This window comes from Herbiconiux moechotypicola (assembly GCF_024979255.1).
In the GTDB taxonomy this organism is placed as follows: domain Bacteria; phylum Actinomycetota; class Actinomycetes; order Actinomycetales; family Microbacteriaceae; genus Herbiconiux; species Herbiconiux moechotypicola.
This window is the reverse complement of record NZ_JANLCN010000006.1, coordinates 1-113,441: the sequence shown is the minus strand read 5'-3', so window position 1 is coordinate 113,441 and position 113,441 is coordinate 1. Positions and strand designations below refer to the sequence as shown.

109 protein-coding genes, 1 pseudogene and 2 riboswitches (1 of these 112 running past the window's edge) are annotated in these 113,441 nt (G+C 70.3%); of the genes and pseudogenes, 44 read left to right on the top strand and 66 right to left on the bottom strand.

Translation table 11 applies throughout. The features are described 5' to 3' along the window. A protein-coding gene (locus tag N1031_RS11210) for an ATP-dependent helicase (protein ID WP_259479722.1) crosses the window boundary here: on the bottom strand, positions 1-1,120 show its beginning. Its footprint begins 2,312 nt before the window's first position; the window shows 1,120 of its 3,432 coding nt (coding positions 1-1,120); its start codon is at positions 1,118-1,120; its stop codon lies off the left edge, out of view. Then, a complete protein-coding gene (locus N1031_RS11205; protein ID WP_259479721.1) occupies positions 1,117-4,365 on the bottom strand; it encodes a UrvD/REP family ATP-dependent DNA helicase in 3,249 nt (1,082 codons plus the stop codon). Before N1031_RS11205 ends, N1031_RS11210 begins: the two co-directional genes overlap by 4 nt. Before the next feature lie 226 nt (positions 4,366-4,591). Between N1031_RS11205 and N1031_RS11200 the strand changes: the two genes are divergently transcribed. Continuing rightward, a complete protein-coding gene (locus N1031_RS11200; RefSeq protein WP_259479720.1) occupies positions 4,592-4,816 on the top strand; it encodes a DUF3107 domain-containing protein in 225 nt (74 codons plus the stop codon). 9 nt (positions 4,817-4,825) lie between these two features. Then, a complete protein-coding gene (locus tag N1031_RS11195; RefSeq protein ID WP_259479719.1) occupies positions 4,826-5,140 on the top strand; it encodes a hypothetical protein in 315 nt (104 codons plus the stop codon). Between the two features lie 56 nt (positions 5,141-5,196). Here N1031_RS11195 and N1031_RS11190 read toward each other — a convergent pair whose 3' ends face one another. After that, on the bottom strand, positions 5,197-5,913 hold the full coding sequence (locus N1031_RS11190) for a ferritin-like fold-containing protein (RefSeq protein ID WP_259479718.1): 717 nt from the start codon (positions 5,911-5,913) through the stop codon (positions 5,197-5,199). 301 nt (positions 5,914-6,214) lie between these two features. On the opposite strand from N1031_RS11190, the gene N1031_RS11185 reads away from it, so the two are divergent. Beyond that, complete coding sequence (locus tag N1031_RS11185) at positions 6,215-7,705, top strand: DEAD/DEAH box helicase (protein WP_259479883.1); 1,491 nt, start codon at positions 6,215-6,217, stop codon at positions 7,703-7,705. 121 nt (positions 7,706-7,826) lie between these two features. On the opposite strand, the gene N1031_RS11180 is transcribed toward N1031_RS11185, so the two are convergent. After that, positions 7,827-8,696, bottom strand: coding sequence for a PHP domain-containing protein (locus tag N1031_RS11180; protein WP_259479717.1), 870 nt, complete (start codon positions 8,694-8,696; stop codon positions 7,827-7,829). Between the two features lie 84 nt (positions 8,697-8,780). On the opposite strand from N1031_RS11180, the gene N1031_RS11175 reads away from it, so the two are divergent. Next, on the top strand, positions 8,781-10,241 hold the full coding sequence (locus N1031_RS11175; RefSeq protein WP_259479716.1) for an aminopeptidase P family protein: 1,461 nt from the start codon (positions 8,781-8,783) through the stop codon (positions 10,239-10,241). A gap of 33 nt (positions 10,242-10,274) precedes the next feature. Here the strand turns inward: N1031_RS11175 and N1031_RS11170 are convergent, their stop codons facing one another. Then, entirely contained in the window at positions 10,275-10,769 is a 495-nt protein-coding gene (locus tag N1031_RS11170) for a YflT domain-containing protein (RefSeq protein WP_259479715.1), read from the bottom strand. 63 nt (positions 10,770-10,832) lie between these two features. Here N1031_RS11170 and N1031_RS11165 point away from each other — a divergent pair, with 63 nt between their 5' ends. The 4 genes from N1031_RS11165 to N1031_RS11150 are packed head-to-tail and all read left to right on the top strand — an operon-like array spanning position 10,833 to position 14,827. After that, positions 10,833-12,164, top strand: coding sequence for a magnesium transporter MgtE N-terminal domain-containing protein (locus N1031_RS11165; RefSeq protein ID WP_259479714.1), 1,332 nt, complete (start codon positions 10,833-10,835; stop codon positions 12,162-12,164). Beyond that, on the top strand, positions 12,154-12,723 hold the full coding sequence (locus tag N1031_RS11160; protein WP_259479713.1) for a DUF1003 domain-containing protein: 570 nt from the start codon (positions 12,154-12,156) through the stop codon (positions 12,721-12,723). Before N1031_RS11165 ends, N1031_RS11160 begins: the two co-directional genes overlap by 11 nt. Continuing rightward, entirely contained in the window at positions 12,720-13,877 is a 1,158-nt protein-coding gene (locus N1031_RS11155) for an Mrp/NBP35 family ATP-binding protein (RefSeq protein ID WP_259479712.1), read from the top strand. The genes N1031_RS11160 and N1031_RS11155 overlap by 4 nt, the downstream gene beginning before the upstream one ends. Before the next feature lie 23 nt (positions 13,878-13,900). Then, on the top strand, positions 13,901-14,827 hold the full coding sequence (locus tag N1031_RS11150; protein WP_259479711.1) for a hypothetical protein: 927 nt from the start codon (positions 13,901-13,903) through the stop codon (positions 14,825-14,827). Between the two features lie 356 nt (positions 14,828-15,183). Here the strand turns inward: N1031_RS11150 and N1031_RS11145 are convergent. Then, positions 15,184-15,436: pseudogene (locus N1031_RS11145) on the bottom strand (twin-arginine translocase TatA/TatE family subunit); the annotation flags it as partial. Positions 15,437-15,529: 93 nt separating this feature from the next. On the opposite strand from N1031_RS11145, the gene N1031_RS11140 reads away from it, so the two are divergent. Further along, on the top strand, positions 15,530-16,162 hold the full coding sequence (locus N1031_RS11140; protein WP_259479709.1) for an O-methyltransferase: 633 nt from the start codon (positions 15,530-15,532) through the stop codon (positions 16,160-16,162). A 100-nt stretch (positions 16,163-16,262) separates the two neighbouring features. Here N1031_RS11140 and N1031_RS11135 read toward each other — a convergent pair whose 3' ends face one another. The 3 genes from N1031_RS11135 to dapE all read right to left on the bottom strand — a co-directional run bounded on the left by N1031_RS11135 (position 16,263) and on the right by dapE (position 18,823). Further along, the gene (locus tag N1031_RS11135; protein ID WP_085019840.1) at positions 16,263-16,436 is read right to left on the bottom strand and encodes a DUF3117 domain-containing protein; all 174 of its coding nucleotides are present in this window, start codon (positions 16,434-16,436) and stop codon (positions 16,263-16,265) included. An 82-nt stretch (positions 16,437-16,518) separates the two neighbouring features. Then, the gene (locus tag N1031_RS11130) at positions 16,519-17,703 is read right to left on the bottom strand and encodes a mannosyltransferase family protein (protein WP_259479708.1); all 1,185 of its coding nucleotides are present in this window, start codon (positions 17,701-17,703) and stop codon (positions 16,519-16,521) included. A gap of 19 nt (positions 17,704-17,722) precedes the next feature. After that, on the bottom strand, positions 17,723-18,823 hold the full coding sequence (gene dapE / locus N1031_RS11125) for a succinyl-diaminopimelate desuccinylase (RefSeq protein ID WP_259479707.1): 1,101 nt from the start codon (positions 18,821-18,823) through the stop codon (positions 17,723-17,725). Between the two features lie 43 nt (positions 18,824-18,866). Here dapE and dapD point away from each other — a divergent pair, with 43 nt between their 5' ends. Further along, positions 18,867-19,832, top strand: coding sequence for a 2,3,4,5-tetrahydropyridine-2,6-dicarboxylate N-succinyltransferase (gene dapD / locus N1031_RS11120; RefSeq protein WP_259479706.1), 966 nt, complete (start codon positions 18,867-18,869; stop codon positions 19,830-19,832). 122 nt (positions 19,833-19,954) lie between these two features. On the opposite strand, the gene N1031_RS11115 is transcribed toward dapD, so the two are convergent. The 5 genes from N1031_RS11115 to N1031_RS11095 all read right to left on the bottom strand — a co-directional run bounded on the left by N1031_RS11115 (position 19,955) and on the right by N1031_RS11095 (position 24,446). Continuing rightward, a complete protein-coding gene (locus N1031_RS11115) occupies positions 19,955-20,614 on the bottom strand; it encodes a DUF559 domain-containing protein (protein ID WP_259479705.1) in 660 nt (219 codons plus the stop codon). 441 nt (positions 20,615-21,055) lie between these two features. After that, on the bottom strand, positions 21,056-22,342 hold the full coding sequence (locus N1031_RS11110) for a citrate synthase (protein ID WP_259479704.1): 1,287 nt from the start codon (positions 22,340-22,342) through the stop codon (positions 21,056-21,058). 155 nt (positions 22,343-22,497) lie between these two features. Next, on the bottom strand, positions 22,498-23,628 hold the full coding sequence (gene dapC, locus N1031_RS11105) for a succinyldiaminopimelate transaminase (protein ID WP_259479703.1): 1,131 nt from the start codon (positions 23,626-23,628) through the stop codon (positions 22,498-22,500). Positions 23,629-23,644: 16 nt separating this feature from the next. Beyond that, entirely contained in the window at positions 23,645-23,968 is a 324-nt protein-coding gene (gene fdxA, locus N1031_RS11100) for a ferredoxin (RefSeq protein WP_259479702.1), read from the bottom strand. A 37-nt stretch (positions 23,969-24,005) separates the two neighbouring features. After that, entirely contained in the window at positions 24,006-24,446 is a 441-nt protein-coding gene (locus tag N1031_RS11095; protein ID WP_259479701.1) for a hypothetical protein, read from the bottom strand. Positions 24,447-24,595: 149 nt separating this feature from the next. Between N1031_RS11095 and efeU the strand changes: the two genes are divergently transcribed. Genes efeU through N1031_RS11075 form a run of 4 tightly spaced genes read left to right on the top strand, consistent with a single transcriptional unit; the run spans position 24,596 to position 29,525 of the window. Next, positions 24,596-25,456, top strand: a complete 861-nt coding sequence (gene efeU / locus N1031_RS11090) for an iron uptake transporter permease EfeU (RefSeq protein WP_259479700.1) — start codon at positions 24,596-24,598, stop codon at positions 25,454-25,456. Positions 25,457-25,464: 8 nt separating this feature from the next. Continuing rightward, entirely contained in the window at positions 25,465-26,646 is a 1,182-nt protein-coding gene (efeO, locus tag N1031_RS11085; RefSeq protein WP_259479699.1) for an iron uptake system protein EfeO, read from the top strand. A 31-nt stretch (positions 26,647-26,677) separates the two neighbouring features. After that, complete coding sequence (gene efeB / locus N1031_RS11080) at positions 26,678-27,979, top strand: iron uptake transporter deferrochelatase/peroxidase subunit (protein WP_259479698.1); 1,302 nt, start codon at positions 26,678-26,680, stop codon at positions 27,977-27,979. 49 nt (positions 27,980-28,028) lie between these two features. After that, positions 28,029-29,525, top strand: coding sequence for an MFS transporter (locus N1031_RS11075; protein ID WP_259479697.1), 1,497 nt, complete (start codon positions 28,029-28,031; stop codon positions 29,523-29,525). 6 nt (positions 29,526-29,531) lie between these two features. On the opposite strand, the gene N1031_RS11070 is transcribed toward N1031_RS11075, so the two are convergent. The 6 genes from N1031_RS11070 to N1031_RS11045 form a co-directional block, all read right to left on the bottom strand. Then, the gene (locus N1031_RS11070; RefSeq protein WP_259479696.1) at positions 29,532-29,999 is read right to left on the bottom strand and encodes a hypothetical protein; all 468 of its coding nucleotides are present in this window, start codon (positions 29,997-29,999) and stop codon (positions 29,532-29,534) included. A gap of 33 nt (positions 30,000-30,032) precedes the next feature. Beyond that, positions 30,033-31,940, bottom strand: a complete 1,908-nt coding sequence (typA, locus tag N1031_RS11065) for a translational GTPase TypA (protein ID WP_259479694.1) — start codon at positions 31,938-31,940, stop codon at positions 30,033-30,035. A 52-nt stretch (positions 31,941-31,992) separates the two neighbouring features. Next, the gene (locus tag N1031_RS11060; protein WP_259479693.1) at positions 31,993-33,765 is read right to left on the bottom strand and encodes a dipeptide ABC transporter ATP-binding protein; all 1,773 of its coding nucleotides are present in this window, start codon (positions 33,763-33,765) and stop codon (positions 31,993-31,995) included. Further along, complete coding sequence (locus N1031_RS11055) at positions 33,762-34,718, bottom strand: ABC transporter permease (protein WP_259479692.1); 957 nt, start codon at positions 34,716-34,718, stop codon at positions 33,762-33,764. The genes N1031_RS11060 and N1031_RS11055 overlap by 4 nt, the downstream gene beginning before the upstream one ends. Beyond that, positions 34,708-35,637: an ABC transporter permease gene (locus N1031_RS11050; RefSeq protein ID WP_259479691.1), complete on the bottom strand. Its 930-nt coding sequence runs from the start codon at positions 35,635-35,637 to the stop codon at positions 34,708-34,710. The genes N1031_RS11055 and N1031_RS11050 overlap by 11 nt, the downstream gene beginning before the upstream one ends. A 106-nt stretch (positions 35,638-35,743) precedes the next feature. Further along, positions 35,744-37,360, bottom strand: coding sequence for a peptide ABC transporter substrate-binding protein (locus N1031_RS11045; protein WP_259479690.1), 1,617 nt, complete (start codon positions 37,358-37,360; stop codon positions 35,744-35,746). Between the two features lie 201 nt (positions 37,361-37,561). Between N1031_RS11045 and N1031_RS11040 the strand changes: the two genes are divergently transcribed. Continuing rightward, positions 37,562-38,338 (top strand): CPBP family intramembrane glutamic endopeptidase, encoded by a 777-nt coding sequence (locus tag N1031_RS11040; protein WP_259479689.1) that lies wholly within the window; start codon positions 37,562-37,564, stop codon positions 38,336-38,338. Positions 38,339-38,341: 3 nt separating this feature from the next. On the opposite strand, the gene N1031_RS11035 is transcribed toward N1031_RS11040, so the two are convergent. The 7 genes from N1031_RS11035 to N1031_RS11005 all read right to left on the bottom strand — a co-directional run bounded on the left by N1031_RS11035 (position 38,342) and on the right by N1031_RS11005 (position 46,214). After that, positions 38,342-39,097, bottom strand: coding sequence for a pentapeptide repeat-containing protein (locus N1031_RS11035; RefSeq protein WP_259479688.1), 756 nt, complete (start codon positions 39,095-39,097; stop codon positions 38,342-38,344). 43 nt (positions 39,098-39,140) lie between these two features. Next, positions 39,141-42,065: an aminomethyl-transferring glycine dehydrogenase gene (gene gcvP / locus N1031_RS11030; protein ID WP_259479687.1), complete on the bottom strand. Its 2,925-nt coding sequence runs from the start codon at positions 42,063-42,065 to the stop codon at positions 39,141-39,143. Between the two features lie 8 nt (positions 42,066-42,073). After that, positions 42,074-42,445 (bottom strand): glycine cleavage system protein GcvH, encoded by a 372-nt coding sequence (gene gcvH / locus N1031_RS11025; protein WP_259479686.1) that lies wholly within the window; start codon positions 42,443-42,445, stop codon positions 42,074-42,076. Between the two features lies 1 nt (position 42,446). Next, a complete protein-coding gene (gene gcvT / locus N1031_RS11020; RefSeq protein ID WP_259479684.1) occupies positions 42,447-43,628 on the bottom strand; it encodes a glycine cleavage system aminomethyltransferase GcvT in 1,182 nt (393 codons plus the stop codon). Between the two features lie 66 nt (positions 43,629-43,694). Next, positions 43,695-43,808: riboswitch (glycine riboswitch) on the bottom strand. A gap of 1 nt (position 43,809) precedes the next feature. Next, positions 43,810-43,911: riboswitch (glycine riboswitch) on the bottom strand. Between the two features lie 70 nt (positions 43,912-43,981). Further along, positions 43,982-44,704, bottom strand: a complete 723-nt coding sequence (locus N1031_RS11015) for a copper resistance CopC family protein (protein ID WP_259479683.1) — start codon at positions 44,702-44,704, stop codon at positions 43,982-43,984. Positions 44,705-44,745: 41 nt separating this feature from the next. Continuing rightward, positions 44,746-45,846 carry a fatty acid desaturase family protein gene (locus N1031_RS11010; RefSeq protein WP_259479682.1) on the bottom strand — a complete coding sequence of 367 codons (1,101 nt, stop codon included), beginning with the start codon at positions 45,844-45,846 and terminating at the stop codon, positions 44,746-44,748. 161 nt (positions 45,847-46,007) lie between these two features. After that, positions 46,008-46,214 (bottom strand): cold-shock protein, encoded by a 207-nt coding sequence (locus N1031_RS11005; protein WP_259479681.1) that lies wholly within the window; start codon positions 46,212-46,214, stop codon positions 46,008-46,010. 181 nt (positions 46,215-46,395) lie between these two features. On the opposite strand from N1031_RS11005, the gene lgt reads away from it, so the two are divergent. Beyond that, on the top strand, positions 46,396-47,400 hold the full coding sequence (gene lgt / locus N1031_RS11000) for a prolipoprotein diacylglyceryl transferase (RefSeq protein ID WP_259479882.1): 1,005 nt from the start codon (positions 46,396-46,398) through the stop codon (positions 47,398-47,400). 87 nt (positions 47,401-47,487) lie between these two features. Here lgt and N1031_RS10995 read toward each other — a convergent pair whose 3' ends face one another. Then, positions 47,488-48,261 (bottom strand): hypothetical protein, encoded by a 774-nt coding sequence (locus N1031_RS10995; protein ID WP_259479680.1) that lies wholly within the window; start codon positions 48,259-48,261, stop codon positions 47,488-47,490. Between the two features lie 135 nt (positions 48,262-48,396). Beyond that, positions 48,397-49,815, bottom strand: a complete 1,419-nt coding sequence (locus tag N1031_RS10990; RefSeq protein WP_259479679.1) for an FAD-binding oxidoreductase — start codon at positions 49,813-49,815, stop codon at positions 48,397-48,399. A 134-nt stretch (positions 49,816-49,949) separates the two neighbouring features. On the opposite strand from N1031_RS10990, the gene N1031_RS10985 reads away from it, so the two are divergent. Further along, positions 49,950-50,303: an NINE protein gene (locus tag N1031_RS10985; protein ID WP_259479678.1), complete on the top strand. Its 354-nt coding sequence runs from the start codon at positions 49,950-49,952 to the stop codon at positions 50,301-50,303. A gap of 6 nt (positions 50,304-50,309) precedes the next feature. On the opposite strand, the gene N1031_RS10980 is transcribed toward N1031_RS10985, so the two are convergent. The 3 genes from N1031_RS10980 to N1031_RS10970 form a co-directional block, all read right to left on the bottom strand. Further along, positions 50,310-50,768, bottom strand: a complete 459-nt coding sequence (locus N1031_RS10980) for an aromatic ring-opening dioxygenase LigA (RefSeq protein WP_259479677.1) — start codon at positions 50,766-50,768, stop codon at positions 50,310-50,312. Positions 50,769-51,008: 240 nt separating this feature from the next. After that, positions 51,009-51,791: a hypothetical protein gene (locus N1031_RS10975; protein ID WP_259479676.1), complete on the bottom strand. Its 783-nt coding sequence runs from the start codon at positions 51,789-51,791 to the stop codon at positions 51,009-51,011. Between the two features lie 6 nt (positions 51,792-51,797). Next, positions 51,798-52,349 carry a hypothetical protein gene (locus N1031_RS10970; protein WP_259479675.1) on the bottom strand — a complete coding sequence of 184 codons (552 nt, stop codon included), beginning with the start codon at positions 52,347-52,349 and terminating at the stop codon, positions 51,798-51,800. 295 nt (positions 52,350-52,644) lie between these two features. Here N1031_RS10970 and N1031_RS10965 point away from each other — a divergent pair, with 295 nt between their 5' ends. After that, positions 52,645-53,496 carry a hypothetical protein gene (locus N1031_RS10965; RefSeq protein WP_259479674.1) on the top strand — a complete coding sequence of 284 codons (852 nt, stop codon included), beginning with the start codon at positions 52,645-52,647 and terminating at the stop codon, positions 53,494-53,496. 21 nt (positions 53,497-53,517) lie between these two features. On the opposite strand, the gene ychF is transcribed toward N1031_RS10965, so the two are convergent. Together ychF and N1031_RS10955 are read right to left on the bottom strand one after the other, a co-directional pair. Continuing rightward, entirely contained in the window at positions 53,518-54,591 is a 1,074-nt protein-coding gene (gene ychF, locus N1031_RS10960) for a redox-regulated ATPase YchF (protein WP_259479673.1), read from the bottom strand. 30 nt (positions 54,592-54,621) lie between these two features. Beyond that, positions 54,622-56,121 (bottom strand): CoA-acylating methylmalonate-semialdehyde dehydrogenase, encoded by a 1,500-nt coding sequence (locus N1031_RS10955; protein ID WP_259479672.1) that lies wholly within the window; start codon positions 56,119-56,121, stop codon positions 54,622-54,624. A 157-nt stretch (positions 56,122-56,278) separates the two neighbouring features. On the opposite strand from N1031_RS10955, the gene N1031_RS10950 reads away from it, so the two are divergent. Beyond that, entirely contained in the window at positions 56,279-57,988 is a 1,710-nt protein-coding gene (locus N1031_RS10950; protein WP_259479671.1) for a DNA recombination protein RmuC, read from the top strand. A gap of 599 nt (positions 57,989-58,587) precedes the next feature. Here N1031_RS10950 and glpX read toward each other — a convergent pair. From glpX to N1031_RS10925, 5 genes are all read right to left on the bottom strand, one after another. Further along, positions 58,588-59,571: a class II fructose-bisphosphatase gene (glpX, locus tag N1031_RS10945; RefSeq protein ID WP_259479670.1), complete on the bottom strand. Its 984-nt coding sequence runs from the start codon at positions 59,569-59,571 to the stop codon at positions 58,588-58,590. Positions 59,572-59,730: 159 nt separating this feature from the next. After that, positions 59,731-61,008 carry a four-carbon acid sugar kinase family protein gene (locus N1031_RS10940; RefSeq protein ID WP_259479669.1) on the bottom strand — a complete coding sequence of 426 codons (1,278 nt, stop codon included), beginning with the start codon at positions 61,006-61,008 and terminating at the stop codon, positions 59,731-59,733. A 174-nt stretch (positions 61,009-61,182) separates the two neighbouring features. Then, positions 61,183-62,508, bottom strand: coding sequence for an MFS transporter (locus N1031_RS10935; protein WP_259479668.1), 1,326 nt, complete (start codon positions 62,506-62,508; stop codon positions 61,183-61,185). Positions 62,509-62,574: 66 nt separating this feature from the next. Next, positions 62,575-63,321, bottom strand: a complete 747-nt coding sequence (locus N1031_RS10930; protein WP_259479667.1) for a FadR/GntR family transcriptional regulator — start codon at positions 63,319-63,321, stop codon at positions 62,575-62,577. Positions 63,322-63,430: 109 nt separating this feature from the next. Beyond that, positions 63,431-64,792 (bottom strand): NAD(P)H-dependent oxidoreductase, encoded by a 1,362-nt coding sequence (locus tag N1031_RS10925; protein ID WP_259479666.1) that lies wholly within the window; start codon positions 64,790-64,792, stop codon positions 63,431-63,433. 191 nt (positions 64,793-64,983) lie between these two features. Here N1031_RS10925 and fbaA point away from each other — a divergent pair, with 191 nt between their 5' ends. Next, positions 64,984-66,027 (top strand): class II fructose-bisphosphate aldolase, encoded by a 1,044-nt coding sequence (gene fbaA / locus N1031_RS10920; protein ID WP_259479665.1) that lies wholly within the window; start codon positions 64,984-64,986, stop codon positions 66,025-66,027. Between the two features lie 95 nt (positions 66,028-66,122). After that, positions 66,123-66,689 (top strand): DUF6264 family protein, encoded by a 567-nt coding sequence (locus tag N1031_RS10915; protein ID WP_259479664.1) that lies wholly within the window; start codon positions 66,123-66,125, stop codon positions 66,687-66,689. Positions 66,690-66,748: 59 nt separating this feature from the next. Here the strand turns inward: N1031_RS10915 and N1031_RS10910 are convergent, their stop codons facing one another. Continuing rightward, positions 66,749-67,783, bottom strand: a complete 1,035-nt coding sequence (locus tag N1031_RS10910) for a 4-hydroxy-3-methylbut-2-enyl diphosphate reductase (RefSeq protein WP_259479881.1) — start codon at positions 67,781-67,783, stop codon at positions 66,749-66,751. 133 nt (positions 67,784-67,916) lie between these two features. On the opposite strand from N1031_RS10910, the gene xseA reads away from it, so the two are divergent. The 5 genes from xseA (at position 67,917) to N1031_RS10885 (ending at position 72,452) form a co-directional block, all read left to right on the top strand. Continuing rightward, positions 67,917-69,155, top strand: coding sequence for an exodeoxyribonuclease VII large subunit (gene xseA / locus N1031_RS10905; RefSeq protein ID WP_259479663.1), 1,239 nt, complete (start codon positions 67,917-67,919; stop codon positions 69,153-69,155). Positions 69,156-69,249: 94 nt separating this feature from the next. Next, on the top strand, positions 69,250-69,504 hold the full coding sequence (locus N1031_RS10900; protein WP_259479662.1) for an exodeoxyribonuclease VII small subunit: 255 nt from the start codon (positions 69,250-69,252) through the stop codon (positions 69,502-69,504). 2 nt (positions 69,505-69,506) lie between these two features. Continuing rightward, positions 69,507-70,214, top strand: coding sequence for a DUF4245 domain-containing protein (locus N1031_RS10895; RefSeq protein ID WP_259479661.1), 708 nt, complete (start codon positions 69,507-69,509; stop codon positions 70,212-70,214). Positions 70,215-70,304: 90 nt separating this feature from the next. Beyond that, positions 70,305-70,964, top strand: a complete 660-nt coding sequence (locus N1031_RS10890; protein WP_310795684.1) for a carbonic anhydrase — start codon at positions 70,305-70,307, stop codon at positions 70,962-70,964. A 72-nt stretch (positions 70,965-71,036) separates the two neighbouring features. Beyond that, positions 71,037-72,452: a class II fumarate hydratase gene (locus N1031_RS10885; protein ID WP_259479660.1), complete on the top strand. Its 1,416-nt coding sequence runs from the start codon at positions 71,037-71,039 to the stop codon at positions 72,450-72,452. 110 nt (positions 72,453-72,562) lie between these two features. Here N1031_RS10885 and N1031_RS10880 read toward each other — a convergent pair whose 3' ends face one another. The 3 genes from N1031_RS10880 to N1031_RS10870 form a co-directional block, all read right to left on the bottom strand. Beyond that, positions 72,563-73,162: a prepilin peptidase gene (locus tag N1031_RS10880; RefSeq protein WP_259479659.1), complete on the bottom strand. Its 600-nt coding sequence runs from the start codon at positions 73,160-73,162 to the stop codon at positions 72,563-72,565. 77 nt (positions 73,163-73,239) lie between these two features. Further along, the gene (gene phoH2, locus N1031_RS10875; RefSeq protein WP_259479658.1) at positions 73,240-74,610 is read right to left on the bottom strand and encodes an RNA 5'-3' helicase PhoH2; all 1,371 of its coding nucleotides are present in this window, start codon (positions 74,608-74,610) and stop codon (positions 73,240-73,242) included. A gap of 205 nt (positions 74,611-74,815) precedes the next feature. Continuing rightward, the gene (locus N1031_RS10870) at positions 74,816-75,607 is read right to left on the bottom strand and encodes an isoprenyl transferase (protein WP_375163633.1); all 792 of its coding nucleotides are present in this window, start codon (positions 75,605-75,607) and stop codon (positions 74,816-74,818) included. A 51-nt stretch (positions 75,608-75,658) separates the two neighbouring features. On the opposite strand from N1031_RS10870, the gene trhA reads away from it, so the two are divergent. Then, entirely contained in the window at positions 75,659-76,393 is a 735-nt protein-coding gene (gene trhA / locus N1031_RS10865) for a PAQR family membrane homeostasis protein TrhA (RefSeq protein WP_259479656.1), read from the top strand. 2 nt (positions 76,394-76,395) lie between these two features. Here trhA and N1031_RS10860 read toward each other — a convergent pair whose 3' ends face one another. Beyond that, positions 76,396-76,680, bottom strand: coding sequence for a hypothetical protein (locus tag N1031_RS10860; RefSeq protein ID WP_259479655.1), 285 nt, complete (start codon positions 76,678-76,680; stop codon positions 76,396-76,398). After that, positions 76,677-77,543, bottom strand: coding sequence for a mycothiol conjugate amidase Mca (gene mca / locus N1031_RS10855; RefSeq protein ID WP_259479654.1), 867 nt, complete (start codon positions 77,541-77,543; stop codon positions 76,677-76,679). Before mca ends, N1031_RS10860 begins: the two co-directional genes overlap by 4 nt. A gap of 98 nt (positions 77,544-77,641) precedes the next feature. Here mca and N1031_RS10850 point away from each other — a divergent pair, with 98 nt between their 5' ends. Together N1031_RS10850 and greA are read left to right on the top strand one after the other, a co-directional pair. Next, on the top strand, positions 77,642-78,052 hold the full coding sequence (locus N1031_RS10850) for a DUF4307 domain-containing protein (protein ID WP_259479653.1): 411 nt from the start codon (positions 77,642-77,644) through the stop codon (positions 78,050-78,052). Positions 78,053-78,061: 9 nt separating this feature from the next. Then, the gene (greA, locus tag N1031_RS10845) at positions 78,062-78,550 is read left to right on the top strand and encodes a transcription elongation factor GreA (protein ID WP_259479652.1); all 489 of its coding nucleotides are present in this window, start codon (positions 78,062-78,064) and stop codon (positions 78,548-78,550) included. A gap of 71 nt (positions 78,551-78,621) precedes the next feature. Here greA and ilvA read toward each other — a convergent pair whose 3' ends face one another. From ilvA to N1031_RS10815, 6 genes are read right to left on the bottom strand one after another with little or no spacing between them, the layout of a single operon-like run. Continuing rightward, a complete protein-coding gene (ilvA, locus tag N1031_RS10840; protein ID WP_259479651.1) occupies positions 78,622-79,866 on the bottom strand; it encodes a threonine ammonia-lyase in 1,245 nt (414 codons plus the stop codon). After that, on the bottom strand, positions 79,859-81,091 hold the full coding sequence (locus tag N1031_RS10835; RefSeq protein WP_259479650.1) for an AI-2E family transporter: 1,233 nt from the start codon (positions 81,089-81,091) through the stop codon (positions 79,859-79,861). The genes ilvA and N1031_RS10835 overlap by 8 nt, the downstream gene beginning before the upstream one ends. Before the next feature lie 44 nt (positions 81,092-81,135). Next, positions 81,136-82,227, bottom strand: a complete 1,092-nt coding sequence (locus N1031_RS10830; protein WP_259479649.1) for an ABC transporter ATP-binding protein — start codon at positions 82,225-82,227, stop codon at positions 81,136-81,138. Beyond that, positions 82,224-83,051, bottom strand: a complete 828-nt coding sequence (locus tag N1031_RS10825) for an ABC transporter permease (protein ID WP_259479648.1) — start codon at positions 83,049-83,051, stop codon at positions 82,224-82,226. The genes N1031_RS10830 and N1031_RS10825 overlap by 4 nt, the downstream gene beginning before the upstream one ends. Next, complete coding sequence (locus tag N1031_RS10820) at positions 83,048-84,007, bottom strand: ABC transporter permease (protein WP_375163632.1); 960 nt, start codon at positions 84,005-84,007, stop codon at positions 83,048-83,050. The genes N1031_RS10825 and N1031_RS10820 overlap by 4 nt, the downstream gene beginning before the upstream one ends. After that, entirely contained in the window at positions 84,004-85,146 is a 1,143-nt protein-coding gene (locus N1031_RS10815) for an ABC transporter substrate-binding protein (RefSeq protein WP_259479647.1), read from the bottom strand. Before N1031_RS10815 ends, N1031_RS10820 begins: the two co-directional genes overlap by 4 nt. 212 nt (positions 85,147-85,358) lie before the next feature. Here N1031_RS10815 and N1031_RS10810 point away from each other — a divergent pair, with 212 nt between their 5' ends. Beyond that, on the top strand, positions 85,359-86,561 hold the full coding sequence (locus N1031_RS10810) for a winged helix-turn-helix domain-containing protein (RefSeq protein WP_259479646.1): 1,203 nt from the start codon (positions 85,359-85,361) through the stop codon (positions 86,559-86,561). A gap of 116 nt (positions 86,562-86,677) precedes the next feature. Here the strand turns inward: N1031_RS10810 and N1031_RS10805 are convergent, their stop codons facing one another. The 8 genes from N1031_RS10805 to N1031_RS10770 form a co-directional block, all read right to left on the bottom strand. After that, a complete protein-coding gene (locus N1031_RS10805; protein WP_259479645.1) occupies positions 86,678-87,052 on the bottom strand; it encodes a DUF6578 domain-containing protein in 375 nt (124 codons plus the stop codon). Positions 87,053-87,097: 45 nt separating this feature from the next. Next, a complete protein-coding gene (locus N1031_RS10800; protein ID WP_259479644.1) occupies positions 87,098-87,970 on the bottom strand; it encodes a M48 family metallopeptidase in 873 nt (290 codons plus the stop codon). A gap of 32 nt (positions 87,971-88,002) precedes the next feature. Continuing rightward, on the bottom strand, positions 88,003-88,569 hold the full coding sequence (locus N1031_RS10795) for a LemA family protein (RefSeq protein WP_259479643.1): 567 nt from the start codon (positions 88,567-88,569) through the stop codon (positions 88,003-88,005). A 99-nt stretch (positions 88,570-88,668) separates the two neighbouring features. Continuing rightward, positions 88,669-90,126, bottom strand: a complete 1,458-nt coding sequence (locus tag N1031_RS10790) for a glycoside hydrolase family 1 protein (RefSeq protein WP_259479642.1) — start codon at positions 90,124-90,126, stop codon at positions 88,669-88,671. Beyond that, the gene (locus tag N1031_RS10785) at positions 90,126-91,436 is read right to left on the bottom strand and encodes a D-arabinono-1,4-lactone oxidase (protein ID WP_259479641.1); all 1,311 of its coding nucleotides are present in this window, start codon (positions 91,434-91,436) and stop codon (positions 90,126-90,128) included. Before N1031_RS10785 ends, N1031_RS10790 begins: the two co-directional genes overlap by 1 nt. Then, complete coding sequence (locus tag N1031_RS10780; protein WP_259479878.1) at positions 91,433-92,686, bottom strand: alanine racemase; 1,254 nt, start codon at positions 92,684-92,686, stop codon at positions 91,433-91,435. Before N1031_RS10780 ends, N1031_RS10785 begins: the two co-directional genes overlap by 4 nt. A 2-nt stretch (positions 92,687-92,688) precedes the next feature. Continuing rightward, on the bottom strand, positions 92,689-93,987 hold the full coding sequence (locus tag N1031_RS10775; protein WP_259479640.1) for an MFS transporter: 1,299 nt from the start codon (positions 93,985-93,987) through the stop codon (positions 92,689-92,691). Then, the gene (locus tag N1031_RS10770; protein ID WP_259479639.1) at positions 93,984-94,706 is read right to left on the bottom strand and encodes a TetR/AcrR family transcriptional regulator; all 723 of its coding nucleotides are present in this window, start codon (positions 94,704-94,706) and stop codon (positions 93,984-93,986) included. The genes N1031_RS10775 and N1031_RS10770 overlap by 4 nt, the downstream gene beginning before the upstream one ends. 264 nt (positions 94,707-94,970) lie before the next feature. Between N1031_RS10770 and N1031_RS10765 the strand changes: the two genes are divergently transcribed. Both N1031_RS10765 and N1031_RS10760 read left to right on the top strand, forming a co-directional pair. Next, the gene (locus N1031_RS10765) at positions 94,971-97,286 is read left to right on the top strand and encodes an Ig-like domain-containing protein (protein WP_259479638.1); all 2,316 of its coding nucleotides are present in this window, start codon (positions 94,971-94,973) and stop codon (positions 97,284-97,286) included. 64 nt (positions 97,287-97,350) lie between these two features. Beyond that, entirely contained in the window at positions 97,351-97,947 is a 597-nt protein-coding gene (locus N1031_RS10760; RefSeq protein ID WP_259479637.1) for a flavin reductase family protein, read from the top strand. A 51-nt stretch (positions 97,948-97,998) separates the two neighbouring features. Here N1031_RS10760 and N1031_RS10755 read toward each other — a convergent pair whose 3' ends face one another. Further along, complete coding sequence (locus N1031_RS10755) at positions 97,999-98,352, bottom strand: hypothetical protein (protein ID WP_259479636.1); 354 nt, start codon at positions 98,350-98,352, stop codon at positions 97,999-98,001. 123 nt (positions 98,353-98,475) lie between these two features. Continuing rightward, positions 98,476-99,879, bottom strand: a complete 1,404-nt coding sequence (locus tag N1031_RS10750; protein WP_259479635.1) for an ATP-binding protein — start codon at positions 99,877-99,879, stop codon at positions 98,476-98,478. Between the two features lie 90 nt (positions 99,880-99,969). Here N1031_RS10750 and N1031_RS10745 point away from each other — a divergent pair, with 90 nt between their 5' ends. From N1031_RS10745 to N1031_RS10730, 4 genes are all read left to right on the top strand, one after another. Beyond that, the gene (locus N1031_RS10745) at positions 99,970-100,503 is read left to right on the top strand and encodes a hypothetical protein (protein WP_259479634.1); all 534 of its coding nucleotides are present in this window, start codon (positions 99,970-99,972) and stop codon (positions 100,501-100,503) included. A gap of 236 nt (positions 100,504-100,739) precedes the next feature. Further along, complete coding sequence (locus tag N1031_RS10740; protein WP_259479633.1) at positions 100,740-101,759, top strand: acyl-CoA dehydrogenase family protein; 1,020 nt, start codon at positions 100,740-100,742, stop codon at positions 101,757-101,759. Then, the gene (locus N1031_RS10735) at positions 101,753-103,186 is read left to right on the top strand and encodes a bifunctional PIG-L family deacetylase/class I SAM-dependent methyltransferase (protein ID WP_259479632.1); all 1,434 of its coding nucleotides are present in this window, start codon (positions 101,753-101,755) and stop codon (positions 103,184-103,186) included. Before N1031_RS10740 ends, N1031_RS10735 begins: the two co-directional genes overlap by 7 nt. Then, positions 103,183-103,953, top strand: coding sequence for a glycosyltransferase family 2 protein (locus tag N1031_RS10730; RefSeq protein WP_259479631.1), 771 nt, complete (start codon positions 103,183-103,185; stop codon positions 103,951-103,953). Before N1031_RS10735 ends, N1031_RS10730 begins: the two co-directional genes overlap by 4 nt. Positions 103,954-103,958: 5 nt before the next feature. On the opposite strand, the gene N1031_RS10725 is transcribed toward N1031_RS10730, so the two are convergent. Continuing rightward, positions 103,959-104,501, bottom strand: a complete 543-nt coding sequence (locus N1031_RS10725; protein WP_259479630.1) for a Dps family protein — start codon at positions 104,499-104,501, stop codon at positions 103,959-103,961. A 106-nt stretch (positions 104,502-104,607) separates the two neighbouring features. On the opposite strand from N1031_RS10725, the gene N1031_RS10720 reads away from it, so the two are divergent. From N1031_RS10720 to N1031_RS10705, 4 genes are read left to right on the top strand one after another with little or no spacing between them, the layout of a single operon-like run. Beyond that, entirely contained in the window at positions 104,608-105,498 is an 891-nt protein-coding gene (locus N1031_RS10720) for an SDR family oxidoreductase (RefSeq protein ID WP_310795683.1), read from the top strand. 13 nt (positions 105,499-105,511) lie between these two features. Further along, complete coding sequence (locus tag N1031_RS10715) at positions 105,512-106,390, top strand: SMP-30/gluconolactonase/LRE family protein (RefSeq protein ID WP_259479876.1); 879 nt, start codon at positions 105,512-105,514, stop codon at positions 106,388-106,390. Between the two features lie 41 nt (positions 106,391-106,431). Next, positions 106,432-107,232 carry an SDR family NAD(P)-dependent oxidoreductase gene (locus N1031_RS10710; RefSeq protein ID WP_259479629.1) on the top strand — a complete coding sequence of 267 codons (801 nt, stop codon included), beginning with the start codon at positions 106,432-106,434 and terminating at the stop codon, positions 107,230-107,232. After that, positions 107,219-109,060 (top strand): glycoside hydrolase family 15 protein, encoded by a 1,842-nt coding sequence (locus tag N1031_RS10705; protein WP_259479628.1) that lies wholly within the window; start codon positions 107,219-107,221, stop codon positions 109,058-109,060. The genes N1031_RS10710 and N1031_RS10705 overlap by 14 nt, the downstream gene beginning before the upstream one ends. Positions 109,061-109,074: 14 nt before the next feature. Here N1031_RS10705 and N1031_RS10700 read toward each other — a convergent pair whose 3' ends face one another. Continuing rightward, on the bottom strand, positions 109,075-109,341 hold the full coding sequence (locus N1031_RS10700; RefSeq protein WP_259479627.1) for a DUF7218 family protein: 267 nt from the start codon (positions 109,339-109,341) through the stop codon (positions 109,075-109,077). Positions 109,342-109,428: 87 nt separating this feature from the next. Here N1031_RS10700 and N1031_RS10695 point away from each other — a divergent pair, with 87 nt between their 5' ends. Beyond that, positions 109,429-109,587, top strand: coding sequence for a hypothetical protein (locus N1031_RS10695; RefSeq protein WP_259479626.1), 159 nt, complete (start codon positions 109,429-109,431; stop codon positions 109,585-109,587). A 14-nt stretch (positions 109,588-109,601) separates the two neighbouring features. Next, positions 109,602-109,931, top strand: a complete 330-nt coding sequence (locus tag N1031_RS10690; protein WP_259479625.1) for a hypothetical protein — start codon at positions 109,602-109,604, stop codon at positions 109,929-109,931. A 278-nt stretch (positions 109,932-110,209) separates the two neighbouring features. Here N1031_RS10690 and panB read toward each other — a convergent pair whose 3' ends face one another. After that, positions 110,210-111,061, bottom strand: coding sequence for a 3-methyl-2-oxobutanoate hydroxymethyltransferase (gene panB / locus N1031_RS10685; protein ID WP_259479624.1), 852 nt, complete (start codon positions 111,059-111,061; stop codon positions 110,210-110,212). A gap of 51 nt (positions 111,062-111,112) precedes the next feature. Then, the gene (locus tag N1031_RS10680) at positions 111,113-111,733 is read right to left on the bottom strand and encodes a LysE family translocator (protein ID WP_259479623.1); all 621 of its coding nucleotides are present in this window, start codon (positions 111,731-111,733) and stop codon (positions 111,113-111,115) included. Positions 111,734-111,822: 89 nt separating this feature from the next. Here N1031_RS10680 and N1031_RS10675 point away from each other — a divergent pair, with 89 nt between their 5' ends. Then, positions 111,823-112,275: an Lrp/AsnC family transcriptional regulator gene (locus tag N1031_RS10675; protein WP_259479622.1), complete on the top strand. Its 453-nt coding sequence runs from the start codon at positions 111,823-111,825 to the stop codon at positions 112,273-112,275. A 51-nt stretch (positions 112,276-112,326) separates the two neighbouring features. On the opposite strand, the gene N1031_RS10670 is transcribed toward N1031_RS10675, so the two are convergent. Continuing rightward, positions 112,327-113,037 carry a hypothetical protein gene (locus N1031_RS10670; protein ID WP_259479621.1) on the bottom strand — a complete coding sequence of 237 codons (711 nt, stop codon included), beginning with the start codon at positions 113,035-113,037 and terminating at the stop codon, positions 112,327-112,329. A gap of 89 nt (positions 113,038-113,126) precedes the next feature. Between N1031_RS10670 and N1031_RS10665 the strand changes: the two genes are divergently transcribed. Continuing rightward, complete coding sequence (locus tag N1031_RS10665) at positions 113,127-113,435, top strand: hypothetical protein (protein ID WP_259479620.1); 309 nt, start codon at positions 113,127-113,129, stop codon at positions 113,433-113,435. Positions 113,436-113,441: the final 6 nt, after the last annotated feature.

The following is a 113,441-nucleotide window of genomic DNA, read 5'->3' as shown; positions in this document are numbered from 1 at the left end:
GGGCGAGGTTGGCGGCGCTCGCCCCGCGCCAGCCGTAGATGGACTGGTGCGGGTCTCCCACCGCCATCACCGCATGCCCCGCGAACAGGCGTGCGAGCAGCCGGGTCTGCACCACGCTGGTGTCTTGGTACTCGTCGAGCAGCACCACCCGGCTGCGGTCGCGGTAATCGGCGACGATGGCCGGGGAGCTCTCGGCGACGGCGAGGGCGAGGGCGATCTGGTCGGAGAACTCCACGTAGCCGCGCCGCACCTTCTCGGCCGCGTACTCCTCGGCGAGGGCGAGCACGAGCGGGAGCGGCGCCACCGCCTCGATGGAACGGCGCAGGGGTGCGTAGACGTCGCGCACCCGCGACGACCCCGTGGGCAGCTCGGCCAGCGCCGCGAAGCGGTCGGCGTACCGGCCGACCGCACCCGCGTCGGCCACGTTCTCGGCGAGGGCGCGGCTGAGAGCGAGCACCGCGCTCGTGACGGCGTCGACCTGCCGGTCGACCTTCAGCAGACGCTCGTCGGAGCTGCCCACCACGACCGACCGGGTGAGCTGCCAGGCCGAGGCCTCGCTCAGGACGGCGGCCTCGCTCTCGCGGCCGATGACGGTCGCGTTCTCGCGGTAGATGCCGTTGGCGAAGGCGTTGTAGGTGGAGATGACGGGTGTCTGGAACGGATCGCTCTCGCGCTCGACGAGACCCGAGAGCGCCAGCTCGGCGAGACGGCGGCGGATGCGCTCGGCGAGCTCGCCGGCGGCCTTGCGCGTGAACGTGAGGCCGAGCACCTCCGACTCCCGCACGAGTCCGTTGGCCACGAGCCACACCACGCGGTTCGCCATCGTCTCGGTCTTGCCGCTGCCCGCCCCGGCGACCACGATCGCCGGCTCGAGGGGCGCTTCGATGACGGCCTGCTGCTGGCGCGTGGGGGTGGGCAGCCCGAGCCGCTCGGCGATCTCGGCGGCCGAGTGGCGCGCCGCTGAGGCCTGGGAGGCGGAGCCGGATCGGCTGGGCGCGACGGATCGGTCCACCGACGGGATGCGGGCGTCGGACGCGCGCCCGGAGGCGCGGTCGAGCCGGGCCTCGAAGGCCCCGGGATCGTCGAGCTCGGCCAGCTCGAACAGGGCGTCGCCGTTCACTCCGACACCGCCTTCACGAGCTGGATGCGGTACTCGTAGCGGTTCTGGTGATCGCGCTCCTCGGGCTCGGCGACGGCCCTGAACCGGGCCCCGCTCATCCCGTCGGCCACCGCGTCGATACGGCTCCGGATGAGGGCGAGCGCCTCCTCGTCGAGCGGCTCCTGATCGAGCACGGTGAACCTCGACCCCCGGCCGCCCTTCGACACGTAGAGCAGCGCGGCACCCCCCAGATCGACCGCCGGTGCGCCGGGATCGTCGAGAGGGCCGGCATCGTCGAGAGGCAGGTCGTCGATCGACGCGACGTGCAGCGCGAGCTGGTAGCTCGCGAGCTGCGCGTGACCGGGGAGGTCGGCCCGGCGCGGCGGGGTGCGGCCGGTCTTGAGGTCGATCACCACGAGGCGGCCGTCGGGAAGCCGCTCCACCCGGTCGATCGACCCCGACACGAGCGCCCGCCCCTGGCGCAGGGCGAAGGTGGCCTCGGCCCCGGCGAGCTCCCGCTCACCCGCTCTGAACTCGCGCAGATAGTCGGAGAGGCCCTCGAGCTTCACCCGCAGGGCACGCTGTTCGCGCTGCTCGAGCCAGGGCGCCTCGAAGCGCAGCTCGGTCCAGCGCTCCCCCGCCGACTCGGCGAGCGCCTCGGGTGAGAGATCGGCGTCGGGGTCGGTCGATGCGCCCTCCATCACCGCGTGCACGATCGTGCCGATGCCCGCGGCGAGCGACTTCGAGCCTCCCGCCACCTGGTCGACGAACCACACCAACGGCGACTGCTCGAACGCCTCGATGCGGGAGGGTGACACCCGCACCACCGCCTCGGGGTCTGCCGGGTCGACGAGCGGATGCTCGGTGCTGGCCGGGGCGAGCCCGTACCAGTCGGTGACGGCGGCACCGGGCACCCCCTCGGCGGCGAGCCGCGCCAGCGCGGGCGCGGCCTGGCGGTCGCCGCGCTCGACCAGCCGACGGCGCAGCTGCCCGGTGAGGCCACGCAGGGTGAGCGGCTGACGCGCGGTGGGCACCGGGTCGGCGTCGGGCGCGAAGCCGAAGAACGCCGAGGGCTGCTCCTCGTCGTTGGCGACGCAGGAGAGCACCGCCAGGCTCCGGGCACGGGAGGTGGAGAGCGCGAGCATGCGCAGTTCGCCGGAGAGCACCTCGGCGCGCGAGTCGGCCAGGGTGACGGCGGCGGTCACGGGATGCGGGCCCACGCCCATCTCGTTGTCGGCCAGCTCGTGATCGGCGACCTCCACCATCCGCTCCGCGTGCAGCAGCGAGTTGCGCAGCCGGAGGTTGGGCCACACCGACTCCTGCAGCCCGGCCACCACGACGACCTCCACCTCGAGGCCGACGGCCCCGGTCGGTGTCGTGACGAGCACCGAGTCGGCGCGCGAGTGCGGGGAGAGCGTGTCTTCGGGCACCTCGGCCCCGAGCACCTCGGCCACGAACAGCTCGGGGGCGCGGGAGGGGTCGCGCTCGACCGAGCGACGGGCGGCGGTGAACAGCGCCACGGCGCCGTCGAGATTGCGGTCGGCCTCCTCGGCGAGCACACCCGACCCCGAGGCGAGATCGCCCCAGCGGCGCGCCAGCCCCGAACGCTGCCAGAGCTCCCAGAGCAGCGATTCCACCGACTCCCCCGCCCGAGCGCGGTCGGCGACGGCGGCCAGCGTGGTGGCGAGCGCCGCGACGCGGCGGGCCGGCGCGGAGTCGAAGGTGGCGAGCGCCCCCGGCGTGGCGAGTGCCTCCCGCAGCAGCTCGTCGGCGTGGCGGGAGCCGCCCTGCGCGAGCTCGTCGTGGCGCAGCGCCAGGCGCAGACGGCGGAGACCGATGCCGTCGATGCCGCCCAGCGGCCCGAGCAGCAGGTCGTCGACGGCGTCGGGGGTGGGCTCGCTCGCGCCGATGGCGAGTGCCAGCGCCCCGATGAGATGGCGCGCAGCGTAGTCTTCGCGGAGCGCCTGCACGGCGGAGTGCGTGCGGGTGGGCACCTCGGCGAGCGCCAGGCCGCGGGCGAGGCCCGGCACGAGCGACCCGGAGCGCACGATCACCGCCATCTGGTGCCAGTCGACGCCGTGCAGCAGGTGCTGCTCGCGGAGCACCCGCGCCACGGTGGCGATCTCGCCCGCGCGGGTGTCGGCCTGGATGGTGAGCACCCTGCCGGCCGGGCGGGCGCCGGGGGCGTCTCCTGCCGTCGCCGGGCTCTCGGTGCGCTGGGAGCCCGCAGTGCGCTGAGTCCCGGCGGCCGCGGCCCCGGTGCGCTCGGTGATGCGGCGGGTCAGGGCGCGCAGCGCACCGCTCTGCCGGTGACTGGTCTGCAGTACCAGCGGCGGCAGCACCGCCACGCCGAGCGCGCGGCCGAGCTGGCCGAGGGCACGCACGTCGGAGCCCCGGAACCCCGTCGTCGCGACATCCGGATCGCCGAAGGCGACCACGGCCGAACCCGAGCGGGCGAACTCGGAGAGCAGGTTCCAGGCGCCTACGGGCAGGTCGTGCGCGTCGTCGACGAGCACGAGCGCCGGCGCGGAACCCTCGGCGCCGCCGCTCTCCCGACGCCGGCGCAGCACCGCCCTCGCCTCGGCCAGCAGCTCGGCCGAATCGAGCCGTTCGGCGTCGTAGGAGTCGACCACGCCCTGGTAGGCCGCGAGGAACCTCGCCGCGGCGCACCACTCGGGCACCCCGTGCCGACGGCCGAGGGCGTCGAGCCGACGGGCGCCGACGCCGCTCTCGGTCGCCCGCATCATGAGCTCGCGCAGCTCGGTGCGGAACGCGCGGAGCCGCCGCACCTCGGGCGGCAGCGACTCGGGCCAGCCGAGACCCGCTCCGCCGGCGGCCTCGTCGTCGAGCTCGCCCTGGAGGAGGTCGGCCACGATGGAGTCCTGCTCCGCTCCGGTGAGCAGCGCCACCTCGCGCTCTCGGGCGCTGCCGCGCAGCAGGGCGAAGGCCGCCGACACCGGTGTGCGGGCGAGTGGGCCGCTGCTCGGCAGGCCGAGCCTCAGGGCGAGGCGGTCGCGCAGCGCCGTCGCCCCGCGGCGGGTGGGGGTGAGCACCAGCAGGCGGTCGAGGGGTAGGCCCTGCCCGAGCACGCGGTGTGCGGCGAGCTCGGCGAGCACCGTGGTCTTGCCGCTGCCCGGGGCGCCGATCACCGAGAACGACGCCCCGGCGGGCCGGCCGAGCACCTCGGTCTGGCTCGCATCGAGCTCGACCGGACGGCCGAGGGCCGTGTCGCGCTCGAGGGTGCCGTGGTCCATCACGGCCACCACGCTAGCCGCACCCTCGGACATCGCGTGGGACGCGCATCCGGGTGTCCGCCCTCGGCTTCAGACGTTCCGCTCCCCGTCGTCGCCCCACGGTCTCGCCCCGCGGTCGGCCGCCTGTTCGCTCTGGGCAGGTGCCCGACTCTCGCCCGCCGGCCGAGCGGCTGCGAGCGGTGCCGTACTCTGGGCTGGTGGCCGCCCACGCGGTCACGTGACGTGAAAGGCACAGCTGATGGACATCCGGATCGGAATCGCCAACTCGCCCCGCGAACTCGCCTTCGAGTCGGGCCAGACCCCTGCCGAGATCGAGAAGATCGTCGCCGGCGCGCTCGCCGACGGCGGCACCCACGTCTCGCTCAGCGACGACAAGGGCAAGCTGTACCTCGTTCCGGTCGCCTCGCTCAGCTACGTCGAGATCGGCAGCGAGGAGTCGCGGCGCATCGGCTTCGTCGGCTGAGGCACGGCCGTGGAGCTGCTGTTCATCACCCTCGGCGGAGCGATCCTCGGGCTCGGCGCCCGGTACCTGCTGCCCGGCCGTGAGCGTCACGGCGTGGTGCTCGTGCCCGCGATCGGCGCGGGTGTCGCCGCTGTGGTCTGGGTCGCCCTCACCTGGCTCGGCTGGGCCTGGGACGGCGGGTGGATCTGGGTGGTGAGCCTGGTGGTCACCGGCCTCGTGGTGGTCGCCGCCGACCTGGCGCTCGGGCGGCTGCGCGCCGCTCACGACGAGGCGCGACTCGAGGGCCTGCTCTCCGGGCGCATCCCGCTCGCCCACGCGGGCTGAGGCGGGGCACTCCGGGCCTTCCGGATGCGCGGGCGGGCCGCCGCCTGGAGCGCTGATCAGGCGGTGAGGCCGAGGCCGTCCATGCGGCGGGTGTGGGCCGCGATCATCTCGGTGAACACCGGCTCGATGCGCTGCTCGTCGGACTGCGGATTGCCCGTGAGGTGGATCGCCGAACGGCACACGAGCAGGGTGTCGCCGACCACGCGCCTGCCCCACATCGCCAGGCGCGAGCCGAGCACCGGGTCGTCGGTGATCGCCTCGCCGAGGAGCCCGGCGACCGCCTGCCGCGCCGTGTCGGCATCGAGGACCGCCACGCAGCGCGGGCCGATGTCGCCCGGCAGTCCCGCGGCGAGCAGAGTGAAGAAGTCGTCGAGGATGCCCGCGGTGAGATAGACGCTCGCCAGCTGCTCGTACCAGTCGGAGCCCTTCACGAGCACGCGGTAGCGGTCGATGCCCGCCACGAACGGTTCGATCACCTCGGACGGCGTGTCGACGCGGCGGCGGATCTCGGCCACCAGCCGCTCGTGCTTGTCGAGAGCCTGCCCGGCCGCGGGTGCGAGCGCCTGCTTGGCGCCGACCGTCGGGGCGCCGTTCATCGCGTCGCTGATCTCCTCGAAGATCGCCAGCTGCACGTAGGCGGCCTGGCCCAGGTAGGGCAGCACCTCGGGCGTGAGTTCGGCGAGATTCACCTTCGGGTAGCTCACCGAGTCGTCTCGGGGCTTCAGCCGCGGGATGTCGATGCGCACCTTCGGGCGGCGGAGGAATCCGAACACGACGCCCATCCTAACCGGGCCGCCCTGCGCATCCCGACCGCGCCCCAGCGCGCCGCCTCGCGCATCCCGACCCGCCGTCGAACGCCGTGAGGAGGCCTCACAGCCGCCGTCGGCTAAACTCGGCTCGGGCCCTGACGAACATTCAGGGCAACTCGCCGCCGTCCGGCGCCATCGCCGGCATCGCCGCTGCAGCGCCGCTGCGCCGCGGCACCGTTCCCTTCACGGCGGCTCCGCACTCACGACAGGTTTCCCAGTGACTTCAAGCCCCTCCACCTTCTCCGACCTGAACATCGACCAGGACATGGTCGACGCGCTCGCCGGCAAGGGCATCCTCTCCCCCTTCCCCATCCAGGAGCAGACCATCCCGCTCGCCCTCGGCGGGCAGGACATCATCGGCCAGGCCAAGACCGGCACGGGCAAGACCTTCGGATTCGGCCTCCCGCTCATCCAGCGCCTCGGCCCGAACCCCGAGCCGGGCGTCAAGGCGCTCGTCGTGGTGCCCACGCGCGAGCTGTGCGTGCAGGTCTCCGAAGACCTCGAGCTCGCTGCCTCCGGCCGCGGCACCACCGTGGTGTCGATCTACGGCGGCAAGGCCTACGAGGGCCAGATCGAGCAGATCAAGGCCGGCGCGCAGATCGTGGTCGGCACCCCCGGCCGCCTCCTCGACCTCGCCGGGCAGCGCCTGCTGAGCCTCGCCGCCGTGCAGGAGATGGTGCTCGACGAGGCCGACAAGATGCTCGACCTCGGCTTCCTCGCCGACATCGAGAAGCTGTTCGCGCAGACCCCGGCGACCCGCCACACCATGCTGTTCTCCGCCACGATGCCCGGCCCGATCGTCGCCCTCGCGCGCCGCTTCATGAACCGGCCCATCCACATCCGCGCCACCGACCCGGATGAGGGACTCACGCAGGCGAACATCAAGCACGTCGTCTACCGTGCGCACAGCCTCGACAAGGACGAGGTGATCGCCCGCATCCTGCAGGCCGAGGGCCGGGGCAAGACCGTCATCTTCACCCGCACCAAGCGCGCCGCCGCCAAGCTCGTCGAAGAACTCAACGACCGCGGCTTCAACGCCGCCGCCGTGCACGGCGACCTCAACCAGGAGCAGCGCGAGCGCGCCATGGCCGCGTTCAAGGCGGGCAAGAAGGACATCCTCATCGCCACCGACGTCGCCGCGCGCGGCATCGACGTCGACGACGTCACCCACGTCATCAACCACACCATCCCCGACGACGACAAGACCTACCTGCACCGCGCCGGCCGCACTGGCCGTGCGGGCAAGACGGGCACGGCCATCACCTTCGTCGACTGGGACGACCTGCACAAGTGGGCGCTCATCAACCGCGCCCTGGAGTTCGGCCAGCCCGAGCCCACCGAGACCTACTCGTCGTCGCCGCACCTCTACAGCGACCTGAACATCCCGACGGAGGCGAAGGGCCGGCTGAAGACGGCGCCGCCGGCGCGGGCGGGCGAGGGCTCGGGGTCGCGGTCGGGCGGCGGGTCGGGGTCGGGCGGGCGTTCCGGGGCTGGTGCCGGGTCGGGCTCGGGCTCGGCTGAGGACGGCCAGCCGCGCCGCAGCCGGAGCCGCAACCGCAGCCGAGGCGGGTCGGGCGCACCCGGTTCGGCGTCGGCGTCGGGTGACACCGGCTCGTCGGCCGCCGCCGGCGCCGGCACCGGGTCGGTCGCGACCGAGTCCACCGCCGCGGGCGCGGGCTCCGAGCACCACGACGGCAACAGCGCCCCCCGCCGCCGCTCGCGCACCCGCCGCCGCGCCCCCCGCCCCACCGAGTAGGGCGTTCCGGCTCCCACGCCACGCCACACGCACACCTAGCCCGTCACGGGGCCGGTTGGCGCGTGGCGTGGCGTTGTGCGCATCCGCCCCGCGGTCGGCGTGGCTCGGCGGGTGGAGGGGATCAGCCGTAGACGGGCTCGGAGCCGGTCGCGCGGGCGATGAGGGCGTCGAGCACCTCGGGTGAGGTGGTGTTCTCGCCGAGGCGGTTGGGCTTGCCGGAGCCGTGGTAGTCACTCGAGCCGGTGAGGGCGAGTCCGTAGCGTCGGGCGAGCCGCTCCAGGCGCACCCGGCCCTCGGCGGTGTTCTCGCGATGGTCGATCTCGAGGCCGAACAGCCCCGCGTCGACCAGCTCGCCGAACTGCCCCTCCAGCTGCAGGTCGGCCTGGCTGCGGGTGGCCGGATGCGCGATCACCGGCACGCCGCCCGCACCCGCCACGAGACGCACGGCTTCGAGCGGCTCGGGGGCGTCGTGCGGCTGGTAGTAGCCGGCCCGCCAGTGCAGGATGCCCGCGAACGCCGCACTGCGGTCGGCCGCGAGTCCTCGTGCCACGAGGGCGTCGGCGATGTGGGGCCGGCCGACCGTGGCGCCGGGCTCGGTCTGCGCGAGCACGTCGTCCCAGCTGAGGTCGTAGTCGCGGGCGATGCGCTCGACCATCTGCTCCGCCCGGTGCAGCCGGGCCTCCCGGATGCGCGCGGTGGCGTCGAGCAGATCGGGGTCGAGCGGGTCGAAGAGATAGGCGAGGAGGTGCACGCTCGACCAGCCCACCCGGGTCGACAGCTCCATGCCGGGGATGAGCGTGACGCCCTGCACGAGGGCCTCCGCCCCCGCCTCGGCCCAGCCCGCGGTGGAATCGTGGTCGGTCAGCGCCACGGTGCCGAGGCCGGCCCGTTTCGCCGCCCGCACGAGCTCGGCGGGCGACTCGGTGCCGTCGGAGACCCGGCTGTGGGTGTGCAGGTCGATCGGCTCCCTGAACAACCGCTCCGAAGACATTCCACAATCGTAACCGCCGGGGAGTTCTCCACAGATCACCCGTCACCCAGGGCCCGCCCGGACTGCCGGTGGGAGAATGGACGCATGGCAGACACGACGGAACGCACCACCACCGCATCCGAGCCCGCGCCGCGGGCCACGGCGAACCGGTCGACCACACCGGGTTCCGATGCCTTCCGCGACTACATCGGGCACGGCTGGGCTGAGCGGCACGACGTGGTTCCGCCCGCCCGCCCGCAGGCGCGGTTCGCCGCCGAGCGGCGGGCGCGCCTGTCGGAGGCCTTCCCCGGCAAGCGTCTCGTCATCCCCGCGGGCGCACTCAAGCAGCGCTCCAACGACACCGACTACCCCTATCGCGCGCACTCGGCGTTCTCCTATCTCACCGGGTGGGCGTCGGATGCGGAGCCCGGCGCCTTCCTCGTGCTCGAGCCCTCCGACGCCGGGCACGACGCCACGCTCTACTTCCGTGAGCGGGCCGGGCGCGACTCCGACGAGTTCTACGCCAACCCCGAGATCGGCGAGTTCTGGATCGGTGCGCGACCGTCGCTGGCCCAGGTGGCCGGAGATCTGGCGCTGGCCACCCAGGGCATCGCTGCGTTCGCATCGGTCGGGTTCGACACCGACACGCTCGTGCTGCGCGAGGCCGACGGGTCGCTGCCCGGCGGCGCCGGCGAGACGGCCGACGACGAGCTCGCCCGGGTGCTCTCCGAGATGCGGCTCGTGAAGGACTCCTTCGAGATCGCGGAGATGCGCGAGGCCGTGGCGGCCACCGCCCGTGGGTTCGACGACGTGATCGCCGACCTGGGCCGCAGCAGCGGGCACCACCGCGGCGAACGGCTCGTCGAGGGCGTGTTCAACACCCGCGCACGGCTCGACGGCAACACCGTGGGCTACGACACGATCGCGGCCTCGGGGCCGCACGCGTGCATCCTGCACTGGACGCGGAACGACGGGCCGGTGCTGCCCGGCGACCTCATCCTGCTCGACGCCGGAGTGGAGGTCGACAGCCTCTACACGGCCGACATCACCCGCACCCTGCCGATCGACGGCGTCTTCTCGCCGGTGCAGCGCCGGGTGTACGAGGCGGTGCGCGAGGCCGCCGACGCGGCCTTCGCCATCGTGAAGCCGGGCATCCGGTTCCGTGAGATCCATCAGGCGGCGATGGCCGTGATCGCGCGTCGCACGGCCGAGTGGGGTCTGCTGCCTGTGAGCGCCGAGGAGGCTCTCGAGGCCGACAACCAGCAGCACCGCCGCTACATGGTGCACGGCACCAGCCACCACCTCGGCATCGACGTGCACGACTGTGCCAAGGCCCGGCGTGAGCTCTACCTCGACGGCGTGCTCGAGCCCGGCATGGTGTTCACCATCGAGCCCGGCCTCTATTTCCAGCCCGACGACCTCACGGTGCCCGAGGCGTTCCGCGGCATCGGCGTGCGCATCGAAGACGACATCCTCGTCACCGCCGACGGCGCCGAGAACCTCTCCATCGCCATCCCCCGCACCGCCGACGACGTCGAGGCCTGGATCGCCCGCCTCCGGCCCTGAGCCCGGCGCGCGCTGCCGGGCCGGGCTCGCAGACTACTCCGCGGGGCGGTCGAGGGCGTTGCGGGCGCGGTTGGCGAGCTCGGGGGCGACGATGACGGCGTAGGAGGAGGCGACCACCTGCATCACCGAGGTGTAGTCGCGACGGCGGCGGCTGATGCTGTACACCACGATGTTGAAGAAGAGGCCGAATCCGGCACCGATGAGGGCGGCCGCACCGATGAACCCCGGCGTGGTCGACGTGGGCGACAGCAGCACGAGCAGCAACCCGAAGAACAGCCCCACCCAGAGCCCCGAGAGAGCCCCGGCGAGCGCCGCCCGGCCGTAGCTCATCTTGCCGGTCACCTGCTCGACGCTCTTGAGGTCGCTGCCCACGATCGACACCTGCTTCACCGGGAACTCCGCCAGTGCGAGCTTCTCCACGGCGCGCTGCGCATCCTGGTAGTTCTCGAAACTCGCCACCACCTCGCCCCGGGGAATCACCGGGATGCGGGAGGGGGCTCGACGAGGGGCGGCTGAAGGATCCGTCACTCCCCCATCCTCCCACGCCCGCCTCCGCGGTCACCGAGAGCCGAAGGTCTACAGTTAAGAGCTGTGAGTGCCACCAGAGTCTTCGTCGCCCGATTGGTGGGGTGCACCGTCTTCGACCCCGCCGGCGACCGCCTGGGCAAGGTGCGCGACGTGCTCGTCGTGTACCGCCGCAACGACCCGCCACGGGTCGTGGGCCTCATCGTCGAGATCCCCGGCCGGCGCCGGGTGTTCGTCTCCATCGGCCGGGTCACGAGCATCTCGGGCGGGCAGATCATCACCACCGGCCTCATCAACGTGCGCCGCTTCGAGCAGCGCGGCGGCGAGGTGCGCGTGGTGGCCGAGCTGTTCGGCCGCACCGTCGACTTCACCGACGGCTCGGGCGAGGCCACCATCGAAGACGTCTCCATCGAGGAGCACGGCCCGGGCGAGTGGGCGGTGGCCCAGTTGTTCGTGCGCCGCCCGAAGACGAGCTCGTCGCCGTTCGCCAAGGGTGCGACCGTGTTCGCCTCGTGGGGCGACGTGCGCGAGCGCACCGCGGCCGGCCAGGCGCAGTCGGCCGAGCAGCTGATCGCCACGTTCAGCGAACTGAAGCCCGCCGACCTCGCCACCACGCTGCTCGACCTCCCCGCGCAGCGCCGGCTCGAAGTGGCCGAAGAGCTCCCCGACGACCGCCTCGCCGACGTGCTCGAGGAGATGCCCGAGAGCGAGCAGGTCGAGATCCTCGCCCGGCTCGACGACGACCGCGCCGCCGACGTGCTCGACCAGATGCAGCCCGACGACGCCGCCGACCTCATCGCCCAGCTCTCCGAGGAGCGCGGCGAGCAGCTGCTCGAGCTCATGCAACCCGAAGAGGCCGACGACGTGCGCATGCTGCTCGCCTACGCGCCCGACACCGCCGGGGGTCTCATGACCACCGAGCCCATCATCGTGAGCGCCGACGCCACCGTGGCCGAGGGCCTCGCCCTCATCCGCCGCCACGAGCTCGCTCCGGCGCTCGGCGCAGCCATCTGCGTCACCCTGCCGCCCTACGAGCCCCCCACCGGCCGCTTCCTCGGCATGGTGCATTTCCAGCGGATGCTGCGCTACCCCCCGCACGAGCGCCTCGGCACCATCCTCGACCAGGGTCTCGAACCCGTGACGGCCACCACCTCGGCGGCGGTCGTGGCGCGCATCCTGGCCAGTTACAACCTCGTCTCCGTGCCCGTGGTCGACGACAACCACCGTCTCGTCGGGGTGGTGACCATCGACGACGTCCTCGACTACCTCCTGCCCGACGACTGGCGAAGTAGCGACAGCGACGACGGCGCCCCCGCGCCGGAGCGCACCCCCGCGCGAGCTCTGAGCGGAGCGCTGCGCACCCCCACTCGCGGAAGGAGGACCGGTCATGGCTCGTAAGACACCGAACACCAGCAGCTCCGGGCTCGACGCCCCCAAGGGCCTGCGCAGCAGCGTCATCCCCCGTCGCCCGGTCACCAATCGCGACCGGTTCGGGCGAGTCACCGAGGCGATCGCGCGCGCCATGGGCACGCCGTGGTTCCTGGTGGGGCTCACGCTCTTCGTGGTGGTGTGGATGATCTTCAACACCTACGGCCCCGAGGCCTGGCGCTTCGACTCGGCCGCGATCGGGTTCACGGCCCTCACGCTCATCCTGTCGCTCCAGGCCTCCTACGCGGCCCCGCTCATCCTGCTCGCCCAGAACCGGCAGGACGACCGCGACCGCGTGCAGTTCGAGCAGGACAGGCAGCGTGCCGAGCGCAACCTCGCCGACACCGAGTACCTCGCCCGCGAGGTGGTCGCCCTGCGCCTGGCCTTGCAAGACATGGCGAGCAAGGAGTTCATCCGCGCCGAGCTGCGCGCCCTGCTCGAGGAGCTCGACCGCGGCGACGGCGACACCGCCTCGGCCCCCTCGCCGCGCACCCGCCCCACGCCGGTGCAGCGGGGCACCACGCGGTGAGCTCCCTCGCCGACGGGGTGCGCGGGGCGCTCGCGCGCGTCGTCGACCCCGAGATTCGCAAGCCCATCACCGAGCTCGGGATGCTCGGGGAGGTGTCCGTCGACGACCAGGGCACCGCCTCGATCGCGCTCAAGCTCACGATCGTGGGTTGCCCCGCCGCGCACACCATCGAGCGCGACGTGCGCGAGGCCGCCGCGACCGTGGCCGGGGTGCAGCGGGTCGACGTGGACGTCGACGTGATGACCAAGGAGGAGCGGGCGGCCCTCACCGAGCGGCTGCGCGGCCCCGGCGCCCGCACCATGCCGTTCGGCCCTGGCTCTCTCACCAGGGTCTACGCGATCACGAGCGGCAAGGGCGGTGTGGGCAAGTCGACGCTCACCGCGAACCTCGCCGTGAGCCTCGCCGCGAAGGGCCTCTCGGTGGGGCTCGTCGACGCCGACGTGCACGGTTTCTCGATCCCGGGCGTCCTCGGTCTCGTGGGCGAGGACGGGCTGGCCGCGCGGCCCACCCGCGTCGATGACATGATCCTGCCCCCGGTGGCGTACGGCGTGAAGGTCATCTCGATCGGCATGTTCATCGACCCGGCACAGGCCTCGGCCACCGGTGGAGCCGTCGCCTGGCGAGGGCCGATGCTGCACCGCACCATCACGCAGTTCCTCACCGACGTGTACTTCGGCGACCTCGACGTGCTGTTGCTCGACCTCCCGCCCGGCACCGGAGACGTGGCCATCTCGATCGGTCAGCTGCTGCCCAACGCCGACGTGATCGTGCTCACCACCCCGCAGGCCGCCGCCGCCGAGGTCGCGGAGCGCTCTGGGCTCGTCGCCCGCCAGACCGGCCAGCGGCTCTACGGCGTGATCGAGAACATGGCCGGCTTCGCAGGCCCCGACGGCGAGATCGTCGAGATCTTCGGCGCGGGCGGCGGGGCCGAGGTGGCGAGGCGGTTGAGCGAGCGGTCTCCGGATGCTCCGGTGCCGCTGCTGGCGTCGGTGCCGATCAGCGTGGCGCTGCGCCGGGGCGGAGACGACGGGGTGCCGGTGGTGCTGGCCGATCCCGCCGACCCCGCCAGCGTGGCGATCGACTCGGTGGCCGAGCGGATGGCCAGGCGCGGGCGCGACCTCGCCGGGCGGCGGCTGGGGCTCGCCCCCGCGTGATGATGCGCGTCCGGCGCGGTGCGATGGCCGCGGGCACTGGGGTGCTGGGGCTGATGCTGGCCGCCGCGATCCTGACCGGCTGCACCACAGGGGGTGCGGGCAGCGGCGGCGAGCCGTCGGCGACTCCGGCCCCGTCACCGTCGATCGCCGACGGCGTCGGCCTCGAGATCCTGCAGAGCCGCACCGACTACGCCGTGCGCGGCCTGCAGCTGTCGATCTCGAATCCCGGCGACGAGGCGTTCAGCGTGGAGTCGGCGCGGTTCGAGTCACCCCAGTTCGACGCGCCGGTCATCTGGACTCCGGGCGCGAACGGGCCCGTCGAGGTACCCGCCGGCCTCACGAGGCATCTGCCCGTGAGCCTCGCGGGCGCGGTGTGCCCCGCACCGGCCGGGATGTCGGCCGACGCGACGCTCACGGTCACGGTGATCGACGCATCCGGTGCCCGTCGCGAGGTGTCGGGCGCTCCCGCCGACCCGTTCGGCGTGCTCCCGCGAATCGCAGCCGAGGACTGCTTCGGCGACGACGTGGCCGCGGTCGCATCACTCGCGATCGAGAGCGTCTCGATCGAGGGCTCGGGGGCCGACGCCGTGGCGCGCATCACGATCGGGATCGACCCCCGTGAGGGCGCGGGGGAACTGACGATCGACGAGGTGCGCTTCACGATCCTGCTGGCTCCCGACGGGGTCTCCGCCACCGGGGAGGCCTCGCAGGACTGGCCGGTCGGGCTCGCGGTCGTGGGCGGAGACCAGCCCGGCACGATCGTGCTGAACGCCGTGCCCGCACGGTGCGACCCGCACGCGGTGGCCGAGGACAAGCGCGGCACGGTGCTGCCCGTGGGCATCACGCTCGCCTCCGGTGCCGAGGGCACGATCTACCTCGACCCGGGCGTGGAGGCCCGCGAGACGCTGTACGACTTCATCGCGGAGCGCTGCGGGTTCGCCGCGGAGTGAGCTCAGGTGGCCGGTGAGCTCAGGTGGCCGGTGAGCTCAGGTGGCCTCGGAGTCGTAGCTCGTCACCGGCACCTCGCCCGGGAACGGGGTGTCGTCGAAGGTCGTGAGTCCGGCGTCGCCGTCTGCGGTGCTCGCGGAGTCGCTGGAACCCCCCGACACCCCTGAGAGCGCCGCGGCGCCCGCGACGCCTCCGGCGACCCCGGCTACGGCCGCCGCCGCACCCGCTCCCTCGGCCGCGCCCGCCGCATCCGTCACCGGCACGGGCCCGCCCGCCGACTTCGCCTTGTGCTGCAGGTAGGCGGGGGCGGGACGGTTCGTCGACCGGGTGACGGGGCGCACGGCCGGCGTAGGCGTGTCGTCTTCGAGCAGGGCCTCGCGGATGATGCGGCGCGGGTCGTACTGCCGGGGGTCGAGCTTCTTCCAGTCGACCTCGTCGAAATCGGGGCCCATCTCGTCGCGCATGCGGTCTTTGGCGCCGTTCGCCATCGACCGGAGGTTGCGGATGAACTGGGCGAACTTCTGCGTGTAACCCGGCAGCCGTTCGGGGCCGAGCACGAACACGGCGATCACTCCGATCAGCAGCAGCTTCTCGAAGGTGAGTCCGAACATTCTGAAATCATACCTCCGCTGCCCGATGGCCCCCGCGCGTGGCGAGCGGGCCGACCGTCGCCCTGTCTCTAAGCTGTCAAGCGGAGGGTCACCGTGTCAAGCAAAGAGTCCAGCTGGAAGTACGTCGACGACGCCGTGGTGGAGACGCCGCAGATGATCGCGGCCCGTGCTCACGCGGCCGAGCTCGGCGTGGAATCGATCGCGCCCGCCCTCGGGGCGCAGATCGGCATCATCGCGGCGGCGACCGGGGCGCGCTCCATCGTCGAGATCGGAACCGGGCTCGGGGTGTCGGCCCTGTGGCTGCTGCGCGGCGCCCCCGAGGCCACGCTCACCTCGATCGACTCCGAGCCCGACCACCAGCAGGTGGCGCGTGCGGCGCTCCTCGACGCCAAGGTGCCGGCCAACCGCATCCGTCTCATCTCGGGCAAGGCCGCCGACGTGCTGCCCCGGCTCAACGAGGGATCGTACGACCTGGTGCTGGTCGACGCCGATCCCGCCTCGGTCATCGAGTACGTCGAGCACGCGCTGCGGCTGGTGCGCCGCGGCGGCACCGTGCTCGTGCCGCATGCGCTCTGGAAGGACCGCGTGGCCGACCCGGCCCAGCGCGGTGCGACCGTCACCGACTTCCGCACCCTCATCGCCGAGCTGTCGGCATCGGATGCGGTGCTCACGGCGGTCTCGCCGGCCGGCGACGGGCTGCTGCAGGTCACGAAGATCGTCGGCTGAGGCGCGCCCCGGCTGAGGCGCTTCGGCCGGCTGGGGCGCGGCCGCCGGAATCACGACGACCCCGGCGCCGAAGCACCGGGGTCGTTCGCGAATCAGGACGTCAGGCGGGGCTGACCACTCCGGCGAGGGCGTCGTGCAGCTCCTTCGCCTCCTCGTCGTTGACGGACACGACCAGGCGTCCCCCTCCTTCGAGCGGGACACGCACGATGATGAGGCGCCCTTCCTTCACTGCCTCCATCGGCCCGTCGCCGGTCCTCGGTTTCATGGCGGCCATTCGGCTCCCCTTTCGTGGTCTCCCTCCCTATTATCCCCGATCCGGGACACCCGACGTAACCACGGGCTTCCCGTCGAAGCGATCACGGCGGGGTCCAATCCCTCCCGTCGACGCCCCATCCGATCGCCATCCACCCCACCTGCCCCGCGATGCACACCACGACGAGCAGGATGCGGTACACCGGCGATCGGGGCACGGCGAGCGCCCCCAGGGCGGGGAACATCGGCATGAGCAGCCGGAAGGTGCTCGATTGCGGGAAGAACACCGCGAGGAGGTAGGTGGCGTAGCTCGCGAGCCACAGCCGGAGGTCGACGCCCAGCCTCTTCACGATCGGGGTGAACAGGAACGCTGCAAAGCCGAGGATGAGGAGCACCACCACGATGGCGCCCCACGGTTCGCCCAGCCACCAGTTGCCGCCCTGGAACCAGGCGGTGAAGGGCACCAGTTCGCCGTAGCCGATGTAGGCGGCGCGCCAGGCCAGCTCGGTGTCGGTGTAGGCGTTCATCGTGCCCGTCGCGATCCACGCGATGACGAGCCACGCGAATCCCATCACCCCGCTGAATGCGGCGAGACCGACGGTGACGACACGGTCGCGCACGGGGAACGGGTCGGTGCGCCGCACCAGGAACCGATGCACGAGGTGGAGGCCGACGAAGAGGGCGAAGGCCAGGCCGCTCGGCCGGGTGAGCGCCATCACCGCTACGACGGGGAACACCCAGCCGTACCGCCGCAGCACCACGAGGTAGAGCGCCGAGACGAGCAGCAGCAGCCCGGCGGCCTCGGCGTAGGCGAACTGCAGCAGGGGCGAGAGCGGGGCCACGCAGAACAGCACCACCGCGAACAGGGCGGCGCCGTCGTCTTTCAGCACGTGCTTCATCAGGCGGTGGAACACCAGGGCCGCGCCCAGCGAGCACGCCACCGAGACGAGCACCGCGATGAGCTCCCAGCCGGCACCCGTCGCCCAGCGGAGCGCCTGCACCACGAAGGGGTAGACCGGCATGAAGGCCCAGGCGTTCTCGCCGATGTGGCCGTCTGCGGTGACGGGCAGCTCGGCCGGGTAGCCGAAGTACGAGATGATCTTGTACCAGTTGCCGTCCCAGATGGCGGCGTAGGAGAGGTACGGCGGGTTCGCGCCGGTCCATGGGTTCTCGCCCTGCGCCCGCGCGAAGAGCAGAACGATGACGGTGGTGACCATACGCGAGAGCGCGAACACGATCAGTACCTGCAGCCACCACGGGCGGTTCAGGAGCAGGCGCGATCCGCGCATCCGGCTCACGCGCATCCGGTCAGGCCGCGCCGGTGAGCCAGGCGCGCAGGCCCGCCTCGCACGACTCGATCTGGCTGAGCCGAACACGCTCGTCGTCGGCGTGGGCCTTGAGCGGGTCGCCGGGGCCGTAGTTCACGGCGGGCACGCCCATCGCCGAGAAGCGGGCCACGTCTGTCCAGCCGTACTTCGGCTTCGGTTCGCCGCCGACCGCGGCCACGAAGCGCTGGGCGAGCGGGGCGTCGAGCCCGGGGCGGGCGCCCTCGGCGAGGTCGACGATGCGCACGTCGAACTCGGGGAAGAGCTGGCGGATGTGCGCCTCGGCCTCCGCCCCCGACCGGCTGGGCGCGAAGCGGTAGTTCACGTGCACCATCACCTCGTCGGGGATGACGTTGCCCGCCACCCCGCCCGAGATGCCGACCGCGTTGAGGCCCTCGCGGTAGACGAGGCCGTCGACCTCCACCTGGCGCGGTTCGTAGGCGGCGAGCACGCCGAGCACCTCGGAGGCCTTGTGGATGGCGTTGTCGCCCACCCAGCTGCGCGCCGAGTGCGCCCGCAGGCCGTAGGCGCGGATCTCGGCGCGCAGGTTGCCGTTGCAGCCGCCCTCCACCTGCGAGTTGCTCGGCTCGCCCAGGATGGCGAAGTCGCCCGCGAAGAGATCGGGCCGGTTGCGGGCCAGCCGGGTGAGGCCGTTGAGGTCGTTGGAGACCTCCTCGTGGTCGTACCACATCCAGGTGATGTCGACCACGGGATCGGTGAGTTCGGCGGCGAGCTTCAGCTGCACCGCCACGCCCGCCTTCATGTCGACGGTGCCGCGCCCCCAGAGGTACTCCTCGCCGTCGACGGTCTCGTATCGGGTGGGCAGGTTCGCGTTGAGCGGCACGGTGTCGATGTGCCCCGCGATCACCACGCGCTGCTCACGCCCGAGGTGCGTGCGCGCCACGATGGTGTCGCCGTCGCGCACCACCTCGAGGTGCGGGGCCTGGGCGGCGAGCGCCGCCTCGATCGCGTCGGCGAGCAGCGTCTCGTCACCCGAGACCGACTCGACGTCGCAGATCTGCTGGGTGAGCACCGTCGACGACTCGCCGAGGTCGAGAACCGGATGCGCGGGGTCGAATGCCATTGGTCAAGTCTAGAGGCGGGCCGCTTCTCGATACGCTGGGGGTATGCCCGCAGACGAACTCTCCACCGCATCCGCCACCCACGCCTGGGGTCACGGTCTCCAGACCGTCGCGGGCGACGGCGCGGTGCTCGACACCTGGTTCCCGGCGCCCGCGCTCGGAGAGCTGCCCGCCGGTGCCGCGGCACCCGACGAGCTGCGCTCGCACGCGCTGCCGGATGCGCGGCGGAACGTCACGGTGGAGGTCACGACGGTCTCGATCGAGCTGGCCGCTCCCCCGCAGTCCACGCCCGACGCCTACCTGCGGCTGCACCTGCTCTCGCACCTGCTCGTGGAGCCCAACACGATCAACCTCGACGGCATCTTCGGGCACCTGCCGATCGTGGCCTTCACGAACGCCGGCCCCGTGCATCCCGACGACTACACGCGGCTGCGGCCCTCGCTGCAGCGCGAGGGCATCCAGGCCTACGCGATCGACAAGTTCCCGCGCCTGCTCGACTACGTCGCCCCGCCGAAGGTGCGCATCGCCGACGCGTCGCGCGTGCGCCTCGGCGCGCACCTCGCGCCCGGCACCACGGTCATGCACGAGGGCTTCGTGAACTTCAACGCCGGCACCGTCGGAACCTCGATGGTGGAAGGCCGCATCTCGCAGGGCGTGGTCGTGGGCGACGGCAGCGACGTCGGCGGCGGCGCCTCGATCATGGGCACCCTCTCGGGCGGCGGCACGCAGCGCGTGTCGATCGGCCGCCGCTCGCTGCTCGGCGCGAACTCGGGCATCGGCATCTCGATCGGCGACGACAGTGTCGTCGAGGCGGGGCTCTACGTCACCGCGGGCACGAAGGTGGTGCTCATCGACGGTTCGGGCTCGGATGAGGAGAACCGCATCGTGAAGGCGGTCACGCTCTCCGGCGCCCCCAACCTCCTCTTCCGCCGCAACTCCCTCACGGGCGCCGTCGAGGCCGTCTCCCGCACCGGCACCGGCATCACCCTCAACGCCGCCCTTCACGCCTGACGCGCCCGCACGCGTCCCGCCCGCCCTCCACGCCTGACGCGCCCGCACGCGTCCCGCCCGCCCTCCACGCGACCCGCCAAAAATCCTTCCCGCCAGGCGCCGATGGGCGACTTTTTGGCGGATCACCACTGCTGGCGGGTCGTGAGAGCGTCTCGAACCCGGGACACGGTCGAGCGCGGTCCGGCGTGGGGCGTGCGCTTGGTCTCCCGCACGTGCAACCAGCCGGCGCCGAGCAGGGCCTCATGACGCTCGAGATCGCGGTGGTGCTGCCGGTCGTCGGTGCGGTGCTGCTCCCCGTCGTACTCGACGACGACACGCTCCGACCGGTAGACGAGGTCCCCGTATCCGATCAGGGTGCCGTCGTTCTCGAGGATGGCAACGTTGCAGGCGGGTTCCGGAAGTCCAGCGCGCACGAGGCGAAGGCGCAGCTGGGTCTCCCGTGGTGATTCCGCTCCGTCACGCACGAACTCCAGAGCCTCGAGAGCGCGGCGCCGCCCTCGACTGCGCGATGCCAGCACGCGCTGGGTGAGTTCCTCGGGCAGCACGTACGGACGCGGATCGTGGGGATCGGCGAACCGCGGCGTCAGCACGAGGTGATCGGCCGCCGCGACGAGTTCGTCGAGTGTGAGCACCGCCGCCAGGTGGAACCACGTCGACACGGCGTCCACCACGCGCAGCCCGTGTCGCGACACCACTCGGATCGCACGGTCGCTCAGCTCGTGCCCTCGTACCCCGCCGAGCCGTGGCCTGTTGTTCCCGTCGCACGACGAGACGTGCATCACCCCGCTCCGCTCCTCGTGACGAGGTAGAGGCATTCCCCAGAGCAGCGCAGCGGTCGCGTGACTGAAGGCCTGCCCGGGAGCGAGTCGCACCGAGTACGCACGGCAGCGGTCGAGGACACTCGACGGCGAACCCTCCGCGATCCGCACCCCGTGAAAGGGGCGATCGAGGTCTCGTCCCTGGAGCCGCGTCTTGCCGACCCCACGTCGGCGCGCATCGCGCACAGAGAACGCACCCTCACGGAGCGACTCAGGGAGAGGTGTTGAACGGACCACCCCGCCATCGTGCCGCACCTCACCACCGTTGGCACCGCATCCTCGAGCCCTGTGGAAATCTCCCCTCACGAACCGCCAAAAATCCTTCAAAAATCCCGTGGGAAGGAGGATTCTTGGCGGGTCATGAAGGAGAGGTGAGGATGCGCGGGGCGCGCGCCCGCGCGCGCGTCAGCGGGCGGGGAGGTCGCGGGAGGGGGAGCCGAGGTAGAGCTGTTGGGGGCGGCCGATCTTAGTCTGGGGGTCGGCGGCCATCTCGCGCCAGTGGGCGATCCAGCCCGGCAGGCGGCCGATGGCGAACAGCACCGTGAACATGCGCGTGGGGAAGCCCATCGCCTTGTAGATGACGCCCGTGTAGAAGTCGACGTTGGGGTAGAGGCGACGCGAGATGAAGTACTCGTCCGAGAGCGCCACCTGCTCGAGTTCCTTGGCGATGTCGAGCAGCGGGTCTTGCACACCGAGGGCGAGAAGAACCTCGTCGGCGCTCTCCTTCACGAGCTTCGCGCGCGGGTCGTAGTTCTTGTAGACGCGGTGCCCGAAGCCCATGAGACGGATGCCCGCCTCCTTGTTCTTCACCCGCTCCACGAACTTCGCCACACCCTCGCCCGAGTCGCGGATCTGCGCCAGCATCGTGAGCACCGCCTCGTTCGCCCCGCCGTGCAGCGGCCCGAACAGCGCGTTGATGCCCGCGGAGATCGAGGCGAACATGTTCGCCTCGGTGGAGCCGACGAGCCGCACGGTGGAGGTGGAGGCGTTCTGCTCGTGGTCTTCGTGCAGGATGAGCAGGCGCTCCAGCGCCTTCGACAGCACCGGGTTCACCTCGTAGGGCTCCGCCATGGTGCCGAAGTTCAGCCGCAGGAAGTTGTCGACGAACGAGAGCGAGTTGTCGGGGTAGAGGAAGGCCTGCCCGAGGCTCTTCTTGTGCGCATACGCCGCCATGACGGGCAGCTTCGCGAGCAGCCGGATGGTGGAGATCTCCACGTCTTCGGGCTTGTGCGGGTTGAGCGAGTCTTGGTAGTAGGTCGACAGCGCCGACACACCCGAGGAGAGCACCGACATCGGATGCGCGTTGTGCGGCAGCGCGTCGAAGAAGCGCTTGAGGTCTTCGTGCAACAGCGTGTGGCGACGGATGCGTGCATCGAACGCCTCGAGCTCGCTCGCGCTGGGCAGCTCGCCGTAGATGAGCAGCCACGCCGTCTCGAGGTAGGTGAGCGAGGTGGCGACCTGCTCGATCGGGTACCCGCGGTAGCGCAGGATGCCCTGGTCGCCGTCGATGTACGTGATGGCCGACTTGGTGGCGGCCGTGTTGACGAAGCCGTAATCGAGCGTGGTGAGCCCGGTCTGCTTCGTGAGCGAGGAGAGGTCGATCGACGAGGCGCCGTCGACGCTCGGCAGCAACGGGAATTCGGCGGTTCCGCCCGGGTGGGTCAGAGTGACCTTCTGCTCGACGTCTGTCACGGAGCCTCCTTGAGATGTCCTGCCTGAGGTGGTGCTGGCGGGACGCGGACAGCGTCTCGTAGACCGTGACCGCGTTGACCCGTATACAGCCTACTGGCGGCGCGAGCCCACTGTTGCATCCACCCACACTGGCGGATGTCTGTTGGAGGAACTCTCTACAACGCGCCGGCGACAGCGCCGGCGTCTCCGCGCAGCCGCGCGGCCGCCGCCGCGACGCGCTCGTCGCTCGCGGTGAGGGAGAACCGCACGTGCGACGGCGAGGCGTCGCCGTAGAACGGCCCCGGCCCCGCCAGGATGCCGAGCGCCGCGAGCCTGCCGATCGACTCCCAAGCATCCCGCCCCTCGGTGGCCCAGAGGTACAGCCCGGCCTCACTGCGGTCGATCCGAAACCCGGCCGCCTCGACCGCGGGGCGCAGCACCGCGCGGCGAGCGCGGTACAGCTCCTTCTGCGCGGCCACGTGCGCGTCGTCGCCGAGCGCCGCGAGCATCGCCGCCTGCACGGGCGCGGGCGGCATCATGCCGGCCTGCTTGCGCACGGTGAGCAGCCGCGCGATGAGCGCGGGATCACCCGCTGTGAAGGCGGCGCGGTACCCGGCGAGGTTCGACTGCTTGCTCAGCGAGTAGGCGGCCAGCACCCCCGTGAGATCACCCCCGGTGACGCGCGGGTCGAGGATGCTCGGCACGGGCTCGGTCGCCCACACCCCGTCCCAGCCCAGCTCGGCGTAGCACTCGTCGCCCACGATGACCGCGCCGCGCTCCCGGGCCGCCGCCACCAGGATGCGCAACCGCTCCGCGTCGAGCACCGATCCGTCGGGGTTGCCGGGACTGTTCGTCCACACCAGCCGCGTGCCCGCGGGCCAGTCGTCGGGGTCGTCAGCGGCGACCGGGGTGGCGCCGGCGATGATCGCCCCCATGGCGTAGGTGGGGTACGCGACCGACGGATGCACGACCACGTCGCCCTCGCCGAGGCCGAGCATGAACGGCAGCCAGGCCACGAACTCCTTCGACCCGATGGTCGGCAGCACGTTCGCCGCCGTCAGCCCGTGCACGCCCCGGCGCCGATCGAACCACGAAGCGATGGCTTCCTGCAGGGCGGGCGTCCCGGCGGTCGCCGGGTAGGAGTGCGCATCGGTGGCGGCGGCGAGCGCCTCGCGCACCACCGCCGGGGTGGGGTCGACGGGCGAGCCGATCGAGAGGTCGACGATGCCGTCCGGATGCGCGCGGGCGGTGGCCGCGAACGGCACCATCGCATCCCACGGATAGTCGGGCAGCTCCCCTAGCGCCACGTGCCGGGCCGCCCGGTCAGTGCTCGCCCTGGGGCGGCAGCGCGGCCACCAGCGGGTGGTCGTGCTTGATCACGCCCACCTTGGCGGCGCCCCCCGGAGAGCCGACCTCGTCGAAGAATTCGACGTTGGCCTTGTAGTAGTCGGTCCACTCCTCGGGCAGGTCGTCTTCGTAGTAGATGGCCTCGACCGGGCACACCGGCTCGCAGGCACCGCAGTCGACGCACTCGTCGGGGTGGATGTAGAGCGAGCGTTCACCCTCGTAGATGCAGTCGACGGGGCATTCGTCGATGCACGCACGGTCTTTGACGTCGACGCACGGGAGGGCGATGACATAGGTCACAGTGGTTCAGGCTCCTTCGAACACCAGGCAGTCAAGTCTACGCCGCGGGCCGGGATGCTCCGCGCATCCGCGGCCAGGCCAGCACCACCACGGCGACCAGCGGCGCTCCCACCACCCACACCATGCCGAGCACGCTGTCGGGGATGAGTACGGAGCCTCCGGGGCCCGGCAGCGCCAGCAGCGCCACGATCGCGACGGCCCCCGCGGCGGCCGCGAGCGCCGCCCACCGCGACGGCGCCACCATGCGCAGCCCGACGAGTAGCAGGGCGAACGCGGGCAGGGCGATGATGAGGCCGACCGGGAGGTCGAACAGCCCGAACGCGCTGACGGTGATCTGGTGCACGATCGTGCCGAGCACCCCGAACAGGAACCCCAGTGCGAGCGCCACGACGACGGCGAGCACACGCAGACCGGTCGAGGGCACGAGGGCTCCGGATGCGGCGGGCGGGGCGGATGCGACGGCGGGCGGGTACGACACGCCACCAGCCTACGAGGCTCCGCCGCGAGCATCCTGAACTGTGCGCGACACCGCTGTCGACCCCCGCGATGGACAAAAGACCGCCGCGGGTCTACTCTCGACATTCGGTAAGGCAACCCTTACCGCTTTCCTATGAAGAATCGGTTCGCGTGCTCGCCAACTTCCTGATCGGCCTGCGTGAAGGCCTCGAGGCGGCCCTGGTGGTCGGCATCCTCATCGCCTACGTGAAGAAGCTCGGCCGGGCCGACGTGCTCGTGCGGCTCTGGATGGGCGTGGGTCTCGCCGTGCTGGTGGCCCTCACGCTCGGCGCGGTGCTCACCTTCGGGGCCTACGGGTTGAGCTTCGAGGCGCAGGAGGCCATCGGCGGCTCGCTCTCCATCATCGCCACCGGGTTCGTCACCTGGATGGTGTTCTGGATGCTGCGCACCAGCCAGAACCTCAGGGGAACCCTGCACAGCGACATCGACAAGGCGCTCGTCGGCGCCGGCTGGGGGCTCGTGCTCGTCGCGTTCCTCGCGGTGGGCCGCGAGGGCATCGAGACGGCGCTGTTCATCTGGGCCGCCGTGCAGGCGACCGGCGAGACCACGCTGCCGATCCTCGGCGCGGCGCTCGGCATCGCCGCCGCGGTCGTGCTGGGTTACCTCATCTACCGGGGGCTCGTGCGCATCAACCTCGCGAAGTTCTTCGCCTGGTCGGGCGGGTTCCTCATCCTGGTCGCCGCCGGAGTGCTGAGCTACGGCGTGCACGACCTGCAGGAGGCCGGCATCCTCCCGGGGCTGAACAACCTCGCCTTCGACGTGAGCGCCGTCATCCCGCCCGACAGCTGGTACGGCACCCTGCTGAAGGGCACCATCAACTTCTCCCCCGCCACCACGTGGCTCGAACTCGTCGTCTGGCTCGCCTACTTCGTGCCGACGATGCTGCTCTTCCTCCGCGCCGTGCGCCGAGGACCGAAGACGACGGCCGCACCAGCAGAGGCCGCCACCACCCCACGCACCGCACACAGCTAGGAGCATTCGTGAAGACCAAGTCCCTCCTCGCCACGGCCACCGCGGCCGCGGCTCTGCTCGCCCTCTCGGGGTGCGTGCCGAACGCGTCGTCGTCGAGCGACACCGCAGCCATCACGGTCGACAGCACGGCCGACGACTGCGTCGTGAGCGCCTCCACCGCCACGAGCGGCACGCTCACCTTCTCGGTCACCAACTCGGGCGACCAGGTGACCGAGTTCTACCTGCTCGCCGACGACGGCCTGCGCATCGTGGGCGAGGTCGAGAACGTGGGCCCCGGCATCTCGCGCGACCTCGTGGTGCAGGCCCAGCCCGGCGACTACTTCACCGTGTGCAAGCCCGGCATGGTGGGCGACGGCATCGGCAAGGCCGCGTTCTCGGTGACCGGCGACCGCGTCGAGCTCGCCGGCGACCTGCAGGACCAGGTCGACGCCGCGGCGGCGAACTACGTCGCCTACATCAAGGACCAGGTGGCCCAGCTCGTGGTGGGCACCCAGACCTTCGTCGACGCCTACCTCGCCGGGAACGACGACGAGGCCCGCGCCCTCTACGCCACCACCCGCGCGAACTACGAGCGCATCGAGCCCGTCGCGGAGTCGTTCGGCGACCTCGACCCGGCCATCGACTTCCGCGAGGCCGACGTGGCCGAGGGCGACGAGTGGACCGGCTGGCACCGCATCGAGAAGGATCTCTTCCCGCCGGCGGCCGCCGACAACGGAGGGGTGGAGTACACGCCGCTCACCTCGGACGAGCGCAGCTACTACGCCGAGAAGCTCGTGGCCGACACCCAGCTGCTCGCGGACGCCGTGAACGCGGCCGACTACACCGTGTCGATCGACGCCATCTCCAACGGCGCCATCGGCCTGCTCGAGGAGGTCGCCTCCGGCAAGATCACCGGTGAGGAGGAGATCTGGTCGCACACCGACCTGTGGGACTTCCAGGCCAACCTCGAGGGCGCCCGTGTGGCCTACGAGGGCGTGCGCGACATCGTCGAGGAGAAGGACCCCGAGCTGGTCACCACCATCGACGAGCGCTTCGCGTCGCTGGAGACCCTGCTGGCCGGCTACGGCAGCCTCGACGACGGGTTCGTCTACTACACCGACCTCACCCCCGACGAGGTGAAGGAGCTCGCCGACGGCGTCTCCGCGCTCAGCGAACCGCTCAGCCAGCTCACCGCGACGCTGGTGGGCTGAGCGCCCATCCGCTGCACCTACAGTTGATCGCATGACCGACCACCACGACGAACCGGCGCCGGCACGCCCGGGCATCTCCCGACGGGGACTGCTCGGGCTGGCCGGCGCCGGCGTCGTGGGGGCCGGGGTCGGCTTCTCGCTCGACCGCTTCGTCGTCGCCCCCGCCACAGCATCTGCCTCCGCGCAGGAGAACGCGGCGGTGTACCCGTTCTACGGCACGCACCAGTCGGGCATCATCAGCCCCGCGCAAGACCGGCTCCACTTCGCCAGCTACGACGTCGCCGCCGACCTGTCGCGCGACGACCTTATCGAGCTGCTGCAGGACTGGAGCGCCGCCGCAGCCCTCATGACAGCGGGTCAGCCGGTCGGTCAGTACGGCGCCGTCAACGGCCCCTACGACGCACCGCCCGACGACACCGGCGAGGCCCTGGGTCTGCCCGCATCCGGTCTCACCATCACCTTCGGGTTCGGCCCCACCCTCTTCACCGCGGCCGACGGCACCGACCGCTTCGGCATCGCCGCGCAGCGTCCGGCGGCCCTCGTCGACCTGCCGCACTTCCCCGCCGACATGCTGCAAGACACGCTCACGGGCGGCGACCTCTGCATCCAGGCCTGCAGCGACGACCCCCAGGTCGCGGTGCACGCCATCCGCAACCTCTCCCGCATCGCGTTCGGCCGCGCGGCCATCCGCTGGTCGCAGCTCGGCTTCGGCCGCACCAGCTCCACCACCACGGCGCAGGCGACGCCGCGCAACCTGTTCGGGTTCAAGGACGGCACCGCGAACATCAAGGCCGAAGAAACGGAGGTGGTCGACGAGCAGGTGTGGGCCTCCGCCGACGACGGGGCGGCCTGGATGGCGGGCGGCTCCTACCTCGTGGCCCGCAAGATCCGCATGACCATCGAGACCTGGGACCGCACCTCGCTCCGCGAGCAGGAGGCGATCGTGGGCCGCACGAAGGGCGAGGGCGCGCCGTTCTCGGGCGGCACCGAGTTCACCCCGCCCGACTTCGCCGCGACGGGCCGGGGCGGCGAGCCGCTCATTGCGACGGATGCACACGTGCGGCTGTCTCATCCCGACCAGAACGCCGGCGCCCAACTGCTGCGCCGCGGCTACAACTTCGTCGACGGCAACGACGAGCTCGGGCGGCTGAACGCGGGCCTGTTCTTCATTGCGTTCCAGCGCGACCCCCGCACCCAGTTCATCCCGATCCAGCTCAACCTCGCCAAGAACGACGCGATGAACGAGTACATCCGGCACGTGGGTTCGGGCATCTTCGCGGTGCCCCCGGGGGCGAGCGAGGGCGGCTACGTGGGCGAGACCCTTTTCGGGTGACGCGCGCCGACTTGACCTCCACCGGGGTCGAGGTTCTACGGTCGGTGGTGTGACCTCACCGCCCGATCTCGCTCCGGTAACGGATGGGCTGTTCTCCTCGAGGTTCCGGCTGGTGACGCTGGGCGCCATCGTCCTGGTGTTCGTGGCCGCGTTCGAGAACCTCGCGGTCACCACGGTGATGCCGGTGATCGCCGCCGAGCTCGACGGGGCCGAGCTCTACGCCGTCGCGTTCGCGGCCCCGCTGGCCGCCTCGGTGCTCGGGATGGTCGCGGCCGGCATCTGGTGCGACCGCACGGGTCCGCGCACGCCGCTGGTGCTCGCGGTGGGGCTGTTCTTCGCGGGACTGGTGGTCGCCGGCACGGCGCCCGTCATGGAGCTGGTGGTGCTCGGCCGCCTCGTGCAGGGGCTCGGGTCGGGCGGCACGACGGTGGCGCTCTACGTGATCGTGGCGCGAGTGTATCCGGGCGCGCTGCAGCCCAAGGTGTTCGGGGCGTTCTCGGCGGCGTGGGTGCTGCCCGCCCTGGTGGGGCCGTTCCTGGCGGGCGTGATCGGCGACACGGTGGGCTGGCGCTGGGTCTTTCTCGGCGTGGCGGCGCTCGTGGTGCCGGCGGCGCTCATGGTGGCACCGGCCATGCGGGTGCTGCGCGGCGTGCCGGCGGGGGCGGATGCGCGGGCGGATGCGGACGCGGTCGCCGAGACGGATGCGCGAGGCTACGGCGACGGCGGCCCTCGCGACGGCGGCCTTCGCGATGGTGGTCAGGCCGTGGGTTCGGAGGCGCCCGGGCGCCCGGTGGCTCGCATCCTCTGGGCGGCCGGACTCGCCCTGGCGGTGCTCGTGCTGAGTGCGTCGACCGAACTCGAAGGGGCCTTCGTGTTCGTGGCCGCCACGCTCGGCTTCGTCGTCGCCCTCGTGGCGCTGCGCCCGCTCACGCCACCGGGCACGCTGCGGGCGGGCCGCGGACTGCCGAGCGTCATCCTGGCCAAGCTCGCGCTCGCGGGCGGCTACTTCGTGGCCGAGATCTACCTGCCCTATCTCTTCACCGCCGAGCACGGGCTCTCACCGGCCGCGGCCGGGCTCTCGCTGACGGTGAGCGGTGTGTTCTGGGGTGGCGCGTCGCTGCTGCAGGGCCGCCTCGGGTCGAGGCTGTCGAGCCGGTCGAGCGTGCGTATCGGGGTGGCCGCCGTGCTGCTCGCCCTGGCCGTGGTGCTGGTCGCCGCCGCCTTCGAGCTCCCGGTCTGGGTGGCCATCGCCGGATGGGCGATCTCCGGCACGGGGATGGGGCTGGCCTACCCACGGCTGTCGGTGCTCGTGCTCGGGCACTCGGAGCCCGAGCGGCAGGGGTTCAACAGCGCCGCGCTCAACATCGCCGACGCCGCGGGGCCCGCGATGTCGATCGCGCTGGGCGGCATCCTGTTCCAGTCGGTGGCCGGGGCGGGTGTGTCCGCGGGCGCATCGTCGGCGATATCGTTCGCCGCCGTGTTCGCCCTCGGACTCGTTCTCACGGCCTGCTCGTGGGCGATCAGCGCCCGCATGCCGCGCGACTGAACGGGGCTACTGCGACGCCGACTGCGTGACGATGTAGGTGGCCGTGACCGCGCCCGACCCGTCGTCGGCGACGGTGACGAGCACCGAGTACGTGGGCCCCACGTACATCCCTGTGCCGGAGCCGTCGGTGAACCCCGAGAACTGCGACTCGAAGCCGGCGGCCACGAGCTGGTCGTTGATGCTCGTGAAGGAGGCCTGCGGGTCGGAGACCGCCACCACGACCGTCCAGCCCCCGCCCTCGGCGGTGTCGACGGCCACGCCGCCCTGGATCTCGCCGTCGTAGAGCGGCACCTCGGTGGGGAAGCCGTCGGGAAGGCCGCCGTCGGAATTGAGGTCGACGTCTCCCCCGCCGGCCTGCTCCACCGCGCCCTCGACGATCTGCTCCACCGGGTTGCCGATGCAGCCGGTGAGCGCCGGCGCGAGCAGGGCGCCCAGCGCTAGGGCGAGGGCGGCGGACGTCTTCGTGAGCCTCATGCCCCCGATTATGGCCGCATCCGGGGCCCCGCGCTACTGGTTGGCGCGCTTGAGGTTCGCGGTGCGTCGGGCGCGCGCGTTCTGGTCGAGCTCCACCTTGCGGATGCGCACCGTCTCGGGCGTGACCTCGACGCACTCGTCCTCGCGGGCGAACTCCAGGCACTCTTCGAGCGAGAGCTGGCGCGACGGCGTCATCGACTCGAAGGAGTCGGCCGTCGACGAACGCATGTTCGTGAGCTTCTTCTCCTTCGTGATGTTCACGTCCATGTCGTCGGCGCGCGAGTTCTCACCGATGACCATGCCCTCGTAGACCTCCTCGGTGGGGTTCACGAAGAAGGTCATGCGCTCCTGCAGGCCGATGATGGCGAACGGGGTGACGACGCCGGAGCGGTCGGCCACGATGGAGCCGTTGTTGCGGGTGACGATGGACCCCGCCCAGGGCTCGTAACCGTGCGAGATCGCGTTGGCGATACCGGTGCCGCGGGTGATGGTGAGGAACTCGGTGCGGAAGCCGATGAGGCCGCGCGAGGGCACGATGAACTCCATGCGTACCCAGCCCGTACCGTGGTTCGACATGCCCTCCATGCGGCCCTTACGCGCGGCCAGCAGCTGGGTGATGGCGCCGAGGTGTTCCTCGGGCGCGTCGATGGTGAGGTGCTCGAAGGGCTCGTGGGTCTTGCCGTCGATCTGGCGGGTGACCACCTGGGGCTTGCCGACGGTGAGCTCGAAGCCCTCGCGGCGCATGTTCTCGACCAGGATGGCGAGGGCGAGCTCGCCACGGCCCTGAACCTCCCAGGCGTCGGGCTGCCCGATGTCTTCGACCCGGAGCGACACGTTGCCGATGAGCTCGCGGTCGAGGCGGTCCTTCACCATGCGGGCGGTGAGCTTGTGGCCCTTCACCTTGCCGACGAGCGGCGAGGTGTTGGTGCCGATGGTCATCGAGATGGCGGGGTCGTCGACCACGATGGCGGGCAGGGGACGCACGTCCTCCGGGTCGGCGATGGTCTCGCCGATGGTGATGTTCTCAATGCCCGCGATGGCCACGATGTCGCCGGGGCCGGCCTTCTCGGTCGGGTAGCGGGTGAGCGCCTTGGTCATGAGCAGCTCGGTGATGCGCTGGTTCTGCACCGTGCCGTCGTGCTTGACCCACGCGACCTGCTGGCCCTTCTTGATCTCGCCATTGAACACGCGCAGGAGCGCGAGGCGGCCGAGGAAGGGCGAGGAGTCGAGGTTGGTGACGTGGGCCTGGAGGGGCGCCTCGTCGTCGTAGGTGGGGGCCGGGATGTGCTCGAGGATGGCGCCGAAGAGCGGCTCGAGGTCGCCGTTGTCGGGCAGCTCGCCGTTGGCCGGCTTGTTCAGGCTCGCGGCGCCGTTACGGCCCGAGGCGTAGACCACCGGCACGTCGAGGATGGCGTCGAGGTCGAGGTCGGGCACGTCGTCGGCCAGGTCGGAGGCGAGACCCAGCAGCAGGTCTTGCGACTCTCCGACGACCTCGTCGATGCGCGCATCCGGCCGGTCGGTCTTGTTGACCAGGAGGATGACGGGGAGCTTCGCCTCGAGGGCCTTGCGCAGCACGAAGCGGGTCTGCGGCAGCGGGCCCTCGCTGGCGTCGACGAGCAGCACCACGCCGTCGACCATCGAGAGGCCGCGCTCCACCTCGCCGCCGAAGTCGGCGTGGCCCGGGGTGTCGATCACGTTGATGGTGATGGGGGCGCCGGTGGCGTGCACGCCGTTGTACGAGATCGCCGTGTTCTTGGCGAGGATCGTGATGCCCTTCTCGCGCTCGAGGTCGTTCGAGTCCATCATGCGGTCGTCGGCGTCGAAGTGCGCGTCGAACGAGTTCGTCTGCGTGAGCATGGCGTCGACCAGGGTGGTCTTGCCGTGGTCGACGTGGGCGACGATCGCGACGTTGCGCAGGTCGGAACGGGTGGCATGGGCCATGGGAGAAGTCCTCTTGGTGTGCGTGAGAAGGTGGGCGACGAGGCCCGTACAGCTAGACGCCCAGGGCGATTCCGGCACCCGGAATGGCGTTCAGCAACTCCTTAGTGTACTGCTCCTGAGGGTGGTCGAAGACCTCGTCGGTCGAAGCCGCCTCCACGATGCGACCCTTCTGCATCACGCACACGTTGTCGGCGATGACCCGCACGACCGCGAGATCGTGCGTGATGAAGAGGTAAGTGAGCTCGAGCTCGGACTGCAGCTCGGCCAGGAGCTTCAGGATCTGCGCCTGCACCAGCACGTCGAGTGCCGACACCGCCTCGTCGAGCACGACGATGTCGGGCTTGAGCGCGAGAGCGCGTGCGATGGCGACGCGCTGACGCTGTCCGCCCGAGAGTTCGTTCGGGTAGCGCGTGATGAGCGATTGGGGCAAGGCCACCTGGTCGAGCAGCTCGAGCACCCGGGCGCGGCGGCTCGCGTGGTCACCCGCCTTGTGCACGAGCAACGGCTCGGCGATGGTGTTGCCGATGTTGCGCAGCGGGTTGAGCGAACCGTAGGGGTCTTGGAACACCGGCTGCAGGCGGCGGCGCAGGTCGAGCAGCGAGCGACCCTTCAGCGGCGCCACGTCGACGCCGTCGATCAGGATCTGGCCGCTGGTGGGCTGCTCGAGCTTGAGGATCATCTTCGCCACGGTCGACTTGCCCGAGCCCGACTCCCCCACGATCGCCGTGGTGGTGCCCTTCTCCACCGCGAACGACACGTGGTCGGCGGCGGTGATCTCGCCCGCCGAGCCCTTGCCCTGGCCGCGGATCTTGTAGACCTTCGTGAGGTCGTTCACCACGATGGCGTCGGGGCGGCGCGTCGGCGCGGCTCCACCGGCGCGCTCCCGCTCGACCCGCTCCTCCGCGGCCGCGATGAGGTCGATGCCCTCGGTGACCGTCGTGGGCGCGTAGTCGAGGTCGCTGAGCGAGTGCGTCGCCGATTCTTGCGTGGCCGAGAGGATGCGGCGCGAGGCCAGGCTGGGCGCTGCGGCCACCAGGCGCTGCGTGTAGGGGTGCAGGGGGTTCTCGAGGATCTCCCGCGAGGGGCCCGCCTCGACGATGCGCCCCTTGTACATCACCACGAGCTGCTCGGCGCGCTCGGCGGCGAGGCCCAGGTCGTGGGTGATGAAGAGCACCGCGGTGCCGATGTCGCGGGTGAGGGTCTCGAGGTGGTCGAGGATGCGCCGCTGCACGGTGACGTCGAGCGCCGAGGTGGGCTCGTCGGCGATGAGCAGCTTGGGGCGCGACGACAGGCCGATGCCGATGAGCACGCGCTGCCGCATACCGCCCGAGAACTGGTGCGGGAACTGCTTGAGCCGCTTGTCCGCATCCTGCAGCCCGGCCTCGCGGAGCACCTGGATGGCGTGCTCCCGCACGGCCTTCCGGCCGGTGGCGATGCCGTTCGCGCGGATCGTCTCCTCGACCTGGAAGCCGACGCTCCACACCGGGTTGAGGTTCGACATGGGGTCTTGCGGCACGTAGCCGATCTCGCGGCCCCGGATGTCCTCCATCTGCTTCGTGGAGTAGTTGGTGAGCTCTTTGCCATCGAAGAGGATCGACCCGCCGGTGATGCGTCCGGCCCCCGGGAGCAGGTTGATGATGGCGGAGGCGGTGGTCGACTTGCCCGAGCCGGACTCCCCCACGATGGCGAGGGTCTGGCCGGCCATGAGGGTGAGATCGACCCCGCGCACGGCCGGGATGATGCCGTCGGAGGACTGGAAGCCGACCTCGAGGTTCTTGATCTCGAGCAGCGGGCGCGCGCCCGGGGTGGTGGTGGGGTCGCTCATCGCTGGGCCCTCGCCTTCGGGTCGAGCGCGTCTCGGATGACCTCGCCCATCATGATGAAGGCGAGGACGGTGATGGAGAGCGCGAGTGAGGGGTAGATGAGCGTCTGCGGGGCGGTGCGCAGGTCGACCTGCGCGGCGCTGATGTCGTTGCCCCACGACATGGTGGAGTTCGGCAGCCCCACGCCGAGGAACGACAGCGTGGCCTCGGCCACGATCGCCGCGCCCAGCGAGATGGTGGTGACCACGATCACCGGGGCGATCGAGTTCGGCAGCACGTGCCGCAGCAGGATGCGGAAGTTCGACACCCCGACCGCCTGCGCCGCCATCACGTAGTCGGACTGTTTGACCCTCAGGATCTCGGCTCTCAGCACTCGGGCCGTCGCCGGCCAGGCGAAGATTCCGATGGCCAGCGAGATGACGAACACGTTCCGGTAGGCCGAGAACACCGACATGATGACCACGGCGGCCAGGATGTAGGGGATCGAGAAGAAGATGTCGCCGGCGCGCGAGAGCACCGAGTCGAGCCAGCCGCCGTAGAACCCGGCGAAGGCGCCGAACAGGATGCCGAGCACCGTGGTGAGGATCGTCACGATGATGCCGACCGAGAGCGAGGTGGCGGTACCGTGCACGATGCGCGAGAAGATGTCGCAGCCCTGCTTGGTGAAGCCCAGGATGTGCTCTCCGGTGGGCGCGCCATTGCTGTTCGCGAGCTGGCAGTCGTCGTTGGGCGGCACCTGCGTGAACAGCGTGGGGAAGAACGCCACGAAGATCACCAGCAGGATGATGACGGCGGAGATCCAGAACATGGGGCGGCGGCGCATGTCGCGCCAGGCGTCGATCCAGAGGTTGCTCTTGCGCTCGTCGAGTTTGATGGCGTCGACGGCGACGAGAGGAGTCTCCTCCAACGGAGCGACGAAGTGCCCGGGCCCCCGGGTGGGAGTGTTATTTGACATAGCGGATCCTCGGGTCGAGAAGGCCGTACAGGAGGTCGACGACGAGGTTGACCACCAGGTAGATGAGCACCATCACGGTCACGAAGGAGACGACGGTCGGGCCCTCGCCTCGGATGATCGCCTGGTAGAGCGTGCGGCCGACGCCGGGCACGTTGAAGATGCCCTCCGTGACCGTGGCGCCCACGAGCAGCACGCCGAAGTCGGTGGCCGCGTAGGTGACCACCGGGATGAGCGAGTTGCGCAGGATGTGCACCGGGATGATGCGGCGGCGGCTGAGCCCCTTGCCGTAGGCGGTGCGCACGAAGTCGAGACCCTCGGTCTCGATGACGGAGGCCCGGGTGAGCCTCACCAGCTGGGCGAAGGTGATCGACGCCAGCACGAACGCGGGGAGGATCAGGTCTTGGATCGGGGCCCCGGTGGACACCGTCGTCCTGGCCCAGCCCAGTTGGATGCCGAAGATGAACTGCGCCACGAAGGCGATCACGAAGATCGGCAGCGAGATGAAGATGAGGCTGATGACGAGCGCCGATGCGTCGAACAGCTTGCCCTTGCGGAGGCCGGAGACGAGGCCGACGATCACGCCGCCGACGAACTCGATGATGAGCGCCATGATCGCGAGGCGGATCGTCACCGGGAAGGTGCGGGCGAGGATCTCGGAGACCGGTTCGCCGCTGAACGAGGTGCCGAAGTCGCCCCGGAAGATGCCGCCGAGGTAGAGGAAGTACTGCACGATGAACGGCTGATCGAGGTGGTACTCCTCGCGGAGCCGCTCGAGCAGGGCCGGGTTCGGCGTCTTGTCGCCGAACAGGGCGAGCAGGGGGTCGCCCGGCATGGCGAAGACCATGAAGTAGATGAGGAACGTCGTGCCCAGCAGGACGGGGATCGCCTGGAGGAGACGCCTGAGGATGTATCCGGCCACGAATCAGACCGTACCAATCGAGAACTAGGGGCGGGTAGCCGCGCGAGGATCAGGGACATGGATCGGGGGCGGCGGCACGAAGCCGCCGCCCCCGATGACGCGGGTGCTAGCCCTTGGTGATCTCGTAGTAGAGCGGCACCGAGTTCCAGCCGAACTCCACGTTCTGCACGCCCTCGCCGTAACCGCCGGTCACGTTCGAGTACCACAGCGGGATGGCGGGGAGGTCCTGCAGCAGGATCTCCTGAGCCTTCTGGAAGTCGGCGTTCGCCTCGGCGCTGTCGGCGGTCGACGAGCCCTCGTTCAGCAGCGCGTCGAACTCGGGGTTCGTGTAGTCGCCGTCGTTGGAGGACGCGTTGGTCGCGTAGAGCGGGCCGAGGAAGTTGAACAGACCCGGGTAGTCGGCCTGCCATCCGGTGCGGAACGCGGTCTGGATGGAGCGGTCGGTGATCGCGGTGCGCGCCTCGGCGAAGGTCGGGTACGGAGCGCCCGACGCGTCGATGCCGAGGGTGTTCTTGATGCTGTTCGACACGGCGTCGACCCACTCGGCGTGACCGCCGTCGGCGTTGTACGCGATCTGGAAGGTGCCCGACCACGGGGAGATGGCGTCGGCCTGGGCCCACAGCTCCTTGGCCTGGTCGGGGTCGTAGGCGAGTACCTCGGCACCCTCGAGCGAGTCGCTCCAGCCGTCGATCACCGGGGAGGTGAAGTCGCTGGCCGGGGTGCGGGTGCCCTGGAAGATGATGTCGGTGATCTCGTCGCGGTTGATCGCCATCGACAGGGCGGCGCGGCGGAGCTTGCCCTCCTCGTCGTTGCCGAAGTGCGCGAGGCGCTCCGGGATGGTGAACGACTGGAAGATCGCGGCCGGCTGGTTCACCGCACGGTCGCCCAGGTCGGACTCGTAGGTCGCGAAGGCGCTGGCAGGAACGGCGTCGAGCACGTCGAGGTTGCCACCGAGCAGGTCGGCGTAGGCGGCGTCTTCACTGGCGTAGAAGACGATGGTGAGGCCGCCGTTGGCCGCCTTGCGGCCGCCGTCGTAGTCCTCGTTCACGACCAGGTCGATCTTCTCGTTGTGCTGCCACGCGGTGTCGGAGGCCAGCTTGTACGGGCCGTTGCCGATCGGGTTCTGGCCGTAGGCCTCGATGTCGTCGAACGCCGACGCGGGCAGCGGGTAGAAGGCCGAGTAGCCGAGGCGCAGCGGGAAGTCGGAGCGGGGCTCTTTCAGGGTCACCGTGAAGGTGAGGTCGTCGACGACGTTCAGACCCGTGAGGGGGCTGTCCTCGTCGTAGCTGAAGCCCTCGATGTCCTCGAAGAAGTAGCTGTTGAGCTGCTCGTTCGACAGGAGCGCGCCGTACTGCCAGGCGTCGACGAAGGAGTTGGCGTCGACCGGCTCACCGTTGGTGAAAGTCTGGTCGGGCTTGATCGTGATGGTGAAGGTCTGCGAGTCCTCGGTCTCGATCGACTCGGCCATGTCGAGCTGCGGCGCCCCCGTGGCGTCGTAGTACTCGAGCCCCGCGAAGATGGAGTCGAGGATCTTGCCGCCACCGGTCTCGTTGGTGTTGGTGGGGATCAGCGGGTTCTGCGGCTCGGAGCCGTTCGCCGTGATGACCGCCGACGTGTCGGCGCCCGAGGTGCTCTCCGCGCCGCCGCTGGCGCAGCCGGCGAGCACGAGGGTGCTCGCGGCGACCAGCGCGAGCGCGCCGATGCCGTACCTTCTCTTGTTCAATTTTCCTCCTGTGCAGAAATGGGTGCAGGAGATCGGCCCCCTTCTGGGGGGCGCAACCTAAGGAAGTACCCTAAGTGGGGGCCAGGCTGGCTGCAAACCACGGAGAAAAAAGTTACAGACCCGAAACTATCTCCAAGGAATCCTTGTGCGAATCCCACAGTTCGTGTGAAAAAGTAGCGCTCTACGCAAGAAAGTGAAGTGATGGTTCGAGCGCTCGAATGGGCCCGTCTGAGGCGCCGACGGCTGTGGACGGAGATCGGGCTCGTGCTCGGTATCTCGCTCGGCGCCTCTGCCGTCTACTCCGTCGTGAGCCTGATCTCCCGTCTCACCCAGGAGACCGCTCTCGCCGACCAGACGGCCACCCTCAACGGGGCGCTCAGCGACCGGGCCTGGCTCGACCTCACGTATCAGCTGCTCGCGATCTTCTTCGACCTGGTACCGGTCGCGCTGGTGCTCTACCTGCTCGCGATCTCGGGGGGCAACCCCTTCCGCCGCATCGGCTTCGACTTCCGCGAGCCGGCCCGCGACCTCGGCCGCGGCTGGCTCCTCGTGCTGGTCGTGGGCGTGCCGGGCATCGTGCTCTACGCGGTGTGGCGGATGCTCGGCTACAGCGCCGCCGTGGTGGCCTCGCCGCTCGACACCCACTGGTACACCGTGCCGGTCCTCGTGCTGGCGGCGCTGCGGGCCGCCCTGCAGGAGGAGGTGATCGTGGTGGGCTACCTGTTCACCCGCCTGCGCCAGCTCGGCCTGTCGAAGTGGGCGATCATCCTGGGTGCCGCCGTGCTGCGGGGCAGCTACCACCTCTACCAGGGGCCCGGGCCGTTCGTCGGCAACGTGGCGATGGGGATCGTGTTCGGCTGGTGCTACTGGCGCTGGGGCCGCGTGATGCCGCTCGTGGTGGCGCACTGGATCATCGACATCGTGTCGTTCGTGGGGTACCCGGTGGCCCTGGCCTGGTTCCCCACGCTGTTCGGCTGACGGCTAGCGCTCTCTCGGGCGCCGGTTGGCCAACACGAACGCCACGACGCCGAGGGCCACGAGCGCCCCTCCCCCGATCAGGAGGCCGATCAGCAGACCGTCGGGACCCTGTTCAGCCGCGACCGGCGCCCCGGTGACCGGCACCTCGGTGAACAGCGGCTGCTGGGTCGCGGGCGCCGAGACCGAGGCCGTCACCTCGATCGTCACCAGGGCGCTCGCGGTGCCCGCGAACGACGACGAGATGCTGCAGAGCATCGACGAGGTGCCGACCGGAAAGCTCTGGCCCGACTCCACCGGGGTGCCCACGATCGAGCAGCCTTCGACCGTCAGACCGGTCGGCACGGCCGGCGCGATCTCGATCGGCGCGGTGCCCGTCTCGTCGGCCTCAGCGGTCAGCGTGGCGGGCAGGATGCTCGACCCCGTGAAGTCGGCCCCCACGATCCGCGTGCCCGTGAAGTCGGCCCCGGCGAGATCGGCGCCCGTGAACACCGCTCCCTGCACGTCGCCGTCGACGAACGACGCCCCGGCGAGGTCGGCGCCCGTGAAGTCGGCCTCGCCGAATCGGGTGCCACTGAGGTCGACCCCGGCGCACTGCGCTCCTCCGGCGCCGCCGTCGGAGACGGGCAGCACCACGCATCCGCCCTCCTCGAAGAGCGGATCGGCCGAGGCTGCGGCGACAGGGGCGACGGCCAGGATCGAGGCCGCCACGACCGCCCCGGCGACGGCGAGCGGAATACGGAACACGGTGCGGGGCGGCATGCGGCCGACCCTACCAGCGGCGGATGACCCGGATCCCGAGCACCTACTCGAACGCCTCGGGCGGCGGGCAGGCGCACACGAGGTTGCGATCGCCGTACGCCTGGTCGATACGCCGCACAGGCGGCCAGTACTTGCCGCGCACGAGTGAGCGCAGCGGGTACACGGCCGTCTCGCGCGAGTACGGATGCGCCCACTCGCCCTCGATCACGGCACGCGCCGTGTGGGGCGCTCCGCGCAGGGGGTTGTCTGCCACCGGCCACTCCCCCGCACCGACCGCGTCGATCTCGGCGCGGATGGCGATCATGGCGTCGACGAAGCGGTCGATCTCGGCGAGGCCCTCGCTCTCGGTCGGTTCCACCATGAGCGTGCCCGCCACCGGGAAGCTCATGGTGGGGGCGTGGAATCCGTAGTCGACGAGGCGCTTCGCGACGTCGTCGACCGTCACGCCCGTGCTCTGGGTCAGCGCCCGGAGATCGAGGATGCACTCGTGCGCCACCAGCCCGTTGTCGCCCGTGTAGAGCACCGGGTAGTGCTCGCGCAGGCGTGCAGCCACGTAGTTCGCGGCCAGCACGGCGGCCGCCGTGGCCCGGGTGAGGCCCTCGAGCCCCATCATGCGCACGTAGGCCCAGCTGATCGGAAGGATGCCGGGGCTGCCGTACGGCGCCGCCGAGATCGGCCCCCCGTCGTGCTGCACCGGCGTGCCGTCGGCAAGCAGGTGCGAGCCCTCCTGCGCGAACATATGCCCCGGCAGGAATGGAGCGAGATGCGCCTTCGCGGCGACCGGGCCGACGCCTGGTCCGCCTCCGCCGTGCGGGATGCAGAAGGTCTTGTGCAGGTTGAGGTGCGACACGTCTCCGCCGAAGTCGCCGAAGCGCGCGAACCCCAGCAGCGCATTGAGGTTCGCCCCGTCGACGTAGACCTGGCCGCCCGCCTCGTGCACGAGCCGGCAGATCTCGGCCACCTCGTGCTCGTACACCCCGTGGGTGGAGGGGTAGGTGATCATGAGCGCGGCGAGGTCGGCGGCGTGGGCGACGATCTTCGCACGCAGGTCGCCGAGGTCGACGTTGCCGAGCTCGTCGCAGGCCACCACGACCACGCGCATCCCGGCCAGCACGGCCGAGGCGGCGTTGGTGCCGTGCGCGCTCGACGGGATGAGGCACACCGTGCGGGCCTCGTCACCCCGCGAGCGGTGGTAGGCGCGGATGGCCAGGAGCCCGGCCAGCTCGCCCTGGCTGCCCGCGTTCGGCTGCAGCGACACCGAGTCGTACCCGGTCACCTCGGCGAGCCAGCGCTCGAGCTGCGCGATGAGCTCGAGCGATCCCTCCACGTCGGCCTTCGGGGCGAACGGGTGCAGTCCCGCGAACTCGGGCCACGACACGGCCTCCATCTCGGAGGCGGCGTTGAGCTTCATGGTGCACGAACCGAGCGGGATCATGCCGCGGTCGAGTGCGTAGTCGGCGTCGGCGAGGCGCTTGAGGTAGCGCATCATGCTCGTCTCGGAGTGGTGCGCCGAGAAGACGGGATGCGTGAGGAAGGGGCTCGTGCGGGCGAGTTTCGAGGGGATGCCGGTCTCCCGCGCATCCGTGCCCGTGCCCGCATCCGTACCCGCGACGGCGTCGAACACCCGGGCGAGCTCGAGTAGCCGCACGTCGTCGGTGGTCTCGTCGAGCGACACGGCGACCGTGTCTGCGTCGACCGCGCGCAGGAGGATGCCGCGGCCGTGCGCGTGCTCGACGAGCCCGTGGGCCCGGCCCGGCGCCCTCAGCTGGAGGGTGTCGAAGAAGGCCTCGTGCTCGAGCTCGTACCCCGCGGCGCGGAGGGCGGCGGCGAGCGCCGCCGTCTGGTCGGCCACCCGCTGCGCGATGGCCCGCACCCCCTCCGGCCCGTGGTACACCGCGTACATCGACGCCATCACGGCGAGCAGCACCTGCGCGGTGCAGATGTTCGAGGTGGCCTTCTCGCGCCGGATGTGCTGCTCGCGCGCCTGCAGGCTGAGCCGGTAGGCGGGGTGGCCGTCGGCGTCGACGCTCACGCCGACGAGGCGGCCGGGCAGCTGGCGTTCGAGTCCGGCGCGCACGGCGAGGTAGCCGGCGTGCGGGCCGCCGAAGCCCATCGGCACGCCGAAGCGCTGCGTGGTGCCCACCGCGACGTCGGCACCGTGCTCGCCCGGAGGGGTGAGGAGGGCGAGGGCGAGCAGGTCGGCCGCGACCACCGCGAGCCCCTGGCGGGAGTGCACCTCGGCCACGACGGGCGAGGGGTCCCACACCCGGCCCGAGGCGCCCGGGTACTGCACGAACACGCCGAACGCGCCCCGCGCATCCGGGTCGGCCCCGTCGATCTCCATCCCCTCGACCGCGAGGTCGCGTTCCACGATCTCGATGCCGACGGCCTCGGCCCGCGCGCGCAGCAGAGCCTTCGTCTGCGGAAAGGCGTCGGAGTCGACCACGAAGCGGTGTGAGGCCGACTTGCTCGCGCGCCTGGCCAGCAGCATCCCCTCCACGGCCGCCGTACCCTCGTCGAGCATCGAGGCGTTCGCGGTGGCGAGACCGGTGAGGTCGGTGACCATGGTCTGGAAGTTGAGCAGCGCCTCCAAGCGGCCCTGCGAGATCTCGGGCTGGTAGGGCGTGTAGGCGGTGTACCAGCTCGGGTTCTCGAGCACGTTGCGGGTGATGACGGCGGGCGTGACCGTGTCGTAGTAGCCGAGGCCGAGGTACGACGCCGAGACGCGGTTGCGACCGGCGAGGGCGCGCAGCTCGGCGAGTGCCTCGCGCTCGGTGGCGGCCGGCGGCAGCAGCGACTCGGAGAGCGAGCGGTCGACGCGGATGGAGGAGGGCACCGCGGCGACCATGAGGGCGTCGAGGTCGTCGTAGCCGAGAGCCTCGAGCATGCGGCGCTGGGCCGCGGAGTCGGTGCCGATGTGCCGGCGCGAGAAGTCGTCGTGGGAGGAGACAGTGGTGGGTGTGGTCATCGGGTGGGTCACTCCCCCGTCAGCGCCGCGTACTCGGCGGCCGTGAGCAGGGTGGGCAGCGCGGTGAACTCCACCTTGATGAGCCAGCCCTCGCCGAAGGGGTCGGAGTTCACGAGCTCGGGCGAGTCGGCCACGGCCGGGTTGGTCTCCACGACGGTGCCGTCGACGGGGGCGAAGAGCTCGCCCACCGACTTGGTCGACTCGATCTCGCCCACGACGGTGCCGCCGGAGAGCTCGGTGCCCTCGGCGGGCAGGTCGAGGTAGACGATGTCGCCGAGCTGGGCGGCGGCGTAGGCGGTGATGCCGATGGTCGCGACGGAGCCGTCGACCTTCACCCATTCGTGTTCGGCGGTGTATCCGAGAGCGGTGAGATCGGTCATGTCAGTCCTTCTTCCGGCGGTAGAACGGAGGGGTGGTGAGGGTGTAGCCGAGGCGGCGGCCCCGGATGTCGACGCTGAGCCGCCGTCCGGGCTCCGCGTGGGCGGGGTCGACGTAGGCGAGGGCGATGGGATGGCCGAGGGTCGGCGAGAGCGCGCCGCTCGTGACGCGCCCGATCGGCTCGGTCGAATCGTCGTCGGCGAACACTTCGTAGCCGGCGCGGGCGGCGCGTCTGCCCTCGGCCACGAGGCCGACGAGCACCGGGGCGGATGCGCGGGGCCCGGCCACGAGGGCGTCGCGGCCCACGAACCCGGGCTTGTCGAGGGCGGGCACCCGGCCGAGGCCGGCCTGCACGGGGAGCGTGCCGCGGTCGAGCTCGTGGCCGTAGAGCGGCATGCCGGCCTCGAGCCGGAGCGTGTCGCGGCTGGCGAGACCCGCTGGCACGAGGCCTTCGCCGGCACCGGCCGCCGAGATGGCTGCCCAGAGCGCCGGAGCGGCTTCGGGCGCGAGGTACAGCTCGAAACCGTCCTCGCCGGTGTAGCCCGTGCGGGCCACCAGCACCGGGCCGCCCTCGAACCGTCCGCGCAGCACCCGGTAGTAGCGCAGCTCGCCGAAGCCCGGTGCGTCGAAACCCTCGGTGCCGCTCAGGATGCTCAGCGCGGCCGGCCCCTGCACCGCCACGAGCGCGGTCTGGTCGCTCACGTCGGCGACCCGCGCATCCGGGAACCCCGCCACCCGGTCGGCCAACGCTTCGGCGACCGGTTCGCGGTTGGAGGCGTTGGCAACCACCAGGAATTCCTCGGCGCCCAGCCGGTAGACCACGACGTCGTCGATCACCCCGCCGTCGTCGGCGAGCAGCAGCGAGTACTTCGCCTGCCCCTCGGCGATCGCCGAGAGCCTGCCGGCCAGCGCGTGGTCGAGGAACGCGGCGCCCTCCGGGCCCGAGACCTCGAACTCGGCCATGTGCGAGAGATCGAACAGCCCGGCGGCGGTGCGCACGGCGCGGTGCTCGGCGAGGTCGCTGGAGTAGCGCACGGGCATGCGCCAGCCGGCGAAGTCGGTGAACGAGGCACCGGCGGCCTCGTGCACGGCGTCGAGCGGCGAGGGGCGCAGGGCCTGCGGCGGATGCGCGGGCGGCGTCTCCGAGGCAGGCGTGCTCTCCGCGGGGTCGGCGGACGGGGGCATGAGTTCTCCTTCTGCTGCGCCGGACCGGCCGGCACGAACGATCTGCGCGGATGCGCTGTCGAGAACTCCCCCTCTGTCATCGGGCCTGAGAGATTCACACGCCCTCCACCGTGCGGGTGGGGCTGCGTGCTTTCACCGTGGGCGAGCCGCTGTCGATGCCGCGACTGCTTTCCAGAGTGGCCAGGTCGAAGCGGTACGAGGACCTGAGAGATTATCGGGGAGGATTGCTCCTTCGGTGCCGCGTGCGTCGTGACGACGGTGGCGGCTCTCCCGCTGGGAACTGATGGCCGGTCGGTGTTCAGTTGAGGGGTGCTGCTGAGGGGTGCTGTGCCACGAGCATAGCGCGGGTGGTGCTACTGGCCGAAGCCGCCGCGCTGCCGCCGGAGCACGAGCACGATGATCGAGGCGATGAGGCCGGCCCCCACGAGGGCGACGAGCACCACGACGGGCCACGGCAGCGCGCCCCCGGCGACCAGGGGCACGGCGGTGCCGGTGGGGTCTCCGGCGGCCGAGTCCGTCGTCGGCGACGCGGTGGCCTCCGGCTCCGCCGCGGTCTCGGTCGGGGTGGCAGGCGCCGCAGTCGGTGTGGGCGTGCCGTCGGGGTCGCCCGCCCAGGCGTCGCCGCAGACCGGTGCGTTCGTGAGGCCGTCGGCGGCTCCGTCGAGCGTCGTCGGCTCGTAGTCGAACTCGAACTGGCCCGAGGTGGGGTGCCCGTCGGAGGAGACGACCTGCCACAGCACCACGTAGCCGCCCGCGTCGCCGAGTGCGACCGGGGTGCTGCTCTGCGCATCCTGGACCGTCACGCACCCCGACTCGTAGTGCATGCCCTCGGGGTCGACCACCTGGATGGCGAAGCCGTCGGGGCTGCCCCCGTCAGGGGTGCCGCCGACGGTGAGCAGCGTCTCGGTGAAGTCGAGGGTGACGACACCGGGGTCGGCGGTGATCGAGGAGTCGGCCGCGGGGCTGGAGGAGGCGAGGTCGTCGTGCGCGAGCGCGGCGGTCGCGGGCACGACCGCGAGGCCGATCGCGGCGGCGGCCGAGAGGGATGCGGTCAGGAGTCGCGACGGGGTGCTCACCCCGCCACGATAGCGGGCGCTCAGGCCCGGCGCGCGGGCACTCAGGCCCGGCGCGTGCGGAACTGGTTGACCATCGGGCAGTCGAACGGGTCGGGAGCGGCGAGCCCCACCCGGTTCAGGTACGCGACGACCTGCTTGTGCGCCTCGAGGAGCGAGGTCTGGGTGTAGGGGATCTTGTGGGTGGCGCAGTACTCCTCCACCATCGGGCGCACGCGCACGAGAGCCGGTCGCGGCATGCTCGGGAAGAGGTGGTGCTCGACCTGCAGGTCGAGACCGCCCATGAGGGTCGTCATCGCCCAGCCGCCCGTGATGTTGCGTGAGGAGAGCACCTGCTTGGAGAGGAAGTCGAGGCGGGACCCGGCGGGGAACACGGTCATGCCGACGTGGTTCGGAGCGAACGAGGCGCCCATGTAGAAGCCGAACACGGCCAGCTGCACGCCGAGGAAGGCGAAGGCCATGCCGAGCGGCAGCACGAGGAACACCGCCGCGAGGTAGGCCGCAAGCCGGAGACCGATGAACGAGAGCTCGAGACCGCGGCCCTCCACCGGCCGGCGACCGAACAGGGTCTTGAACGAGAGGTAGTGCAGGTTGATGCCCTCGAGCAGCAGCAGCGGGTAGAGCGCGTAACCCTGACGGCGCGTGAGCCAGGCCATCGCGCCCCGGGTCTTCGCGGCGTCCTCCTCGAGGAAGGAGACGGTGTCGCGCGCGATGTCGGGATCTTTGCCGACCGTGTTGGGGTTGCCGTGGTGGCGGGTGTGCTTGCTCATCCACCAGGAGTAGCTCATGCCCACGAAGGCGGTCGCGAGCGCACGGCCGGCACGGTCGTTGGCCTTGCCCGAGGTGAACACCTGGCGGTGCGACGCCTCGTGGGCCAGGAAGGCGAACTGGGTGAAGATGATGCCGAGCGCTCCCGCGATGAGAAGCTGGAACCAGCTGTCGCCGAGGAGCACGAATCCGGTCACTGCTCCGCCCAGGGCCAGGAGCAGCACGCCGAAGAGACCGAGGTAGAACCCTCGCCGGCGGCGCATGAGCCCCATGTCTTTGGCGGTCGCGAGGAGCTCCGAGTAGGCGGCGGTCGGATGCGCGGAGCCGGTCTGGCGGGGCCGGGTGGCACGCGGGGAAGGACTGCTGGTGACGCTCATGGAGCCTGCTCACTGGTGTCGGGTCGACTTCCCAGCCGCGATGTCGAGCAGGTGCCCTCAGATGCTGTGACACTACGGGGTGAAGCTGCGCGTTACCCGGCAGACGGCGAACGGCCCGCCCCGGAATGTCGGGACGGGCCGTTCGGCGAGTGCTGGGGAGATCAGCGGATGGGCGTGATGTTCTCCGCCTGCAGGCCCTTGCGGCCCTGCGTCACGTCGAACTCGACGCGCTGGTTCTCTTCGAGGTTCTTGTAGCCCGAGCCGGCGATGCCGGAGTGGTGGGCGAAGACGTCCTCGCCCCCGTCGTCGGGAGAGATGAAGCCGAAGCCCTTCTCGGAGTTGAACCATTTAACGGTGCCAGTGGCCATTGTTTTCTCTTTCGAGGTAAGCGGCCCCGCCAGTCGGAGCCTACCGTCGCGGTCAAACTTTCTTCCGCATTCGAAAACAAGCCAACACAACAACTGCTATGAATCATAGCCGGGTGGGTGCGCGGGAGGCTACTGGTTCGGCGTGTGGGGCCCTCACGCCTTAGAATTCAGCGTGCCCTTCATCAGCCCGCTCAGCATCCCGAGCCCCGATCCGGTGTTCCAGTCGTTCTCGATCGGTCCGCTCACGATCCACACCTACGCGCTCTGCATCCTCGCCGGCATCATCGTCGCGATGTTCTGGGTGAACCGCAGGCTGACCCAGCGCGGCGGCGAGCCCGGAGTGGTCGTCGACATCGTGCTGTGGGCGGTGCCGCTCGGCATCATCGGTGCACGTTTCTACCACGTGTTCACGCACCTGGGCGACTACTTCTACCCGGGCGCGAACCTCCTCGACGTGTTCGCCATCTGGGACGGCGGGAACGCCCTCTACGGGTCGCTGATCGGGGGCGCGATCGGTGCCTGGATCGGCTGCCGCATGTCGGGCATCCGGCTCTGGTCGTTCGCCGACGCGCTGGCACCCGCGATGCTACTCGCCCAGGCCATCGGCCGCCTCGGCAACTACGTCAACCACGAGCTGTTCGGCCTGCCGACCACGCTGCCGTGGGGCCTCGAGATCGAGTCCGACAACGCCAAGTTCCCGGCCGGGCTGGCCGACGGCACGCTGTTCCACCCTCTGTTCCTCTACGAGATCATCTGGAACGTGGTGGGCATCGCTCTGCTCCTGCTGCTCGAGCGTCGCTTCGCGCTGCGCTGGGGCAAGCTGTTCGCGCTCTACCTCATCTGGTACGGGCTCGGCCGCAGCTGGCTCGAAGCCATCCGCATCGACCCCACGAGCGACGGGTTCCTCGGCATCCCCGCCAACGTGTGGGCCTCGTTCGTCGCGATCGCCCTCGGCATCGTTCTCTTCGCGGTGCAGTCGCGCCGTCACCCCGGCCTCGAGAACTCGGTCTACCGGCCGGGTCGCGGGCCGCGTGTGGTGGAGCCCCGCAAGAAGAAGGGCAAGGGCGGCGAGGACGCCGTCACCGCCGACGAGGGCGAGGGTTCGTCGGAGTCCGGAGTCTGGACCGACGAGGAGCTCGCCGCGGCGGCTCCCGCTTCGGGCTCTGCCGCTCCCGCGAAGGACTGACGCGGCGACACCACCTCAGGCCGCGGGCCGGCTCTGACCACGGGCCGGCCGGCTCGGGCCGTGGGCCTGCTCAGTCCGCGGGTCGGCTCAGGCCGCAGCTCCGTCCGCCAGCTGGGCGCGCACCTCGGCGGGCAGGTGCTCGAGGCGTCGCCGGTCGCGGATGGCGACGAAGCCGACGCACACCACCCACACGAGCCACGGGAAGGTCGCGAGCATCGCGGTGGCCGCTCCCCCGGCGGCGAAGAACGAGTCGGGGCTCGTGCCGCCGAACATGGTGGGCACCGAGAGCAGGTTGAGAGCGGCCACCGCATAGGCGATGACGCCCGTCCAGCGCGGCAGTGCACCCGACGCGATCGTGAGGTAGCCCGCCGATCCGGCGACCAGGGCGTTCAGCGTGCATCCGATCGACCCGAACATGAGGGTGTGACCCACGGTGAGCGCCCGCAACGACGACGCGTCTGCGGTCAGCCCCATGGTGTCGAGGGCCGTGCCGCCCTCCATCCCGTCGCCCACGAGGGTCACGGCGATGAACAGCAGCCCCGAGCCGTACATGATGTTCGCCACCCACTGCAGATCGGGCCGGGTGTGCGTGATGAGCTGCCGGAACCCCGAGATGAACACGATCAGCGCGGCCATGAGGAAGGTGTCGATGAGGATCGTGAACAGGGTCTGGTTGGCGGTGCGCGTCATGAACTCCGCGAGCGCCTCGCTGTCGTCGAGCGCGGGCCTCGCGCCCACCAGGAGCGCCTGCACCAGGAACTCGGCCAGCGTGAGGCCGCCGACCGCGATCGCGGACATGCCTGTCCAGAGCCTCACGTCGGGGTTGAGCCTGCCGTTCTTGACGACGGTGATCATGTTCATCGCGATATCCCTCCGCTCCCGAGCGTATCGCGTGAGTTCGGGAGGGGAATTCGGCAACCTGCCCCTCTGACTGCCCTCTCCCCCGAATCTCCTCCCTTGTTCGACCGTTCGACGACCTCACGAGCCGGCGCGCGCTCACCCGCCCCCTGGCCAGCCGTGGAACAGCTCCTCCGGGTCCCACTCGCGCCGCAGCCGCTGCAGCCGCTCCCAGTCCGCGGGCCGGAACGACGCGGGCACCCGCTCGGGGCGGCGCCGGATGTCGGCCTCGTTGAGGAAGTGCCCCGAGCTCATCGGCAGCAGGGTCGCCGCCACCTCGTCGAGCCAGGCGCGGTTGACGGCGTCGTCGGCGGAGTCGTGCCAGATCGTGTACACGTTGAAGCACGTGGTGTCGTGCATCCCATACGCCGCCTCGCCCGGCGTGAGCAGGCGGGAACCTGCGCCGTTGGCAGGCATTCCGGCGAGCACGTAGCTGTGACCCGAGGGGGCCCGGCGCATGAGTCGTTGCAGGGGAGCCATCGCCTCGCGGAGGTCGCCGGAGAACCAGAAGGTGTCGGCGAGGAAGCGGGCTCCCACCGGATAGGTGTCGTCGACGGGCTCGTGCAGCGCCGAGAAGGGCACGTCGAGGAGAGCGGCGTGCTCGAGCGCGGTCGGTGCTGTACTGAGGGGCGCGAGCAGTCGTTCGGCCTCGGCGACGTCGTCGGCGAAGGCGGTCGCGGCCACCCCGACGACGAACGGATGCGGGTCACTCGCGCCCCTTCCATCCGGGCGGTTCGCACCCGAGGTCACGAGCGACACCTCCACGTTCGGCGGGAGCGAGCGGGAAGCCTCCGTCACCCACTCCGTGACCGCGGGGAGATCGTCGAGGTCGAAGAGCCAGGTGGAGACCCGGATGCCGCCGGGCAGCGGCTGCAGCGCGAGCTCGAACTCGGTCACGACGCCGGGAAAGCCCGGCCCCGCACCGCGGGCCAGCCAGAACAGCTCGGGGTTCTCGGTGGCCGACGCCGTCACCGACTCGCCCGCGGCCGTCACCACGCGCATCCGGAGCACCGAGAAGCACGCGGGCTTCCAGTGCCCCCAATTCACGCCGAGTCCGCCGCCGAGCAGGAAGCCGCCGACCGCCGGTGTACCGCAGTGACCGACGGGGAAGGCCACGCCGTTCTGCTCGAGGAGGCGGGAGAGGTTCTGGCCGCGCACGCCGGGGCCGACGGTGGCGGTGGGATGCGCGGGGTCGGCGAGGTCGAACCGGACGTGGTCGAGGGCGGCGAGATCGATGAGGATGCCGTCTCCGCGCACGCTGGAGGCCACCCAGCTGTGGCCGCCGGAGCGGACCGCCACGCGGCGTCCGGTCTCGCGGGCGAGGCGCACGATCTCGAGCACGTCGCGTTCGGATCGGGGGAAGACGATCTCCTCGGGGAGGGCCGGGTCGGTGCCGGGCGCGGTGTCGAGAGCGGCGTCGAGGGGGTTGAACAGTCCGGCCGTGATCACCTGGGCGAATCCGTCGTCGTCGCGCGAGAGGCCGAGCGGGAGGTCTTCGGTGCGGGGCATCCAGTCCATGGGGTCTCCTCGTGTGCCGGCGCCTGACTGTACCGCTCGCGCGCGGGCGGGCGCTCACCCCCGAACGGGCGTGGCGCGTCCAGGTCGCGCCGCTATGCTCGACGCGACGGCGATCGAGCGACTCGGAGGCAGCCATGACAGCACAGCCCGCAGGGTGGTATGACGACGGCACGGGCCGGCAGCGGTGGTGGGACGGCGCGGCGTGGGGGCACTATGCGGCGCCCGCGGGCGCGCCGGGTGTCGGGGCTCCGGCTTCGGCCTACAACGCCGCTTTGCCGCCGAAGGACGTGGCTGCGGCGTACGCATTCATGCTCTTCACACTCATCGGCGTGGCTGGGGTGCAGCACTTCTATCTCGGCAAGATCGGCCGCGGCATCCTGTGGCTGCTCACCTTCGGGCTGCTCGGCATCGGCACCATCGTCGACCTCTTCACGCTGCCCTCGCAGACGAAGACCATCAACGCCCGCCGGGCCGCCGGGATTCGCTGAGAGAAACTACTTCGGGTCGACTCGGCGGAGCTGGGCCCCGGTGACGACGAAGAGGGCGCCGAGGCCCGTGACGAGGGCGCTGACGCCGAAGGCGAGTACCGAGGTCATGAGCGAGGTGCGCAGCGACGCGGCGGTCGAGAGCGACATGCTCTGGCCGCGCAGGGCGCGCTCCTCGTCGGAGCCCGGCTCCACGTGACGGAGGGCCTCACTGATGTCGGCGAAGGTGCGGCCGCCGGCACCGCGCTCGGCGTTGCCCTTGATGACGAGGGCCTCCACATAGGCCGTGGCCGGGCCCTGCACCAGTTTGCCCTTCAGCGCGGGGGCGTTGCCCGGCACCGTGATTTTCTCGGCGCGGAGCTGCTGCGTGACCGCCACCCAGGCGCCCGCTCCCCCGGCCACGAGCAGCGAGCCGGCGGCGAGTGCGAGCGTTCCGGTGCGGCGGAGGGCGGTGGTGGTCGTGGTCATCGGGTGTCCTTCTGGTTCTCGGTGCGCCACGTACAGTCGGCTTTGTGTCTAGTTGTTCAAGCGGAACTCGACGAAGCTAATTTACAGACTGTCCAGCGACCGACGCGTGCTTCTCCAGCAGGACAGAGAAATATATCGCGTGTCGAATTGGCACGAACTGGGGCGGTTCCGGATTTGGGCTGGCGAAGACGTCACACGCCAAGGTCCCGAGCAATGTCAGTATGATCGAGCGATTTTCGCCTAAAGCGAACCGATTAGTTGACGTTCTTCCACAGACCGTAGGCCAAGTTGGGTGATGTGTGCCTCGTCATCCGACAAAGTGATCAAGTATCCGTCATGAAGCGTGCGCAATACCCGGGTGGAATTCTTCCGCATGTTCGCGGGGAGCCAGGAGTTCAGAATGGACCGCGCTATCGGTCGATCGCCCCACCAGTACAACAGCACCAGGAGGTGATCAGCATGGCTGAGGGTCTTGAGGATCCTCGGTCTGCCGTTGAACTCCTGAATCATCGGAACTTCGCGACGGACCAACGCCTCGATGACGCGCTGAGCCTCAGTCGCAGAGACGGTATGGTTCAGCCTGACGAGTTCCGCCAGGATCCAGTCGAGCGTCGCGACCACAATCGACGCGTCTTGCATGCTCGGGTCGATACCATCGCTCAAGTGTGCGGCGTTTCGCTTGTTCCGAATGTCGTAGACCACACGCACTGCACGCGGCAGGTGAAGCCTCACACTTTCTGGATGCGATCCCGCTGAGAGTTGGCCAAGTCTTGTAATGACGGCGTCGGCCTTGAACTTCGGGTCGGAAAGAGGCGTGTAGGTGCCAGTAGTCTGCCACTCAAGAATTCGAAGCACTGCCTCCGAGAATCGGCCTCCTTCCACCGCGTTGGGTCGAAAGTCGCCGAGATGGAAGCGACGCTTCGCGCCGACAAAGGCACCTAGAGCTTCACCAGCGAGTTCCTCGGGCACTCCTGCGTTGACGAACTCTTGCCGGAGCGCTGTAACGTCAAGAAGCTGCGCCAAGCTGGCCTACTCCTTCGTGCCGCGCGCCACGGTCACGACACCTTGAAGCGCCGCCTTTATCTCATTGGACTTGATTCTGAGCACTCGGCTACTGCCCGAGCCCGACAGAACTGTGCCCGGGGCCGCTCCCATGTGAGTGAAGAAGTTCTTCTTGTCGAAGCATTTTAGCCGCACGCACTCCGCACGGATGACTTCAACGGAAACGGTAGGCTCATCGTCCGCGAAGTGGTAGGCCGCAGCGATAGCGGTTGCGACGGCTTTCGCCTTTGCGGCGGTCGATTCGCCAAGCTTGCGGCCTGACACGTTCAGGTGAGCTGACCCGTCGGACTCGAAGTAAAACACCTCGACAAGCTCAGCGACGTCGACGCCGGACTCCTCGGCGAAAGTCCTTATCAACGCCTCGGTGTCGATTTCGCCGCCGTTAGCAGCGGCTTCGTCTGGCGCGTCGGACGACACCGTGGCTCGCCCTTGGACGGCGGAAGGAACCGAAACTGGCCGTGCGCCCACAACTAGGGTGATGGCCTCACGAAACGCGACCTCGTACAGGCTCTCAGGCACGCCTGATGCTTGAACTTCCGACCATGCTTTCGACAAGACCTCATTTGCGTCCAACAGACGAACCTCCATCGTTCGGATGGTTGATTCTCTCATCAGACTCAGAGAAGGCGTGTTCAACACACCACCCGACATGACCCATTCGCATAGTTCGTCACTGCGGGCGACAGTATGGTCCGTTCAGTACCGGGCCTGTGTCGGGAGGATCGCGTAGATCCGCGGAATCAACCCTGGCAGCATCTGCACACCACAGCCGCAAATCGCACCAGTGTCAGACGGGCCCTTCTATGCTCGCCCTATGAGTGTTTGGCGACCTTGGGATGCTGATGACGACGAGTACGAAGAGCGCTCGCTGATCCGCGAGTTGCTCCCATCTACCCTTTATCCCCCCGTCCTGGCGTGGATACGCAGAGAGCTTCGCCCGAGAGGCGCCTATGCCTACGTCGATATGAGCCGTGTGCATGAGCTTCAGAGCGGCCTCCAGGTCGATTTCCGACTGGAGAATCGATATGTAGAGGCGGACGACATGGTACGCACGATCACGCAGGCGGGTGATCAATTCGTGGCACGCGTGATCGACTTCTTCCTGTCTGCGTACGAGGAGGACGACTCGGGCAATACACCAAGCAATGTGAAGTCGTTGATGTGGCACTTCGATAACGCTCCTTCCGCGGCTGTCATCGCACTTCGAGACGGTGTGTACCGGCTGCAGCGACGAGTTCCTGAGGGCGTGGACGAACTCGCGGAGGCAAGCAGGCAATCCGCGCCCACGCTCGCCGGTCAACATCTGGGGAAGGCATGGACGGAAGCATATGCATTGACACCGAACACTAGTCTCGTCATGACCGAGGCAATCAAAGCTGTCGAGGCAGCGGCGCATCCCGTTGTGAGTCCCACCGCGCGAAAGGTCCGCCTCGGCATGATTACTCAGACCATCAAGGATCAGTCTGGGTGGACTCTTGCGTTTCCAACACGAGACGACGGCCACCCAGACCACAAAGCGGTACTAGTCGGAATGTTAGAAACACTTATCATCGCGCAGGCCGATAGGCATGGCGGTGCTGCACCGACAGTGGTCGAAGCTCAGGGACACGTGCAGTTGGCCTCAGCACTCGTGCAGTGGTTCTCGGCAGGAATAGTCGTACGCTAGTCAATCGACTAGACACAATGGTCAGTTGTTGAAGCGGAACTCGACGACGTCGCCGTCGTGCATGACGTAGTCCTTGCCCTCGATGCGGGCCTTGCCTTTGGCGCGGGCCTCGGTGATCGAACCGGTCTCGACGAGATCGTCGAAGGAGATGATCTCGGCCTTGATGAAGCCCTTCTGGAAGTCGGTGTGGATGACGCCGGCGGCCATCGGTGCCGTCCAGCCCTTGCCGATCGTCCAGGCGCGGGACTCCTTGGGGCCGGCCGTGAGGTAGGTCTGCAGTCCCAGGGTGTCGAAGCCGATGCGGGCGAGCTGGTCGAGCCCGCTCTCCTCCTGGCCGGTCGAGGCCAGCAACTCGGCGGCGTCTTCGGGCTCGAGGTCGATGAGCTCGGATTCGAGCTTGGCGTCGAGGAAGACGGCCTGCGCCGGGGCGACGAGGGCCGCGAGCGCGTCTTTGCGGGCCTGGTCGGTGAGGATCTCCTCGTCGACGTTGAAGACGTAGATGAACGGCTTCGCGGTGAGGAGGCCGAGCTCCTTGATGGGCTCGAGGTCGATCGACGAGACCGACAGGGGCTTGCCCGAGTCGAGGAACTCGCGGGCGGCTTTCGCGGTCTCGAGCACGACCGGCTCGAGCTTCTTGCCCCGAACCTCCTTCTCGTAGCGGGCCTCGGCCTTCTCGAGGGTCTGCAGGTCGGCGAGGATCAGCTCGGTGTTGATGGTCTCCATGTCGCTCGCGGCGTCGACCCGGCCGTCGACGTGCACCACGTCGGAGTCGGTGAAGCCGCGGATGACCTGCGCGATCGCATCCGCCTCACGGATGTTGGCGAGGAACTTGTTGCCCAGGCCTTCACCTTCGCTCGCACCACGCACGATGCCGGCGATGTCGACGAACGACACCGGGGCGGGCAGGATGCGCTCGCTCCCGAAGATCTCGGCCAGCTTGTCGAGCCGTGGGTCGGGCAGGTTCACCACACCGACGTTGGGCTCGATGGTCGCGAACGGGTAGTTCGCCGCCAGCACCTGGTTCTTCGTGAGGGCGTTGAAGAGGGTGGACTTGCCCACGTTGGGGAGTCCTACGATCGCGATAGTCAGAGCCACGGTCGTCCATCCTAGCTTCCAGCGAGGAGGCTAGTTCTGCGGGAAGCCCAGGTTGATGCCGCCGTGCGAGGGGTCGAGCCAGCGGCTGGTGACCGCCTTCTCCTGCGTGAAGAACCGGAAGCCCGCGAGACCGTAGGCCTTCGTGTCACCGAAGATGGAGTCCTTCACACCACCGAAGGAGTGGTACGCCACCGGGACCGGGATGGGCACGTTGATGCCGATCATGCCCACCTCCACCTCGTTCTGGAAGCGGCGGGCCGCCCCGCCGTCGTTGGTGAAGATGGCCGTGCCGTTGCCGTAGGCGCCGTTGTTGATGAGGTCGACGCCCTCCTCATAGGAGTGCACGCGCACCACCGAGAGCACGGGGCCGAAGATCTCGTCGAGGTAGACCTTCGAGGTGGTGGGCACCTTGTCGATGAGGGTCGGGCCGAGCCAGAAGCCGTCGGCGGCGCCGTCGACCTCGATGCCACGGCCGTCGACCACCACCTCGGCGCCGTCGGCGCCCGCGATGTCGATGTACGACGCGACCTTGTCGCGGTGCACCTCGGTGACCAGCGGGCCCATGTCGCAGTTGCGGCGGCCGTCGCCGGTCTTCAGGGTGGCCATGCGCTGCTGGATCTTCGCGACGAGTTCGTCGGCGATCGTGTCGACGGCGACGAGGACCGAGATCGCCATGCAGCGCTCACCCGCCGAGCCGAAGCCCGCGTTGATCGCCGCATCGGCGGCGAGGTCGAGGTCGGCGTCGGGCAGCACGAGCATGTGGTTCTTCGCGCCACCGAGCGCCTGCACGCGCTTGCCGTTGCGGGCCGCGGTCTCGTAGATGTAGTGGGCGATGGGGGTGGAGCCCACGAACGAGATCGACTTCACGTCGCGATGCTCGAGCAGGCCGTCCACGGCCTCCTTGTCGCCATGCAGCACGTTGAAGACACCGTCGGGCAGCCCGGCCTCCTTGAACAGGGCGGCGAGCCAGTTGGCGGCGCTCGGGTCTTTCTCGCTCGGCTTCAGCACCACGGTGTTGCCAGCCGCGATCGCGATCGGGAAGAACCACATCGGCACCATCGCCGGGAAGTTGAAGGGCGAGATGATACCCACCACACCGAGCGGCTGCTTGAGCGAGTAGACGTCGACGCCCGTCGACACGTTCTCGGAGTACTCCCCCTTCAGCAGGTGCGGGAACCCGGTCGCGAGCTCCACCACCTCGAGGCCGCGAGTGATCTCGCCCGCCGCGTCGGAGAGTACCTTGCCGTGTTCGCTCGTGAGGATCTCGGCCAGCTCGCCCTTGCGCGCGTTGAGCAGCTCGCGGAACGCGAACATCACCTGCTGACGCTTCGTGATGCTCGTGTCGCGCCACCCCGGGAAAGCAGCCTTCGCTGCGGCGACGGCAGCGTCGATCTCGGCGCCGTTCGCGAGCGCGACGCTCTTGGTCTGCACCCCGAGGGCCGGGTCGAAGACGGGGGCGGTGCGGCCGCTCGTGCTGGCGAGCTCGGCGCCCGCGATCCAGTGGTTCACGACGGGGAGTGACTCTGACATGGTTCCTGACTTCGTTGTGGGGAGACGTGTTCGTGTGCTTGCCTGCCAGCCTAGGGGGTGGTGTCGGGCAGCGGGAGTCGTGGTTCGAAGCCTGTGGATAACTCCGACGCGACGTGCCGCGCCCTCCGATGTCTGAGGTCGATGACACACTGTCTGCATGGACGCACTGCTCCCCCTCGTCATCGGCCTCGTGCTCGGCCTCGCCCTCGGTGTGGCAGGCGGGCTGCTGGTCGCCAGGGCACGAAAGACGGATGCGCGTGGCACGGTCGATCCGGCCGTCGAGTCGGCGCTGGCTGAGCGAACCGCCGACCTGGTGCAGGTGCGCGGGCGCGTCGAGCAGCTGGTCGAGGAGCGGGCACAGCTGCAGTCGCGGCTGGCCGGGGTCGAGGCGACCGCCACGGCCCTGCGCGAGCAGGCCGAGGCCTCGGCGGCCGTCTCTCGCGAGCGCCTGGAATTCGCCACGGAGCAGGCGCGCGAGCGGCTCTCGGCCCAAGACGAGCAGTACCGGGCGCAGATCGCGGCGCAGGAGGATCGGCTCGCCGAGTTCCAAGAGCGACTGCGCGCTCTGAAGGAGGCGGAGGCCGCCCGCATCGAGGAGGACGGCAAGGTGCTCGTGGCGCTGAGCCCCGTGCAGGAGAGCCTCAAGGCGGTGCAGGCGAAGGTCGTGGAGCTGGAGACCCAGCGGCAGCAGCAGTACGGCGAACTCTCCCAGCAGCTGAAGTCGGCCACGGAGTCGGAGGAGCGGCTGCGCTCCACGGCGGAGTCGCTCGCCTCGGCGCTGCGCTCCAACAGCACCCGCGGGGTGTGGGGTGAGACCCAGTTGCGCAGCGTCGTCGAGGCGGCCGGGCTCATCGAGCGGGTCGACTTCGACGTGCAGACCTCGATCGTGAGCGACTCGGGCGCAGGCCGACCCGACATGGTCGTGCACCTGCCCGGTGGCAAGAACATCGCGGTCGACGCCAAGGTGCCGTTCGACGCCTACCTCGAAGCGTCGGCCATCCCCGCCTCGGCCACGGGTGCCGAGGGCGAGCGTCGCGCACAGCTGATGAAGCGGCACGTGAAAGCGCTGCGCGACCACATCACGGCGCTCGGCACCAAGGGGTACTGGAACGGACTCGAGGCCTCACCCGAACTCGTGATCGCGTTCATCCCGAGCGAGTCGCTGGTCTCGAGCGCGCTCGAGGCCGACCCGGCCATCATGGAGTTCGCCTTCGGCCGCAAGGTGGCGCTGGCCTCGCCGGTCACGCTGTGGTCGGTGCTGAAGACGGTGGCGTTCTCGTGGCAGCAGGACGTGCTCACCCAGGAGGCGCGCCAGCTGTTCGACCTGAGCCAGCAGCTCTACACGCGGCTCGGCAAGACGGCGACGCACATCGAGAAGCTCGGTCGCACCATCGACCGCACCGTGAAGGACTACAACGCCTTCATCGGCTCGTTCGAGCGGCAGGTGTTCCCCACCGCCCGCAAGCTCGGCGCGCTGTCGAGCGACAGCCTCTTCCCCGAGCTGGGAACACTCGAGGAGTCGCCTCGCGAGCTCTCGAGCCACGAGCTGCTCGCCGAGCTCGAGGCGGCCCCCGTCGGAGCCGACGAACTCGCGGAGCGTCGCGCCGGTGACGGAGCGCTCGCGGGGGCGGCTGCGGGCCGTGCCGGCGCCTCGGTCACCCGCTCCGACGGCGAGCCAGACGCCGACTTCGACGCCGCCGAAGACGCGGCCCGCGAGGCCGAGGTCGAGCGCACCATCGCCGAGTTCGACGCCCTGGGCGGCGGCTCCGCGCGCCGCGACGACGCTTACCTCGACCACGAGCACTCCCGCGTCATCGAACTCGAGATCACCCTCGACGACGATCTCGACACCGGCACCACCCGCTGACCCCACCCCACAGCCCCCACCCACCGGGCGAGGCGGCCCCGCGCGACCTTCCACGGGGCGGCGCCCACTCGCAGCGCCCGGCCCGACACACCGCCGGCTCGTGGCCACCATGCCCGGCGCGTGACCGCTGATGTCCGCGCCACTCCACGCTCGGCTCGTGGTCGCGGCGCGCTATGTGACAGAGGCCCCACGGGTCCGCGCAGGCAGCACACCAGCAACCCGCACCGCTACTCGCAGCGCCAATCAAGGCCCGACGCGCACCGACTCGGGGTCGCGGCGCGCCACGCCCACTCCCGCATCCACGCGGCCGGCCCACCGGCCATCCGCCGCGCCCACAGCGCGGCCGCGGCCGACGCATCACGCCGCGTAGGCCGCGGTTCGCGCATCCGGTGCGTCGCAGCGGTTCGCTCGCGCAAGAATGAATCCGAGCAGCCCACAGGACGGGGCGGTGGGGCGGATTCTTGCGTGGGTGAACCTGAGGACGGGCTCAGCGCCCGTGGGAAGGCGAGGCGCCGGACAGGGCCGCTTCGGCGCCGGTCAGAGCCGCTTCACCGCCGGTCCGGGCCGACTCGGCGCCGGACGGGGCCGAGTCGCGGCGGTCAGAGCCACTTCTCGATGAGGTGGTCGGCCTCGATGCGGCGGATGGTGCCCGAGTGTGACCGCAGCACGATCGACTCGGTGCGGATGACGGGCCCGAGCCGCTTCACGCCGGCCACGAGTCCGCCGTCGGTCACGCCGGTCGCCACGAAGAAGGTGTTGTCGCCCGACACCAGGTCGTCGGCCTCGAACAGCTTGTCGACGTCGAGTCCGGCGTCGATGCCCTTCTGGCGCTCCTCGTCGTCTTTCGGCGCGAGCCTGGTCTGGATGAATCCGCCCAGCGCCTTGATCGCGCAGGCCGTCGCCACACCCTCGGGGCTGCCGCCGGTGCCCACGCACATGTCGATGCGGGTGCCGTACCGCGCCGCGTTGATGCCGCCCGCCACGTCGCCGTCGAGCATGAGCCGGGTGCCGGCCCCGGCGGCCCGGATCTCCTCGATGAGCTGCGCGTGCCGCGGCCGGTCGAGCACGGCGACCCGGACGTCGCCGACCTCTTTGCCCTTCGCCTTCGCGAGGGCACGGATGTTGTCGCCGATCGGCCGATCGATGTCGATCACGCCGATGCCGTCCGCATCCGTCACGATCTTGTTCATGTAGAACACCGACGACGCGTCGAGCATGGTGCCCCGGTCGGAGGCCGCGAGCATCGAGATGGCGTTCTGCCGCCCCGCTGCGGTGAGCGACGTGCCGTCGATGGGGTCGACGGCGATGTCGCACGAGGGCCCGAGCCCGGTGCCCACGTGCTCGCCGTTGAAGAGCATCGGCGCCTGGTCTTTCTCGCCCTCGCCGATCACGATCACGCCGTCGAAGTCGACCGTGCCGAGGAACTTGCGCATGGCGTCGACGGCCGCGCCGTCGGCGGCGTTCTTGTCGCCCTTGCCGATCCACGGCTGAGCACGGATCGCGGCCGCCTCGGTGGCACGCACCAGCTCCATCGCGAGGTTGCGGTCGGGGTGCTCGTAGAGGACGGCGCTGTCAGAGGTCATGGCGAGGGAGATCCTTCCGGGAGTGATGTATTCAGCCTATCCCCAGCGCTCACGCGGGCAGCCGGCTCACGCGGGCAGCACCCGGCTCACGCGGGCTGCAGCCGGCACACGTAGGCAGCCAGACACGCGGGCAGCCGGCTCAGGCGGGCAGCAGCCGATTCACGCCGACACTGCCGCCGGCGCCTGCAGCCCCAGCGCCTCCAGCACCTGCACCAGCGTCGACGCCGACCCCACGTTGCCCGGCACCACCACGTACAGCAGCTCCCGCCCGTCGATCGCGGTCACCCGCCACACCGACACCCCGGGCAGCACCTGGCCCAGCACCGTCGCCGACGAGGCCCCCAGCCCGATGCGCGCCACGTCGGCCGAGGTGATGCCGCCCTTGGAGACCACGACCCCCACAGACGGCAGCAGCGCGCGCACACTCGTGGTGAGCGCGTCCATCACCCGCTCGCCGTGCCCCAGTGTGTTGTGCGCGGCCGAGCGCGCCCGCTCCGTCGTCACGACGGCGAGCGAGCGCGCCGCGAGCTGCGGCCGCGCCGCCTCGGCCGCACGTACCCCCTCCTCAGCGGGCGACACGAGCGCGCGCTCGGTGTCGATCACGCTGAACCCGCCCCACCGGCTCTCCACCTCGGCGAGCTGAGCGGTCGCCCCCGCCGTGTGCGATCCGCACACGAGCAGGGTGTCGACCGGCTCGGGCAGCAGCGGCACGGGCAACAGTCCCACCGACTCCACTCCGGCGAGCGCCGCCGCCAGCGGGGCCGCGCTCCGCACCACGACAGCCCGGCCGGAACCCCGGGCAGCCACGATCGCCCGGGCGATGAGCCGGATGTCGTCGTTGGTCTCCGCATCCGGAACCACCACCGCCCCCGCGGGGGCCTGCGACAGCACCTCGGCGAGAGCGGCCACTCCCCCGTCGGCACGAAGTGACTCGAGCGCGAACCCGACCCCGGCCCTGCCCGACTTCTCGGCGACGTAGTCGATCAGCCGGGCGGTGCTGAACGGGAACACGGGGTCGTCGGCGAACTCGGTCTCGTCGGCGGGGTAGGTGACCCCGGCGACGGTCACGTAGTGCACGCCACCGAGGGTGGTGCGGCCTCCGTCGGGGAAGGCGGGCACGAAGATCATCACACCGTCGTCGTCGAGAAACGCCTCGGTCTCGGCGAAGACGTGGCCGCGCAGAGTGGAGTCACCGCGGAGCACGAACTGCACCGCTTCACCGAGCGCCCGTCCTGCCTCGAGGCTCTCCCGCCGGATGCGCGCGACCAGCTCGACCGCGTTCGGCTCCGTGATCGCGCGCGAGTTGGTGAGCACGTACACGCTGTCGTGCTCGCGCAACGCCGCCGTGAGCAGCTCGGCGCTCGTGGCGAGCAGCACGGGCACGTTCGAGGCCGACTGCGTGCCGGTGGGGTCGTCGTCGAGGATGACGGTCTTCATGGGTGCTCTCCTGGAGAGGACTGGACGGGACTGGAGGGGACGGGACTGGACGGGATCGGGTGGGCGGCACCTGGCACCGCCCACCCGGGAGGACGGGGCCCGGCCGCGCCCGCCAGGCCGTGCAGACCGGCCGGACAGGACCGGTCTGCACGGAAGCGGGGCGGCCGGTGCGGGTCACGACCCTGCGATCAGCGCGTCGACCTCGGCACGCTCCTTGCGCCCCCAGGTCTCGCGGGTGACCGCGACACCGATCAAGCCGATCACACCGACGGCCACGTAGATCCAGGCCACGCCGCCCCAGCCCATTCCGATCGCCGCCGCGGTGGCGATGAACGGGATGAAGCCGGAGATGGCCGCCGAGAACTGGTAGCCGAGCGAGGCACCCGAGGTGCGGGTGTTCGTGGCGAACAGCTCGCTGAAGTAGGCGCCCTGGGTGCCGGCGAGCATGTCGTGGATGACCGCAAGACCGATGATGTAGACCGTCACGATGAGGAACGGCGACCCGGTGTTGATGAGCAGGAACATCGGGAACCCGAACAGCACGGTGAGGATCGATCCGATGAGGTACATCCGCCGCCGCCCGAACCGATCGCTCAGCGCACCCCACATGATGGTGGTGCCCACGCCGATCGCGGTGGCGATGATGAGGCCGGTGAGGGCGGTCTCACGGGAGGCGATCTCGTTCGAGGTGATGTAGCTGATCATGTAGGTGACGATCACGTAGAAACCACCAGTCTCGGCCAGGCGGAGCGCGATGACGCGCAGCACGGTGCGCCAGTCGTTCTTGATGACCGTGAGGATGGGGTTCTTGACGAGCTCGCCCTTGGCCTTGGTCTCTTCGAACTCCGGCGACTCCGACACCTTGAGCCGGATGATCATGCCCGCGAAGATGAGCACCGCGCTGAACACGAACGGCAGGCGCCAGGCCCAGTCGTTGTCGAGGCCCGCGGTCGCGAGGAACGCGATGTTCGCCAGGAACACGCCGAGCGGCACGCCGACCTGCGGGATGGCGGAGTACTTGCCCCGCTTCTTCCACGGCGCGTGCTCGAAGGTCATCAGGATGGCGCCGCCCCACTCCGCTCCGAAGGCGAGGCCCTGCACGATGCGGATGAGGGTGAGCAGCAGCGGGGCGAAGATGCCCACCTGCGCGTAGGCCGGCAGGAAGCCGATGAGCACCGTCGAGATGCCCATCACGAACAGCGCACCGACGAGCACGGGCTTGCGGCCGTACTTGTCGCCGAGGTATCCGCCGATGATGCCGCCGAGGGGCCGCATGGCGAAGCCGATGCCGAAGGTGAGGAAGCCGAGGAGCACTCCGACCACGGGGTCGTCCCCGGGAAAGAAGAGCGGCCCGAAGTAGAGGGCGGCGGCGGTGCCGTAGGCGAGGAAGTCGTAGTTCTCGACAGTCGTGCCGACGGCGGAGCCGATGGCGACCTTGAGTTTGTCGGGGGAACCCTCCGCGGCCTGCCGGGCGGTGGGGGTGCTGGCTACTGCAGTCATCTGAAGCTCGTATCTCCTTTGATATGCCGTGGGTGCCGTCCGGCGACGGCGCCCGGGCTCCGAGCGCTATCGCGTGGTGGGGACGACCCCTCCGACGTTTCCGATCGTGTAGAAGTCATTGATGTGGTCGCGCACGAGGCGCACGGCCGCGTCGGCGTCGCGGGCCTCGATGGCATCGAGGATGCGATGGTGCTCGGCCCGGACGGTCTTGGCGGTCTCGCGCCAGTTCTCGAGCCGTTCGTAGGCCTCGTGCATCTGGCGGTTGATCGCCACCCGGAGCGAACCCATGAGGTGCGCGGTGAGGGCGTTCCCGGTCGAGGACGCGATCCTCACGTGGAACGCGGCGTCGAGCCGGTTGAACTCGGGGGCGTCGATCTGCTCGTCGTCCATCTGGTCGAGGATCTCGTGCAGATCGCGGATGTCGTCGTCAGTCGATCGATAGGCGGCCTCCGCGACCGACCAGCTCTCCAGCGCGATTCGCGTCTCGAGCACGTCGTTGTGGCTGAAGTGGCCGAGGGCCACCTGCAGTTTGAGGAGGTTGACGAAGCCGGGGCCGGGGGTGCCGAGGAGGACGGCTCCCCCGTCGGCACCTCCCCCGCGCCGGATGTCCACCACGCCGAGCGCCTCGAGCACCCGGAGCGACTCCCGCAGCGACGGCCGGGACACCCCGAGCATCGCCGACAGGTCGCGCTCCGAGGGGAGATGGTCTCCCGCCTTCAGGCTGCCGTCGAGGATCCGCTCCTCGATCTGGGCCATCACCTGCTCGTAGGTGCGAACCCGCTGCACGGGCTCCCAGCCGTTGCCGATCGTCATCGTGCCCCCACTTCGTCGAGAACGGCCGCCGGACATCGCCCGCGCCGCCTCTCTCCAGTGTAGTTTTCATGGGCGTGATGGTCTGACCGTCGTACCTGTGAATCGCGTCTCAGACGCCCACCGCGAGGTGCTCCGCGCGGAACTCGTTCTCGAGCTCGCGACGGATGCGCACCGCGTGCAGGGTCTCGTCGGCGTCCACGTCGTCCCACGACACGGTCTGGTCTTTCGGCACGTCGCGGACGAGCTTCATGCCGTGGGCGAGACCGAGCGGGAGCGCCCGGCGCTCGAGCGAGAGCTCGGCGGGGGCGAGCTTGCCGAAGACGGTGTAGCCGCCCTCGCCGTCGAGCGTCTCGCCGGCCTTGAGGTCTTTCTTGGCGGTGGTCACCACGTCGCCACGGAAGCCGGTCGGCGCGCCGGTGGCCTCGCCCCGCAGCACGGCGGAGGCGATCGACACCCCGAGCTCGAGACCGATCATGTGATACGGCCGGTAGAGCGAGCCGTACCGGCCCGAGTCGTCGGTCTTCACGCCGTACTCGGCGAAGCACTGCGCGGCGTAATCGGTGGTGGCCTCGAAGGTCACGTAGACACCCCAGCGCAGGTCGCGGTAGACCTCGCTGCCGTCGCGGTTGAGGCTCGAGATGATCTCCACGGTGCCGCGGCGCGAGAGCGTGCCGCCCTTCTCGCGCTCCTTGAGCATCTGGGGCAGGTCGTCGACGCCGACGGGCGTGAAGTTGAGGCCTTCGGTCTGCGGAATGAGGCCGGTGCCGTTGGCGACGGCGGCCATCTCGATCGCCGACTTCGTGCCGTCGAGGAAGGAGTTGAACATCTTCGGGTTGAAGTCGCCCGTGGCCAGCTGCTCGTCGGTGAAGCCGTAGTAGTTCCAGACCGTGTCGGGCGTGGAGTAGTTGTACTCCGGCAGGTACTTGGTGCCCTTGCCGGCGGCGACCACGTCGAAGCCGACGGTGCGGCACCAGTCGACGAGCTCGGAGATGAGCGCGGGCTGGTCGCCGTAGGCCATCGAGTAGACGACCCCGGCCGCCTCGGCGCGGCGCTGCAGGATGGGGCCCACCATGCAGTCGGCCTCGACGTTCACCATGATGATGTGCTTGCCGTTGTCGATGGCCTTCACCGCGTGGTAGGTGCCGATGATCGGGTTGCCGGTGATCTCGAGCACGACCTCGATGGCGGGGTGCTCGAGCAGACGGTCGGCGCTCTCCAGCACGTGCGTGCCGCCTGTGCGCAGCGCCTCGTCGAGGCTGCCGGCGGCGTAGCGCTCGGCCGGCCAGCCGGTGCGGGCCAGCGCATCCTTCGCCTTCGGCACGTTGATGTCGGCGACGCCGACGACGTGGATGTTGTCGCTGCCCACCGCCTGGGTGAGGAACATCGACGAGAACTTGCCGGCGCCGATGACGCCGACTCGGATGGGGCCTGCGGCCGCCGTGCGCTTCTGGAGAAGCGGGTAGAGGTTCATCGAGGACTACTCCTTTGTAGACGGCCGTGCCGCCACTCGTTGACATGAGGACTGATGGTCAGACCATCTGTCTTTCATCATCATGTGCGGATGTTCACGGTCTGTCAAGTCGGTCTCGCTAGACTCGGGGGCGAACGGCACCGGCCGGCGCGCTGCCGCGCCCGCGAGGCGCGCCCACCAAAGGAGATGACATGCCCATTGCAACCCCTGACCAGTACGCGGAGATGCTCGACAAGGCGAAGGCCGGCGGCTTCGCCTACCCCGCCATCAACGTCTCCTCGTCGCAGACCCTGAACGCCGTGCTGCAGGGGCTCACCGAGGCCGGCTCCGACGGCATCATCCAGGTGACCACCGGCGGCGCCGACTACTTCGCCGGCCACACCGTGAAGGCCCGCGCCACCGGTGCCCTCGCCTTCGCGGCGTTCGCCCACCAGGTGGCCAAGAGCTACCCCGTCACGGTGGCCCTGCACACCGACCACTGCCCAGAGCCCGCGCTCGCCGACTTCGTGTTCCCTCTCATCGAGGCCTCCGAGGCCGAGGTGAAGGCCGGCCGCGAGCCCATCTTCCAGTCGCACATGTGGGACGGCTCGGCCATCCCGCTCGCCGACAACCTCCGCATCGCCGAGCAGGTGCTCGCGAAGACGAAGGCGATCAACGCCATCCTCGAGGTGGAGATCGGCGTCGTCGGCGGCGAGGAGGACGGTGTCAGCCACGACATCAACGAGCACCTGTACACCACCCTCGACGACGCGGTGCAGACCGTCGAGGCCCTCGGCTTCGGCGAGAACGGCCGCTACATGGCCGCGCTCACCTTCGGCAACGTGCACGGCGTCTACAAGCCGGGCAACGTGAAGCTGAAGCCCGAGCTGCTGAAGGAGATCCAGGACGGACTCGCTGCACGGTATGGGTTCAAGGGCGCGAACGGCCACGACCCCAAGCCCCTCGACCTCGTCTTCCACGGCGGATCGGGGTCGACGGATGCGGAGATCGCCGAGGCGGTCGCGAACGGCGTGGTGAAGATGAACATCGACACCGACACCCAGTACGCCTTCACCCGCTCGGTGGCCGGCACCATGTTCACCAACTACGACGGCGTGCTGAAGGTCGACGGCGAGGTGGGCAACAAGAAGGTCTACGACCCCCGCGCCTGGGGCAAGATCGCCGAGTCGGCGATGGCCGCCCGCGTGGTCGAGGCCACCCAGCAGCTGGGCTCAGCCGGGCACTCCGGCAAGTAACGCCGGCACCACCGCAGGAACCACGGGGTGCGGGGCACGTCATCGACGGCCCCGCACCGTCACCCACCTCCAGAATCTAGGATGCGCGACCAGCCATGAGCGACGAACGACCGAAGCCGAAGTACGGGGAGCTCGCTCCCGAGGGCTGGAGCTGGAAGCCTCCGCAGCAGGAGGAGCCCGAGTCCGAGGCGACGCCCGCGAGCGCGGCCGCTGTCGCGAATCCCGCACCTCCCGCCTCCCCGGCGGCTCCGATCGCCGGGACGCCCGATCCCGGCGCGCCCGGCCCCGCCACCCCGAAGAACCGCTCGGGCGACCGCATCGCCACGATCCTCCTGCTCGCCGCGGGCCTGCTCGCGACGGTCAACATGGTGTCGAGCTTCCTCGTGCTGCCCGACGTGATGAACGAGTTCATGCAGATGCAGGGCATCTCGGGCACCTACGGCGCCGATGCCCAGGCTTCGTCGGCGGGAGCCGTCGGCGCGACCGTGCTCGTGGTGATCTTCGCCCTCACGCTGGTGTGGTCGATCCAGCGGATGCGGGCGCAGAAGCTCAGCTTCTTCGTGCCGCTCATCGGCGCGGCGCTGAGCTTCGCCACCAACCTGGTGGTGGTGCTCGTCGCGCTGCTGGCCGACCCGAGCATCCTGGGGTCGGTGCAGCCGTAGCGAGTACGGTCGCTGCGAGTGCGGTAGCAGCCCTGCCGCACTCGCGGCCGGGCGCGACGTCAGGCGCGGTGGCGGCCTCCGAGCGCGCGGGCGTCCTTCTTGCCCGAGGTGTCGCGGCGCAGTTCCTTCGGAAGCGAGAACACGAGGTCTTCCTCGGCAGTCTGCACGGTCTCGATGTCGTCGTAGCCGGCGCCCGCGAGGTCGTCGAGAAGCTCCTGCACGAGCACCTCGGGAACGGATGCGCCCGAGGTGACGCCGATCGTCTCCACGCCGTCGAGCCACTCCTGCTTCACCTCGTGGGCGTAGTCGACGCGGTAGGCGGCCTTCGCGCCGTACTCCAGCGCCACCTCCACCAGGCGCACGGAGTTCGACGAGTTCGCGGAGCCGACGACGATGACGAGGTCTGCATCCTGGGCCACCTTCTTGATGGCCACCTGGCGGTTCTGCGTGGCGTAGCAGATGTCGTCGCTCGGCGGGTCTTGCAGCTTCGGGAACTTGGCGCGCAGGCGCCGCACGGTCTCCATCGTCTCGTCGACGGAGAGCGTGGTCTGCGAGAGCCACACCACCTTCTCGGGGTCTTTCACCTCGATGTCGGCCACCGCATCCGGACTGTTCACGAGCGTGATGTGCTCGGGCGCCTCGCCCGCGGTGCCCTCGACCTCTTCGTGGCCCTCGTGGCCGATGAGCAGGATCTCGTAGTCGCTCTTGGCGAAGCGCACGGCCTCGCGGTGCACCTTGGTGACGAGCGGGCAGGTGGCGTCGATGGCCTGGAGTCCGCGATCGGCGGCGCCCTGCACGACGGCGGGAGACACGCCGTGGGCGGAGAAGACGACGTGGGCGCCCTCGGGCACCTCGTCGACCTCGTCGACGAAGATGGCGCCGCGCTTCTCCAGCGTGGAGACCACATGCACGTTGTGCACGATCTGCTTGCGCACATAGACGGGGGCGCCGTAATTCTCGAGGGCCTTCTCGACCGCGACCACGGCCCTGTCTACTCCTGCACAGTAGCCCCGGGGGGCGGCGAGCAGCACACGTTTGCGACCGGTCACCGGTTTGTCCTCTAGCCTGGAGCGCGTGCCGGGCATTCTCGGCATCGGCAGGCTGATGGTCGTCGCATTGCTCACCCCACGAGTCTACGTCGGGCGGGCTGGGTGAGGGCCGAAGGCGGCCGCATCCCGCGGGCGTCGCCCGCACCGGGCACGCGTCGCCCGCACCGAGGAGGTCAGGATGAGCGAGACGCCGTCGTTCTCGAGCGGCCCGCCCACCCTCGAGAACCCGTGGCCCGTGGCCGAGCTGGCCCAGAAGGTGCGCGGCTACATCGAGCGTCTCGGCACCGCGTGGGTCGAGGGCGAGATCACGCAGTGGGGCGTGTCGGGCGGCAACGTCTACGGCAAGCTGAAAGACCTCGCGGTCGACGCCACCATCGGTTTCACCATCTGGTCGTCGGTCAAGGCGAAGATCCCGGCCGACCTCAAGCAGGGCGACCGCGTGCTCGCGCTCATCAAGCCGAACTACTGGGTGCGTGGCGGCACCCTCACCATGCAGGTGTTCGACATGCGGCACGTCGGCCTCGGCGACCTGCTCGAGCGGCTCGAGCGGCTGCGCGCCCAGCTGGCTGCGGAGGGGCTGTTCGACCCGGCCCGCAAGAAGCCGCTGCCTTTTCTGCCGACCGGCGTCGGTCTCATCACGGGCAAAGACAGCGATGCCGAGAAAGACGTGCTGCGCAACGCCCATCTGCGCTGGCCGTCGGTGTCGTTCCACGTGGTGCACACGGCGGTGCAGGGCGACCGCACGGCGCGCGAGGTGGCGCGGGCCATCGAGCGGCTCGACGCCGACCCGGCGGTCGACGTCATCATCGTGGCGCGCGGCGGCGGCGACTTCCAGAACCTGCTGGGCTTCAGCGACGAACGGGTGCTGCGCGCCGCGGCCGCCGCGAGCACGCCGATCGTGAGCGCCATCGGTCACGAGGCCGACCGGCCGTTGCTCGATCTGGTGGCCGACCTGCGGGCGTCGACGCCGACGGATGCGGCGAAGCGGGTGGTGCCCGACGTCACCGAGGAGTTGGCCAGGGCCGATCAGGCTCGTCTCCGCATCCGCAGCCGCATCGCGCACCTGGTGACGGTGCAGAGCGATCGCGTGGCGCAGATCCGTTCGCGGCCCGCGCTGGCCGATCCCCGCTGGATCGTCTCGTCGCGGTCGGAGGAGCTGACGCGTTTCGTGGCGCGCGGCGACGAGCTCGTCACGCGCGCCGTCGAGCGCGAGGGAGACCGCGTGCGCGAGCTCGCCGGGCACCTTCGAGCGCTGTCGCCGCAGCGCACCCTCGATCGCGGGTACGCGATCGTGCAGGGCGCCGACGGGCACATCGTGCGGGCGGCGGCGGATGCGCGGCCGGGAAGCGCGCTCACGGTGACGGTCGCCGAGGGGGCGTTCGACGCGGTGGCGGGCGAGACCCATCGCGACGGGTGAGGGTCTTCTCCTGCACCGACGCGGCGCGCTGAGGAGTTGTCCACAGACTGCTCCCCCGGCCGCGAGCCGGGCGGTGCCTCGGTAGGATTGGGGCATGCCTTCGACGTCCACCACCGACATCCAGGCGCTGAGCTATGAAGAAGCCCGCGACGAGCTGATCAGGGTCGTCGGCGAGCTGGAGCAGGGGTCGGCCACGCTCGAGCAGTCGCTCGCCCTCTGGGAGCGCGGTGAAGCGCTGGCCTCGCGCTGTGAGGAGTGGCTGCTCGGCGCGAAGGCGCGGCTCGAGGCGGCGCGCACCGGAGGCACGGGCGGCGTCACCGGTGGCGTCACGGTCGAGGAGGGCGAGTAGCCGTGGCCAAGACCACCGAGAAGCCGATCGTCGCCGAACTCGGCCGGCCGGAGACCCCCTCTGAGACCGCGGCCCGCAAGGCCGAGCAGTCGCGGCTATACCGCGACCGCAAGACGTTGCGCAATCTGCTCTACGCTCTGCTGGTCTCCGTGGCCCTCGTGGGGGTGATCGTCTTCGCCGTGCCGCGGCCCGAGCAGTCGCTGCTCGAGCCGATCGACTACCGGTCGGTGGCGGTGAGCGCCCAGAGCTCCATGCCGATCCCGTTGGCCGTGCCCGATCTTCCCGACACCTGGGAGTCCAACGCGGCCGAGCTCCGCACCTCGAGCGCCGACCAGGTGGTGTCGTGGTACGTCGGGCTCATCACGCCGTCGAACGAGTACGTGGGCCTCACCCAGGCGATCGGGTCGAACCCGAGCTGGCTCTCGGAGCAGGTGGGGCGGGGGCTCGCGAGCGGCACGGTCGAGCTCGACGGCGTCGAGTGGACCGTCTACGACAACCGGGCGACCGGCGGCACCGACCTGGGCAACGTGGAGTACGCGCTCACCGCCGAGTCGGGTGCCACCACCTACATCGTGTTCGGCACGGCCAGCGAGGCCGAGATCGCCGAGGTCGCCACCGCGATCGCCGGCAACGTGCTCGAGCAGCCGGCGGTCGCCGAGGTGCCGCTCGGCAGCACGAGCGGCACGTCGACAGACGGCACGACCGAGTAGGGCACGACCGCCCGGCGCGTCACTGACCAGGGCGTGACCGACCAGACCACCGACGAGCACGACGGAACCGAGTAAGACGGAACAGGGAGCATGAGCACCGAGATCGACGAGCCAGAGGCCACCACGCCCCAGCGGGTGTGGGCCACGATGACGCGCGGCAACACGCGGTTCGTGGAGGGCACCCCGAAGCACCCCCGGCAAGACGTCGAGACGAGGGCCGGCCTCGCCGAGCTGCAGACTCCTCGGGCCGCCCTTTTCGGCTGCAGCGACTCCCGCCTCGCCGCCGAGATCATCTTCGACCTCGGCCTCGGCGACCTGTTCGTGGTGCGCAACGCCGGCCAGGTGGTCTCCGACTCGGTGCTCGGCAGCCTGGAGTACGCGGTCGAGGTGCTCGGCGTCTCGCTCATCGTCGTGCTCGGTCACGACGCCTGCGGTGCGGTGCGCGCGGCGATCGACTCGCAGCTGCCCGACGCCCCGCCGCTGCCCGGCCACATCCGCGGCCTCGTCGAGCAGATCGTGCCCGCGCTCGACCATGTGCACGCCGAGCGCGCCGACGACGGCAGCCTCCTCAGCGCGCCCGACGCCGGCGAGGTGGGCAGGGTGCACCTGCGCTCGACGGTGTCGAAGCTCCTCGAGTCCTCCGAGATCATCTCCGCGGCCGTCGCCGACGGTAGATTGGCCATCGTGGGGGCGAACTACCGTCTCGCCGAGGGCCGCGCCGTTCCCGACATGGTCGTCGGCGAGATCTGACCGCCGCCCGAACCGACTTCACACCCCCTCCCACCGCGCACCCGCGCGGCACGACGAAAGGACGACCACACAGTGGTGGACAACGCCTCCGAGACCGAGTTCCGCATCGAGCACGACACCATGGGCGAGGTGCGGGTTCCCGCCTCCGCGCTCTACGGCGCCCAGACGCAGCGGGCGGTCGAGAACTTCCCCGTGTCGGGTGACGGACTCGAGTCGGCCCAGATCGCGGCGCTCGCGCGCATCAAGAAGGCCGCGGCGATCGCGAATGCACGCCTCGGCGTGCTCGACCAGGCCATCGCCGACGCCATCTCCTCGGCGGCCGACCGGGTGGTGACGGGCGAGCTCGACGAGCACTTCCCGATCGACGTCTACCAGACCGGGTCGGGCACCTCGTCGAACATGAACATGAACGAGGTGCTCGCCTCGCTGGCCTCCGAGTCGCTCGGTTCGAAGGTGCACCCCAACGACCACGTCAACGCCTCGCAGTCGTCGAACGACGTGTTCCCCACCTCGGTTCACGTCGCCGTCACGAGTGCGCTCATCCACGACCTCATCCCCTCGCTCGAGCACCTCGCCGAGGCGCTCGAGGCGAAGGCCGCACTGTGGGCCACGGCGGTGAAGTCGGGCCGCACCCACCTCATGGACGCCACGCCGGTCACGCTCGGCCAGGAGTTCGGCGGCTACGCCATGCAGATCCGCCTCGGCATCGAGCGCGTGCAGTCGGCGCTCCCCCGCGTGGCCGAGGTACCGCTCGGTGGCACGGCCGTCGGCACCGGCATCAACACCCCGGCAGGCTTCCCCCAGCTCGTCATCTCGCTCCTCGCCGAGGAGACGGGCCTCCCCATCACCGAGGCGCGCGACCACTTCGAGGCGCAGGGCGCCCGCGACTCCCTCGTCGAGGCCTCGGGTGCGCTGCGCGTGCTCGCGGTGTCGCTCACGAAGATCTGCAACGACCTGCGCTGGATGGGCTCGGGCCCGAACACGGGCATCGGCGAGCTGCACATCCCCGACCTGCAGCCCGGGTCGTCGATCATGCCCGGCAAGGTCAACCCGGTCATCCCCGAAGCCGTGCTCATGGTGTGCTCACGGGTCATCGGCAATGACGCGTCGATCGCCTGGTCGGGTGCGTCGGGAGCGTTCGAGCTCAACGTGGCGATCCCGGTCATGGGCACGGCGCTGCTCGAGTCGATCCGTCTGCTCTCGAACTCCGCGGTGCTGCTCGCCGACAAGACGGTCGCCGGGCTCGAGGCCAACCTCGACCGGGCCCGCGCGCTGGCCGAGTCGTCGCCCTCGATCGTCACCCCGCTCAACCGGGTCATCGGCTACGAGGCGGCCGCGAAGATCGCCAAGCACTCCGTGGCCAAGGGCATCACCGTGCGCGACGCCGTCATCGACCTCGGCTTCGTCGAGCGCGGCGAGGTCACCCTCGAACAGCTCGACTCGGCCCTCGACGTGCTCTCGATGACCCGCCCGCCCGCCGCGAAGTAGCGCGCCCTTCGGCCCACGCGCCCGCTGCGCGCCTGCTGCGCACGATCCGCCAGAAAGTCGTCCATTCCCCTCGGATGGACGACTTTTTGCGTCTCGCAGTGGCGACTCCCTCACGAGAGAGCACCCACGAGAACCCAGGCCCAGAACGCGGCCAGAAGCGCGGGGCCGAAGGGCACGCCACCACCCGGCAGGTGGGCCAGCAGCGGGGAGGACGAGGGATGCAGGTGGCACCCCTGGAGCGCGGAGAGGCGCGGGAGTGGCCGCCACAGGACGGCCGTGGCCGCCACCGCGATCACTCCCGCGACCACCGCCGCCGCAATCGCCGGTGTCCCCGTCATCCCCACGGCCACCGCTGCTCCGAGCGCCGGCGTCCCCGTCGCCCCCGCGGGCGAGCTGAACAGTCCGGCGAGGCCGCCGAGCCAGAGGGCGAGCTTCACGTCGCCCAGGCCGACCGCGCCGAGCGCCCACGCCACACCCAGGGCCACTCCCCCGCACGCGGCCCCGCCGAGGCCGCGCAGAGCGGTCTCCGGCGCGCCACACACCGCCAGCGACACGATCGCCCACGCCAGCACGGCGAGGCCCGGCAGCACGATCCGATCGGGAAGCCGCAGCGTGCGGAGGTCGGCCACGATCAACGGAGCCGTCGCGGCGGCGAGGTGGAGGAGCGGCACCAGCGTGAGCACCCGGCAACCGTAGGATGCCCCGGACACGGACGGGCCGCATCCCGCCCCGTTGGGGAGGAAGACGGCCCGTCCTGAGCGTGTGCAGGACGAGTCGAGCAGACCGGCTACGCCAGCTCGTTCGACTCCAGCATCTCGGTGACGAGGGCGGCGATCGCCGACCGCTCCGACCGGGTGAGCGTGATGTGCCCGAACAGCGCGTGCCCCTTGAGCGTCTCGATCACCGACGCGACCCCGTCATGCCGGCCCACCCGCAGGTTGTCACGCTGCGCGACGTCGTGCGTGAGCACCACCCGCGAGTTCTGGCCGATGCGCGAGAGCACCGTGAGCAGCACGTTGCGCTCCAGCGACTGCGCCTCATCGACGATCACGAACGCATCGTGCAGCGAGCGCCCGCGGATGTGCGTGAGCGGCAGCACCTCGAGCATCCCGCGGTCGATCACCTCGTCGAGCACGTTCTGCGACACCAGCGACCCGAGCGTGTCGAACACCGCCTGCGCCCACGGGTTCATCTTCTCGGCCGCGTCGCCCGGCAGGAAGCCGAGCTCCTGGCCGCCCACCGCGTACAGCGGACGGAACACCATGATCTTCTTGTGCTGCTGCTTCTCGAGCACCGCCTCGAGACCGGCGCAGAGGGCGAGAGCGGACTTCCCCGTCCCCGCTCGCCCACCCAGCGACACGATCCCCACCTCGGGGTCGAGAAGCATGTCGATCGCCACCCGCTGCTCGGCCGAACGCCCGTGCAGCCCGAACACGTCGCGGTCGCCGCGCACCAGCCGGAAGGTATCGCGCCCGGTCACCCGGCCGAGGGCCGACCCGCGGTCGGAGTGCACCACGAGCCCCGTGTTCACCGGCAGCGAGGCCACCAGCGGGGTCGTCAGCTGCTCCTGGTCGTAGAGGTCGGCCATCTCGTCGGAGCCGAGGGTGATGTCGGCCAGCCCCGTCCATCCGGAGTCGGGGGCGAGCTCGGCGCGGTACTCCTCGGCGGCCAGGCCGATCGAGGCCGCCTTGACGCGCAGCGGCAGGTCTTTCGACACGACGGTCACCGACAGACCGTCGTTGGCGAGGTTCTGGGCCACGGCCAGGATGCGCGTGTCGTTGCCGCTCAGCTGAAGCCCCGACGGCAGCACCGAGGTGTTGGAGTGGTTGAGCTCGACACGGAGGCTTCCCCCCTCCGTGCCGACCGCGATCGGGAAGTCGAGTCGCTCGTGCTGGATGCGCAGCTCGTCGAGGTTGCGCAGGGCCTGCCGAGCGAAGTACCCGATCTCGGGGTCGTTGCGCTTGGCCTCCAGCTCGCTGATGACCACCACCGGGAGAACCACGGCGTGCTCGGCGAAACGGAAGATGGCCTTCGGATCAGACAGAAGAACCGAGGTGTCCAGTACGTAGGTCACCTCGGCCGTCGAATTCGCGTGCGCTGTCTGGGTGGTGCTTCGTGCATCCTCTCCGGTGCTGTTCTGACTGGTCTTCTGAGTCATGGGCTCGGCCACATCCACTCCAACCCCGAGCGCGCGGCGCTCGGATCAGTAGGCGATCGGGCCACGGTGAGGTCGGTCGAAACGTACTTGTGTGGCCGTCTCGATCAGGCGCCATGCCTGATGCAACTGAACCTACGTCTGAACCAGGATGCGTGGGTTACGACACGCGACCCATCAGATTAACGCTGTGTTACACGCGTGTAATTCACCCGCCGAAGCGCCGCTGCCGCCGCGAGAAGTCGCGCAGCGCGCGCAGGAAGTCCACCTCGCGCACATCCGGCCCCAGCGCCTCCATGAAGTAGAACTCCGAGTGCGCCGACTGCCACAGCATGAAGTCGGAGAGCCTCTGCTCGCCCGAGGTGCGGATGACCAGGTCGGGATCGGGCTGACCGCCGGTGTAGAGGTGCTCGGCGATGAGCTCCTGGTCGATGGCCGCCTCGAGCTCGTCGAGCCCGTGACCGAGACCGCGGTGCTTCTGGATGATGCTGCGTACCGCATCCGCGATCTCCGACCGGCCGCCGTAGCCCACCGCGAGGTTCACGTGCAGCCCGGTGTTCGACGCCGTGCGCGCCTCGGCGCCGTCGAGCGCCGCCACGAGCGGCTCGGGCAGCCCGACCGTGGAACCGACGTGCTTCACCCGCCAGTCACGGAAGCGCGAGAGGTCGTCGGCGAGGTCGGCGATGATCTCGATCAGCTCGGTGAGCTCCTCGCCGTCGCGGTTGGTGAGGTTGTCGGTGGAGAGGAGGTACAGGGTGACCACCTCGATGCCGAGATCGTCGCACCACTCCAGGAACTCGCGGATCTTCGCCGCCCCGGCCCGGTGTCCGTGCGCCGCCGTGCCGAGGAGACGCTGTTTGGCCCAGCGGCGGTTGCCGTCGAGGATCATCGCGACGTGCTTGGGCAGCACCGCACCGTCGAGGTGCTGGCGGATGCGTCTCTGGTAGAGGCGGTAGAGCAGCCCCTTGGCGGCACGCTTCTGTCCATTCGGCACACGCATACGTTACCCGCTTTCAGCGAGCACGCATGGGCGGAGGTCTACTCTGGCCTCATGGCCGAAACCGAGCTCGCCCGCGTCTCCGACGAGGGCCCCGAGCTGCCCAAGCTCCCGCTGCTCGAAGATGCGCTCGACCACCCGCCGGTGGAGACGAAACCCACCTGGCGCGGCTGGATCCACGCGGGCATGTTCCCGTTCACGATCGCCGCCGGCATCGTGCTGATCTGCCTCGGCGACGGGGCCGCGGCCAAATGGTCGAGCGCGGTGTTCATGCTCACCTCGATGATGCTGTTCGGCAACTCGGCGCTCTACCACCGCTTCAACTGGAAGCCGAAGACGAAGCTGCTGCTCAAGCGCATCGACCACTCCAACATCTTCCTGCTCATCGCGGGCACCTACACCCCCATCGCGGTGCTGGCGCTGCCGCCCGAGAAGGGCATCCTGCTGCTCGCGATCGTGTGGGCGGGGGCGCTGCTCGGCATCGGCTTCCGCGTGTTCTGGATCGGGGCGCCGCGCTGGCTGTACGTCATCCTCTACCTCGCGCTCGGCTGGGCGGCGGTGATGTACATCGTCGACATCCTCAACGCCAACGCGGCGTCGATGATCCTCGTGCTGGTCGGTGGGGTGGCCTACACGGTGGGCGCTCTGGCGTACGCGTTCAAGCGGCCCAACTTCTTCCCCGGCCGGTTCGGCTTCCACGAGGTGTTCCACACCTTCACCGTCATCGCGTTCCTCTGCCACTGGACGGCGATCCTGCTGCTGGCGATCGACCCGCCGTTCAACGGCTGAACTCAGTCGCGAGGAGACGCGGGCCGCTCGCCCGAGTCCGAGGCGGCACCCGTGCTCGTGCCGGCCTCCGCATCCTGGCCCTGCCCGGCGGCCTCCTTGGCCGCGACCTCCTCGGCCAGCTCGGCGCGCACCTGCGCCCGCAGGTTCACCCGCCGCACCCGGCGCACCATGTCGAGGATGAGAAGCAGTGTGGCCACCGCGACGAAGAAGGTGGCGATGAAGCCGATGACCCCCGGGGTGACGCTGTCGGGGTCGGGCGTGGTGACGTCGGCGAGCAGCGCGATCACGCGGTCACCCCGTCGAACAGGTCGTGCTCGGTGTCGGGCACCGGGATGCGCGTCCGGGCCAGCTGGAAGTCCTCGTAGGGCCAGGCGCGGCGGTGCAGGTCGTTGGGGCCGAAGAAGAACGGATGCTCGGGCGCGACCTGGCTGGCGTGCGAGCGCAGAGCGGCGTCGCGCACGGCGAAGAACTCGCCCGAGGGGATGCTCACGGTCGTCGGGTTCTCGCGGTCGCGCATCCGCTCGCGCATCTGGGTGAGATCGGCGAGGAAGGGGTTGTCGGGCTCCTCGACCGAGAACAGCTCGAAGATGGCCTCGAAGCGGGCCGGGTTCATGATGGCGTCGTAGTAGAGCTTCGACACCTCCCACGGCTCGCCCAGCCCGGGGTAGGCCTCGGGGTCGGCCGCGGCCTCGAAGGCGAGTGCCGACACCTCGTGGCAGCGGATGTGGTCGGCGTGCGGGTAGCCGCCGTTCTCGTCGTAGGTGACCAGCACCTGGGGCTTGAACTCGCGCACCAGCTTCACCAGCGGGGCAGCCGAGATCTCGACCGGGATGTCGCCGAAGGAGTTGGCGGGCACGGGATCACCCGAACCCGGCTCCTGGTAGCCCGAGTCGGCGTAGCCCAGCCAGCGGTGCTCGAAGCCGACGACCGACTGCGCAGCGGCCATCTCGACCCGGCGGAGCCCCGCCATGTCGCGCTCGGCCCAGGCCCGGGGCTCGAGGGCCTCGTTGAGGATGGAGCCGCGCTCACCTCCGGTGCAGCTGACGACCATCACCTCGACTCCGCGGTCGAGGTAGTAGGCGTAGGTGGCGGCGCCCTTGCTCGACTCGTCGTCAGGATGCGCGTGGACGGCCATGAGGCGCAGCGTCACCGGTCTCAACTCCTCAGGTTGTGCAGCTAGCCTTGATCTCAAGGCCTTCCAAGCCTAATCGTTCGATCCCGGGAGAATTCTGCAGTGAGGTGCACGCCGTGAGCGACGACAGCGCCGCCGAGGTGCTCGCCGAGCGGTACGGGCGCACCCCTTCGCGGCGCCTGCGCGGGAAGGTCGTGGCGTGGGTCGCCGGCATCGCGGTGGCCGTCGTGATGGTGGTGTGGGTGGTGTGGGCCGGCCTCGACGGCGTGAACGCCACCGTCGACACGCAGGACACGGCGCACCAGGTGATCGACGCGCGCAGCGTTCGGGTCGACTTCGACGTCACGGTGCCGCGCGGGTCGACCGCCAGCTGCGTGGTGCAGGCGCTCAGTGAGAAGTTCGCGGTGGTGGGCTGGAAGGTCATCGACCTGCCCGCCTCCGAGGCCGCGACCCGTTCGTTCTCGGAGATCGTGCGCACGAGCGAGCTGGCGACCACGGGTTTGATCTACGACTGCTGGCTCACCTAATCTTGTCGGATGGCTGAAGACACGCAGATCACCTGGCTCACGCAGGAGGCTTACGACCGCCTCGCCGGCGAGCTCGAGGAGCTGAGCGGTCCGGCGCGCATCGAGATCGCCAAGCGCATCGAGGCCGCGCGCGAGGAGGGCGACCTCAAGGAGAACGGCGGGTACCACGCCGCGAAAGACGAGCAGGGCAAGATCGAGGCCCGCATCCGTCAGCTCACGCAGCTGCTGCGCACCGCCCAGGTGGGCGAGACGCCCGAGAGCCACGGTGTCGTGGAGCCCGGCGTGGTCGTGACCGCGCTCGTCGCCGGCGGCGAAGAGAAGTTCCTGCTCGGCTCGCGCGAGATCGCCGGAAACACCGATCTCGACGTCTACAGCGAGCAGAGCCCGCTCGGCGCCGCCATCATCGGCCTCAAGATCGGAGAGAAGACCACCTACACGGCCCCCAACGGCCGCGACATCTCCGTCGAGATCACCGACGTCGAGACCTTCACCGGCTGAGGCACCCCGCCGACCCGGGTGCACCGCGCGTCCGGGTACACCGCGCATCCGGGCCCGGACGCCCGGACGGGCTACTGCTCCACGCGGAGTTCGAAGCCGGCGTCGCGGAGCTTGGTGACGACCTGGTCGCGGTGCTCGGGGCCCCGCGTCTCGATGTGCAGCTCGAGCTCGACCTGGCTGATCTGCAGCCCCTTGCCGTGGCGCGTGTGCTGCACCTCCACCACGTTCGCGTTCGCCTCGGCCACGAGCTCGGCGGTGCGCGCCAGCTGGCCGGGACGGTCGGGCAGCATGATGCGCAGCTTCAGGTAGCGGTCAGACGCCGCGAGCCCGTGGCTGATGACGCGCTGCATGAGCAGCGGGTCGATGTTGCCGCCCGAGAGCACCACCACGGTCGTTCCCGCGTCGACGATCTTGCCCGCCAGGATCGCCGCGACCCCTGCCGCACCGGCCGGCTCCACGACCTGCTTCGCCCGCTCGAGCAGCAGCAGCAGGGCCCGGGCGATGTCGGCCTCGGAGACCGTCACGACCTCGTCGACCAGCTCGCTGATGATCTCGAAGTTGAGGATGCCCGGCTTCGACACGTGGATGCCGTCGGCGATGGTGGGCGCGGTCGTGATCTCGACCGGCTCCCCCGCCACCAGCGAGGGCGGGTAGGCGGCCGCGTTCGCGGCCTGCACGCCGATCACCCGGATGCTGCGCCCCTCCGCCGCGGCCCGCTGCTTCACCGCGCTCGCGATGCCCGAGATGAGCCCGCCGCCGCCGATCGACACGACGACGGTGTCCACATCCGGAACCTGGTCGAGGATCTCGAGACCGAGCGTCGCCTGCCCCGTCACCACGTCGAGGTGGTCGAAGGGCGGGATGACGACGGCCCCGGTCGCCTGCGAGAACTCGGCGGCGGCCCGCAGCGCCTCCTCCACCGAGTGCCCGCGCAGCACCACGTCGGCGCCGTAGTTGCGGGTGGCCTGCAGCTTCGGCAGCGGCACGCCGATCGGCATGAAGATGGTGGCCTTGATGCCGAGCTCGCGCGCTGCGAACGCCACGCCCTGGGCGTGGTTTCCGGCGGAGGCCGCCACGACCCCGCGCGCCTTCTCCTCGTCGGAGAGGCTCGAGATGCGGTTGTACGCGCCGCGGATCTTGTACGAGCCGGTGCGCTGCAGGTTCTCGCACTTGAGGTACACCGGCGACTCGATGATCTCGGCGAGGAAGCGCGAGCTCTCCATCGGCGTCACCTGCGCGACCGCCGAGACGCGGGTGCGGGCCGCCTCGATGTCGGCGAGCGCAGGGCCCGCGAACGTGGTTCCGGTGTCAGGCATCGGGCAAGGACTCCTTCAGGGCAGGGGTGGAGACGGATGTGCGCCAGGTTCCCCCGGCGACGTAGTTGATCATGACGTTGAGGGTGGCGACCACCGGCACGGCGAAGAAGGCCCCGGCGATCCCCGCCACCATCGATCCGCCGGCCACGGCCAGCACGACGGCGAGCGGATGCACGCGCACCGCGGTGCCCATCACGAGCGGCTGCAGCACGTGCCCCTCGATCTGCTGCACGAGCAGCACCACGCCGAGCATGATGAGCGCGATCACCCAGCCGTTGTAGACCAGCGCGATGAACACGGCCACGGCACCGGTGACCACGGCTCCGATGATCGGGATGAACGAACCGAGGAACACGAGCACGCCGATCGGGATGGCCAGAGGCACCCCGAGGATCGCCGCGCCGACCGCGATGCCGACGGCATCGATCGACGCCACCAGGATCTGCACCTTCACGAAGTTCTGCAGCGTGCGCCAGCCCGCCTTGCCCGCCCCGTCGGTGGCGGCCCGCGCCTTGCGCGGGAAGATGCGCACGATCCACGACCAGATGCGCTCGCCGTCGATGAGGATGAACAGGGTCGAGAACAGCGTCAGCAGCACGCCCGCGAGCACGTGTCCGATGCTCGACCCCACGGCCGCCGCACCCGAGATGAGCACCTGGCTGTCTTGCTGCACTGCCGCCCAGAGCTGCGCCACGTAGGCGTTGAAGTCGTCTTCGGAGATCTGCAGCGGCGACTGGGCGAGGAAGGCCTTGAGGTCGTTGTAGGAGGTGACGGTCTGGGCCCTCAGGTCGTCGAAGCCGGAATAGACCTGCGTCGCGACGAGGAAGAGCAGGCCCGCCACCACCACGAGGGTGCCCACCTCGGCCACCGTGATGGCCAGCCACCGCGGCCAGCGGTGCTTGACCAGGAAGTTCTTGAACGGCACCAGCAGCGCCGAGAGCACCACCGCCACCATGAGCGGGATGACGAGCAGCCGTAGCTGCACGATGAGGAAACCGAGCACGGCGAGCACGGCCAGCACCACGAGGATGCGCCACGACCAGGCACCCGCGATGCGCATACCGAGCGGCACCGAGTCGAGGGCGTCGGTGGTGGGCGCATCCGTGAAGGGCACGCCGGCGACGGATGCGCCGTGCCTCGTCTCCGAGACGGCTGCGGCTGCGTCGGCGGGCGCGCCGGAACGCCGGGAGAACAGCTTGCGGCGCGGACTCTCGCTCGGAGACATGTGCCAAGTCTAGGAGCGGGTGTATGCGCCCGCTCGCATGCAGATCACAGCGAGCGCCGCTCCACCGCCACCGGTGCCCCGGCGAACTCGAGCAGCAGGCGGTCGTCGACCGCCGGGGCGAACCCGGCCCCGTGCTGCACCGAGACCACGGTGCCGTCGTCGAGCGCCACCGCCGTGCGCCGGTACGAGCCGAGGAAGCTCGTCGACACCACCTCGGCCGGCAGCCCCGACGGCCCGAACCGCAGGTCTTCGGGCCGCACGAACGCGACCACCTCGCCGTCGGCGGTCTGCGCGTCGATGAGCGGCAGGCGCACCCCCTGCACCGTCACGACGCCGCCCGCCACCACTCCGGGCAGGCGGTTGCTCTGCCCCACGAACTCGGCCACGAACGGCGTCGCCGCCCGCCCATAGAGCTCCTCGGGCGCACCGATCTGCTCGATCCGTCCCGCCCGCATGACCGCCACCCGGTCGGCGACGGCGAGCGCCTCCTCCTGGTCGTGCGTGACGAACACGGTCGTGATGCCGAACTCACGCTGGATGCGCCGGATCTCGTCGCGCAGCTGCACCCGCACGCGGGCGTCGAGGGCGGAGAGCGGCTCGTCGAGCAGCAGCACGCGCGGCTCGGTGACGAGCGCACGCGCCAGCGCCACGCGCTGCTGCTGGCCACCCGAGAGCTCGTGGGCGAAACGGCCCCCGAAGCCGCCGAGACCCACCATCTCGAGCGCGTCGGCCGCCTTGGAGCGGCGCTCCGCCGCGGCGACCTTGCGCATCCGGAGCCCGAACTCGACGTTGGCCTGCGCCGTCATGTGGGGGAAGAGCGAGTACGACTGGAAGACCATGCCGATGTCGCGGTGCCGCGCGGCCACGCCCGAGACGTCGGCGCCGTCGACCAGCACCTGACCGCCGGTCGAGGTCTCCAGGCCCGCGAGCACCCGCAGCGCCGTGGTCTTGCCGCAGCCCGAGGGGCCGAGGAGGGCCACGAATTCGCCGGGTTCGATGACGAGGTCGATGCCGTCGAGTCCGCGGGCGCCGCCGGGGAACTCCTTCTCGATGCCGCGGAGCTCGACCCGCGCGCCCTCGCGCGCGGTGTCGGCGGCGGGCTGCTGCCGGGTGGTGCGGTCGAGCGAGATCGTCATGAGGAGGCTTTCTGAGCGGGCCTGCGGCCGCCGACCACCCCGATGACCAGGAGCAGCACGAAGGCGAAGGCGAGGGCGAGCAGGGCGAAGATGATGGAGACGAACGGGTCGGCCTTGCTCACGACCACGAGGGCCGTCTGCAGGTTGACCCGGTTGAGCAGCGCGGCGATGGTGTACTCGCCGAGCACCACGGCCACCGAGATGAACGCGGCGGCGAGCAGACCCCGGCGGATGTTCGGCACCACCACCCGCAGCAGGATGGTGAGCCAGCCCGCCCCGAGCGACCGCGCCGCCTCGCTGAGCGTGACCACGTCGACCGCCTGCAGGTTGGCCTGGATGGCGCGGTAGGCGTAGGGCAGCACGATCACCCCGTAGGCGAAGGCGAGCGGCCACACCCCCGAGCCGAAGATGCGCGCCACCACCGAGTACACCGGGGCGAGGCCCACCACGAGCACGATCGCGGGGATGGTGATGGGCAGCAGGCACACGAACTCGAGTGCCCGCTGCAACGAGGGGAACCGGATGCGCACCAGCACCATCGTGGGCACGAGTAGCACCAGCATGACGATCACCGTCACCACGGCGAGCACGAGCGAGTTCGTGAGGCCGGTGAGGATGGGCTTGTAGTCGCCGGTCAGGCCACCCCCGAACACGGCGGCCCAGCGGCTGAGGTCGTAGCCGCCGTCGAGTCCGCGACGGAGGGTGAACTCGACCATCGCGGCGATCGGCACGAGGAAGAGGAGGCCGATGACGCCGACGATGACCCATCGGGCGACCGGGCCCGGGCCGGGGTGCACCCCGCGCATCCGCACCGGGGCGCTCATCGCTGCCACCTGGCGGCGCGGCGCATGAGCACCGAGTAGATCGCCATGACGATCACCATCACCACGATCATGCCGAGGGCGAGGGAGCCGGCGAGGTTCTCACGGCCGAGCACGGTCTCGCTGGTGAGCGCGCCGCGGATCTGCAGCGGCACGATCTGCGAGCCCTGGCTGGTGAGCGCCGCCGCCGTGGCGAACGACGAGAACGCGTTGGCGAACAACAGCAGCAGGCAGCCGACGAACGAGGGCAGCAGCACCGGAACGCCCACGTGACGCCAGTAGCCGAGACCGCTGCCGCCGAGCATCGCGTTGGCCTCGGCCCACTGGGGCTTCAGCCCCTCGAGGGCCGGGAGGAACGTGATGATCATGAGGGGCACCTGAAAGTAGATGTAGGGCAGGATGAGGCCTGGCGTGTCGTAGAGCCACACCCCGTTCGCGAAGATGTCGTAGCCCAGGCTGTCGCGAAGGAACACGGTCACCATGCCCTGGATGCCGATGGTGGCGACGAAGGCGAAGGCGAGCATCACGCCGCCGAACTGGGCGAGCACGCCGCTCGCGGCGTCGACCACGGAGCGCAGCACGCCCGTGGGCTTCGTGCCGATGAGGGCGTAGCAGAACAGGGCGCCCACGACGGCGCCGACGGCGGCGGTGAGGGCGGAGAGCCAGAGCGAGTTGCCGAAGGTGGAGAGCACGACGGGGTCGCCGAGGGCGACCAGGTTGTCGAGCGTGAACGCGCCGTCGCCGTCGAGGAAACCGGTGACCAGGGCGATGACGGTCGGCAGCGCGAGGAACAGGATGATGTAGGCGGTGAACGGCACGAGGCCGAGCACGCTGCCCGAGAGCAGGGTGCGGGAGCGTCGGACCGGGCGGGGGCTTCGCGGGCGGTCTGCCGCGCGAGGCGCCCCCGAGCCCCGCAGCGAGGTGTTCGCTGCGGGGCTCAGGAGGGCTTCGTCGCTCACTGGACGGCGGCGGCCCAGTTCTGGCCGAGGAGGGTCGAGGCGGCCTCGGCCTGCTCGGCGTCGGGCACCACGGTCTCGCCGTCGATCGTGGGGAGCGCCGCGAAGAGCTCCTCGTCGATCGTGCCGGCCTCGGCCATGGCGTCGGCGCGCACCGGGCGGGCACCGCCGGCGAGCCACAGGTTCTGCGCCTCGTCGCTGTAGAGGAACTCCTGCCAGAGGCGAGCTGCGGCCGGGTGCGGCGCGTCGACGTTCACGGCCTGGTTGTAGTAGCCGGCGTAGGCGGTGCCGGGGAGGATGGTGACCTCCCAGTTGCGCTGGCCCTCGAGGTCGGCGCCGTAGCCCACGTTGAGGTAATCCCAGTCGAAGACGACGGGAGTCTCGCCGGAGGCGATGGTGGCGGGGGTCGGGTCGATCTTCACGAAGTTGCCGGCCTTCTGCAGCTCGGCGAAGAAGTCGATGCCGGGCTGGAAGTCGGCCACCGAGCCGCCGTTCTGCACCGCGGCGAGGCCGACGGCGGCGAACGCGGCGCCGGCCTGGGTCGGGTCGCCGTTGATGGCGACCTTGCCCTTGTAGTCGGCACCCAGCAGGTCGTCGAGGCTGGTGGGCTCGGGTACGGCGTCGGGGTCGTAGCCGATGGCCATGTAACCGCCGTAGTCGCCCACCCAGAGGCCGGTCTGCTCCTTGAGCGCATCCGGGATGTCGTCCCAGGTGGCCACCTGGTAGGGGGCGAACTGGTCGGTGTTGGCGAGCGCGACCGCGGCACCCACGTCGAACACGTCGGGGGCGGTGTCCTGACCGGCGAGGTTCTGCGCGGCCTGGATCTCCTCGGCGCTGGAGGCGTCGGGGCTCGCCTCGTTGATAGTGATCTCGGGGTACTTCTCGGCGAAGGCGTCGAGCACGGCGCCGTAGTTGGCCCAATCGCGGGGCAGGGCGATGACGTTGAGCGCGCCCTCGGCCTTCGCGGCCTCCTCGAGGCCCGAGAGGCCGCCGAAGGCGTTGAGGCTGGTGGCGGTGGCGGCGACGACGGCGGCCGCGCCGGTCGCCGACGAGGCGGTGGCGTCGGCCGAGCAGCCGGCGAGGCCGAGGGCAAGGGCGGCGGCGACGGCGGTGCCGGCGATCGCGATGCGCTTGGTGAGCAAGGGATGTCCTCCTGGTGCGTCGGCGGGGGCCGCCCGCGCTGTGTGCGGGCAGTTCTGGTGCCCGGCCGTCCGACTCCTGCACGGTAGGCGGCTCGGGCGGCGGGTCTTCGACGTGGCTGTGAACCGGCGATGAACGGTCGGTGTCGGGGTGTGGGGGCGGTCGGGATGCGCGGGGCGGTCGGGGCGTCGGGGGTGGTGGGTACGCTGGCGACGTGGTCGATACTCTCTCCCCCGCCCTGGCCCGTCGTGTCGCGCTCGCCGCGCAAGGGTTCGGCACCGGTGGAGCTGGTTCGGGCGTGGGCGTGCCGGGTACACGCCAGTTCAACCTGCTGCTGCGGCGACTGGGCCTGCTGCAGATCGACTCGGTGAACGTGTTCGAGCGCAGCCACTACCTCCCGGTGTTCGCGCGCCTCGGCGCGTACGACAAGTCGGCGCTCGACCGTGTCACCTACGGCAAGGGGGTCACCGAGTTCTGGGCGCACGAGGCGTCGTTCCTCCCGCTCGAGTCGCTGCCGTTGTTCGCGTGGCGCAAGGAGTACTACCGCGAGTGGTACCGCACCCATCCCGACTCGTGGGGCGCCTCCGCTCACGGCACGATCGAGTGGCTGAAGGCCGAACTGGCCGCGAAGGGCCCGATGCGGGCGAGCGAGATCGAGCACGAGTCCAACCGGCGGCAGGGGCCCTGGTGGGGGTGGAGCGACGTCAAGCGAGGGCTCGAGACCATGTTCCGGCAGGGCGACGTGGTGTCGGCCGGGCGCACGCGGTTCGAGCGGGTGTACGCGCTGCCCGAGCAGGTGCTGCCCGCGTCGGTGCTCGAGACCGTGGTGCCCGAGGAGGAGGCCGTGGCACAGCTGGTGGCGCACTCGGCGAGGGCGCTCGGGGTGGGCACGCTGAGCGACATCGCCGACTACTTCAGGCTCAAGAGCGCGCAGGTCGCACCGGCGATCTCACGGCTGGTCGACGAGGGCGAACTACTGCCCGTGACCGTGTCCGGCTGGGGCAAGCCGGCCTGGCTGCACCGGGATGCACGGCTGCCGCGGCGCTTGGAGACCGCGGCGCTGCTGTCTCCGTTCGACCCTGTGGTGTGGGAGCGGGCGCGGGCGCTGCGCCTGTACGACTTCCACTACCGCATCGAGATCTACACCCCCGCGCCGAAGCGGGTATACGGCTACTACGTGCTGCCGGTGCTCCTCGACGACCGCATCCCCGCCCGCCTCGACCTCAAGAACGACCGCCAGTCAGGCGTGCTGCGCGTGCAGGCTGCCTGGGCCGAGCCGTCGCTCGTGCCCGACGACGTGCCCCGCATCGCCGCGCTGCTCCGCTCCGCCGCCACCTGGCAGGGCCTCACCGACATCGCCGTCGCCGACCGCGGCACCCTCGCCCCCGCCCTCCGCACGGCCCTCGCGACAGCCTGACCGCTCCGCCATTCGATGCCGCCCTGGAACACACGACTCGAGCTGGAATACGCCCGCTTGGGAGACAACGGATCATGCCAAGGTGGGAACAGAACAACTCCGCGCTGGTGGCTTTGTCATCGAATGTCCGTCAGCCTCACTTCGACGATGAAACCATCACAGTCGTACTCTGCCTTTGGGTCATCGAAGGACGCCTTGTCCGTGTGCTCCACTGCCCTCAGCGGCCCCCATCCGCCGGGACCGAAAGGTGCATCCCTTGGCCGTTCGACCGCCCAGATCCGTTCTACGAGAGCCGTCATATCGATCAGGTCCGACGGAGCCCAGTGGTTCTCGTAGAACGTGTCGACTGCGAAGACAGTGCGCGAAAACGTTTCGACCACAGTGAGGCGGTCTGCGCGGACCACGGACCACTGGACTGCCTCTCCGACCGCGAAGTCGTTGCCGCAGCAATCCAACTGCCACCGTTCGCAAAAAACACGAGCAGTATTCATTTCACCACTCTAAGCCGGTGCTGCCCGAGAGCACCCCTGGACGGGCTAGAAGCTGCCGCCCATCTTGTGGAGGCGGGCGACGCGCTCGGGGATGGGCGGGTGGGTGGCGAAGAGGCGGTCGATAACGCCCGGCTTGTTGGGATCGGCGATCCACATGTGGGCCATCGACGTGTTCTGCCGCTTCATGGGGCGACCGTAGGCAGCGAGCTTCTCGAGGGCGCTGGCGAGGGCGTCGGGGTGGCGGGTGGTCAGCGCGCCCGTGGCGTCGGCGAGGTACTCGCGCTGGCGCGACACGGCCAGCTGCACCACGGTGGCCACGAGCGGGGCGATGAGGATGGCGACCAGACCGAAGATCATGACGACCGGGTTCTGGTTGTTGTTGTTGCGCCCGAAGAAGGCCATGCGCAAGAACATGTCGGCGATGAAACCGACCGCCACGACCAGCCCGAACACGATCATCGACACCCGGATGTCGTAGTTGCGCACGTGCCCGATCTCGTGGGCCATCACGCCCTCGAGCTCGGCATCGTCCATGATGTCGAGCAGCCCCGTCGTGGCGGCGACGATCGCGTGCTGCGGGTCACGACCCGTCGCGAACGCGTTCGGCGCCGGGTCGTCGATGATGTACACCTTCGGCATCGGCGTGCCGGTGGTGATGGAGAGGTTCTCGACGATGCGGTAGAGCCTGGGATTGTCGCGCTTCTCGATCTGCCGGGCCCCGCTCATCGCCAGCGCCTGCCCCGAGGCCGCGAAGTACTGGATGAGCGCGTAGGCGATCGACACCACGACGGTGATGATGACGATCGACAGGTTGCCGTAGATGTAGCTGGCCAGCCACCCGAGCCCGCCGATGATGAGCAGGAACAGGGCGATGATGACGACGGTGTTGCGCTTGTTCTTGGCTATCGCAGAGTACATGGAGGTCGACTAGAACGGGTCGCCGCGCAGCGTCAGAACTGCACGCGAGGCGGCTCGGCGATGGCCGCGACGTCGGACACCTCGAAGAACTCGCGCTCGCTGAAGCCCAGCTGGCGGGCGAAGATGTTATTCGGGAAGACCTTGATCTTGGTGTTGAGCTCGCGCACCCCGCCGTTGTAGAAGCGGCGCGAGGCCTGCACCTTGTCTTCGGTGTCGACGATCTCGGCCTGCAGCTGCAGGAAGTTCTGGCTGGCCTGCAGTTGGGGGTAGGCCTCGGCGACCGCGAAGATCGACTTCAGCGCGGTCTGCATGTGGTTCTCGGCCACCGACGCCTCGGCCGGGCCCTGCGCCGAGAGCGTCTCGGCGCGCGCCTTCGTGACGTTCTCGAACACCGCCTTCTCGTGCGCGGCATAGCCCTTCACCGACTCGATGAGGTTGGGCAGCAGGTCGGCACGGCGCTTCAGCTGCACCGTGATGTCGCTCCAGGCCTCGTCGACCCGCACGTTGAGCGTGACGAGGGAGTTGTAGGTCGCCCACAGGTAGATGCCGATGACGACGACGACAGCGACGACGATGATAACCGGGATCAGCCATTCCATGAGGCCACTCTATCGGCTGCGCCGCGCGGGGTCACGGCTGCCGAGGCATGCTCACAGCAAGAGGGCGACGGATGCGCGGCGCCGGCTCCCGCACCCGGCTCAGCGCGAGTCGGCCACCAGCTGCAGCCAGCGGTAGGAGTCCTTCGGTGTGCGCGTGCGCGTGGGCTCGGCGAAATCGACGTGCACGAGCCCGAACCGCTGCGTGTAGCCCGCCGCCCACTCGAAGTTGTCGAGCAGCGACCACACGTGGTACCCGCGCACGTCGACCGGCGACGCCAGCACGGCCTCCAGGTGCGCGGCGAGGTAGTCGATGCGGCGCCCGTCGTGCACCCGGCGCTCCCCCGTCTCGCCATCGGGCTCCACCGCATCCGGAAAGCTCGCCCCGCTCTCGCTCACCACCACCGGTGGCAGCGCGTCGCCGTAGCGCGAGGCCAGTTCGGCGAGCGCGACGCCGAAGAACTCCGGGGCCACCGGCCAGCCGAAGCCCGTACGGGGGAACTCGGGCCACTCCGCGAGGTGGAACGGCAGCGAGGCCATGGCGGCCGACGATCCGTCGGGCGTCTCGTCACCGCCCGAGCCCGCGGCGATGCGCGTGGGCATGTAGTAGTTGAGCCCGTAGAAGTCGAGTGGCTGGCCGATCAGCGCGAGATCGGCGGGATCGGCCTCGGTGAGCGCGGAGAACAGCGGTTCGAAGCCCTCCGGTGCCGTCGGGTAGCGGCCGAGCAGCACCGGGTCTTCGAAGATGCGGTTGTGCAGCACGTCAAACAGCGCCGCGAACGCCGTGTCGGGCTCCGACTCGGTGGCCGGAACCACGGGCGAGTGCACGTTGACGATGCCCACCTCGCCCCGCACATCCGCGGCCCGGAGCGCTTGCACCCCGATGCCGTGGGCCAGCAGCTGGTGGTGCGCCGCGGGCAGGGCGTTGAACAGGCGCGTCGCACCCGGGGCGTGCAGCCCGAGCGCGTAGCCGTTCAGCGTGACGGTCGCGGGCTCGTTGATGGTGGCCCAGCGGTCGATGCGCTCGCCGAACCGCTCCCCCAGCGCGTGGGCGAGGTCACCGAACCGCAGCGCGGTGTCGCGCGAGAACCAGCCGCCCGTGAGCGCCGACGGGGTGTCCCAGTGGTAGATCGTGGCGTACGACCGGATGCCCGCGGCCTCGAGCCGGTCGAGCAGCCGCTCGTAGAAGTCGACCCCCTCGCGCCGCAGCGCCCCCTTGCCCTCGGGCTGCAGGCGCGGCCAGGCGAACGAGAAGCGGTAGGAGTCGACGCCGAGTTGACGCATCAGCTCCACGTCCTCCGGCATGCGGTGCCAGTGATCGGCGGCGACGTCGGCGGTCGAGCCGTCGATCACGCGCCCGGGCACCGCGGTGAACGCGTCCCAGGCCGACTCACCCCGGCCGCCCTCATGGGTGGCGCCCTCGATCTGGAACGCGCTCGTGGCGACGCCGAGCTCGAACCCGGCGGGCAGGCGGGAGGCGAGGTCACGGGCGCGCTCGCGGCGCTCCTCGGGAAGGGAGGCGCGCGACGGGCCGCGGGACGAGCCGGATGCGGCGGCCATCACTCCCCCAGCACGCGATCGAGGTAGGCGTTCGTGAACGCCCGCGACGGGTCGAGCCGGTCGCGCAGGGCGACGAAGTCGGCGTGGTGCGGATACACCTCGGCGAGGTGCGCCGCCGTGCGGGTGTGCAGCTTGCCCCAGTGCGGTCGGCCGGAGTGGCGGGTCATGATCTCCTCGGCGGCTTCGAAGTACTCCCGATGATTCTCTCTGAAGTAGCGGTGCACGGCGATGTAGCCGCTCTGCCGGCCGGATGCGGTCGACAGCCACAGCGCATCCGGGGCCGCGAAGCGCACCTCGACGGGGAAGGAGATGCGCCAGCCGTTGCTCTCGACGAGCGCGTCGAGCTCGCGCAGCACCGTGGGAACGTCGGCCGCAGGCACCGCGTACTCCATCTCGCGGAAGCGCACGGTGCGGCTGGTGACGAACACCCGGTGCGACTGGTCGGAGAAGCTGCGGTTCGACCATAGCTTCTCGGCGAGCGCGTTGACCCGCGGCACGATGGCGGGCGCCATGCGGCCGGCCGCGCAGGTGACGCGGTAGACCCCGTTGGCCATGACGGTGTCGTCGACGAACGCGCGCACCGGATGCAGGGGGCGGGTGGGTGATCCCGTCACGCGACGGGTGTTCGTCTTGGTCGCCGCGGTGCTCGTGTGCGGGAACCAGTAGAACTCGAAGTGGTCGGCCTCGTTGTGCTGGTCGAGGTGCTCGAGCACGTCGTCGAGCGGCAGCGGGCGCTCGACGGCCTCGAGCACGAAGGCGGGCACGCACTGCAGCGTGACCTCGACGATCACGCCGAGCGCCCCGAGCCCGAGCGCGACGGCCGGCAGCAGCTCGGGGTTCGACTCCTCGTCGACCGTGAGCAGCTCGCCGTCGGCGGTCACCAGGGTGACGCCCACGACCTGGGTGGCGATGCCGCCGTAGCGCGCGCCGGTGCCGTGCGTCCCGGTGGAGATCGCGCCCGAGATCGACTGCCGGTCGATGTCGCCCATGTTCTCGAGCGCGAGCCCGTGCGGCCGCAGCAGCGCCGGCAGCTGAAACAGCCGGGTGCCGCCGAGGAGGGTCACCCGCTGCCGCTCCCGGTCGACGCGCACGATGCCCGAGAGCTCGTCGAGCTCGAGCAGAACGCCGTCGGCCACCGCGATCCCGGTGAAGCTGTGACCCGCGCCGACCGCCTTCACGCGGAGACCGGCCCGCGTGGCCCCGAGCACGGCCCGCTGCACGGCGCCGATGGTGGCGGGCCGCTCGACCCGCACCGGTTTCACGCTCTCGGTGCGCGCCCAGTTGCGCCAGGTTCCGTTCAACGCCGTCACAGGAAGGCCTTCCCCTCTCCGCGGTAGCTCGGCACGACGTCGACGACGTCTCCGCCCGAGACCACCTGGAACTCGTTCACGTGCTCGGACAGCTCGCCCGACTTGGTGTGCCGCAGCCACGCCCGATCGCCCACGGCGAGCGCCGCCGCCCCTCGCCCCGACAGCGGTGTCTGCACCTCGCCCGCCATCTCGCGCGCCTGCATCCGGGTGCCGAGCGGCCACACGATTTCGGGCAGCCGGTCGAGGGCGGGAGGTCCGGATGCGACCCAGCCGCCGCCGAGGAGGGTCGCCATGCGCGGGGTGGGCTTGCGCACGACGGGCAGCGCGAAGACGGCGGCCGGTGCGGGCTGGAAGCGGGAGTACGTGTCGAAGAGGTGACCGCCGAACAGGCCGCTGCCGGCGGCGATCTCGGTGACGGAGGGGTCGGCCGAGGTCGACTCGAGCGATCCGGTGCCGCCTCCGTTGACGAACTCGAGCGGCGCGACCGTGCGCACCGCCTCGACCGCGGCGCCGCGTCGCTCGGCGAGTTCGGCGGAGGAGGCCGTCTGCATCCGACCGATGACGCGGCCCATCACGGCCGAACGGAGGCGCGAGCCCGACGGGCGGTCGCCGACGCCGGCGATCTGCGACTCGTAGGCCATCATGCCCACCAGTCGCACGCCCGGCCGCCGGGCGATCGCCACGGCGAGCGAGTGCGCCTCGGCCGGGGTGTGCACGGGCGAGCGCCACACGCCCAGTCGGCCGAGCGCGGGCGCCTGGTAGGAGGCGTCGAGCTCGAGCGCGACCCGCACCTCGCCCGCCCTCGAGGCGACGGGCGCGGTGGCGTCGAGCAGGTCGAGGTGCGCGGTGGAGTCGACCATGAGCGTGACCCGCACGAGCAGCCGCTCGTCGGCGACGAGGCGGCGGAGCGCCTCGCGGTCGGCGGTCGGGTAGCCCACCACCACGTCGTCGACCGTCTCGGCGAGCCAGAGCGCCTCCGCCAGCGTGTAGGCGAGCACACCCGCGTACCCCGGGAGCGCCAGCACCGCATCCTGGACCGCCCGCACCCGGATCGACTTCGACGCCACCCGGATGGGTCGGCCGTGCGCCCGGTCGAGCATGGAGCGGGCGTTGTGGGCGAGCGCCTCGAGACCGATGACGGCCACGGGCGGGTCGAGGTGCGCGGTGGCGGCGGTGAGACCGCGCCAGTAGCGCTGCTCGTCGCGCCAGACGGCGGGCGCCCCGGCCGCCGCTTCGAGGCCGATCGTGATGGTCACCGCACACTCCTCACGCGCGAGACGGCCGCCGCGCCGGCGAAGCCGAACAGGGCCGAGAGCAGGAACAGGGCGGGGAAGCCGCCCAGCCAGGTGACCACCGCGGCGCCCAGCAGCGGCGCGATGGCCTGGGGCACGGCGGTGGCGATGTTCATGATGCCGAGGTCTTTGCCCCGGGAGGCCGGGTCGGGCAGCACCTGGGTGGCGAGCGCCTGGTCGACCGAGAGGAAGCACCCGTAGCCGGTGCCGAGGAGTGCCGCGGCGACCATGGTGACCCCGAGGTCGGGCACGAAGGCCAGTAGCAGGGCCGCGAGCGCCTGGAGCACCGAGGCGAGCAGCACGAACAGCTTGCGGCGCCCCAGCCGGTCGCTGAGAGCGCCCGCGCCGATGGAGGAGAGCACGACGAAGACGGTGTAGATGACGATGAGCAGCAGCAGGTCGTCTTCGGCGTTCGGGTCGTGCAGGCCGAACATGAGGAAGTAGAGCAGCAGCGTGGTGCCGAGGGCGTTGCCGATGTTCACCAGGATGCGGCTGGTGAGGGTGAAGCCGAAGTCCGGATGCTCGCGGGGGCTCACCCACATGCTCTCGACGAGCGCGCGCAGGGTGAGCGGCGGCCGGTCGGCGGGATCGAGGCGGGCGTCGGGCATCCAGAGGCAGAACGGCGCGACGAGCACCACCAGCAGCACCGCCATGGAGGTGTAGCCGAGGAACTGGCCGGTGAAGAGCGTGGTGGCCAGCAGGACGCCCAGGATGAGACCCACGGCCTGCGGGGCCGAGATGAAGCTCGACGCGAGACCGCGCTGGTTGACCGGCACCTGGTCGGAGATGGCGGCGGTGAGCGCCGAGGAGAGCACGCAGAAGCCGAGGATGGCGAGCGTCCACCAGACGCCGACGCCGACGAGTTCGGACTGGAGCCCGAGCACGAACAGCGAGACGGCGAAGAGGAGGGCGCCGGCGGCGATCCAGGGGCGGCGGCGGCCGAAGCGGGAGGTGGTGCGGTCGGAGAGGGCGCCGGTGACGGGGAACGCGATGAGGGCGAAGACGCCCGAGATGGCGGAGATGACGCCGAAGGCGACGACGGAGTCGGTCCAGTGCGAGGAGGTGAGACGCTGCTCGATCTGCAGGGGAAGCAGGAGCTGCACCGGTGTGAGCTGCGCCATCCAGATGCCGAGCCAGGCGGTGCCGAACAGGGCGATCCAGGCGCCGCCGACCCGGCGGAGGGGTTCGGCGAGGGCGGCGGGTGCCGCCGGTGCGGGGACTGCGGAGTTCGGGTGGTGCGGATCGGGGGCGGCGGTCATGCGCGGCTCCTCTGCTCGGTGGATCCGGATCGGGTGGGTGGGGCGGCGGAGGGTAGGGCGGCGGAGGTGAAGGTGGCGGAGGCATCGGGGAGAGCGGCCGGGGTGGAGGGAGAGTACGGAGCGGCGAGCGCGGCCAGCGATCGGGCGGCGAAGGTGAGGGTGGCGCGAGCGCGGGTGTCGTCGGGGTCGGCGAGCCAGGCGAGGGTGGCGCCGTCGGTGAGGGCGACGAGGTGACCGGCGATCTCGTCGACCGGGCGGCTCCACCGACGGCCGGCGCGGCGGGCCGCTTCCTCCAGCGCCGCCCTCGCCAGGGCGCGGTAGCGCTCGTACTGGCGGGCGGCGAGCGGCTCGAGTCCCGGCGTGCGCATGGCGTACTGGGTGAGCTCGAACATCGCCCGCTCGCGCAGCGGATCGGCACGCACTCCCTCGAAGTACCCCAGGAGGCCGACCGCGAGCAGCGTCTCCAGATCGTCGGGACCGTCGAGGGCGTCGAGCGCCGGCAGGTCGAGGAGGGTCTCCTGGCCGTGCAGCACGTCCTCGACGAGCTCTGAGAGCAGCTCTTCGCGCGAGGTGAAGGCGTAGTGGAAGCTCGCCAGCTTCATCCCCGCCTCGTCGACCACGGCCCGCGTGGTCGCTCCGCCCACCCCCGAGCGGGCGATCACGACGAAGGCGGCGTGGAGCAGCTGTGCGCGGCGCTCCGCGACCGGCATCCTGGGCATCGCTCCCCCGGCTCTCCGTCGGAGTGGACAGAAGTGGGTCAGATGACCCAGTTGCGTCAGTATGCCCGATCCGGCGCTCGCGCGTCCAGCACGAAGGTCTGAATTCGCCCGAAACACCGGCTCCGGGCTTGGAATCCGGGCCGACCTCGTGCTGAATGGAGTGAGGTGACGGGTCTACGCAACGGGTGGAATGGGGCGTCGTCGCGGAGACGCGACGGCGCGGACAGCCGATCCCGCACCCCCGCCACGACCCCGAACGGCCGCGTGGCGCGAACGACCCGAGCGGCGGCCGTCGCGCTGGCGGTGCTGGCCGTGGCGCTCTCTCCGCTGGCGACGCAGCTCGCGCCCGCGCGCGCATCCGTCGCCGTGGCGGCGACCGAGGCCACCCCCACTCCCACCACCACCCCCACTGCCACGCCTACACCGGAGCCCTCCGCCGACCCGGTCGAGCCCGGCGAGCCCGGCGGCCCGGGCGACCCCACCCTCGCGCCGAGTCCCACGCCGACGGAGCCCGCGACCCCGACCCCCGACCCGTCGCCGACCCCCGACCCCACCGAACCGCCGGCACCCGACCCCGATCCACCGGTGATCACCGCACCCGCCGGCGGCGAGCTCACCGCCGGCACCGTCATCGCGGAGGGCAGCGCCGAGCCCGGCAGCACGCTGCAGGTGCTCGTCGAGGGCAGCGACGAGCCGTTCTGCATCGTCGAGGTCGGCGAGTCGGGCACGTGGAGCTGCTCGATCGACGGGCTCCCCAGCTCGCCGTCCACCCAGATCCGCGCCGTGCAGCAGGCGGACGACTCCACGATCGAGACGACGGTGGTCGTACGGGTGCTCACCGCCCCGGTCGTCACCGGCGGGCCCCGCGGCCTGCTCACGAACGGCGTGGTGCGCGGCACCGCCTACCCCGGAGCCACCGTGTCGGCCGCGACCGCCGGCTCGGACTGCACCGCCACCGCCGACGCCACCGGTGCCTGGACCTGCCCGCTCGAGGGCATCACCGACGGCGAGCACGCCGTGACCGCCACGCAGTCCACCTCGTTCAGCGACGGCGCCTCCTCGCCCTCGAGCGCGCCGCTGATCGTCACCGTCGACGCCACGGTGCCGGCGGCCCCCGGGCTCAGTTCGCCCGTGGGCGGGGCGCGCCTCCCGTTGAGCGGCGCTCGGTTCGCCGGCACGGGCGAGAGCGGCGCGACCGTGTCGGTGTTCGCCGGGGCGCAGGTGCTCTGCGACGTCGTCGTGGCCGGTGACGGATCGTGGGCCTGCACGGCGGGCACGGTCACCGCGGGGCGGTACCGGCTGGCGGTGCTGCAACAGGATGCGGCGGGCAACGTGAGCGTGCAGTCCGCGGCCACCATGGTGCAGTTCCAGAGCGGCACGCTCTCCCCCACCCCCACGCCCACGGCGACCCGAGGCCCCGATCCCTCGGCGACCAGTCCCGCCGACGGTTCAGCACCGGCCGCCCCGGCCCCGGATGCGCCGGGCCCGTCGCCGGCGACACCCGGTGACGGGTCGGGTTCGCCCACGCCGGGCACCGAATCGGGCTCCGGTGATGGCGGCAGCTCCTCCGGGGGAGGGTGGGTCGACGCCACCCGTTTCACCGGTGCGCTCGAACCCGTGTTCTCGGTCACCGGCAACGGGCTCTGGATCGCCGCGGTGGCCGTCGCCGCGCTCGTCATCGTGCTGGTGGCACTGCCCGGCCGCCTGCTCACCGCCGCCGTCGGGGCCTTCGGCGGCTCCGCATCCGGAACCGCGCTGCGCCACTGGGGCGCCCGAGTCACCGGGCGCAACCGGAGCGCCGTGGAGTTCGAGCAGGCACCGCAGGTGACCGTCGGGCCCCTCGCCCGGGCGGCGCTCGCGACGGCCGCAGCCGCCGCCATCGTCACGCTCTCCGGGCCGGTGTTCGGTCAGCCCGCCTACCTGCGGCTCGCGGTCGCCGCCTTCGCCGCGCTCGCCCTCGTGGGGGTTGCGGGCGCGGTCGTGCCGGCGCTGCTGGCCCGGAGGGTGTTCGGCATCGTCGCCGAGGTGCGCATCCGGCCATGGCTGCTCGTGGTCACCGCCGTGTGCGCCGTCGTCTCCCGGCTCGCCGAGCTCGACCCGGCCCTCGTGTTCGGGCTGGTCACGGCGCTCGGCCTCGCCGAGACGGCCGGCCGTGCCGCGCGAGGGCTGCTCGCCGTCGTGCAGTCGCTCTGCTTACTGGTGACAGGGGCACTCGCCTGGCTGCTGGCGCTCGGTCTCGGGTCGATGGACGGCGGTGGCCTCGTGCTGTCGGCGCTCACCGAGTTCGCCACAGTGGCGGCCCTCGGGTCGCTCGGCGCGGCGGCCTTCCTCATCGTGCCCATCGGCCACTCGCCGGGCCGGCGCCTGCTCGACTGGTCGCCCGCCACCTGGCTGCTCACCGCATCCGCGGCGTTCACCGCGCTCGGGTTGCTCTACGTTCCCGCCCTGCTGCAGGCGGCCGGGTCGGGAGTGCTGCTGCCGTTGCTCGTGACCGCCGGCGGCTTCGCGGCGGTGGCGGTGTCGACCTGGCTGTGGAGCAGGTTCATCCGGCCGCACGACCCTGATCCGTCGGCCGGCTGAGACGCTGTTACGTCTCTGTTACGGCAGCGGCCAGGGGTGCTCGGGCCGCGGTTAGGGTGGAGACATGACCGCGAACGCCCGACCCGACGACCGTTCCGACGACCAGCCCTCGGGCGAGCTGCTCGCCCACACGGCGTCACCCACCGTGACGCCCGACGAGTTCAAGGCCGCCTTCCGCAACCACCCGGCGGGGGTCGCCGTCATCACCGCCGACGCCGGCGACGGGCCCGTGGCCCTCACCGCGACCTCGGTGTTCTCGGTGAGCGTCGCGCCGCCGCTGCTGGTGTTCTCGGTGTCGGAGCTCTCGTCGAGCACCCCCACCATCCGCAAGGCCGACACCGTGGTGGTGCACCTGCTCGGCGCCGACCAGCTCTCCATCGCGAAGCTCGGTGCCACCAGCGGGATCGACCGCTTCGCCGACACCTCGATCTGGCGGCGGCTGCCCACCGGCGAGCCGTACTTCCCGGCGGCGCACGCGTGGATCCGCGGACGGGTCGTGAACAAGATGGAGGCGGGCGGCTCAACCGTGGTCGCGGTGCAGGCCCTCGAGACGCACGCCCCGCCCGCGGGAGACCCCTCGGCCGACGCGTCGAGCGCGGAGCCGCTGGTCTACCACAACCGCACCTGGCACCGGTTGGGCGACCACTCGAAGATCGACTGAGCGGGGCCGGCGCAGTGCCGGCTGCCGGGGCTGTCGGCGCGCATCCGGAACTCACCCGGCGGCGAGCAGTTCGATCGCCTCGTCGAAGCTGTGCACGGGGGTCATCATCGAGCCCACATCGGCGGCCAGCGGCGAGTTCGCCCGCCCGCTGTCGACCACGATCACCCGCGAGTCGGCGAGTCGGCAGACCCTGATCTTGTAGTTGATCGAGACCCGCTCGCCCGCTCTCTGCTCGAGGATGACGACCTCCGGCGGGAACGCCGGGTCGGTGAGCATCTGCCCCAGCGACTCCGCCGCCATCCGCAGGTCCACTCCCGGCACCTGCCGCAGCACCCGCGACTTGGCCGCGAGCGACCCCGGGTCGGCGTCGAAGAGGCCGACCGTGGTGGTGTGTGAAGTGGTCATGGGAGTGGTACGCCCTTCCGCCGGCGCGCCCCGTCACGCGCCGGTGTGACACAGACCCTACACAGCCGCGGCCGATCCGGCACCCGGGATGCGCGGATAGCGCGCATCCCGTCGCGGATCGAGTCAGGTGGGGCGCCGGGGGACGGGGACGTCGATGCCGCCCTCGACCGTGAGGCGGTCGCCGACCTGCAGCAGTGTCGGGGCGGCGACGAAGCCGCCGGCGAAGAGTGCCTCGCCCTGGCGGAAGCGGGGCGAGCGGGCGAGCATCGCCGCGGGCGCGAAGCCGAAGACGTCGCCGATCTCGGCGAGGTCGGAGGGCGAGCTCATCCGCAGGAGGGCGAGATTGTCGCACTGGCTCAGGACGTTCGGGTGGATCTTGGAGGGCCGCTGCGTCGACAGGAGCAGCCAGAGGCCGAACTTGCGGCCCTCGGCGGCGATCTGGATGATGCGCTCACGCACCGCGTCGTGCAGCGGCGAGCGGGTGTCGGGTGAGCACAGGTTGTGGGCCTCGTCGATGACGATCAGGAGGGGCCGGCGCTGTTCCCGCTTCGCCCAGAGGTCGTCGAGCACGGCGAGGGCGACCACGAGGTGCTCGTCGGGGTGGTCGAAGCCGCCGAGGTCGAGCACGGTGGCGTCGGGGCGCTCGTCGACGATGTCCGTCACCGTCCCGTGGCCGTACGACCAGACGCTCCAGTCCAGCACACCGAGGTTCTCGATGCGGTCGGCGAGAGCGTGCGCCGCTGACGTGCCGCGCTCGCGCAGACGCTCGAGGATGTTCGCGGACTCGCGGCTCACGGAGCTGACGTCGGTTCTGATCAACTCGCCGTATTCTTCACGGTCGACCACCGGGTCGAGCCGGAGCACCGCGGCTTTCGCGGTCAGCGGCAACGTCACGAACCGCACCCGCAGCGCGTCGGGGCCGTCGTCGGAGGTCGGCCGCAGCACCCGGATGTCGCGGCCGGCCAGAGCGTTCCGATCGGCCGCCGACACCTCGTCGACCTGGCCGGGGCGGTGCTCGCGCAGGCGCACGAAGTCGGAGTTCGGGTCGAGGATCAGCAGGGGCAGCGCTGTGTGCACGAGCAGCTGCTCTAGGAGCACCCCGAGCGCGTAGGTCTTGCCGGAACCGCTCTGGCCGCACCAGAAGGTGTGCCGGTTGAAGCGGTGCGCGAGCACGCGCGCTTCGCTCGACGGGTTGCCCAGGAGGGTTCCCATCCGCAGGCCGGTCGAGGAATCGCCGTACACGAGAGCGCTGGTGTCCGGCGTTGCGCCGGCGACGGCAGCCCAGGAGAAGGGGTGGCTGCGACGGGTGTCGAGCTCGTGCGACGTGACGAGCACCCCGAGGATCGTCCCCGATCCGGACACGCGGTCACCCGCGACGGTGCTCAGGGCCTCGATCTGAGCCACCTGGGTGCGCTCCGGATCGACCAGGTGCACCAGGGCGCCTGCCCCGAGACCGGCCTGCACCGGCGCCTCGAACTGGAACAGCCGTCCGTCGAGCGAGAACGCGCTCGGCTCGTCACCGGTCATTCTGACCTCCTCGTCTCCTATCGGCTGCGCCGACGCCGACAAGACTACCGAGGGTGCGTTCTCGCCCACGCGGCTCCTATGCTGAAGGCGATGAGCGAGACGTCACCCGCCCAGGAGGGCATCCTCCGATTCCACCGCGCCCTGCGCCCCGGCTTCGGCACCGAATCCGCCGTGTACGGCACCATCCTGGTCAGCGGCCTCATCGCGGTGGCCTCCACCAAGGATGAGACCTCGGTCGCCGTGCTGATCACGGTCGCCGTCACCGTGGTGGTGTTCTGGGGCGCCCACGTCTTCGCCGGAGTCCTCGCACGTTTCGGAGATCATGAGCACCGCGAGTCGGGGATGGGCCTGCGGGCCGCATTCCGGGCCTCGCTGAGAGAGTCGCTCGGCTTGCTCACGTCGTCGGCGGTGCCCGCGCTGATTCTCCTGGCCGGCACCACGCGAATCATTCCCGATGGGATCGCCAACTACGTCGCTCTCTGGTCGGGTGTCGTCATTCTGGGGTTCCTCGGCTACGTCGCCTTCCTCCGTCGGCGAAGCCCTCTCGTGATCCGGATCCTGGGCACTCTCGCCACCGCATCCTTCGGTCTGGTCTTCGTCATCCTCAAGGCGCTGGTGCACTGAGACGCAAGCCGGGGTGCTTCCCTGGCAGAGCGCGGCATGTCAACCCCCACGGCGTCGTGTCGGGGTCGGGTGCACAGTGAGGTCAGTGCAGGAACGACGGATTGGAATCCGATGGCGAACGACTCAGACCGAGACGAGGTGATCGGCGCACACCGGACTCCCGCCGAGACCGGAGGCGGCGCATAGACGGCGGGGTCGTCGACCTCGCGCACCGCGCCGGAGAGGCGGGCGGCTCGGTGGACGCAGCGCTGCTCCTGGCGGTCGATGTGGCCGAGCGGCTCGCCGACGGAGCGGACCGCGGCGATGCGCTCGCACCGGCGACCTTCGCTCGACGGCTGGACGTGCTCGCCACCCTGGCGGCGGCCGACGTCACGGTCGCGAGGATCGCCGAACCGCATCTGGACGCCCTCGCCATCCTGGCGGAGCTCGGCGAACCGCTCGATCTGGGGCCGCTCGGTGTGACGCCACGGAGCACCTGGGGCGTGTTCGCGGCGGAGTCCTCCGACGTACGTCTCGACGCCGGGTGGGTGGACGGCGCGTGGCTTCTCTCCGGCACGAAGCCGTGGTGCTCGCTCGCCGGCACCCTCACCCACGCACTAATCACGGCGCACACCGAAGACGGCCGGCGGCTGTTCGCGGTGAGCCTTCGGCATCCCGGAGTCTCTGTCGACACCTCCCTGTGGGTGGCGCGCGGATTCCCGACCGTTCCCAGCGGCCCGGCCGAGTTCGACGACTGCCCTGCCGTGCCCGTCGGGGAGCCGGGGTGGTACCTGCGCCGGCCGGGGTTCGCCGCGGGTGGCATCGGTGTGGCGGCCTGCTGGTTCGGCGGAGCGGTCGGTCTCGTTCGGCACCTGCACGCCGCGTCGAACGGCGCGAGCGTCGATCCGCTCTCCGATCTGCACCTGGGGCGCGCGGGGATCGCATTGCACGCCGCGCGCTCCGCGCTGGCGGAGGCCGCCCGAGCGATCGATGGCGCCGGCACCGCCGCCGCGTTCACCCCCGCGAGAGCGGCGCTGCTCGCGCAGCTCACCCGAAGCGTCGTTCGCGGCAGCTGCGAGACCGTCCTGCGAGAAACCGCGCACGGGCTCGGCCCCGGGCCACTCACCCGCGACCGTGCATTCGCCGCCCGGGTCGCCGATCTCGACCTCTACCTGAGGCAGGACCACGGCGAGCGCGACGAGGCCCGCGCCGGCCGCCTCCTCGCGGACGAGCGATTCGACGACGGCTGGTTCGCCGAACGGATCTCGACGTGGTGACGTTCTCCCATCTCGACGCAGGGTCGCCGGAAGCCTCGTGGGAGCGCGCCCTGTCGGATCACGTGCCTGCTGTGCCGCGCCTCGACATCGATGGGCTGCTGTCCGGCGGAGGGCGGCTGGTGGTGGTCGCGGCACATCCCGACGACGAGACCCTGGGAGCGGGCGGGCTGATCGCGCACGCCGCGCGAGCCGGGCACGACGTGACGGTGGTGGTCGCCACCTCCGGAGAGGCGTCGCATCCGCACTCCCCCACCCACACCCCGGCGCAGCTCGCCCGGCTGCGCGAGATCGAGACGGTGGCGGCGCTGGCCGAACTGGCTCCGGAGGCCTCGGTCGAGTTCTGCCGGGTTCCCGACGGCCGTCTCAAGGAGCCCGCGCAGCTCGCCGTGCTGGTCGATCGGATCGATGCACGTCTCGCATCGGCGTCGGCCGGCGACGAGAACGCCGTGATCGTGTCGCCCTGGGCCGGCGACGGCCACCCCGACCACGCCGCCGCCGCGGAGGCCGCCGCTCGCGTGGCGACCGGCCGTGGTGTGCGGCACCTGGCCTACCCGATCTGGCTCTGGCACTGGGCCGATCCCGATGATCCGAGGGTTCCGTGGGAGGGGATGACCAGCCTCGTGCTGGATGCGGACACCCACGAGGCGAAGGTCAAGGCGCTCCGGATGCACCTCAGCCAGATCGCGCCGCTCAGCGACGCCGCAGGCGACGAGGTGCTGCTGAACTCGGAGATGCTGCGGCACTTCGAGCGCGATCACGAGCTGTTCGTCGACGCGTCGGCGCTCCCGCCGTCTCGATCGCGGGCGCAGGAGGCCGCCGAGCGATTCGACCTCGTGCACACCGGTGACGACCCTTGGGGCTTCGAGACGCGCTGGTACGAGCAGCGCAAGCGTGACATCCTGCTCGCTTCGCTGCCGGATCGCCGGTTCGGGCGCGTTCTCGAGGTGGGGTGCTCGACGGGCGTGCTCTCGCGCGCGCTGGCCGAGCGCTGCGACGACTTCGTCGGGATCGATGTCTCGTCTCTCGCCCTGGAACGTGCCCGTGACCGCCTGAAGGATCTCTCGCACGCCACCTTCGATCGGCTGTTCGTGCCCGAGGAGTGGCCGGAGGGCGCGTTCGACCTCATCGTCGTCTCGGAGGTCGGCTATTACCTCGACGATCACGAGCTCGAGCGCCTGGCCGACCGCGTCCTGGAGTCGGCTCCGGGCAGCACGGTGGTGTGCTGCCACTGGCGGCACCCCGTCGACGGCCGCCCGTTCAGCGGCGATCACGTGCACGAGGCGTTCCGCGCGTGTCCCGGCCTGCAGACACTCGTGCACCACCTCGAAGAGGATTTCGTGCTCGAGGTGTTCGCGCGCACGTCACCCGGATGCGACGGGGTGCACCCTGCGCCGGTCTCGATCGCGCGCAGGGAGGGCATCCTGTGATCGAGCGGATCGACGTCGTCGTGCCGGCACGCGACGAAGAGGATCTGCTGGCCGGCTGCATCGACGCACTCGTCGCCGCGCGCGACGAGCTGCTGAGCGCTCATCCCTCGGTCGGCTGCCGTGTCCTGGTCGTTCTCGACGGGTGCTCCGACGGATCAGCGGACATCGCGCGCGCGGCCTCGGCCAGAGACGCGGGGATCGAGTGGATCGAGGTGCCCTTCGGCAACGTGGGCATGGCCCGTGGCGCCGGGGTCGAGCGCCTGCTCGATCCGGGGGATCCGCCCTCTCCGTCCCCCGGTCGCGCCACCGGGGCCACCATCGGCGGCGTGCGCCACGACCGACACTGGCTGTGCACCACCGACGCCGATTCCCGGGTTCCGCGCGACTGGCTCCTCACGCACCTCGCCGCCGCACGATCCGGTGCCTGGCTGGCCCTCGGCCGAGTGCATCCCGCAGCGGATGAGTCGTCACCCGGATCGGGGACGCACGAGGCCTGGCACCGCGCCCACGCCGACCCCCACGCGCGCCACGTGTTCGGCGCCAACCTGGGCGTGCGCGCCGACGCCTACCTCTCGGCGGGTGGGTTCCCGCGCCTGCGCACCAGCGAAGACGTCGGTCTCTACCGAGCGGTTCTCGCCCTCGGCGATCTCCTGCCGGATGCGGCGGGTCACATCGTCGACCTCCAGAGCGGAGTCGTCGAGACCTCGGCCCGCCGTGTCGGCCGCGCTCCCGACGGGTTCGCCGCCTACCTCCGTGCACTCCCCTGAACGAGCTACTTCTTCGCGGGGGTGCGGTTCTCCGCGGAGACCATCCAGGCGAACTGTTCCAGCTTCTCGATGATGCCGTGGAGGATGTCGGCGCTGGTGGGGTCGGCGTCGTCGACGGTGTCGTGCACGTCGCGCATGGTCGCGACGGTGGCTTCGAGGCGCGCGGTGATGAGGTCGACGGTCTCGGCGGTGTCGATCTCGCCGCCCGGGTACTCGGGCAGGGTGGTCGTGGCGGCGACGGTGTCGCTGCGGCCGTCGGCGGTGGCGTGCAGGGCGCGCAGACGTTCGGCGACCACATCGCTGAACTCGCGGGCCGCGTCGATGATCTCGTCGAGCTGGAGGTGCAGGTCGCGGAAGTTCTTGCCGACGACGTTCCAGTGCGCCTGCTTGCCCTGCAGGTGCAGCTCGATCAGGTCGACGAGCACGCGCTGCATCGCGTCGGTGAGCTCCTTGGGGGCGACGAAGCCGCGCTCGGCGTTCTGGCGGCGCGTCTTGCGGGCGCCGGCGTCGGCGGGGGCTTCGACGTGGCGATCGAGCGTGGTGGTCATGAGGTGTCCTCTCGTCGAGATCGGAATTCACGGGGGACAGTACGCCCCCTGTCGGCGTGTGGGAAGGGGGGTGCCGCAGATCCGGGGCCGTCCTACCGTGTTGGGCATGTCGACCATGTACACCCCCCAGGACCCGACCACCCAGTACCCGCGCCCGCCGTTTCCGCCCCAGCAGCAGGACGGCCCCGGCGACATCCATGAGATGGACCCTGCTCCCGACCACGGCGAGGAGAGCTACCTCGGCAGCGGACGCCTAGCCGGGCGCAAGGCCGTCGTCACCGGAGCCGACTCCGGCATCGGTCGCGCCGTGGCCATCGCCTACGCGCGCGAGGGCGCCGACGTCGCGCTCTCCTATCTTCCGGAGGAGCAGGCGCAGGCCGAGGAGGTCGCCGCGCTCGTCGAGCAGGCGGGCCAGAAGTCGCTCCTGTTCCCGGGCGACCTGCAAGACGAGTCGACGAATGCCGAACTGATCGAGGCCGCCGTGGGCGCGTTCGGCGGGCTCGACATCCTCGCGATCGTGGCCGGCACCATGCCGACCGTCGACAGCATCGACGACTTCGAGACCGAGTCGCTCGACCACGTGCTGAAGGCGAACATCTACCCGCTGTTCTGGCTCACCAGGGCAGCCTCGCCGCATCTGAAGCCGGGGGCTTCCATCATCACCTGCTCGAGCATCCAGGGATTCCTGCCCTCGCCTCAGCTGGCGGAGTACGCGGTGTCGAAGGCGGGGATCGCGAACTGGACCCGGGCGATGGCGCAGCAGCTCGCCGAGCGCGGCATCCGGGTGAACGGGGTCGCGCCCGGCCCGGTCTGGACGCCGTTGCAGCCCGCCTTCGTCCCCAACGAGAAGATCGAGTCGTTCGGCGAGCAGACGCCGCTCGGCCGACCCGGCCAGCCCGCCGAGCTCGCCCCGCCGTTCGTGCTGCTCGCCTCGCAGGAGGCCAGTTACATCAGCGGCGAGACCATCGCGGTCACCGGCGGCATGCCCACGCACTGAGGGACGGACGACGATCACTGAACACCACTCGCCCGCCCTCTGGCGCGACGCGAAGGCCATCCTCGTCGAGAGCCTCTGGTGGGACGCCGCCCGGCGCAGCATGCGCTGGACCGACATCTCGACCGGTACGCTCACCTCCGGCCCGCTCGATGGGCCGGCGGACGGTTCGGCCGACGCCCGCGCGCAGCTGCGCCCGCCACTGGCCTCCTTCCAGCCCACGCGCGACGGAGGCTTCGTCGCCGCGTTCGGCGACCGGGTGGTGCTGCTCGACGGCGAATGCCGCATCACGCGCACGCTCGCCGAGATCGCGCACCGGCACGGCGAGCTGCGGCTGAACGAAGGCAAGTGCGACCCCTTCGGATCGTTCGTCGTGGGTTCGATGAACCTCCGCGACGAGTCACCGGATGGCGCCCTCTACCGGGTACGTCCCGACGGGCGTCTGGAGACGCTGCTCGGCGGTCTTTCCGTCGCCAACGGCTTCGAGTGGAGCGACGACGGCGCCTGGTTCTACTTCACCGACACACCCGTGGGATGCGTCTACCGCGCGGCATACGACCCGGACGGGCCCCTGGGTGCACCCGAGCCGTGCCTCACCGGCCTCCCGTCCGACGGCCTGGCCCGTGACACCGACCGCGGCTTCTGGAGCGGCCTCTACGGCGACGGGGCGGTCGTGCGGCGCACGGCCGACGGAACGGTCACGCACCGGATCGAGCTGCCCGCCCCGAACATCACCTCCGTCGCCTTCGGCGGCGACGACCTCGGCACGCTGTTCGTCGGATCGGCTCGCGAACAACTCGCCGAAGCCGACCTGGTCGCGCACCCGCACAGCGGCGGCATCTTCGCCCTCGACGGCCTGGGCGTGCACGGATACCCCGTGCACCTCTTCGGCTGACGATTCGAACCCGCCCACCCTTCCCTCTCGAAAGGATCACCATGGACCTCGGCATCACCGGCAAGAAGGCCCTCATCACCGGCGGAGACTCCGGCATCGGCTGGCACACCGCCCGGCTGCTGCTCGCCGAGGGCGCGACCGTCGTGCTCTCCGACCGCGCCCAGGACGAGCTCGACAAGGCGGCGGCCGAGCTCGACGCCCCGAAGAACAGGCTGCACGCCTTCGCCGCCGACATCACGAGCGTCGACTCGCTCGCCGCGCTGCACGCGAGCGTCGCCGAGGCGGTGGGCGAGATCGACATCCTGGTGCAGGCCGCCGGCGTCACCGGCGCGCAGGGGCTGTTCCACGAGATCAGCGACGAGGGGTGGACGAAGACCATCGAGACCGACCTCATCGGCCCGGTGCGGCTCACCCGCGAGTTCCTCCCCGACCTCCGGAAAGGCGGCTGGGGCCGACTGGTCTATCTGGCTTCGGAGGATGCGGTGCAACCCTATGACGACGAGCTGCCGTACTGCGCTGCGAAGGCGGGCATCCTGGCGCTGGCCAAGGGGCTGTCGCGCTCATACGCGCTCGAGGGTCTGCTGGTGAACGCGGTCTCGCCCGCCTTCATCCACACCCCGATGACCGATGCCATGATGGCCAAGCGCGGCGACGAGCTCGGGGTGCCGGTGAAGGAGGCGATCGAGTCGTTCCTCGACGAGGAACGCCCCTACATGGAGCTGAAACGCCGCGGCGAGCCCGACGAGGTCGCGAACGTCGTGGCCTTCCTCTGCTCCGACGCGGCCTCGTTCGTCAACGGGTCCAACTATCGCGTCGACTCCGGTTCCGTTGCGACCATCTGAGCGCATCCGCACCCCGGGCGGCTACGCCGAGCTGCGCGACTACGCGGTGATCGGCGACGGTCGCACGGTCGCCGCGATCGCGCCCGACGGGCGGATCGACTGGCTGCCGCTGCCCGCGCTCGACACCCCGCCGGTGATCGCGGCGCTCATCGACTCCCGACACGGCGGCCACTTCGCGCTGCGACCGGTCGGCGAGTTCGAGTCGCGCCGCGAGTACGTTCCGGGCACGAACGTGCTGCGCACCACCTTCCGCACCCTCGACGGGGCGGAGGCGGTGGTGACGGATGCGCTGGTCACCGGCGTCGCCGGCCGCCTGCCCTGGGCCGAACTCGCCCGCCGCATCGACGGGGTCGCCGGCTCGATCGAGTTCACCTGGAGCGTCGAGCCCGGGTCGGCGTTCACCGGCGATCCGGTGCAGCGGATCGATACCGTGCACGGCCCGCTGCTGCGCGCCGGCACGGTCGACCTCGTGCTGGTCGGCTTCGAGCACGGCCGCACCGATCCGCACGACCCCGCATCCGCCTCCGCCGCCTCGCGCGGCCTGCCCGGCGCGAGCGGTGCCCCGGCCCGCTTCGAGGGCGCCTTCCGCACCTCTCCCGGCTCCCGCCACCTGATCGCGCTCTGCGGCACCGACGACGAGCCCATCCACCTGCCCGATCCCCGCATCGTCGATCAGGGGGTCGACCGGTCGATCGAGAACTGGGCGACATGGTCGCGCGAGTTCTCGTACGACGGCCCCTGGCCGGAGGCCGTGCAGCGCAGCGCGCTCGCGCTCAAGCTCCTCATCCACTCCCCGACCGGCGCCATCGCGGCGGCCGCCACCACCGGGCTGCCCGAGAACGAGCGGGGTACCAAGAACTACGACTACCGCTATGCCTGGGTGCGCGACCTCGCCTACACCGTCGGCGCACTCACCCGCTTCGGGCTGCGCGAAGAGACCCACGCCGCCGTGTCCTGGGCGCTGAAGACCCTCAAGCGGCACGACGGCGAGCTCGGCATCTTCTACACCCTCGACGGCGCGACCCCCGATCCGGTGCGTCGCACCGCCGCAGAGGGGTGGAACGGGATCGGCCCGGTCGACAGCGGCAATCAGGCTGCCGGCCAACTCCAGCTCGGTGTCTACGCCGACGTCGTCGGCATCATGCGGCTCTACGTCGAGGCGGGGAACATCCTCGACGGCAGCACCGCCGATCTGCTCGAAGAGTTCGCGAACAGCGCCTGCCGACGGTGGCCGGAGAAGGACTCCGGGATGTGGGAGCTCCCGAAGAAGCGCCACTACGTCTCCAGCAAGATCGGCTGCTGGCGAGCGCTCGACGACGCTCTGCGCCTCGTCGACCTCGGTGAGCTGCGCCCGCATCCCGACTCACTGGCGCTGTGGAAGAAGAACCGCGGCCTGCTGGCCGACTGGATCGCGAAACACGGGTGGTCGGAGAAGCGGCAGGCCTACGTGATGTCGAAGGGGTCCACGGCGCTCGACGCATCGATCCTGTTGCACGCCTCCGCACCGTTCGGACCGCCCGAGCGGATGCGCGGGACAGTGGAGCGCATCCGCTCCGAACTCGGCACCGGCCCGCACCTCTACCGCTACACCGGCGTCGATCGTGAGGAGGCCGCTTTCGTGGCGTGCGGGTTCTGGCTCGTCCAGGCACTCGCCACGCTCGGCGAACGCGACGACGCCACCGCCCGCATGTCGGCGCTGGTCGCAGAAGCCAACGACGTGGGGCTGTTCGCCGAAATGATCGACCCCGGCACCCACCGCTTCTTCGGCAACCTCCCGCAGGGCCTCAGCCACCTCGCACTCATCAACGCCGCCGTCGCCCTGGAGTGACGGCGGTCGCCGGTTCAGTGATTCCGCAGCATCGAGATCAGCTCGCTCTTGCGCTTGCCCGAGTATCCCGACAGACCGAGTTCCTTCGCCCGGGCCCGCAGCTCGGCGACCGTCCAGTCGTCGTACGAACCCGACTCTCCCCCTCGCCGGCCGACGGACTCGCGACCCTGCGCGGCCGCGGCGTTCGAGATGCGTGCCGCCTTCTCCTTCGAGTCGCCCTCGTCTCGCAGGCGCTCGTAGAGTTCGGGGTCTTTCAGGCTGTTCGTTCCTCGTCTGGGCATGATGACCTCCTCATCCACTCCCTACCGCGCCTCGCCCGATTGTCCAACCCCCCAGCGCGGATCGGTGCACGGGAGGAGGGTGGGGTCATGATCGCTGCAGCTGTCCTCGTGTTCGTCATCGGCCTCGTGCTCCTGTTCGTCGGATTCTTCGTCGAGGCCGCCAAGTTCCTTCTGTGGATCGGAATCGTCATCGTCGTCGTGGCGATCATCCTGGCGTTGCTCCGCTTCATCCGGCGCAACGTCTGAGTGCCGGGTGGATCATGAAGCAGATCACGTACGCCGGTGACTCCGTGCTGACCACGGACGATGTCGGGTCGGCTCTCGTGGAGTTGACCGCGTGTCTGGCGAGGAAAGGGCTGGCGGAGGCAGTGTCCATCCCGATCCTCCTCGAGGGCGAGGTGCGCGACGCAGAGCTCGTCATCGGTGTCGGAAACGACGTGCTCTCGATTCCGATCGACTTCGATGGCGACGGTCCGGACTTCAGCGTCGCCGCAGACCGTCTCCGATCGCAGATGGAGGCGCACACCGCCGACCGGGTCGTGCGCCCCACCGCGTTGGACGATTCGTTCGACGACTTCTTCGACGTCTGAGCGGCGGCCGCGCGTCAGGCAGGCTCCAGCGGCCGCCGACGGCGTACCCCCACTGGGACTCGAAGCCGAATGCCTCGCCTGCGAGGTGTGGGAATAGGCCTAGGAAGCCCGGAATCTAGCGCTTCTTGGATCATGGCGACCCTGCTCGATCATGTCTCAATCGCTCCACTTGTGGGTAAACGGTGGGTGCGACACGCGTCCGGGAGAACTGCCTACGGCCATCTTCTGCCCTATAACCCCGAGCCAGGTGAACCCGACGGGCCGAGCATTGTTGGCCATCAGAAGGTGTGCTCGGGGCCGGGGAAAGTGCCGGCTTCGACGTCGGCGGCGAAGTCGAGGGCCGCTCGGTGCAGTACCCCGTGAACGTCGGCGTACTGCTTCACGAAGCGGGGCAGCCTACCGGTGCGGAGGCCTGCCATGTCCTGCCACACGAGCACCTGAGCGTCGCAGCCATTCCCGGCGCCGATCCCCACCGTGGGGATGCCGACCGCTTCGGTGATTCGGGCGGCGACCTCCCCCGGCACCATCTCGATCAGGATGCCGAACGCCCCGGCCCGCTCGAACGCGATCGCGGTGTCGACAAGGCGCTGCGCCTCCTCGCCGCGGCCTTGCACCCGGTACCCGCCGAGGGCGTGCTCGGCCTGCGGGGTGAAGCCGATGTGTGCCATGACGGGGATGCCGCTCCGGGTCAGCGTCTCCACCTGGGGCAGCATCTCGAGACCGCCCTCGAGCTTCACCGCGTGCGCCCCGCCCTCCTTCATGAACCGCGCCGCGGTGGTGAAAGCCTGCTCGGCTGAGGTCTGATACGAGCCGAACGGCAGATCGGCGAGGATCAGTGCGCGCCGGGCCGACCGCGAGACCGCGCGCACGAGCGGGATCAGCTCGTCGACCGTGACCGGCAGGGAGGTCTCGTTGCCGTAGACGTTGTTCGACGCGGAGTCTCCGATCAGCAGCACCGGGATGCCCGCCTGGTCGAAGGTGGCCGCGGTGTACATGTCGTAGGCGGTCAGCATCGCCCACTTCTCGCCCCGCTGCTTCATCTCGCGCAGGTGGCCGATCCGCACCCGCTCACGGGACTCATCGGCTTCGACTGCGGGGGTGCCGCCGTAGGGGGCGGGTTGCTCACTCATGGAACTCTCTCTTCGCTGTCGGGCGCGTGACCGCGCTCCACCATAGGACGATCACAGCAGCAGGCGTTCGACGATCAGGAACACACCGATCGCCACCATCGCCGCCCCCGACACGCGACTCACGATCCGAGCTGCGGCAGGTCTCGTGCCGAGCACGGCGCGCGCCCCGAGCCCGACGGCCGTGTAGACGACGGCGCAGCTCGCCACATGCACGAAACCGAGCACGACGATCTGAGCCGCCAGCGGCCAGTCCGCGCCCGACTGGGTGAACTGCGGCAACAGAGCGAGGAACAGAAGGAACACCTTCGGGTTCAGCCCGCTCACCCCGAACCCCTTCAGCATCCACCGCCACCACGCCCCATCGACCTGTCCGGATGCCACGTGCGGCACCGCGGGCCGAACGAACGTCGTCACTCCCAACCACACCAGGTAGAGGGCCCCCGCCACCGTGAGCACCGTCAGCACCACGGGCAAGCCGGCGACGAGCGTCCCGACCCCGGCCGCGACGACGAGCGTCGCCACGACGTGCCCGAGCAGTAGGCCGGCCGTCGCCGGAAGCACCCGGTTCCGCAGCCCCGCCGTGATCTCGTAGGCCCAGTCCGCGCCCGGAGTGATGACGAAGAGGAGCGAGATCCCCCAGAACGCCACGACCGACCCGAATGCCACGCTCACCACCTCCGCCTAGGAGATTAGGCGGGCCGGCCCGGAAGACGCTTGCTGATTTTTGCGGCCTGGGCGGTCATTGAGGGAGAATCCACCTCATGGACGCGATTGACCGCAAGATCCTCACTGAGCTGCAGCAGGATGCTCGCCTGACCATCACCGAACTGGCGGATCGTGTCAACCTCAGCCTCTCGCCCGCTCACCGCCGACTCCGCGAACTCGAACGCTCCGGCGTCATCGCCGGGTACCGCGCCCACCTCGACGCCGAGGCCCTCGGTCTGGGCTTCGAAGCCCTCCTCTTCGTCACGATGCGCGAGGGCGGCCGCGAGGTGCTCAACCACTTCGAGGCCGCTGTGACCGACATCCCGCACGTCATCCACGCCCAGCGACTGTTCGGCGACCCCGACTATCTCCTGCGGGTGATCACCCGCGACCTAGACGCGTTCCAGCGCCTCTACGACGACTCACTCTCCGCCCTACCCGGCGTACAGCGCCTCACCTCCACCCTCGTGATGAAGAGCATCGTCGACGACCGCCCACTCCCCCTATGACCTGGATCGTCGTGATGGCGGGGATAGTTACGCCCACAGATCTACCGTTTCTCAGGAGAACCGGAAGTCGCGATAGCTACCACGCACGTTGAAGCGGCGCCCTTGCTTTCGACGCTCCAAGAACCCTGCAACCGTGTCGACATCGTCAGGACGCATCTTGAGCTCCCGACACTTCGTTCGCACCTGCTCCACTGTCACCGGCACCCATCGCTCGGGGCAATTCATCATGTCGGCCTTGAGTTTGTCCTCCTCGTTCCATTTCAGTCCCGAGTCATAGCCCGCCGCCCATCGGGCGATGCTTTCCAGGATCTGCTCCACGTCTGCCGGCAGCGAATCCACAAGAGCAGTCTCGACCGGAGCAGTTGCACGCGCGATGGTCTGCCCCGGAAGCAGCCGTACCGGTCTGGCATCCTCCACCCACTCGGCGCTCTCCTCAAAACCCCACTCGATCACCACGACAGCATCAGCCTGTACACCCCACATTTCATTCAAGTGCTTCCGGCTCGGCCACGCGTGAATCACGCGACGGCCAGCGAAAGATCCGACCGACAAGCCCTTCCAGGTGAGATGACGCGTGCCCGGCAGCATGACTAAGCGACGAAGCGAGTCGCAATCGAATTGCTTCTGCGGCGTCACAACCACCACAGGGCCACCTGGCTGTTCCAGCAGCCAGGTGATCGCGCGGGCACTCTGCGCTTCTCTCGAATCCGACGCCCCCACCTGCGAAACGGCCACAGGATACGCATACTCGTCAGCAAACATGAATACCGTCTCTCACTCGATCGTGATCGGACCATACCGGTGGCATCCGACATCGGCAGTCATCGCCGCGCGACCGATAGCGTGAATGCGTGGACTCCGAAGCCCTACGCACCTTGAACGAGAACGTTCGCGCCGCAAAGACACGCCTCTACCACGGCGGAATTCCCGGCCTGGCTGTGGGAGACATGCTCCTTCCACCAGCCGAGTCGGGTGTCAGGAGCATGAAGGGCGATTCAGAAAGAGCAGGATTTCGGCGCATCACCACCTCGGACAGGCTGGTCTACGTGACCACGGAGAGGTCCTTAGCTGCGGCGGCCGCCGCCTACTGGTCTAGACGCGAGGGTGACGTCCCGCTGTGTGGTGGAGTTTCTCGACACCGTGCGGGTCAGCTGTTCTGATTATGC

What these genes read in the sequence shown, in the direction of transcription:
- N1031_RS11200 (WP_259479720.1), top strand. Translation starts at nt 4,592, where the DNA reads ATGGACATCCGGATCGGAATCGCCAACTCGCCCCGCGAACTCGCCTTC.
- N1031_RS11185 (WP_259479883.1), top strand. Translation starts at nt 6,215, where the DNA reads ATGGTCGACGCGCTCGCCGGCAAGGGCATCCTCTCCCCCTTCCCCATC.
- N1031_RS11180 (WP_259479717.1), bottom strand. Translation starts at nt 8,696, where the DNA reads ATGTCTTCGGAGCGGTTGTTCAGGGAGCCGATCGACCTGCACACCCAC.
- N1031_RS11175 (WP_259479716.1), top strand. Translation starts at nt 8,781, where the DNA reads ATGGCAGACACGACGGAACGCACCACCACCGCATCCGAGCCCGCGCCG.
- N1031_RS11160 (WP_259479713.1), top strand. Translation starts at nt 12,154, where the DNA reads ATGGCTCGTAAGACACCGAACACCAGCAGCTCCGGGCTCGACGCCCCC.
- N1031_RS11150 (WP_259479711.1), top strand. Translation starts at nt 13,901, where the DNA reads ATGGCCGCGGGCACTGGGGTGCTGGGGCTGATGCTGGCCGCCGCGATC.
- N1031_RS11135 (WP_085019840.1), bottom strand. Translation starts at nt 16,436, where the DNA reads ATGGCCGCCATGAAACCGAGGACCGGCGACGGGCCGATGGAGGCAGTG.
- N1031_RS11130 (WP_259479708.1), bottom strand. Translation starts at nt 17,703, where the DNA reads ATGCGCGGATCGCGCCTGCTCCTGAACCGCCCGTGGTGGCTGCAGGTA.
- dapE (WP_259479707.1), bottom strand. Translation starts at nt 18,823, where the DNA reads ATGGCATTCGACCCCGCGCATCCGGTTCTCGACCTCGGCGAGTCGTCG.
- dapD (WP_259479706.1), top strand. Translation starts at nt 18,867, where the DNA reads ATGCCCGCAGACGAACTCTCCACCGCATCCGCCACCCACGCCTGGGGT.
- efeB (WP_259479698.1), top strand. Translation starts at nt 26,678, where the DNA reads ATGACCGACCACCACGACGAACCGGCGCCGGCACGCCCGGGCATCTCC.
- N1031_RS11070 (WP_259479696.1), bottom strand. Translation starts at nt 29,999, where the DNA reads ATGAGGCTCACGAAGACGTCCGCCGCCCTCGCCCTAGCGCTGGGCGCC.
- typA (WP_259479694.1), bottom strand. Translation starts at nt 31,940, where the DNA reads ATGGCCCATGCCACCCGTTCCGACCTGCGCAACGTCGCGATCGTCGCC.
- N1031_RS11060 (WP_259479693.1), bottom strand. Translation starts at nt 33,765, where the DNA reads ATGAGCGACCCCACCACCACCCCGGGCGCGCGCCCGCTGCTCGAGATC.
- N1031_RS11055 (WP_259479692.1), bottom strand. Translation starts at nt 34,718, where the DNA reads ATGTCAAATAACACTCCCACCCGGGGGCCCGGGCACTTCGTCGCTCCG.
- N1031_RS11040 (WP_259479689.1), top strand. Translation starts at nt 37,562, where the DNA reads ATGGTTCGAGCGCTCGAATGGGCCCGTCTGAGGCGCCGACGGCTGTGG.
- N1031_RS11035 (WP_259479688.1), bottom strand. Translation starts at nt 39,097, where the DNA reads ATGCCGCCCCGCACCGTGTTCCGTATTCCGCTCGCCGTCGCCGGGGCG.
- gcvP (WP_259479687.1), bottom strand. Translation starts at nt 42,065, where the DNA reads ATGACCACACCCACCACTGTCTCCTCCCACGACGACTTCTCGCGCCGG.
- gcvH (WP_259479686.1), bottom strand. Translation starts at nt 42,445, where the DNA reads ATGACCGATCTCACCGCTCTCGGATACACCGCCGAACACGAATGGGTG.
- gcvT (WP_259479684.1), bottom strand. Translation starts at nt 43,628, where the DNA reads ATGCCCCCGTCCGCCGACCCCGCGGAGAGCACGCCTGCCTCGGAGACG.
- N1031_RS11010 (WP_259479682.1), bottom strand. Translation starts at nt 45,846, where the DNA reads ATGAGCGTCACCAGCAGTCCTTCCCCGCGTGCCACCCGGCCCCGCCAG.
- N1031_RS11005 (WP_259479681.1), bottom strand. Translation starts at nt 46,214, where the DNA reads ATGGCCACTGGCACCGTTAAATGGTTCAACTCCGAGAAGGGCTTCGGC.
- N1031_RS10995 (WP_259479680.1), bottom strand. Translation starts at nt 48,261, where the DNA reads ATGAACATGATCACCGTCGTCAAGAACGGCAGGCTCAACCCCGACGTG.
- N1031_RS10990 (WP_259479679.1), bottom strand. Translation starts at nt 49,815, where the DNA reads ATGGACTGGATGCCCCGCACCGAAGACCTCCCGCTCGGCCTCTCGCGC.
- N1031_RS10985 (WP_259479678.1), top strand. Translation starts at nt 49,950, where the DNA reads ATGACAGCACAGCCCGCAGGGTGGTATGACGACGGCACGGGCCGGCAG.
- N1031_RS10980 (WP_259479677.1), bottom strand. Translation starts at nt 50,768, where the DNA reads ATGACCACGACCACCACCGCCCTCCGCCGCACCGGAACGCTCGCACTC.
- N1031_RS10965 (WP_259479674.1), top strand. Translation starts at nt 52,645, where the DNA reads ATGAGTGTTTGGCGACCTTGGGATGCTGATGACGACGAGTACGAAGAG.
- N1031_RS10955 (WP_259479672.1), bottom strand. Translation starts at nt 56,121, where the DNA reads ATGTCAGAGTCACTCCCCGTCGTGAACCACTGGATCGCGGGCGCCGAG.
- N1031_RS10950 (WP_259479671.1), top strand. Translation starts at nt 56,279, where the DNA reads ATGGACGCACTGCTCCCCCTCGTCATCGGCCTCGTGCTCGGCCTCGCC.
- glpX (WP_259479670.1), bottom strand. Translation starts at nt 59,571, where the DNA reads ATGACCTCTGACAGCGCCGTCCTCTACGAGCACCCCGACCGCAACCTC.
- N1031_RS10940 (WP_259479669.1), bottom strand. Translation starts at nt 61,008, where the DNA reads ATGAAGACCGTCATCCTCGACGACGACCCCACCGGCACGCAGTCGGCC.
- N1031_RS10935 (WP_259479668.1), bottom strand. Translation starts at nt 62,508, where the DNA reads ATGACTGCAGTAGCCAGCACCCCCACCGCCCGGCAGGCCGCGGAGGGT.
- N1031_RS10930 (WP_259479667.1), bottom strand. Translation starts at nt 63,321, where the DNA reads ATGACGATCGGCAACGGCTGGGAGCCCGTGCAGCGGGTTCGCACCTAC.
- N1031_RS10925 (WP_259479666.1), bottom strand. Translation starts at nt 64,792, where the DNA reads ATGAACCTCTACCCGCTTCTCCAGAAGCGCACGGCGGCCGCAGGCCCC.
- fbaA (WP_259479665.1), top strand. Translation starts at nt 64,984, where the DNA reads ATGCCCATTGCAACCCCTGACCAGTACGCGGAGATGCTCGACAAGGCG.
- N1031_RS10915 (WP_259479664.1), top strand. Translation starts at nt 66,123, where the DNA reads ATGAGCGACGAACGACCGAAGCCGAAGTACGGGGAGCTCGCTCCCGAG.
- N1031_RS10910 (WP_259479881.1), bottom strand. Translation starts at nt 67,783, where the DNA reads ATGCCGAGAATGCCCGGCACGCGCTCCAGGCTAGAGGACAAACCGGTG.
- xseA (WP_259479663.1), top strand. Translation starts at nt 67,917, where the DNA reads ATGAGCGAGACGCCGTCGTTCTCGAGCGGCCCGCCCACCCTCGAGAAC.
- N1031_RS10900 (WP_259479662.1), top strand. Translation starts at nt 69,250, where the DNA reads ATGCCTTCGACGTCCACCACCGACATCCAGGCGCTGAGCTATGAAGAA.
- N1031_RS10890 (WP_310795684.1), top strand. Translation starts at nt 70,305, where the DNA reads ATGAGCACCGAGATCGACGAGCCAGAGGCCACCACGCCCCAGCGGGTG.
- phoH2 (WP_259479658.1), bottom strand. Translation starts at nt 74,610, where the DNA reads ATGACTCAGAAGACCAGTCAGAACAGCACCGGAGAGGATGCACGAAGC.
- N1031_RS10870 (WP_375163633.1), bottom strand. Translation starts at nt 75,607, where the DNA reads ATGCGTGTGCCGAATGGACAGAAGCGTGCCGCCAAGGGGCTGCTCTAC.
- trhA (WP_259479656.1), top strand. Translation starts at nt 75,659, where the DNA reads ATGGCCGAAACCGAGCTCGCCCGCGTCTCCGACGAGGGCCCCGAGCTG.
- greA (WP_259479652.1), top strand. Translation starts at nt 78,062, where the DNA reads ATGGCTGAAGACACGCAGATCACCTGGCTCACGCAGGAGGCTTACGAC.
- ilvA (WP_259479651.1), bottom strand. Translation starts at nt 79,866, where the DNA reads ATGCCTGACACCGGAACCACGTTCGCGGGCCCTGCGCTCGCCGACATC.
- N1031_RS10835 (WP_259479650.1), bottom strand. Translation starts at nt 81,091, where the DNA reads ATGTCTCCGAGCGAGAGTCCGCGCCGCAAGCTGTTCTCCCGGCGTTCC.
- N1031_RS10830 (WP_259479649.1), bottom strand. Translation starts at nt 82,227, where the DNA reads ATGACGATCTCGCTCGACCGCACCACCCGGCAGCAGCCCGCCGCCGAC.
- N1031_RS10825 (WP_259479648.1), bottom strand. Translation starts at nt 83,051, where the DNA reads ATGAGCGCCCCGGTGCGGATGCGCGGGGTGCACCCCGGCCCGGGCCCG.
- N1031_RS10805 (WP_259479645.1), bottom strand. Translation starts at nt 87,052, where the DNA reads ATGAATACTGCTCGTGTTTTTTGCGAACGGTGGCAGTTGGATTGCTGC.
- N1031_RS10800 (WP_259479644.1), bottom strand. Translation starts at nt 87,970, where the DNA reads ATGTACTCTGCGATAGCCAAGAACAAGCGCAACACCGTCGTCATCATC.
- N1031_RS10795 (WP_259479643.1), bottom strand. Translation starts at nt 88,569, where the DNA reads ATGGAATGGCTGATCCCGGTTATCATCGTCGTCGCTGTCGTCGTCGTC.
- N1031_RS10790 (WP_259479642.1), bottom strand. Translation starts at nt 90,126, where the DNA reads ATGGCCGCCGCATCCGGCTCGTCCCGCGGCCCGTCGCGCGCCTCCCTT.
- N1031_RS10775 (WP_259479640.1), bottom strand. Translation starts at nt 93,987, where the DNA reads ATGACCGCCGCCCCCGATCCGCACCACCCGAACTCCGCAGTCCCCGCA.
- N1031_RS10770 (WP_259479639.1), bottom strand. Translation starts at nt 94,706, where the DNA reads ATGCCCAGGATGCCGGTCGCGGAGCGCCGCGCACAGCTGCTCCACGCC.
- N1031_RS10760 (WP_259479637.1), top strand. Translation starts at nt 97,351, where the DNA reads ATGACCGCGAACGCCCGACCCGACGACCGTTCCGACGACCAGCCCTCG.
- N1031_RS10755 (WP_259479636.1), bottom strand. Translation starts at nt 98,352, where the DNA reads ATGACCACTTCACACACCACCACGGTCGGCCTCTTCGACGCCGACCCG.
- N1031_RS10750 (WP_259479635.1), bottom strand. Translation starts at nt 99,879, where the DNA reads ATGACCGGTGACGAGCCGAGCGCGTTCTCGCTCGACGGACGGCTGTTC.
- N1031_RS10745 (WP_259479634.1), top strand. Translation starts at nt 99,970, where the DNA reads ATGAGCGAGACGTCACCCGCCCAGGAGGGCATCCTCCGATTCCACCGC.
- N1031_RS10725 (WP_259479630.1), bottom strand. Translation starts at nt 104,501, where the DNA reads ATGACCACCACGCTCGATCGCCACGTCGAAGCCCCCGCCGACGCCGGC.
- N1031_RS10720 (WP_310795683.1), top strand. Translation starts at nt 104,608, where the DNA reads ATGTCGACCATGTACACCCCCCAGGACCCGACCACCCAGTACCCGCGC.
- N1031_RS10710 (WP_259479629.1), top strand. Translation starts at nt 106,432, where the DNA reads ATGGACCTCGGCATCACCGGCAAGAAGGCCCTCATCACCGGCGGAGAC.
- N1031_RS10700 (WP_259479627.1), bottom strand. Translation starts at nt 109,341, where the DNA reads ATGCCCAGACGAGGAACGAACAGCCTGAAAGACCCCGAACTCTACGAG.
- N1031_RS10695 (WP_259479626.1), top strand. Translation starts at nt 109,429, where the DNA reads ATGATCGCTGCAGCTGTCCTCGTGTTCGTCATCGGCCTCGTGCTCCTG.
- N1031_RS10690 (WP_259479625.1), top strand. Translation starts at nt 109,602, where the DNA reads ATGAAGCAGATCACGTACGCCGGTGACTCCGTGCTGACCACGGACGAT.
- panB (WP_259479624.1), bottom strand. Translation starts at nt 111,061, where the DNA reads ATGAGTGAGCAACCCGCCCCCTACGGCGGCACCCCCGCAGTCGAAGCC.
- N1031_RS10675 (WP_259479622.1), top strand. Translation starts at nt 111,823, where the DNA reads ATGGACGCGATTGACCGCAAGATCCTCACTGAGCTGCAGCAGGATGCT.
- N1031_RS10670 (WP_259479621.1), bottom strand. Translation starts at nt 113,037, where the DNA reads ATGTTTGCTGACGAGTATGCGTATCCTGTGGCCGTTTCGCAGGTGGGG.